Below are 113,656 nucleotides of genomic sequence, written 5' to 3' on the forward strand. Positions count from 1 at the left end.
CTCCCTCCCCGGCAAGGCCGCGGTGCCGTTCCTGGTGCCGTGGAACCCGGCCGTCCGCAGGGAACTCGCCGCCCGGCTGCGCGCCGACCGGCCGGACGTGGTGCACATCCACAACGTCTTCCCGCTGCTGTCGCCCGCGGTCCTGGCCGCCTGTGCCGACGCCGGGGTGCCGGCCGTCGCCACCCTGCACAACTACACCCAGGTCTGCCCGCCCGGCACGCTGCAACGCGACGGCCGGCCGTGCACCGAGTGCGTCGGCACGTCGCCGCTGCCCGCCGTCCGGCACGGCTGCTACCGCGACTCCCGGCTGGCGACGGTGCCGCTCGCGGTGAGCCTGTCGGCCAACCGCCGGCGCTGGCGGACCGGAGTGGCGCGGTTCCTGTGCATCTCCGCCGCGCAGCGCGACGTCCTGGTGCGGGCCGACATGCCGGCCGAACGGCTGGTCGTGAAGCACAACTTCGTGCCCGACCCCGGCATGACCCGAGCCGGCGACGGCGAGCATCTGCTCTATCTCGGCCGGCTCGCGGAGACCAAGGGCGTACGGCTGCTCATGGCGGCCTGGGACCGGATCGCCGCCGAGGGGGGAGTGGGCCTGCCCCTCGTGATCGCCGGGGCGGGGCCGCTGGAGCCGGAGGTGACCGCCTGGGCGGCGGGCCGGGACGACGTACGTCAAGTCGGCCTGCTGGACCCGGCGCAGTGCCGTGAGGCGGTCGCGCGGTCGGTCGCCGTGGTGGCTCCCTCGACGTGGCTGGAGGCGTTCGGGCTGGTGGTCGTGGAGGCGATGGCGGCGGGCGTCCCGACCGTCGCCGCCGGCCACGGGGCCTTCGTCGAACTGATCGAGGACGGGGTGACCGGACTGCTGCACCGGCCGGGCGATCCGGCCTCCCTCGCGTCCGGCATACGCCGGATCGCGGCCGACCCGGACCGCAACCGGGAGATGGGCCAGGCGGCCAGGCGCCGCTACGAACAGGGTTTCAGCCCGCAGGTCGGGCTGGAGCGGCTGGTGGACGAGTACCGCATCGCAATCAACATGGGGGGCAGTAAATGACACGATGCAGACTGTGCGGCTCGACCGCGACGGCGAGCGTCGTCGACCTCGGGGCGACACCACCGTGCGAGAGCTTCCTCGCGGCGGACCAACTGGACCAGCCGGAGCCGGCGTACCCCCTGCACCTGCGGGTCTGCACGGAGTGCTGGCTCGCGCAGATCCCTCCGCTGATCACGCCGGAGGAGACGTTCAAGGAATACGCCTACTTCTCCTCGTACTCGACCTCCTGGGTGGAGCACGCGCGCACCTTCGTCGCCGACGCCGTACGGCGGCTCGGCCTCGACGCCGAGGACAAGGCCGCGGAGAAAGAGGCCTTCGTGGTCGAGGTCGCGAGCAACGACGGGTACCTGCTCAGGCACGTGGTGGACCGGGGGATCCGCTGCCTGGGCATCGAGCCGTCGGAGAACGTCGGCGCCGCGGCACGGGACGCGGGCGTGCCCACGCTCACGGAGTTCCTGAGCCCCGAGACCGGCGCGGCCGTGCGCGCCGAGCACGGCCCGGCGAACCTGGTCGTGGCCAACAACGTGTACGCGCACATCCCCGACGTGGTCGGGTTCACCCAGGGGCTGCGCGCCCTGGTCGCCGACGACGGCTGGGTCTCCATCGAGGTGCAGCACCTGCTGACCCTGATCGAGGACAACCAGTACGACACGATCTACCACGAGCACTTCCAGTACTACACGGTCGCCTCCGCGATCCGGGCCCTGGCCAGCGGCGGACTCGCCCTCGTGGACGTCGAACTGCTGCCCACCCACGGCGGCTCCATCCGGCTGTGGGCCCGGCCGGCCGAGGTGGCCGGCGAGCCGACGCAGCGGGTGGCCGACGTGCTGGCCCGGGAGAAGGCAGCCGGGCTCCAGGAACTGTCCGGGTACACTGAGTTCTCCGCCCGCGTCGCCAAGGTCCGCCGGGACCTGCTGCGGTTCCTCGTCGAGGCGGCCGAGCGCGGCGAGACGGTCGTCGGCTACGGCGCCCCCGGCAAGGGCAACACCCTCCTCAACCACTGCGGCATCCGGCCCGACCTGCTCGCGTACACGGTCGACCGCAACCCCTACAAGCACGGCAGGTTCACCCCGGGCACCCGCATCCCGATCCTGCCGCCCGAGCGGATCGCCGCCGACCGGCCGGACTACGTGCTCGTCCTGCCGTGGAACCTGCGCACCGAGCTGGTCGAGCAACTGTCCTACGTGCACGACTGGGGCGGCCGACTGGTCTTTCCCATCCCGGAACTGAGCATTGTCGAGGTCACGCGATGAAGGTCGTCCTGTTCTGCGGCGGTTACGGGATGCGGATGCGCGAGGGCGCCTCCGACGACGTACCCAAGCCGATGGCGATGGTCGGCCCGCGGCCGCTGATCTGGCACGTGATGCGCTACTACGCGCACTTCGGGCACACGGAGTTCATCCTGTGCCTCGGGTACGGGGCCCACCACATCAAGGACTTCTTCCTCAACTACGAGGAGACGACGTCCAACGACTTCGTACTGCGCAACGGGCACACGGAGTTGCTGTCCACCGACATCGCCGACTGGACGATCACGTTCGCGCAGACCGGCATCGAGTCACCGATCGGGGAGCGGCTGCGCCGGGTGCGGCACCACCTGGACGGCGACGAGATGTTCCTCGCCAACTACGCCGACGTACTCACCGACGCCCCGCTGCCGGAGATGATCGACCGCTTCGCCCGGCGCGACGCGGGGGCCTCGATGATGGTGGTGCCGCCGCAGTCCTCCTTCCACTGCGTGGACCTGGGCGAGGACGGCCTGGTGGGAGGCATCACCGCGGTGAGTGAACTGCCGCTGTGGGAGAACGGCGGCTACTTCGTGCTCCGCCAGGAGGTCTTCGACCACATACCGGAGAACGGCGACCTGGTCGCCGACGGATGCGCCCAACTGGCCAAGCGCGGCCGGCTGGTGGCCCACCAGCACCGCGGGTTCTGGAAGCCGACCGACACCGTGAAGGAGCGGGCCGCCCTCGACGCCGCCTACGTCCGGGGCGACCGGCCCTGGGCCGTGTGGGAGCACGACCGTGCGGGGGTCGGGGCGTGATCCGACTCGACACCGGGCGCCTGGACCGGATCGTCGCGGTGGGCGCGCACTGCGACGACATCGCCATCGGCGCCGGCGGCACCCTGCTCGCGATGTGCCGCGCGCGGCCGGGACTGCGTGTCGACGCGCTGGTGCTCTCCGGCGGCGGCAGCGAGCGCGAGCAGGAGGAACAGGCCGCGCTCACCGCCTTCTGCCCCGGCTCCGACCTGCGGCTGACCGTGCACAAGCTGCCGGACGGACGGCTGCCCGTGCACTGGGACGAGGCCAAGGCCGCGGTCGAGGAACTGCGCGGACGGACCGAGCCGGACCTGATCCTGGCCCCGCGCACCGATGACGCGCACCAGGACCACCGCGGCCTGGCACGGCTGATACCGACCGCGTTCCGCGACCACCTGGTCCTCGGCTACGAGATCGTCAAGTGGGACGGCGACCTCGGCCGCCCGGCGGCGTACCGGCCGCTGTCACCGGAGCTCGCCGAACAGAAGGTACGGCTGTTGCAGGAGCACTACCCCTCGCAGCGCCACCGTCCCTGGTACGACCGCGAGGCCTTCCTCGGCCTGGCCCGGATCCGCGGCATCGAATGCCACGAGCGCTACGCCGAGGCGTTCGCCGTCACCAAACTCACGCTCAACCTGGGGGGTTGAACCATGCGCGTACTGCTGACCGGACATCAGGGCTACCTGGGCACCGTGATGGCCCCGGTCCTCACGGCCGCCGGACACGAGGTCGTGGGCCTCGACGCCGGCCTGTTCGCCGACTGCGTGCTGGGCCCGGCTCCCGCGGACCCGCCCGGGCACCGGGTGGACCTGCGCGACGTCACGGCCGACCACCTGGCCGGGATCGACGCCGTGATCCACCTGGCCGCGCTGTCCAACGACCCGCTGGGCTCACTGGCGCCGCAACTGACGTACGACATCAACCACCACGCGTCCGTACGGCTCGCCCGGCTGGCCCGGGACGCCGGAGTGCGGCGCTTCCTGTACGCGTCCACCTGCTCGGTCTACGGCGCCGCCGGCGGCGACGACCTGGTGGCCGAGGACGCCCCGCTGCGCCCGGTGACGCCGTACGCGGAGTCCAAGGTGCGGGTGGAGGACGATCTGCACGCCCTGGCCGACGGCGACTTCAGCCCGGTGTTCCTGCGCAACGCCACCGCCTTCGGCTTCTCGCCCCGGCTGCGCGCCGACATCGTGCTGAACAACCTGGTGGGCCACGCGCTGCTGTCCGGCGAGGTGCTGGTGCTCTCCGACGGCACCCCCTGGCGCCCGCTGGTGCACGCCGTCGACATCGCCCGCGCCTTCACGGCCGCGCTGAGCGCGCCGTACGAAGCGGTGCACGACCGGGCGTTCAACATCGGCAGCGAGATCAACAACGTCACGGTCGCCGAGATCGCCGGCCAGGTAGCCGAGGCGGTGGCCGGTTCGAAGGTGGTGATCACCGGCGAGACCGGTGCCGATCCACGGTCGTACCGGGTGGACTTCTCCCGGTTCCGGGCCGCCATCCCCGGCTTCGACTGCGAGTGGACGGTGAAGCGGGGCGCCCTCGAACTCGCCGACGCCTACCGCGAACACGGGCTGACCCGGCAGGACTTCGACCAGCGCTTCACCCGGCTCGCCGTGCTGCGGGCGGCGTCCGACGCCGGAACCGTCGACGACACCCTGCGGTGGCGCCGATGACCGAGACCGGCGAGCAGTCGACGACCGAGACCGGCCGGCAGCCGACGACCGAGAGCAGCGAACAGCCGACGACCACCACCGGCGAGGAGATGTACGCCCTGGTCGAGCGGCTGTATCCGCTGTGCCGGAGCATCACCGGCGACGGCGTGCGCGCCACCTTGGACATCGTCGGGGAGTACCTCCCGCTCCAGCGGCACGAGGTGCCGACCGGCACGCAGGTCCTGGACTGGACCGTGCCGCAGGAGTGGAACATCCGCGACGCGTACATCGCCGACACCACCGGCCGCCGGATCGTCGACTTCGCCGCGTCCAGCCTGCACGTGCTCGGCTACAGCGTGCCCGTGTCGGCGACCATGCCGCTGGCCGAGCTGCGGGACCACCTGCACACCCTGCCGGACCACCCGAGTTGGGTGCCGTACCGCACCAGCTACTACCGGCCCCAGTGGGGGTTCTGCCTGGCCCAGGACACCCTGGACGCGATGCCGGACGGCGAGTACGAGGTCCGCGTCGACTCCACCCTCGCCGACGGTCATCTCACCTACGCCGAGCACGTGGTCCCGGGGCAGGTCCCCGACGAGGTGATCGTCTCCTGCCATGTCTGCCACCCGTCGCTGGCCAACGACAACCTGGCCGGCATCGCGGTGGCGACGTTCCTGGCCCGGGCGCTGGCACGGCAGACGCCGTACTACACCTACCGGTTCATCTTCGCGCCCGGCACGATCGGGGCGATCACCTGGCTGGCCCGCAACGCGGAGCGGGTGGACCGGGTCAAGCACGGGCTGGTGCTGGCCTGCGCGGGCGACCCGGGCCACCTGACGTACAAGCGGAGCAGGCGCGGCGACGCGGAGATCGACCGGGTGATGCGGCACGTGCTGACCGCCTCCGAACGCCCGCACCGGATCACCGAGTTCACCCCGTACGGCTACGACGAGCGGCAGTACTGCTCACCCGGGTTCGACCTCGGCGTGGGCTCGCTCACCCGGACCCCGTACGCCGGCTACCCCGAGTACCACACCTCGGCGGACAACCTGGACCTCGTCTCCCCGGAGGCGATGGCGGACACCCTCGCGGTCTGCCGCGAGGCGTTCGCCGTCCTCGACCGCAACCGGCGCTACGTCAACCTCAGCCCGTACGGTGAACCACAGCTGGGCCGACGCGGGTTGTACGACTCGCTCGGCGGCCGCAGCGACGCCCAGCAGGCCCAGATGGCCATGCTCTGGGTGCTCAGCCTGTCCGACGGCGAGCACTCTGTGCTGGACGTCGCCGAGCGGGCCGGGCTGCCGTTCGACACCGTCGTCGCCGCCTCCGACGCCCTGCACGGCGCCGGGTTGATCAAGGCATGACGACAGTGACCACCGAGGGGGAGGAGACGGCTCCGTCGGCACCACGGGCCGGACCGGCCTGGCGGGCCGTCGCCGGCCGGCTGTCCTGGGGACTGGCCGACCAGGCGGCCTCCAGCCTGACCAACTTCGCGGTGGGCATCTACGTGGCCCGCTCGCTCGGGCCGGCCGCGTTCGGTGTGTTCAGCCTGGCCTGGGTGACCTACGGCGTCGTGCTCAACGTCTCCCGAGGCCTTGCCACCGACCCCCTCGTGGTGCGCTTCAGCGCCGTGCCGGTCGCCTCCTGGCGCGCGGCGGTGGCCCGGTCGTCGGGTACCGCGCTCGGCGTCGGTACCGTCCTCGGCGCGGTGTGCGCGGTGGTCGGGCTCTGCCTCGGCGGCGGCGTCGGGCTCGCGTTCGTCTGGCTCGGCGTCGTGCTGCCGGCGCTGCTGCTCCAGGACGCCTGGCGGTTCGCGTTCTTCGCCGCCGGCAACGGACGCAAGGCGGTCGTCAACGACCTCGTCTGGGGCGTCGCGCTCGTCCCGGCCATGGTGGTGGCGGCCCGCGTGGGCAGCGTGTCCGCCTTCGTGCTCGCCTGGGGCGCGTCCGCCGCCGTCGCCGCGGTCTACGGCTGCCTCCAGTGCGGCATCCGGCCCAGGACGACGGGAGCGCGCGGGTGGCTGCGCGAGCACCACGACCTCGGCTACCGGTACCTGGTCGAGAACGTCAGCCTCAGCGGCGCGGTCCAGCTGCGGGCCTACGGGCTCGGCGCGATCGTCGGGGTCGGCGCGGTGGGTGTGGTCCGGGGCGCGGAGCTGCTGCTCGGGCCGTTCCTCGCCCTGCTGATGGGGCTGTCGCTGGTCACCGTCGCCGAGGCGGCACGGGTACTGCGGCAGGCCCCGCACCGACTGGCCCGGTTCTGCCTGCTGCTGGGCGGCGGCCAGGCCGTCGCCGCGCTGCTGTGGGGCGTGGCGCTGCTGCTGGTGCCGGACCGGGGCGGCGAGCTCGTGCTCGGCGCCGTCTGGCACTCCGCCTCCGAACTCATCGTGCCGGCCACACTCGGCGTCGCGGGCGCCGGCCTCGGCGTCGGCGCGGCGTCCGGACTGCGCGCCCTCGGCGCGGCCCGGCGCAGCCTGCGCAGCCAGCTGTTCGCCTCCGCCTGTTACGTCACCGGCGGACTCGGCGGAGCGGCCGTGGGCGGCACGGTCGGCTCGGCCTGGGGCGTCGCCGCCGCGACCCTCAGTGCCTCGGCCGTGTGGTGGCTGCACCTGCGGGCCGCCCTGCGCGAGCACCACCAACCCCCCATCCGTGAAGTGAGGACCTCATGACCCATCCCCGGTTGAGCATCGGCCTGCCCGTCTACAACGGTGAGGAGTACCTGGCCGAATCGCTCGACGCCCTGCTCGGCCAGACCTACGAGGATTTCGAACTGGTCGTCTCCGACAACGCCTCGACCGACAGGACCGAGGAGATCTGTCAGAAATACGCCGCGCGGGACTCACGCATCCGCTACCTGAGGCTGCCCCGGAACATCGGCGCCGCGCCGAACCACAACTACGTGTTCACCCAGTGCCGCGGCGAGCTGTTCAAGTGGGCCTCGCACGACGACCTGTACGCCCGGGACCTGCTGGAGCGCTGCGTGCGGGCGCTCGACGAGCGGCCGGAGGTGATCCTCGCGCACGCCGACCAGGCGGTCATCGACGAGGACGGCAAGGTGAAGGTCCCCTACCCGTACACGCTCGCCACCGCCTCGCCGCACGCGCCGGAGCGCTTCCGCAGCTACCTGTTCGAGCCCGGCGGCGACGACTTCTACGGGGTGATGCGGGCCGACATGCTGCGCAAGGTCAGGCCGCACGACAGCTACCACCACGCGGACCGCACCTTCGTCGCCGAGATCGTCCTGCGCGGGCCCTTCCACCAGGTGCCGGAGCTGCTGTACTTCCGCCGCGACCACCCCACCCGCGCGGAGCGGGCCAACCCGTCCAAGCGTTCCCGGTGCGTCAACCTGGACCCGCGCCGGGCAGGCCCGCTCCACCCGACGCCCCGGCTGCTCGCCGAGTACGTCTGGGGCTTCGCCTCGGCGATCCGACGGGCGCCGCTGTCCCCGGCCGACCGGCACGCCTGCTACCGCCACCTCGCCGCGTGGATGACCAGCCGGGTCCGGCCGGGCGCCGGTGAGCGGGTCGAGGACCGCGCCCCGGTCGACCCCGCCCTGCTCACGGTCTCCGTCGACGACCTCGTCGCCGGCCGCGAGGGGAGGCAGGCGTGACCCCTGCCCGCGTCGGGGTGTTCGGCCTCCTCGGCTCCGGCAACCTCGGCAACGACGGGTCGCTGGAGGCCGTACTCGGATACCTCCGCGCCCGGCACCCGGACGCGGTCGTGGACGCGCTGTGCGGCGGACCCGAGGTCGTCACGGCCCGGTACGGGATCCCCGCGACGCGGCTGCACTGGTACCGCGGCGAGTACCGCACCGCCTCCCGTGCCGGCGCGATCGCGGCGAAGGGCCTGGGTAAACTCGTCGACGTCGTCCGGACCGCCGCCTGGGTGCGCCGCCACGACGTGGTGATCGTGCCGGGCATGGGCGTCCTGGAAGCCACGCTGCCCCTGCGGCCCTGGGGTTTCCCGTACTCGCTGTTCCTGCTCTGCGCGAGTGGCCGGCTGCTCGGCACCCGGGTCGCGCTGGTCGGCGTCGGCGCCGCCCCGATCGGCGACCGGCCGACCCGGGCCCTGGTCCGCCTCTCGGCACGCCTGGCCGCGTACCGCTCCTACCGTGACGCCCAGTCCCGCGACGCGCTGCGGGAGATGGGCGTGGACACCGCGCACGACGAGGTCTATCCGGATCTGGCGTTCGCGCTGCCGGTTCCGGAGGCGAGCGCGCCCCCGGACGGCCCGCCGGGCCCGGTCTGCGTCGGCGTCATGGACTTCCACGGCGGCAACGACGACCGGGCCCGGGCCGAGGAGATCCACCGGCGCTACCTCGACGGGACGACCCGCTTCGTCCGCGCGCTGGTCGAGGACGGCAGAACGGTCCGGCTGCTCACCGGCGACGCGTGCGACGCGCCGGTGGTCGCCGCGATCCTCGACGCGGTGGACTCGCCGCTGGTCACCGCCGCCGAGACGGCCTCGCTGGCCGACCTGATGGAGGAGACGGCGGCCGCCGACACCGTGGTGGCGACCCGCTACCACAACCTGATCTGTGCCCTGAAGGCCGGCACACCGACGCTCGCCCTCAGCTATGCGGCCAAGAGCGACGCGCTCATGGCCCGGATGGGCCTGGGCGCCTACTGCCACCCGGCCCGCGAGGTCGACGCCGACCGGCTGCTGGAGCAGTTCCGGGAGCTGGAGAAGCACGCGGCCCAGCTGCGGCGGACGCTCCGCGAGCGCAACCAGGTCGCCGCCCGGCAACTGCAGGACCAGTTCGACGAGTTGACCGCGGCCCTGTTCCCCGCCGCCGACCACGCCCCGATGGAGACTCCATGAAAGCCACCGAAGTCCCGGAGATCGCCGGGGCGTACCTCTTCGAACCGACGCCGTACGCCGACGAACGCGGCTTCTTCTGCCGCACCTTCGACGCCGACGTGGTCCGTTCGGTGGGCCTCGACCCGAACGCCTTCCTCCAGGACAGCGTGTCGCGCTCCGCCCGGGGCGTGCTGCGCGGCCTGCACCTGCGCTCCGGCGCCGGCGAGGCCAAGCTCGTGCGCTGCTCGTACGGGAGGATCTTCGACGTCGTCGTGGACCTGCGGCCGGACTCGCCGACGTACCGCAACCGCGCCTTCTTCGAGCTGTCCGGCGAGACGCAGGCGACCCTCTACATCCCGGCGGGGTGCGCGCACGGCTTCCAGGCGCTCACCGACACCGCCGACACCTCGTACCGGATCGACCGCCCGCACGATCCGGACGAGGACGTGACGATCGCCTTCGACGACCCGGAGCTCGCCATCCCCTGGCCGCTGCCGGTCACCTCGATGTCCCTGCGGGACCGGGAGGCGCCGAGCCTCGCCGATGCCCTGAAGCACCAGGAAGGATGAGGTCGGCGTGGAAGAGTTCCTGCTCCCTCGGTCACAGGCGGCGAACGAGCGCCTGCACGCCCTGATCCCCGGTGGCGCGCACACCTACGCCAAGGGCGACGACCAGTACCCCGAGAACCTGGCCCCGGTCATCAGCCACGGCCGCGGTGCCCATGTGTGGGACATCGACGGCAACCGCTACGTCGAGTACGGCTCAGGCCTGCGGTCGGTCAGCCTCGGCCACGCCCACCCCCGCGTGATCGAGGCGGTGCGGCGGGAACTCGACCGCGGCAGCAACTTCGTCCGGCCGTCCCTCGTGGAGGTCGAAGCCGCGGAACGCTTCCTGGCCACCGTGCCGACCGCCGAGATGGTGAAGTTCGCGAAGAACGGTTCCGACGCCACCACCGCCGCGGTCCGCCTGGCCCGCGCCGCCACCGGCCGCCCGCGGGTGGCCCTGTGCGCCGACCATCCGTTCTTCTCCACCGACGACTGGTTCATCGGCACCACACCGATGTCCGCGGGCATCCCATCGGCGACCACCGACCTCACCGTGTCCTTCCCGTACGGTGACCTGGCCGCCGTGGAAGAACTGCTCACCCGGTACGAGGACGAGATCGCCTGCCTGATCCTCGAACCCGCCACCCACACCGAGCCGCCGCCCGGATATCTCGCCGGCCTGCGCGATCTGGCCGACCGGCACGGCTGCGTCCTGGTCTTCGACGAGATGATCACCGGCTTCCGCTGGTCCGAGGCGGGCGCCCAGGGCCTGTACGGCGTCGTCCCCGACCTCTCCACCTTCGGCAAGGCGCTGGGCAACGGCTTCGCGGTCTCGGCGCTGGCGGGGCGTCGCGCCCTGATGGAACGGGGCGGGCTGCGCGACCGGCACGAGCGCGTGTTCCTGCTGTCGACCACGCACGGCGCGGAAACCCACTCCCTGGCCGCCGCGATGGCCGTACAGGCCACCTATGCGGAGGAAGGCATCACCGCTCAACTCCACGCCCTCGGACAGCGGTTGGCGGCCGGCGTCCGGGAAGCCGCGGCGAGCATGGGCGTCGGCGACCACGTCGTGGTCCGGGGCCGGGCCAGCAACCTGGTCTTCGCCACCCTCGACGAGAACCACCGGCCGTCGCAGGAGTACCGCACCCTGTTCCTGCGCCGGCTCCTGGCGGGCGGGGTACTGGCCCCCTCGTTCGTCGTGAGCAGCGCGCTCACCGAGGCCGACATCGACCACACCGTCGACGCGGTCGCCCAGGCATGTGCGGTGTACCGCAAGGCACTTGACGCCGCCGACCCCACCCCCTGGACGGCCGGACGGCCGGTGAAGCCGGTGTTCCGCCGCCTGGCCTGACGTCAGCGACGCTCCGGTCGACGGGCGTCGGCCACCCGGTCGACCAGCCACGCGGTCGCCGGTACCACCGCCAGCGCGGTGCACCAGCCGCCGAGGACATCGGTCGGGTAGTGCGCACCCAGGGAGACCTGGGCCCAGCCCATGGCGGCACCGGCGACCAGCGCGGCACCGGCCACGAGGAACGTGCCGGCCGTCCTGCCGAGGCCGGGCCGGCCGGCCGCGCACAGCGCCACCGCGAGGACGACCGCGGTGACGAAGGCGGTGTGCCCGCTCGGGTAGGACAGGTGCCCGTCGTGGATGGTGCGTCCCACCAGGGGCTTGAGCAGTGTCGTCGCCCCCACGGTGAGGCCGGCGCCGGCCACGGCGAGCACCGCCGTGCGAGGACGCCGCACCAGCAGACAGCCCGCCACGGCGACCACGACCAGCATCGCCGCGCCGACGGGCTCGCCCCAGAAGTCGATGGCCAGCGCGAGGCGCCGCCACGGCGGCCGCACGCTGTCCGCCGTCGGATCGACGAGCCACCTGTCCACCCCGCCGGACTCGCTGTGACCGGCGTACAGGATCCCGAGCACGACGACCACCAGCGCCGCGAGAGCCGACGCCGACCCGAGCCAGGCGCGCGGCGGTGGAGGCAGCGCCGCGCGCTCCGACCGGCGGACGTCCGGTTCCGTTGCGGCCAGGCGATCCAACGCGAGCCCCCCGTCGTCGCGGTGCGGTCCCGAACTCGCCCGCCCGGCCGTCCCCTTGGCCGAGGGCATCGGGATCAGACCCCTCCTCGTCACCCTAGCCAAGCGGGTCCGGCCCCGCCGGGGATATCGCCAATGACCTCACAGGTTGCGTCGTATGCAACCTGGTGCGCATAGCGCTACCGCATTACCATGCCTCGCGTATCTATGGCGCGAGCGAGACGAGGCACCATGGCTTCCCAGCAGTACGACTTCGTCATCGTCGGCGGTGGTTCGGCCGGCAGTGCATTGGCGAACAGACTCTCCGCGGATCCGGGCAACCGCGTACTGGTCCTGGAGGCGGGCCGGTCCGACTATCCCTGGGACGTGTTCATCCACATGCCCGCGGCGCTGACCTATCCGATCGGCAGCCGGTTCTACGACTGGAAGTACGAGTCCGAGCCCGAACCCCACATGGGCGGCCGTCGCGTCTACCACGCCCGCGGCAAGGTACTGGGCGGCTCCAGCAGCATCAACGGCATGATCTTCCAGCGCGGCAACCCCCTGGACTACGAGCGCTGGGCGGCCGACGCGGGCATGGACACCTGGGACTACGCGCACTGCCTGCCCTACTTCCGGCGTATGGAGAACTGCCTCGCGGCCGATCCGGACGACGAGTTCCGCGGCCACGACGGCCCTCTGGTCCTGGAGCGCGGCCCGGCCACCAACCCGCTCTTCGGCGCCTTCCTCAAAGCCACGGAGGAGGCGGGCTACGCGCCGACGGACGACGTCAACGGCTACCGGCAGGAGGGCTTCGCCCAGTTCGACCGCAACGTCCACCGCGGCCGCCGCCTGTCGGCGTCCAAGGCCTACCTCAAGCCCGCCATGAAGCGGCCCAACCTCACCGTCACCACCCGCGCCCTGGTCACCCGTGTCCTGTTCGAGGGCAAGCGCGCCGTCGGTGTCGCGTACCGCGTCGGCAGGGGACCGACCCGGACGGTACGGGCCGGGGAGGTCATCCTGTGCGGCGGCGCGATCAACTCCCCGCAGCTGCTCCAGCTCTCCGGCGTGGGCAACGCCGAGGAACTGACCACCCTCGGGGTCGACGTCGTGCACGACCTGCCGGGCGTCGGCGAGAACATGCAGGACCACCTGGAGGTCTACGTCCAGCACGCATGTAAACAGCCGGTCTCCATGCAGCCGTACATGGCGAAGTGGCGGGCCCCCTTCATCGGGCTCCAGTGGCTCTTCCGCACCGGCCCGGCCGCCACCAACCACTTCGAGGCCGGCGGCTTCGCCCGCAGCAACGAGGACGTCGACTATCCCAACCTGATGTTCCACTTCCTGCCGATCGCGGTCCGCTACGACGGCTCCTCGCCCTCGGGGGGCCACGGCTACCAGGTGCATGTCGGGCCGATGTACTCCGACGCCCTGGGCTCGGTGAAGATCAGGAGCCGGGATCCGCGCGTCCATCCGGCGCTCCGCTTCAACTACCTCTCCACCGAGCAGGACCGCCGCGAATGGGTCGAGGCGATCCGGGTGGCCCGCAGGATCCTGGAGCAGCCCGCGCTCGCCCCCTACAACGACGGGGAGATCTCGCCCGGTCCGACGGTGGAGACGGACGAGGAGATCCTCGCCTGGGTCGCCAAGGAGGGCGAGACCGCCCTGCACCCCTCCTGCACCTGCAAGATGGGCACCGACGACATGTCCGTCGTCGACCCCACCAGCATGCGCGTGCACGGCCTGGACGGCCTGCGCGTGGTGGACGCCTCCGTCATGCCCTATGTCACCAACGGCAACATCTACGCGCCCGTCATGATGATCGCCGAGAAGGCCGCCGACCTGATCCTCGGCAAGGAGCCGCTCGCGCCGTCGAAGGCCGCGTTCTACCGCCACCGCGGCTGAACGGCCGTCGTATACAACGGCGGGACGTCCGGGCGTCGTCCGTGGTCGGGCGAGTGCCGCCCTGGTCGAATCGTCACCGGCCAACCCCTTGACGTGGGTCCGGCCATTCGCCAGGGTGTTCCACCACAAGCAATCGGGTGCACAATGCGCAACGGCTTCCCTCGAAAGGCTCGGCGCGTGGCAGACCTGTACGTGGATGGCGAATGGCGGGATCCGGTGGCCGGCGGGCGTCGGGAGATCCGGTGTCCCGCCGACGGCACGCTCGTGGCGACGGTGTCGGAGGCAACCCGCCCCGACACCGGGGCGGCCATCGCCGCGGCCCGCCGCGCCTTCGACGCCGGGCCCTGGCCGCACACCCCCGAACGGGAGCGCGGCGCCCTGCTGTCGCGCGTCGCGGACATCCTCGAACGTGACGCCAAGGACTTCGCCCGCGCCGAGTCGCTGGACACCGGCAAGCGGCTGGTGGAGAGCGAGTACGACATCGCCGACGTCGCCGCCTGCTTCCGCCACTACGGCGGACTCGGCGGCACCGACGCCGGACGCGTCATCGACACCGGCCGCGACGACGCCGTCAGCCGCGTCGTGTACGAGCCGGTCGGCGTCTGCGGACTGATCACCCCCTGGAACTACCCGCTGCTGCAAGCGAGTTGGAAGGTCGCCCCGGCGCTGCTCGCCGGCAACACGATCGTCCTCAAGCCCAGCGAACTCACGCCCTCCACCTCCATCCTGCTGATGCGGGCCCTTGAGGAGGCAGGACTCCCGGCCGGCGCAGCCAACCTCGTCCTGGGCACCGGGCCCGAGGTCGGCGCACCCCTGTCCGAGGACCCCGCCGTCGACATGGTCTCCTTCACCGGGGGACTGGAGACCGGCAAACGCATCATGGCCACCGCCGCGTCGAGCGTGAAGAAGGTGGCGCTCGAACTCGGCGGCAAGAACCCCAACGTCGTCTTCGCCGACGCCGACTTCGAGACGGCCGTGGACTTCGCGCTCACCGCCGTCTTCCTGCACTCTGGGCAGGTCTGCTCGGCCGGCGCCCGCCTGATCGTCGAGGACTCCCTGCACGATCGTCTCGTCGACGAGATCGTCCGCCGTGCCCGGCGGATCCGCCTCGGCGGCCCCTTCGACCCCGAGGCCGAGACCGGAGCGCTGATCTCCGCCCAGCACCTGGCGAAGGTCGAGGCCTACGTCGACGCCGGACTCGCCGAGGGCGCCGTCCTGCGCTGCGGCGGCGCCCGCCCCGACGACCCCGCACTGGCCGACGGCCACTACTACCCGCCCACCGTGCTCGACGAGTGCCGCCAGGACATGCGTGTGGTCCACGAGGAGTCCTTCGGTCCCGTGCTCACCGTGGAGCGCTTCACCGACGAGGACGACGCCGTACGCATCGCCAACGACACCGAGTACGGACTCGCCGGTGCCGTCTGGACCCAGGACGCCGGCAAGGCCCAGCGGGTCGCCCGGCGGCTGCGCCACGGGACGGTGTGGATCAACGACTACCACCCCTATGTGCCGCAGGCGGAATGGGGTGGCTTCGGGCACTCCGGCGTGGGCCGGGAACTGGGAGCCACCGGCCTGAACGAGTACCGCGAGCCCAAGCACATCTGGCAGAACATCCAACCCCGGCCGCAGCGCTGGTTCCGCGGCTGAACGCCGAAAAGAGGTCGAACGTGACCACACAGACCGAGGTGCCGCAGCGGCGCGGCACGCCCCAGGACTCGGGCTCCACCCCGGTCATCTCCGTGCGCAGGCTGTGGAAGGTGTTCGGCCCCAAGGCCGACCAGGTGCCGGACTCCGAGGAGCTGCGCGGCCTGACCCGCCGCGAGCTCATGGACCGCACCGGATGCACCGCTGCCGTACGCGACGTCGCCTTCGACGTCTCGCCCGGCGAGGTCTTCGTCGTCATGGGCCTGTCCGGCTCGGGCAAGTCCACCCTGGTGCGCTGTCTGACCCGGCTGATCGAACCGACCGCCGGCGAGATCGTCTTCGAGGGCGAGGACATCCGCCAGGCCGACGCCGGGCGCCTGCGCGACCTGCGGCGCCGCAAGTTCTCCATGGTCTTCCAGCACTTCGGGCTGCTGCCCCACCGCCGTGTCCTGGACAACGTCGGCTTCGGCCTGGAGATCCGCGGCGCCTCCCGCGCCGAACGCACCAGGCGGGCCCAGGAGGTCGTCGACCTGGTCGGCCTCGCCGGGTACGAGAACTCCTACCCCGACCAGCTCTCCGGCGGTATGCAGCAACGCGTGGGCCTGGCACGGGCGTTGGCGGGCGACCCCGACGTCCTCTTCTTCGACGAACCCTTCTCGGCACTCGACCCGCTGATCCGCAGGGACATGCAGAGCGAGGTCATCCGCCTGCACCACGAGGTCGGCAAGACCATGGTGTTCATCACCCACGACCTGTCCGAGGCGCTCAAGCTGGGCGACCGCATCCTCATCATGCGCGACGGCCAGATGGTCCAGTGCGGCACCGGCGACGAGCTGGTCGGCGCCCCGGCCGACGACTACGTCCGCGAGTTCGTCAAGGACGTGCCGCGCGGCGACGTGCTGACCCTGCGCTGGATCATGCGCCCGCCGGAGGACGGCGACCCGCTGGACGGTCCCGAACTGGGCCCGGACGTGGTGGTGAAGGAGGCCACCCGGGCCGTCCTGGCCGCCGACAAGCCGGTCAAGGTCGTCGAGAACGGCAAGCTGCTCGGCATCGTCGGCGACGAGGAGATCCTCGCGGTGGTCGCCGGACGGGAAGGCGACGCCTGATGACCGTCGTCATGGAGAAACCCGGGAAGACGGAGTCGGCGCGACCCGCCGCTCCCGTCAAGGAAGCGCGCAGGCCGAGCCGGTCCATGATGGTGGCCGGGATCGTCGTCCTGTGGCTGGTGCTGTTCGCCGTACTGCGCGGGAAACAGACCCTGGCCCTGGCGGCGGCGGACCTGACCGACCTGCACCGGTGGTTCAACGACGTCAACGACTCCATCGGCGCCAACCGCAACTCCAACCCGCTCTTCCTGTACTTCTTCAACGAGATCCGCCTGGTCATCGACACCCTGGTGACCTTCGTCCAGGAGCTGATCTCCCAGCCCTCGGGCGACCGCCCCCTGCCGCAGATCGGCTGGCTCGGAGTCGTAGGCATCGCCGGCTATGTCTCCTGGGCCGTGGGCAACTGGCGGGTCGCCCTGCTGGCGGTGGCCGGTTTCACCTTCCTGGGCCTTCAGGGCCTGTGGCAGGAGAGCATGGACACCCTGGCGCTGACACTCACGGCCGTCTTCGTGGCGCTGCTGTTCGCGATCCCGATCGGGGTGTGGGCCGGGCTGTCGGACCGGTTCAACCGGATCGTCACGCCCTTCCTGGACTTCATGCAGACGATGCCGACCTTCGTCTACCTGGCACCGCTGACCCTGTTCTTCCTCATCGGCGGTGCCTCCGCCACCATCGCCACCGCGATCTACGCGGCCCCGCCGACCATCCGCATCACCGCGCACGCCATCCGCAACGTCTCCAGGACGACGGTCGAGGCGGCCGACTCCCTCGGCGCCACCCGCCGCCAGTCGCTGCTGAAGGTCCTGCTGCCGATGTCCAAGCGGACCGTGGTGATGGGCGTCAACCAGACCATCATGGCCGCCCTGGCCATGGTGACCATCGCGGCCCTGATCAACGCGCCGGGCCTCGGCGTGGTCGTCCTGCAGGCGCTGCAGTCGCTCGACGTCGGCACGGCCTTCAACGCGGGCCTCGCCATCGTGGTCATGGCGATCGTCCTGGACCGGGTGACCACCGCGGCCGCCGCCCGCGAGGAGAACGCGCGGCGCTCCAAGAACCGCCTCCTGAAGCGGCGGCGGCCGCTGCTGGGCGCCGGTGCGGCCGTCACGGCGGTCCTGATCCATCTGTCGCACACCTACCTGTGGGCGGCCGAATTCCCCGGTGACGGCACGGTCGGCAGCCACATCGCGAGCGCGGCGGACAGCGCGACCAACTGGGCGCAGGACAGCCTCTCGGGCGTCACCAACGCCATCCGTGACGTCATCACCAACGGTCTGCTCAACCCGTTCCAGACGCTGGTCACCGACTCCCCGTGGTGGCTCGTCGGCGCGGTGCTGGTGGCGCTGGGCGTGGTGCTCGGCGGCTGGAAGTCCGGGGTCACCACGGCCGTGTGCGTGGGCCTGCTGGTCGGCACCGGTCTGTGGTCGGACGCCATGACCACCCTGGCCTCGACGCTCGTCGCAACGGTCCTGGTGATGGTGCTCGGCATCGTCTTCGGGGTGTGGATGGGGCGGAGCATGATGGTGGACCGGCTGATCCGGCCCACCCTGGACGCCGCCCAGGTCATGCCGCCCTTCGTCTACCTCGTGCCGTTCCTCGCGCTGTTCGGCCCCACCCGCTTCACGGCCATCGTCGCCGCGATCGTCTACGGGGCCCCGGTCGCCATGAAGATCATCGCGGACGGGATCCGGGCGGTGCCCGAGACCACCGTGGAGGCGGCGACCTCCGCCGGGTGCAACACCTGGCAGATCATCACCAAGGTTCAACTGCCGATGTCACGCAGTGCCCTGACGCTTGCGACCAACCAGGGCCTGATCTACGTGCTGTCGATGGTTGTTGTGGGCGGCCTGGTAGGTGCGGGCGCCCTCGGCTACGACGTCGTGGCCGGATTCTCACGGGGGGAGCTGTACGGGAAGGGGCTTGCCGCGGGTCTGGCCATCGTCCTTCTCGGAGTCATGTTCGACCGGATCACTCAGGCCGCGGCGCGCCGCGCCACCGCTTAAGGAGCACGACACCATGGCAAGACACTGGCGAGCCGGCGCGGCCGGCCTGGCCGTCCTCGGCCTCACCCTCACCGCGTGCGGCGGGGCGAAGGTCGGAGACAGCTCCTCTGCGGACTCGGAAAGCTCGGGCAAGTGCGGCACCTTCAATCTGGCCGTCAACCCGTGGGTGGGCTACGAGGCGGACGCGGCGGTCGTCGCGTACGTCGCCCAGCACAACCTCGGCTGTACGGTCAACAAGAAGAACCTCAAGGAAGAGATCGCCTGGCAGGGCTTCGGCTCCGGCGAGGTCGACACGGTCCTGGAGAACTGGGGCCACGCCGACCTGGTGAAGAAGTACATCGACCAGCAGAAGACCGCCGTGGACGCCGGCCCGACCGGCAACGAAGGCCTCATCGGCTGGTATGTGCCGCCGTGGCTGGCCAAGGCGCACCCCGACATCCTCGACTACAAGAACCTCAACAAGTACGCGTCGAAGTTCAAGACGTCCGAGTCGGGCGGCAAGGGCCAGCTCCTCGACGGCGACCCGTCGTACGTCACCCACGACGAGGCGCTGGTGAAGAACCTGAAGCTGGACTTCAAGGTGGTGTACGCGGGCAGTGAGACGGCGCTGATCCAGGCCTTCCGCACCGCCGAGAAGAACAAGCAGTGGCTGATCGGCTACTTCTACGAGCCGCAGTGGTTCCTGTCCGAGGTCCCGCTGAAGAAGGTCAGCCTGCCCCCGTACAAGGACGGCTGTGACGCCGACGCGGCGAAGGTCGCCTGCGACTATCCCGTGTACAAGCTCAACAAGATCGTCAGCGCGAAGTTCGCCAAGTCCGGCAGCCCCGCCTACAACCTGGTGAAGAACTTCAACTGGACGAACGACGACCAGAACGAGGTCGCCAAGTACATCGCGCAGGACAAGATGACGGACGAGGCGGCGGCCAAGAAGTGGGTCGAGGCCAACAAGGACAAGGTCGACGCCTGGCTCAAGTAGCGCCGGCGTCCGCCGCTGATGTGGTTGTTCTCCGGCCAAGGCTCCGTGGGTGTGTTGCGTGAACTGCCGGAGAACAACCTATTTCGCCCGCGATTCCTCCCGAATTCCAACATGAAATCCTCACCTGGAGCGTGGCCGCCGGCAAATTGGTCAAGCCCCGGCAAAAAGGTCAAGCTGCTGCAAAAATGATTTCCGAGGCCCGCGGTGAAGGCATCTCCCCGGTAAGATCTCGTCCGGAATGGCACACGGTTACGACCAAACCCAAATTCATTCGGAAACGGGGAGACGTGGGGATTCGCAAATATTCGCGGAGTGTTCTGATTGCCGGGATGCTGCTTGGGGCATCCATCTTCACGCCGGCCACTCAGGCTGACGCTGCAGCTGGGCAGTACCACTTGAACCTCGGTCAGAAGCTGACCGTCGGGAAGTGCATCGTGTCCACCAAGGGGCAGCGCGGGGCTGTCGCAAAGCTTTGCATGGGCAAGTATGCCAACGCGCTCATCTACTACAAAGGTGTTCTGAAGGCTGAGTTCGGACCGAATCACGTGACGGCGGCTCAGCCCAAGGCCTATATCACGCTCGCGTCCGACCACAACGTCAAGATTTATAAGTACTCCGGTGGGCCACTGCTGTTCAACAGCAAGACCGCCGGGAAATTCCCGGCGACCCAGCTGTGGATCGACTCCTGCGCGGCTCTTCCCTATTGGAACGTCGCCCTGGTCAAGCCTGGAAGCTTCAACTGGCCCTGGAAGGGCGAACACTGCGTCGGCTAGTTGTACCCGGCCAGTCGGGTAGGACCGCCGCATTGCTGCGGCGGTCTTTCCTCAGAACCGAGTTGCACCCCGTCCGACGTTTCGATCCCGCGATAGGTGATTTTCCTGGTGGTGATCGCCTGTCGGGTGTCTCGCAGCCATTGTTCCCACATTGGTCCTGCCGGGACGCGTCGAAGTAGGCCGACCAGCCCCGGATGATCGGGTTGAGTCGTTGCAGCACCGCGGCAGCGTTGGCCCCGTCCAGGGACCGCACCTCGGCGCGCGGCCTGTTCCGGATCCGTCTGACGGCCTCACGGCTGGGCTTGATCAGCAGCTTGCCGTGATGGCGGCGGATGGTGAAGCCGAGAAAGTCGCAGCCTTCTTCGAGGTGGACGACGCGCGTCTTGTCCTCGTTGAAGACCAGTCCCCTTGGCTTCAGTCGAGTTGTTGCGGTTGACGCCCAGTAGTTGCGCCAGGAACGTCATGGTCACCGCTCTGCGTCGGCGGAGGATGGCTGCCAGGAGCCGGTGGGTGTGGTCCACGCTGCTGGTCTGTGGGTGGCGATAGCTGCGCACCCGAACAACCCCCGCGGAAACCCGTCGCTGACAGTTATTGAAATACGGGCCCTGCGCGGAAGTGAGTCCGCGCACCGGCACGCCCCGAACGGTTTTGGGCCCACTGGTCATCCGGAGAGGCCCTGAAACATCTCTCTGGTGGAGCAGGAGCCCCGCACGGCGGCGCCGCACTCAGCGTCCCAGATCGCGCTGCCACGCCAACTCGTTCGCCGTCCAGTGCCGCAAGCCCGTAAGCCGACCATCGCGCGATCGAGCTAAACGTCCCTGCGTGCTGAGCCCTTGACACCCCTCCCCGCGGCGGGCACATTGAGTTGCGCAACCTGAAGTACGTTGCGCAGAAAGCAACTCAACGGTTTTGACTTCCGGAGGTGCGGCGATGGCGGGACCCCGAGTGGTGATCATCGGAGCGGGCGTCGTGGGAGCGGCCCTCGCGGACGAGATCTCCGCGCGAGGCTGGACCGAGGTGACGGTGGTCGACCAGGGCCCGCTGCCCGCCACGGGGGGCTCGTCCTCGCACGCCCCGGGCCTGGTCTTCCAGACGAACTCCTCCAAGACCATGACCGAGCTGGCCCGCTACACCGTCGAGAAGTTCTGCTCCCTCGACGTCGACGGCAAGCCCTGCTTCCTCCAGGTCGGCGGCCTCGAAGTGGCGACCACGCCGGAACGCCTCACCGAACTGCGCCGCCGCCACGGCTGGATCACCGCCTGGGGCATCGAGTCGCGGCTCCTGAGCGCCGACGAGTGCGTCGAGAAGCACCCGCTCGTCGACCGCGACAAGGTCCTCGGCGGCCTCCTCGTCCCGACCGACGGCCTCGCCAAGGCGGTCCTCGCCGTCGAGGCACAGATCCGCCGGGCCACCGAGCGCGGTGTGCGCTTCCTGGCCCGCCACGAGGTCCTGGACGTCCTGAAGGCCGACGGCGAGGTGACCGGCGTCCTGACCGACCAGGGCGAGATCCCCGCCGACATCGTGGTCTGCTGCGCCGGCATCTGGGGCCCGAAGATCGCCCGCATGGTCGGCATGAACCTCCCGCTCACCCCGCTCGCCCACCAGCTCGCCTGGACCGGCCCGGTACCGGCCCTCGCCGGCCAGACCGAGGAGGCGGTCCGCCCGATCCTGCGCCACCAGGACGCCGACCTCTACTACCGCGACCGCTTCGACGGCATCGGCATCGGCTATTACGGCCATCGCCCGATGCCCATCACGGCCGACGAGATCCGCGCCTTCGACGACAACGACGAGATGCCGTCGGTTCTGAAGTTCACCGAGGACGACTTCGCGCCCGCCTGGACCGAGACCCAGTCGCTGCTCCCCGCGACGCAGGAGGCCAAGGTCGAGGAAGGCATCAACGGCCTGTTCTCCTTCACCACCGACAACTTCCCGCTCCTGGGCGAGTCCCCGGACGTGAAGGGCTTCTGGGTCGCCGAGGCCGTCTGGGTCACCCACTCCGCGGGCGTGGGCCGGGCGATGGCGGAGTGGCTGGTCGACGGCCACTGCTCGTCCTTCGACCTGCACGAGTGCGACGTCAACCGCTTCGAACCGCACCAGCTGGCCCCGGAGTACGTCCTGGCCCGCGACTGCCAGAACTTCGTGGAGGTCTACGACATCCTCCACCCCCTTCAGCCCTCCGGCGACCCGCGCCCGATCCGCACCAGCCCCTTCCACCCCCGCCAGCAGGAACACGGCGCGTTCTTCCTGGAGGCGAACGGCTGGGAGCGCCCGCACTGGTACGAGGCCAACGCGGGCCTGGTCGAAGGCCGTTCGATCCCGACCCCCAACGACTGGGCGGCCCAGTACTGGTCGCCCATCGTCGGAGCCGAGGCCCAGGCCACCCGCGAGACCGTCGCGATGTACGACATGACGGCCCTCAAGCGCCTGGAGGTCAGCGGCCCCGGCGCCGCCGCCTTCCTGGAGCGGCTGGTCACCGGCAAGGTCGCCAAGTCCGTCGGCTCGGTGACGTACACCCTGCTCCTGGACCACGACGGCGGCATCCGCAGCGACGTCACCGTCGCCCGCCTCGCCCGCGACCTCTTCCAGATCGGCGCCAACGGCAACCTCGACCTCGACTGGCTCACCCGCCACCTCCCCGCCGACGGCACCGTCCAGGTCCGTGACATCACTCCCGGCACCTGCTGCGTCGGCCTGTGGGGCCCGCTCGCCCGCGAGGTCCTGCAGCCCCTGACCGACGAGGACTTCTCGGCCGACGGCCTGAAGTACTTCCGCGCCAAGCGCGCCTACGTCGGCAGCGTCCCGGTGACGGCGATGCGCCTGAGCTACGTCGGCGAACTCGGCTGGGAGCTGTACACCACCGCCGACCAGGGCCTGAAGCTGTGGGACACCCTGTGGCGGGCGGCCGAGCCCCTCGGCGGTGTCATCGCGGGCCGCGGCGCCTTCAACAGCCTCCGCCTGGAGAAGGGGTACCGCTCCTTCGGCACCGACATGACCTACGAGCACGACCCCTACGAGGCCGGCGTCGGCTTCGCCGTCAAGCTCGACAAGGACGACTTCATCGGCAAGGCCGCCCTGGAGCGCCGCAAGGACACCGTGCGGCGCAGGCTGACCTGCCTCACCATCGACGACCCGCGCTCGGTCGTCATGGGCAAGGAGCCGGTCTACGACGGCGACCGCGCGGTCGGCTACGTCACCAGCGCGGCGTACGGCTACACGATCGGCAAGGGGATCGCGTACGCCTGGCTGCCCGCGGACCTCGCCGTCGCCGGGACCGCGCTCCACATCGGCTACTTCGACCGGCGCGTGGAGGCGGTCGTCGCGGAGGAGCCCCTGTTCGACCCGGCGATGTCCCGACTGCGCGGGTGATCAGCACCCGACGGTGTTGACCGAGAACGCGAGGGCGCCGGCAGCAAAGTGCTGCCGGCGCCCTCGCGTTCTGTGCCGGGAACTCTCATACGCCTCAGCGGAAGACGACGGTGTGGTGGCCGTTGAGCAGGACGCGGTTCTCGCTGTGCCACTGGACGGCCCGCGCCAGTACCTGGGCCTCGACGTCCTGGCCCAGCGTGACCAGTTCGTCGGGGTCGTGGGAGTGGTCCACGCGGACCACGTCCTGCTCGATGATGGGCCCTTCGTCCAGGTCGGGGGTGACGTAGTGGGCCGTGGCCCCGACCAGCTTGACGCCCCGTTCATGGGCCTGGAGATAGGGGCGGGCCCCCTTGAAGCTGGGGAGGAAGGAGTGGTGGATGTTGATGGCCCGGCCCTCGAGTCGCTTGCAGGTGTTGTCCGAGAGGATCTGCATGTAGCGCGCGAGGACCACGAGGTCGATCCGGAGCCGCTGCACCAGCTCCAGCAGTTCCGCCTCCGCGTCCGCCTTGGTCTCACGGGTGACCGGGATGTGGTGGAAGGGAATGCCGTGGCTCCGCGCGAGCGGCTCGAAGTCCCGGTGGTTGGAGACGATCGCGGGGATCTCGACGTTGAGAACGCCGGTACTCCTGCGGAACAGCAGGTCGTTGAGGCAGTGGCCGTACTTGGACACCATGATCAGCGTGCGGGCGGGGGCCGCGGCGTCACCCAGCCGCCAGTCGATCCGGTAGGCGTCGGCCACCGGGGCGAAGTCGGCGTTCAGGCGCTCCGGCGTCATCGTGGGATCGGAGACGTCGAAGTGCACACGCATGAAGAAACGGCCCTGCCGGCGGTCGTCGAACTGCTGGCTCTCCAGGATGTTCCCGGAGTGGGCGAGGAGGAACCCGCTGACGGCGTGGACCAGTCCGGCCCGGTCGGGACAGGAAAGGGTCAGGACGAACTCGTGGCCGGGATGCGGACGGGGCGGCATGGCATCCTCCAGTGCGCTATGAGCAACAAGCTGAGCGATACGCAACATCGTCCAAGCGGGAGGGGTGTCCGGTCAAGGGTGTAAGGGCCCGGACATGTTGTGCAGGGTGAAAAACGCGGCGCGATGAGCAACGGCCGCTCGGTGTCGACCGGCCCTTCAGCGGCGGTGCGGATCGCCCGGGAGCACCTGCTCGAACCAGACCACCTTGCCCGCGCTCATCCGGGTCGCCCCCCAGCGCAGCGCCAGGTGGTCGACGAGGAACAGACCTCGGCCGCCCTCGTCGCTCGGCCGGGCGTGCCGCATCCTCGGGACCACCGCTGAGTCGTCCCCGACCTCGCAGCGCAGCACGTCCGTGAGGAGCAGCCGCAGGGTGATCGGCCGGGACGCGAACCGCACGGCGTTCGCCACCACCTCGCTCACCAGCAGCTCGGTGGTGTCCACCAGGGAGTCCAGACCCCAGTGGTGCAGGGTCCTGCGGGTCAGCCGCCGGGCCTGCCGCGCGGTCTGGGGGCGCGGGGCCATGTACCAGTACGCGACGGTGTCCGGCAGGATCCCCTCGAACCGCGCGGCGAGCAGCGCGATGTCGTCGTCCCGGTCGCGCGAGCCGAGCGTGCCCAGCGCCTCGTCGCACAGCGTCTCCAGCGCCGGGGGAGCGGACCCCGACCCGGCGGCGTGCATCCGGGCACGCAGCCGCTCCACCCCGGTCAGCACGTCCGAGTCGCGGGACTCGACCAGACCGTCGGTGTACAGCAGCAGGGTCGCTCCGGCGGGCGCGTGGATCTCGGTGGACTCGAACCCGCCGCGGCCGACCCCGATCGGTGCTCCCGGCGGGACCCGGAGAACCTCCGTGTGCCCGTCGGGGTGCAGGAGCACGGGCGGCAGGTGGCCGGCGCTGGACACCAGCAGCCGGTGCAGCACGGGGTTGTACATGGCGTACAGGCAGGTCGCCGTGTGCTCGTTGCCCAGCCGCCCGGCCTGTTCGTCGAGGTGGTGCAGGACCTCGTCGGGAGGCAGATCGAGCAGGGCCAGTGTCTGCACGGTGGTGCGCAACTGGCCCATGATCGCGGCCGAGGTCATCGAGTGGCCCATCACGTCACCGATGACCAGCGCCACGCGGTTGCCGGGCAGCGGGATCGCGTCGTACCAGTCGCCGCCGACCTGCGCGGTCCGTGAGGACGGCAGATAACGGCTGGCCAGCCGGACACCTGGCGGCTCGGGCAGCGACGGCGGGAGCATCGTGCGCTGCAGCGTGTCGGCGACGGACGCCTCCCGCGCGTACAGCATCGCCTTGTCGATTCCCAGAGCGGTGTGGGTGGCGAGCTGGGAGGCGACGAGCAGGTCGTCGCCGGTGAATTCGGGCCGCCCGGGACCACGGACGAGCAGGACGCCGCCGAGCGCGTGGTGGCGGCCGTGCAGCGGGGCGAGGATCAGCCGCCGCCCGGGGGGCACCGCCCGCGGGCCGTCCGCGCCCTCCAGCAACTCGGCCGCCGTGGCGGCGACGGAGGGCAGGTCCCCGAACACCGGACGCCCGTTCCGCAACAGCTTGACGAGCAGTCCGTCGGGAGCGGGGTGCACGACGCCACGAGGCGTCCCGTCCGGCGGGGACCCGCGGTCCGTGGTGCGCAGCCGCAGGACCTGGACGACGGGGGCGATCTCGTCACCGACCGGCAGGGGGTCGTACAGGTGTACGAGCGCGGTGTCGGCGAACGCCGGGACGGCCGCCCGGCACAGCTCGCGCAAGGTCTCGTCGAGGTTCATCCCGCGGGCGATCTGCCGGGTCGCCGCGTCGAGGTAGCGCAGCCGGTCGGTCTGCGGCGCGGTCAGGTCCGGCCGGGCCCGGTGCCGCTGCCCGGCGGAGGCCCTCGCCGCCGACAGTCGTACGGCCGTCCCCGCGAGGCCGGAGACCTTCGCCGGGGGCGGCCACGGGCCGTCGGCGCGGGCACCGGCCGACGAGGGCGCGGCGGGCCACGGCGACCGGAGCGGCGGGGGACCGGCGCGGTCCTGCCTGCCGGCCACGGGGCTGCCGGTGCCTTCCTCGGCTCCGCGACGCTTCGTCATACGTGTCCTTCCCGCGCTGCGGGCCCGCAGCGGAGCGGGCGGGTCAGGAGTCCGGGGCGGCCGGCCTTCTGCACCGCAGGAAGATCTGCACCTCGGGCTGGACGTCCGAGGTGGCCGGAGCGTACGAGTACGCGGACTCCTCGACGATCTCGAACCCTGCCGCCTCGACGACCTCGCGCAGTTCGTCCCGCAGATAGCCCGAGACCCGGATGCTCGACCCGATGAACGGGATCGCGAAGTCGTCCACGTCGGCCTCCACCATCGACAGCGCGAACAGACCGCCCGGCGCCAGCAGGTGGTACACGGTCCGCAGCGCGAGGGGGATCTCGGCGCGCGGCAGCATCAGCAGGGAGAAGAAGGCCGCCACGGCGTCGAAGCGGCCGAGATCCAACGGGCCCCCGGGCCGCAGATCCGCGATGTCCGCCCGGTGGAACTCCCCGCCGGGCACATGCTCGCGGGCAAGCTCCACCATGGCGCCGGACAGATCCACACCGACGACCTCGAACCCCGCCTCGGTCAACTGGCGGGCCGTCGGGACCCCGGTCCCGCACCCCAGGTCCAGCACACGGGACCCCTCGTCGAGGGACCTGCTGAGCCACTCCGCGGACGCGACCTGCCCGTCCTTGTGCGGGAACGCCTTGTCGTAGCGCTCCCCGATGGCGTCGAACGCCTCGGCCTGACCTGTGCGGTCGAGCCGCAGGTTTCCGTAGTCGACCTCGTCGGCAGGACTGCTCATCAGGACTACTCCCTCGGTTCCCTGTGGCTGATTTTTTCACAGTTGTGCCGCCGGCGGAGGCCGACGGTGGCCGTCCGGTGATTTCGACGCCGGGCGGCGGGGGACCCGACACCGGGGCAGGATCCAAGACCTGGCACCCGCCAACCTGCGCGATCCCCGTCCTGACAGTCGTCGACCTGAGGAACGTCATGACACCGCACAACTCAGCCCCTGTCCGCGGAGCGGCCCTGCTCGCCGACCCCCTGCTCAACAAGGGCACCGCCTTCAGTCCGCACGAGCGCGCCGATCTCGGCCTGGACGGACTGCTGCCACCGGCGACGGAGACGCTGGCGGAGCAGGCGGACCGCGCGTACGAGGCGTTCCTCGGGTACGACAAGCCGCTCAACCGGCACATCTACCTCCGCCAGCTCCAGGACACCAACGAGGTCCTCTTCTACGGCCTGCTCACCCGGCATCTGGAGGAGATGCTGCCGATCGTCTACACCCCGACGGTCGGTGAGGCCTGCCGGCGCTTCAGCGAGATCTACCGCAGGCCGCGCGGCCTGTTCCTGACGTTCGAGGACCGGCACCGCTTCCGCGAGATCCTGCGCAACCGGCCGGGCGACGAGGTCGACGTCATCGTCGTCACCGACGGCCAGCGCATCCTGGGCCTGGGCGACCAGGGCGTCGGCGGCATGGGGATCCCGATCGGCAAGCTCAGCCTCTACACCGCCATCGGCGGCATCCACCCGGCGCGGACCCTGCCGGTCCTGCTCGACGCCGGCACCGACAACGAGGACCTGCTGGCCGGCGAGCACTACCTGGGCCGCAGGCGGCACCGGGTCACCGGCGCCGAGTACGACGAGATGATCGAGGCGTTCGTCTCCGCCGTGGAGGCCGAACTCCCCGGGACCCTGCTGCAGTGGGAGGACTTCGCCACCGCCCACGCCCGCCCGATCCTCACCCGCTACCAGGACCGCCTGCTGACCTTCAACGACGACATCCAGGGCACCGCGGCCGTGGCGCTGGGCGCGCTGAGCACCGCCACGCGGATCGCCGGAGCTCGGCTGACCGACCACCGCGTCGTGGTCCTGGGCGCGGGATCCGCGGCGATCGGGGTCGCCGACATGATCCGCACCGCTCTCGTCGAGGAAGGCCTCTCCGAGCGGGAGGCGGCCGACCGGTTCTGGTTCGTCGACATCGACGGCCTGCTGACGCGCTCCCGCGACGACCTCACACCCGAGCAGCGGGTCTACGCCCGCGACGACGCGGAAGTACGGCAGTGGGACGCGGGCACGCCCGATCTGGCCCGGGTCGCCGCCGAGGTGAAGCCGACGGTGCTGATCGGACTGTCCACCGCGCACGGCGCCTTCACCGAGGAGATCGTGCGGGGCATGGCCGACACCGTCGACCGGCCGGTGATCCTGCCGCTGTCCAACCCGACCTCGCACTCCGAGGCCGACCCCGCCGACCTCGCCCGCTGGACCGACGGCAGGGCGCTGATCGCCACCGGTTCGCCCTTCCCGCCGCTGAAGCTGGGCGAGCGCGAGGTGCCGGTCGCCCAGGCCAACAACGTCTACGTCTTCCCCGCCGTCGGCCTGGCCGTCACCGCCTGCCGGGCCACCCGCGTGACCGACCGCATGATGGTGGCGGCCGCCCGGGCCGTGGGGGAGTACGCGGTACGCGCCGGCCACGGCGACGTGACCCCGCTGCTCCCGCCCCTGGCCGACATGCGGGAGGCGGCCCGCGAGATCGCCCTGGCCGTGGCGAAGACCGCGGTCGAGGACGGCGTCGCCCCCGAGGCGACCGAGGCCGACCTGCGCGAGGCGGTCTCGGCCGCACAGTGGACACCGCACTACGCATCCTGACCAGGCCAGACCTGCTTCCCGCCACCGATGACTTGACCGGTCCTGCGGTTGACGACCGCCAGGAGTGCGCGCAGGGACGAGTGGTCGCCTGTGACAGTATCGGCGGTGGACGCAGGGTCGCGTGCCGGGTGTCGAGGGCAGAGGACGGGTGACATGAACCGGCCGCCAGGAATGATGGACGTGGCACGGGAAGTCGGCGTCTCCCACATCACCGTCTCGCGGGTCGTCAACGGTCATCCCTCGGTCCGCCCGGAGACCCGGGCCCGCGTGGAGGCCGCCATCCAGAAGCTGGGCTATCGCCGCAACAGCGTGGCCAGGGCCCTCAAGAGCCGCCGTTCCTCGACGATCGGCGTGGTGATCGCCGGATCGGACCTGTTCGAGCTGCCGCGCATCCTCCTCGGAGTGGAGACCGCCGCCAAGGAGGCCGGGTACTGGGTCAGCCTGGCGAGCTGGCAGGGGGAGCTCAGCACGGGTGATCTGCGGGAGACACTTCAGCGCCTCACCGATCAGTCGGTGGAGGCGATCGCGGTCGTCGCCGACCGGCCCGTCGTCGTGGAGGCGCTGTCCGGCCTCGTCCTCGGTGTGCCGGTCGCGGTGGTGATGTCCGGCAGCGTGCCCAACCCCGACCTGAGCTTCGTCGAGGTCGACCAGGAACTCGGCGCGCGTCTCGCGGTCCGGCACCTTCTGGACCTCGGACACCGGAACATCGCCCATCTGACGGGTGCCCCGCACACCTTCGACGCCCGCACCCGCGTCGACGGCTGGCAGGCCGAACTCACGGCCGCCGGGGCCGAGGGAGCCATGCTGGAGGGCGACTTCCGCGCGGAGAGCGGATTCCGCCTCGCCCACCGCCTGTGCGACGACACCGCACTGCCGACCGCGGTCTTCGCCGGGAACGACCAGATGGCCATGGGAGTCCTCGCCGCCTTCGCGGAACGCGGCGTGCGGGTCCCGGACGACGTGTCACTCGTCGGGTTCGACGACATGAAGGGCGCCGGATACCTGGTGCCCGCCCTGACCACCGTCCGCCAGGACTTCGTCCGTCTCGGCACGAGCGCCATCGACCTGCTCGTGCGCATGCTCGGCGGGGAGCGGGCGGAACGGCAGAAGATCACGCCGGAGCTCGTCGTACGACGCAGTACCGCCGCGCCACGCGCCCCCGCCTGACGGGCGTTCGAAAGTTTCGCTGTCCTTCTGCGCTGTCGCCCGGGTGTCGCCCTCGGTAGCGTCGTGCGGGCGCGTCCTGCCGATCGGCGGACGGCACCGGACAACGGCCCTGGTCGGCAGGGCGTCACGCGGGAGTACGAACAGCACATGCGTTATCGCGAACTCGGCCGTACCGGCCTGACCGTGTCCGAGATCGGCTACGGAGCCTGGGGGTTGGGCCAGGGGGCGTGGGTCGGCGCCGACGACGACTCCGGCGTACGCGCCCTGCACCGGGCCGTCGATCTGGGCGTCACGTTCATCGACACCGCCAGGGCCTACGACCGCAGCGAGAGCATCGTGGGCCGTGCGCTCAAGCAGCTCCCGGGCGGCGGGGACGGTGTCCATGTGGCGACGAAGGTCGGGCCGAAGGTGCCGGTCTCCCTGGCGCCCAGCGGACTCGACCCCATGGAGGCGTTCCCCGGCTCGCATCTGCGCGAGAGCCTGGAGACCAGCCTGCGCGAACTCGGCCGCGACCACGTCGACCTCCTCCAGCTGCACACCTGGGAGGACGAGTGGACCGGCCGAGGTGACTGGCTGGAGACGGTGGACGCCCTCAAGCGGGAGGGCAAGATCAGGTTCTTCGGGATCTCGGTCAAGGACCACCAGCCGGAGAACGTGCTCACGGTGCTGCGCACCGGTGTCCTGGACGCCGTCCAGGTCATCTACAACATCTTCGAACAGGCCCCGGCCGACGCCCTGTTGCCGGCCTGCGAGGAGTACGGCGTCGGCGTCATCGGCCGCGTCACCCTCGACGAGGGCGCCCTCACCGGCTCGGTCCGGACGGGCGTCACCTTCCCCGAGGGCGACTGGCGCAACTGGTACTTCAGGGACGACCGGCCCGCCCAGGTCGAGCGGCACGTGGACGCGATCCTCGCCGACCTCGGCATCGACGTCGAGGAACTCCCGTCCACCGCCCTGCGCTTCGCCCTGGCCGGGCAGGCCGTGTCCACGGTCATCGTCGGCATGCGCTCCCTGACGAACGTGGAACGCAACGCGGCGATCGCCGACGCACCGCCCCTCACCCCGAAGCATCTCGCGCTGCTGGCCGAGCACCGCTGGGTGAAGAACTTCTACAGCTGATCCGCCTCACGGTGACCGGCCGGCCGGGGTGTGTACTCGAACCACCGCACCTGTGCCTCGCCCGGCTCGGCCGCACCGTCGCCGATGCCGTGCAGGCCGATGTGGACGCCGGTGAACCCGCCGGCTCGCTCCGTGCTGAAGTAGGACCGCTCGATGCTGCCGAGGACCGACCAGGTGCCGTCCTCGACGCGGAAGGTGTAGCCGGACTCGTCGCTGTCGACGGCGAGGACAACCTCGCTGTCAGATACGGCCAGCGCCGCGAGGCGGGTCGCGACGCCGTTCTCACGGGTGGTGAGGACGACGTGCGGAGTTCCCGCGGTGTCGACGGTGAGCGCCGGCGTGGCGTGCCGGTCGTGCTCCTTGAAGACGACCAGTCCCGCTTCCTGCGTCGGCGCCGTGGCGGCGAAGCGGACACGGGCGGCGGCCCGCAGGCGCAGATGCCGCTGCCGGCGGGCGACGAACGCGGGGGTGCCGGTCGAGGTGAGGGGCTCGGGGGAGAGGCGGACGGTCAGCCCGCCCTTCCCGGGACGGGGCGAGACGAGGCCGTCGACGGGGCCCCGCAGACTGTTCCACTCCGGGCCGAGCGCGGCGCCGTCGAAGTCGTCCCGCACCGGAGCGTCCCGGTGCGGACTCACGACCGCCGCCGTGGCCCCCGCCGGCAGCCGTTCGGTCAACCTCCCCCGGCCGGTGTCCGGCGCGAAGACAGGGCCCCCCGGGCGTCGATTCGACAGGGAGGCCTTGACGGCTTGTTAACGTTAACATCACCATGTTTCCCGGCAAGAGGACCGTCAGAGAGCCGCGACGCCCCGCCCGTCGAGTCGAAAGAGACGCGTCGATCCGGTGCCGGCGATGAGCTTCGGACAATTGGGTGAGCCGTCAACTACGTCTACACTTTCTCCATGGGAGAGACAGTGCGATGGCTGACGCCGGAGGAGCAGCGCGCGTGGCGAGGCTTCGTCAGGCTGCATGAACGGCTCGGCGGCCGCCTGGCCCGCCTGCTCCAGTCGGAGTCGAAGGTGTCGGCCGCGGACTTCGCGGTGCTGGTGCACCTGACCGACACGCCCGACGGCAGGCAGCGGTACCAGGACCTGGCGCGGGCGCTGGAGTGGGAGAAGAGCCGGATGTCCCACCACATCGCCCGGATGGCCGGACGGGGCATGGTCGTGCGGGAGGAGTGCGCCGAAGACGCGCGTGGCGCGTTCGTGGTGATCACGGACGCCGGGCGGGCGGCCATCGAGGCCGCCGCCCCGCGCCATGTCGAAGCGGTGCGCGAACTGTTCATGGACCACGTCACTCCGGCGGAGCTGCGGGTGCTGGCCGAGATCTCCGAGCGTGTCATCGCCAAGCTGGACGAGGACCAGTCCTGAGCCGGAGCCTCGGCTCGTCCAGCGCGCGCTCGACGGCATGCGCCGACTGGGGTAGGAGTGGCGTGGAATATAGATACGCGGAGCCGCGTTGCGAGGGCATAGTTGATATGTCAACGTACTGGATGGAGTGAGGGCGATGCAGTTCGGCATCTTCACCGTCGGTGACGTGGCCACCGACCCGACCACGGGTCATACGCCGACCGAGCACGAGCGGATCAAGGCGATGGTCGCCCTCGCGCAGAAGGCCGAGGAGGTCGGGCTGGACGTGTTCGCCACCGGTGAGCACCACAACCGACCGTTCGTGCCGTCGTCGCCGACGACCATGCTCGGGCACATCGCCGCGCGCACCGAGCGGATCGTCCTGTCGACGTCCACCACGCTGATCACCACCAACGACCCGGTGAAGATCGCCGAGGACTACGCGATGCTCCAGCACCTGGCCGACGGCCGGGTGGACCTGATGATGGGCCGAGGAAACACCGGCCCGGTCTACCCCTGGTTCGGCAAGGACATCCGGCAGGGCATCAACCTCGCCGTCGAGAACTACGCCCTGCTGCACCGACTGTGGCGCGAGGACGTCGTGGACTGGGAGGGGCGCTTCCGGACACCGCTGCAGGGCTTCACCTCCACACCGCGCCCGCTGGACGGCGTACCGCCTTTCGTCTGGCACGGCTCCATCCGTTCCCCGGAGATCGCCGAACAGGCCGCTTATTACGGCGACGGCTTCTTCCACAACAACATCTTCTGGCCGAAGGAGCACACCCAGAAGCTGATCGAGCTGTACCGGCAGCGGTACGCGCACTACGGCCACGGCACGCCGGAGCAGGCCGTCGTCGGTCTCGGCGGCCACGTCTACATGCGGCCCAACTCCCAGGACGCCGTAAGGGAGTTCCGCCCGCACTTCGACAACTCGCCGGTGATGGGTGGCGGAGTCTCCATGGAGGAGTACATGGAGCAGACCCCGCTGACCGTCGGCACCCCCGAGCAGGTCATCGAGAAGACCCTGTCCTTCCGTGAGTACGCCGGCGACTACCAGCGCCAGCTGTTCGTGGTGGACGGCGGAGGAGTCCCGCTGAAGACAGCGCTGGAGCAGCTGGACATGCTCGGCGAGCAGGTCGTGCCGGTGCTGCGCCAGGAGTTCGCCGCGGGGCGGCCGGACGGGGTGCCCGACGCCCCCACCCACGCCTCCCTGCTCGCCGCCCGCGAGGCGAAGCGAGCACGGACCGCCGATCCGGTGGCATGACAACCCGAGGAGGAGAGATGAGCGACAACGTCAACGCGTATCCGGCGGCGGACGGGGTGGCACCCGACCGGTGGGCCAGCGCCCTGCACCTGTTCGACAACGGCGCCGGCGTGCCGCACGAGGAGACCGTGGCCGAGCGCTGGGAGCGGGCCCGACTGCTGTTCGAGGCGCGGGACTACAGCGGTGCCGCGAAGCTGCTCGCCGCCGTGGTCGAGGAGGTTCCGGAGCAGACCGGCCCGCGGCTGCTGCTGGCCCGCGCCTACTACCACTCCGCACAACTGCGGCGCGCCGAGGAGCAGTTGCGCCAGATCGTCGAGCGCGATCCGGTGGAGCACTACGCCCATCTGATGCTGGGCCGCACCCTGCAACGCCAGGGACGCGAGGGCGAGGCGGAGCCATGGCTGCGGATGGCCGGCGCGTTCGCGGGGGAGCTGCCCGAGGACGCGTGAGCGGCGACGCGTGCGATACGCACGCCGAGGGGGCGGGAACCCACTGTTCCCGCCCCCTCGGCGCGGAAGCCAGTGATCACCCGCCCGCCGCGGTGACGCTCCCCACCATGGCCCGGGAGACGGTGATGGGTGAGCGGCCCGGCGCCGACCTGCCAGGAAATCGGTCGCGTCCACGTCAGGCGAGCGGCTATGTTCCGCCGGGCGCAGTGAGGCGTGAGACGCGAGGCGAAGGGTGCCGACCATGGAGACCGAGGGCGCGCGGACGGACCGTCTGGGCCTGTTGCTCGAACAGTTCGACCAGGCCAGGGAGATGGCGCAGGTACGGCTCGCGGGACTCGGCGACGAGGAGTACCTGTGGGAGCCGGTTCCCGGTTGCTGGTCGCTCCGGCGCCGGGGCGAGGCGGCGACCCCCAGGGCGTTCGGGCCGGGCGAGTGGGTGCTGGACCAGGGTGCCCCGGACATCCCGGCGAGCGAGTACGCCGAGGTCGCCCGGCAGGCCGCCGACGGGATGACCGTGGAGAAGATCGCCGACGACTGGAGCGTGAGCGTCGAGCGCGTCGAACAGGTCCTCGCCCACACCGGCGAGCCGGAGCCCGACGACACACCGGTCACCACCATCGCGTGGCGGCTGGGTCACCTGCATTTCCACTTCGCGGGCGGCTGGGAGTGGACCTTCGGTGAACGACGGCACGAACCGAAGCTGTTGGTCGACTTCACCCCCTCCGCCGCCCTCGAACTCGAACGGTTCTGGACGGTGATCGACCGCTGGCGCGAGAGCGTCGCCTGCCTGACCGAGGAGCAGCTCGACACGGTCGGCCTCTCGCAGTACCCGTACAGCAACGACGCCGACTACCCGTTCGTCGGTGTGCTGGCGGCGGCCAACCTCGAATTCATCCACCACATGGCCGAGATCGCGCTGCTCCGCGACCTGTGGCGGGCCCGCTTCGCCCCGTCGCGGTAGTCCCGTGCGGCGGCGGACCGGGCCGCGGTGGCGCGCGGTACCGCGGCACGCGGTACCGGTCCGCCGCCACACCGGATCAGGCGTCGGTAACCATGGCGTCGCGGACGAGAGCAGTGTCCACGAACTGCTCGAAGCGGACGATCAGCCCGCCACGCACCACGAAGTGGTGAGCGACGCGTACGTTGATCCGCTTGCCGGTGGCCTTGTTGGCGGCCGTGTACCGGGCCAGGACGACGACGTTCTCGCCGTGGACGACATAGGTGTCGTCGTGGGCCGTCCAGCCGTCCCACTCCTTGCCCAGCTGCTCCATGACGTTGGAGGTGACCCCGTCGGGGGTGCGGTAGGTGCCGGCCAGAGGGAAGCCGGCCATCTCCGTCCACTCCACGTCGGGGGCGAGCGTGGCACGCAGGGCCGCCAGGTCTCCGGCGGCGGAGGCCAGGTACTGGCGGCGGACGACGTCGGCGGGCGCGGTCGAGGTGGCGAACTCGGTCATGGTCAGCCCCACTTCATCTCGCCCTTGGCGACCTTCGCGCCGATCTGGGCGGCGATCACCATGCCGTTGTCGGGGTAGCGGCCGACGAGCGCCTCGGTGAGTGACGCCCCGTCTGCGGCCTTGGTCAGCTCCTCCTCGAAGGCGAGGAGGTAGTCACGGGTCGCGGTGATGGCGGAGCTGTCGGCGGCGGTGCCGGGCAGGCGGTGGCCGGGGACGACCAACTGCGGGTCGAGCGCGGCCATCTCGTCCAGCAGGTCGATCCAGGCCGCGCGGTCACCGGGGGTCGGGGTGTCGGCGACCCAGACGTGCTCCTGCTGGAAGAGCAGGACACCGCCGAGCAGGGCGCGGGACTCGGTCTGCCACAGGTAGTGCCGGTCGGGCAGTCCGGCCGGGCCGCCCCTGAGCTCGAAGCGGTGGCCCTCCAGGGTGAGGTCCCCGGTCAGCGGCTCCAGGTCGACCAGGCAGGTCGGCAGGTTCGGGCCGAGGGCCGCCCAGGCCTTCAGCTTGCCCTCGTAGGAGTGCTTGATGTGCTCGATGACGATCGGGGTGGCGACGAACTTCGCCTCGGGGAAGGCATCGGCGATCACCTCGGCACCGAAGTAGAAGTCGGGGTCGCCGTGGCTGACGAACACGGTGGTCAGTGTCTTGCCGGAGTCCAGGACCTCGGCGACCAGACGGTGGCCGTCGGCGCGGGTGAAGCCGGCGTCCACCAGCAGGGCCTCGCTCTCGCCGGTGACCAGGGTGGCGGTCTTGTTCTTGCTGCCGGCCGGGAAGTCGAGATCGAGGACCTTGAAGTCGAGCGTGCTCATGGAAGTGCTCCTGGTTCTCGGAGGGGGGAAAGAGGGAGAGGGGCAGGGGGCTCAGAGGGTCGCGAGACGTCGGTCGACGTCGTCGGCGGTGGCGTGTCCGCGGGCCAGGGCGGTGACGTGCTCGCCGTCGACCGCGAGGAGGGTGGGGAAGCCGGTGACCCCCAGCTCGGCCGCGCGCCGGAAGTCCGCCTCGGCCTCCGCCCGGGCCGCGGGAGCCCGGAAGGCGGTGACGACCGCCTCGGCGTCCAGCCCGGCGGTCTCGGCGAGCCGCCGGTAGGTGGCCGGGTCGGACAGGCTCTGTCCGTCGACGTAGAACGCGCGGTGGAGCGCCACGACCAGCTCCGCCGCGCGGTCGGGGGCCACCTGGCGCAGTGCGGCCACGCCGCGGGCGGCGTCCTCGGATTCCATGACGAACGAGCCCTCGTCCGCGAGCCGCTGGTAGGCCTCGCCGAACGGTGCCCCCGTCACCTGGCTGATCTGCTGGTTGGCGCCCCGGATGTAGCCGAACGCGCTCATCGGCACCCGGCGCCCGCCCGTGAACAGACCGCCGGAGACGACCTCCACCGGCAGGTCGGGGTGGCGGGAGGAGACCTCCCGCAGCGTGTCGGAGAAACCGTGCGACCAGCCGCAGTAGGCGTCGAAGACGTAGACGAGCTTCATCGGGACCTCGGAGGAACGGGGCGCCCGCCGGGTGCGGGTCACTCACCCGGGGCCAACAGTATCTGACGCGTCAGATATTTCAATCCGGGAAGGCCCGGCCAGGTGACCTACGTCTCTCGGTGTGCCCGTCGACCCCTGGGGCCCGGTTCACTCCGGTCGGGGGTTCCCTCCGGTCAGGGCAGCTGCGGCAGGACGTCGCGGGCGGAGTGGCTCAGGAGTCGCAGGTCCTCCGCGAAGCGCTCCCGGTGGGCAGCGGGCAACGGCTCCAGGAAGTACTGCTTGATGTTCTCCACGTGGAGCCGGGAGGCGCGCACGACCGTCTCCTCGCCCAGCGGTGTCAGGCGCACCAGGCGTCCCCGCCGGTCGCCCGGATCCGTGACGCGCAGCACCAGACCGGCCGCCTCCATCCGGTCCACCAGCCGCGTCGCGCCGCCCGTGGTGAGCACCTGTTCCTGGCTGACGGCCCGCATCGACAGCCCCGGGTCACCGGCGCGTCCCAGGATCAGCAGGACCTCGAACATCAGATGACTGATCCCGCACTCCTCCTCCAGCCTGCGTCCGAGGATGTACTCCAGCCGGTTCGCGGCCCCTTGGAGTCGTCCGAACGCCAGGACCAGCTCGTTGGCGGCCGCCTCCTTCGCCGTCGTGATCTCGCCCTGCTCGTCCTGCCCGCTCACGGCACCTCCGCATGTTCGTCCAGGCGGAACCTACCCTGACCGCCCGTGCGCCGGCGGACCGGTGTCCCCGCATCCGTGCCGTGGGCGCCGGAGTGCCGCGCCAACCCTTGACACGCCTTGTTCTGCTGCGTACATATGACTGCGCAGTCATGACAGCGCAGTCAGACGGACGACTGGCTGGTATGCGGGCTGCCGGAGACAGGGAGACGCCATGCCGCGAGGGGAAGCACGGAGCGAGAGCTCCACCGTGCCGCGCGGGGTGGACGTGGCCCGGCTGGCCGGCGTCTCGCAGAAGACGGTCTCCCGGGTCTTCAACGGCGAGCAGTACGTCTCCGCCGAGGTGCGCCGACGCGTGCACGAAGCCGCCGAGGCACTCGGCTACCGCATGAACAACGCGGCCCGGGCCCTGGCCTCGGGACGCACCCGCACCATCGGCGTGGTCACCCTGGGCACCGCCCTGTACGGACCCGCCTCCCTGCTCATCGGCGTCGAACGCGCCGCCCGGGACGCGGGATACGCGCTCCGGGTGGTCAACACCCTGGAGGGCGACCCGGGAGGTGTCGCCGGAGCCGTGGAGTCGCTGCTCGAACAGGGCGTGGACGGCATCGTCGTGTCCGAACCGATCGACGAGGGAACCGGGGGAGTTGGGGGAGCCGAGGGAGCAGGAGGAGTCGGGGGAGCCCTCTCCCTCAGTACCGACGTGCCGGTCCTCGTGCTCGGCGCGCCCGCGGCCTTCGGCGGTCCCCGTGCCGTGTCCGCCGGTGTCGGGGCCGAGGCCCTGGCCCGCGCCGCCACCGAACACCTTTTGGACCTAGGGCATGTGACGGTCCATCACCTCGCCGGTCCGCAACGGTGGTTCGCGGCGCGGGACCGTCTGGAGGGATGGCGCGCGGCGCTGGCGGCACGGGGCAGGGGGCGACCACCCGTCATCGAGGGCGACTGGTCGGCCGCGTCCGGCTACACGGCGGGCCGCGAACTCGCCTCCGCCGGTGACGTCACCGCCGTGTTCGCCGCGAACGACGACATGGCCATCGGGCTGATCCGCGCACTGGCCGACGCCGGCCTGCGCGTGCCGGAGGACGTCAGTGTCGTCGGCTTCGACGACATCCCCGTCTCCGCCTATGTCACCCCTCCGCTGACCACGGTCCGCCAGCCGTTCGACTCCGTGGCGCACGAAGGGCTACGGCTGCTCGTGCAGGCCATCGAGAAGCCGGACGCGGATCCGGCACCGGCGAGCGACCCGCCGGTGGAACTCGTCGTCCGTGGCTCGACCGCACCCCCGCCGGTCCGGAAGGCCCCGGCACGCGGGCGGCGGCAGACGCCCTCCCGCGCCCGCGGCCCGGCACACGCACCCCCGGCCGAGGGCAAGCCGCCCGCCTCCGACTGACCCCGCCGACTGACCCCCATCGACGGACCGCCTCCAACCGACCCTCACCGTCGGTCCGGCCGGCCGCCGCCCCCTGCGCTCACCGGCCCACCACCGGCCCCCAACAAGCCTCCACGACCGTGGACTCGCGCTGTACGGCACACGCCGGCACAGCCCCCCCGTGCGTCGCCTACCCGATCATGGCGATCCCGATGCCCTGGTAGCGCCCTCGCGCCCTGCACCTCTCCTCCCACACCCGTGCGACGCGCCTGCGCCAGGCGTGCCGGCCCTCTGCCAATCTGCGGGAGTTCACCATGCCCCTATCCTTCGTTCCCACGTCCCCCATGAGCCGCCGACGGTTCCTCGCCGACTCCGGAGCCCAGTCCCTGGGCGCCGCGGTCACCGCGTGCAGCGGCGACAGCGGCTCCGGCTCCTCCGCCGACACCGAGCCGGTCGGCCACGCCGACATCGACAAGGCGATGAAGACACTCACCCAGCTGACCTTTTGGACCTGGATCCCCGACATCCAGCAGGAGATCGCGCTCTTCGAGAAGAAGTGCCCCGCCATCAAGGTCAAGGTCGTCAACGCGCCGAGACCTACTGGGGCGGCGTCCTCCCGCACAGCGGCCGACCCGGCCGCGCCTACGCCGAACTCACCCGCCCGGGCGCCGAGTTCGACACCGCGGGACCGCTCGTCGCCGGACTCGAACCGGACGCCGACAGCACCCTGGTCCACTCGACCCCCAGCAAGTGGCTCATGCAGAAGCACCCGCCCCTGGCGACCCTCGACGGCGAACCCGACGCCGCCGCCTACCACCGCATCGTCGCCCCCTTCTACCGTGGCGCCTTCGAAGCCGGCCGCCACGTCCGCATCGTCCACGCCCGGCAGTTGCACGACCCGCGCACCGGCTACACCGACCACGAGGCCCGCGCCCGTCTCGAACCGGCACCCGGACGCCGCACCGAGGCCGCGGGCGTCCGGTACGACGAGTTCAGCAACCTCGCACACGGCATCCCGGTCCACTCCGTGCCCGGCAGCCCGCTGCGCCTGCCTCCGGAGGCGACGGCCGCCCGCTGGGCCGAAGCCCTGACGCCCACCGACGCCGAGGTGCTCGCCTCCTACGACCACAGCACTTCGGCCGCCGTCCCGCCCTCACCACCCGCCGCCACGGCGAAGGCGGCCGCGTCACCTGCGTCGCCACCGTCCCCCGCCGCGGCCTCGCCCGCGCGGTGGCCGAGTGGCTCGCGCCCTCCGCGGTCTCCGGCCGGCTCGGTCTGCCGGAGACCGTCACCGCCACGACCGGCACCTCCCCCCGACGGACGCCGGATCCATGTGATCCACAACTGGACCTCGGCGCCTGGGACATGCGGGTGTCCGTCAGCTCGCCGGCCAACTGAGCATCCCCGTAGCCACCCCCTCATAGGAGAGGTCATGCAGAGAAGACAACTGGGAAGGACGTTGGGCACCCTCGTCGCGGCCACCGCGTTGGCGGCGGTCCCCATGACCGGTGCACACGCGTACAACCCGACCGGCGGGATCCTCTACCAACTCGGCGACGAGCCCTGCCTGAAGGGCCGGGGCAACTGCGCGGTCTACCCCAAGTCGGCCCAGCTGCCCAGCGGGCAACTGGTCGCGTCGTTCGAGAAGGCCACGGTCGTCCCGGAGACGGGAAGCGCCGACGGCGAGACCCTCCCGATCTACCGGAGCGACGACCACGGCACCTCCTGGCAGCCGCTGTCGGAGGTGAAGGCCCCCGCGTACCTCTCCACCGACCCCCGCCACGCCAAGTACACGAGCAACTGGACGAACCCCTACCTCTACGTCCTCCCGCAGGCCGTCGGAAAGTTGAAGAAGGGCACGCTGCTCCTCGCGAGCGTGGTGACGGGGGATGACCACTACTACCTGGAGCACAAGGCGGCCGACCCGAACTGGACCCCGTCCAACGACGGCGACCGCAGCGACATGGCGATAGCCCTGTACTCCAGCACCGACGACGGCCTCACCTGGAAGGTGGAAAACGTCATCGCGACCGGCGGTTGGCAGGGCGGCAGCGCGGGCGCGGTCGGCAAGAACATCGCCGCCGCCAACACCCACCGGCAGGTCGACCCCCTCTGGGAGCCCTACCTCATGGTCCGGGGCGGTCAGTTGGTCTGCTACTACTCCGACGAGAACGACTACCTCGGCTTCGACCCGGCCACCGGCATCCCTCAACTCGACCCCGCCAACGACACCGCCCCCGACTCGCACGGCCAGATCCTCGTCCACAAAACCTGGAACGGCCGCAGCACGACGTGGAGTTCTCCCGTCGTCGACATCGCCGGCCTCACCCAGGACATGGGCGGCGGCAAAACCGAGATCGGCGGCGGTCGGCCCGGCATGACCAACGTCGTCCCCACGACGGACGGCAAATGGCTCCTGACCTACGAGTACTGGGGCGGCGGCGCCAACACCCGGTACGCCGTGGCCGACGACCCGCTGAAGTTCTACGCCGCCACCACGGACGCCCCCGTCACCTCCCTGCCCGTGGACACGGGCTCCCGCCCCCTCGCCACCGGCGGCAGCCCGGTCGTCATCCGGCTGCCCGACGGACGTCTGGTCTACAACGCCGCCGGCAGCGGCAACGTCTGGGTCAACGAGAGCGGACGCGGGGACGGCGCGTGGAAGGAGTACCAGACGACCTCACGGGCCGGCTACAGCCGCAACCTCCAGTACGTCCGGGGCACCGGCCGTATCGCGATCCTCAACAACCAGGACACGTCCACGATCGCCCATGCGGAGGTCGACCTCGGGCGATCGGCGGGCGCCTACTACCAGTTGGTCAACCGCAGGACCGGCCAGGTCATCGGCACCGGCAACCACACCAACGACGCCAACATCGGCAACGGCGACATCCCCGACGTCGTCCTGGAGGACCCCGGCACGGCGGTGAACAAGGACACCCAGTACTGGCACCTGACGACCGAGCCCCAGGGCGGTGTGACCCTGTTGAACAAGTCGGGCGGCCGTGCGGCGGCCATCTGGACCGGGAACGCGACGGTCGGTCAGCGCATCGGCCAGTGGGTCGACAACAGCCCGACGGGCAGCTGGAACCTCGTCAGGACGGCCGACGGCCACTACAGGTTCCAGGCGGTCAAGAACACCGGCGTGTATCTGACCGGCGCCTCCACCGGAGCACCCCTGACCCTGCAGAGCGCGGCCTCGGACGGTTCGCAGGACTGGCGGCTCGTCCGTCGGGGCACGGCCGTCGCCCGGTGACGTGGTGAACCGGTGACCCGCGGCCCGAGGGCTGCGGATCACCGGCTCACGGCCTGCTCAGGGGCGTTGCTTCACCCGGTCGACCGCGCCCTGGGCGGCCACGTACGACCACTGGTCGTAGGTCTGCCCGCCCGCCGTGCGCCGGTCACGCATGCCGAGGTACTGGTAGGTCCTGTCGTCGAAGACCAGTACCGGTCCGCCCCTTGCCCAGGGAGTGCCGGGCTTGCCCACGTACTGGATGCCGACACCAGGGCGGCCGTCGGCGTCCGTCCGGCCCGGGAGCAGCTTGACCCCGGGCACGGTGGCCAGCGCCTCGAACGCCGCGGGGCGCAGTCCTTCCGGCAGCACGGCCTTGCGGAGCAGACCGGTGAGGAAGATGTGGACCATCGGCCACTCGTCGGGCTGTGTGGGCCGGTCGTATTCCGGATCCCCGCCCATGTCGCGCAGCGCGACGAGCAGTCGGGCCGGGTCGGTGGGCAACTGCTTGAGCTGCGACCACCTGCTCGGCGGCCAGGAGCTCTGGCCCGGCTGGTCCGGCGGGACCCACTGGGTGTGGCCCAGTTCGCTGACGAAGGACCGCTTGGAGCCGTCGACGGAGTCCCAGCTCTCGTCGACGTACGTCTTGCTCGGTCCGCCTCCGACCGGGGTCTCTTTGATGACCTCCTTGGTGTAGAGGAACTGGTCGTCGCGCGGCGCGATCGGCGTCTCGTGCTTGCGTTCCTCGGCCGCGGCCCCCCGCAGAACGGTTGCCACGCTCACCGGCTGCGTGCGGGACGGGGTCTCGGTGTCCTGGGCGACCAGCACCGTGGTGGTGACCGCCGCGGCGGCGACGCCGGCCACCGCGATCCGCAGCAGCGGACGACGTCGGACGCCGACGGGCGAGGTGGCGGAGGCGGGGTCCCGCATCGCCTGGTACAGGCGGAAGCGGGCCCGGGCGCGGGCGGTGTCCGAGAGAGGGGGCGCTTCCGCGTCCCACTCCCTCAGGAGTTCGAGTTCATTCACTGTCGGATTCCTCTCGGAGAGCGGTCGGATCGAATCCGCCCAGTGCCTCACGGACTTTTCTGCGAGCTCTGTGCAGCCGTGACCGGACCGTCCCCACCGGCACCCCCAGGGCGCGCGCGGTCTCCTCGTATCCGAGGTCGGCCCACGCGACCAGCAGGAGCACGTCGCGGTGGCGGGCGGGTAACCCGGCCAGCGCGCCCGCGAGGTCGTGGCGTACCGCCTGCGCGCTGACCCGCGCCGCCACCTGGTCCGCGACCGTCTCGCCGGCCTGGTCGCCGGGGGTGGCCTCGGGCAGCCGGCTCATCGCCTTCAGCCGTCGGGCCTCGGCGCGCCGGTGGCGGCCGATGAGGTTGGTCGCGATGCCGAACAGCCACGGGCGGGCGTCGGGCAACTCCGTGTCGTAGCGGAAGCGCTGCTGGAACGCGGTGGTGAACGTCTCCGCCATCACGTCCTCGGCCGCCTCCGCCCCGAGCCGACGCGCGGCGTAGCGGTGCACCGCGTCGGCGTGGCGGTCGAAGAGCACGGCGAATGCCTCGGGCTCAGCCCACGACCGTTCGATCACCGAGGCGTCGCTGTCCTGTCCGACCCGGACGCCTGGTTCGACGGTCATCGGGGCTCCTCTCGTCGATGCGAATGCTGTGAAGAACTGGGCTTGCACCGGTACTTCGCCGCTCACCGGAATCCGGTTCCATCCGCGACCGCGGCGGTGGCCGACCGCGCGGTAACCGCGGTCGGGTGAGGCGGAGTTGATGTGGGAAGCTGTCGTACAGCCGTTCGCGGGCGAGGGCGCCGCGGCGGCGGTCGAGAGGAGCGCGCGTGACACGGGACGGCATCCCTGCCGAGGAGATCGACACCAGCAGGCCGCACCCCGCCCGGATCTACGACTACCTGCTCGGGGGCAAGGACAACTACGAGGTCGATCAGCAGGCGGGCGACGCGCTCGCCGCCAGGGCACCCGAGGCGCGTCTCTCCGTGCGGGCCAACCGCGCCTTCCTCCAGCGCGCCGTCCGGCACGTGACCGGCGCCGGCATCCGCCAGATCCTCGACGTCGGTACCGGCCTGCCCACCTCCCCGAACATCCATGAGACCGCCCAGGAGGCGGCGCGGGACGTCCGCGTCGCCTACGTGGACAACGATCCGATCGTGAAGGCCCACGCCGACGCGCTGCTCAGCAGCTCCGGCGCGACCAGCATCGTGCTCGCCGATCTGCGCGACCCCCGCTCCGTCGTGGACCACCCCGACGTCCGCCGGATCATCGACTTCGACGAGCCGGTCGCCCTGTTCCTGGTGGCCATCCTCCACTTCCTCACCGACGCGGAGAAGCCCGGACAGATCGTGGCCACCCTGCGTGACGCGCTGCCGCCGGGAAGCTTCCTGGTCCTCTCGCACGCCACCGGTGACCTCGCCGACCGCCGCGACGCCCAGGCCGTCTACAACAACGCCACCGCCACCATGAACCTCCGCTCCCACGCCGAGATCGAGCGCTTCTTCGACGGTTTCGACCTGCTGGAGCCCGGCCTGGTCCAGGTCCCGTTCTGGCGCCCGGACACCCCACCGCCGGCCCGCTCCGAGGAGGTCGGCTTCTACGGCGGCGTGGCACGCAGGACCGACTGATGTGACCGGAGGGTTCACATCGGCCGGCCCTCATCCTTTCCGTGCCCCGTCCTTCTCCCCGATCGCCTCGATGGCCGTGACCAGTCGTGCGATCTTCGCCTGCTTCGCCGCGATACCGCGGGTCAGGAGCCGCAGGTGGGCCGGTGATTCGGGGACGGCGGCCTCGAACTCCGCCAACCGGCGCTGCTCGGTGGCGAGTTCGGTCCTCAGCCGGGCCGCACCGTCGGGCGGTGGGGGAGGAGCGGTCCCGTTGAAGACGACGTTGTACAGGGGCCGTTCGCTCCACACGGCCTCACGCTCGGCGGCCTCGGCGTCGTACGGGTAGTCGATCCGGACACCGATCACCTGCGACGCCCACGGCTGCTGCCGCAGATGGGTGCGTATTCGGGTGAGCGGACAGACCGAGATACCGACGTACAGCAGCCCTTCCGGGCCGTAGAGCCGGTACAGCGCGGTGCGGCCCGCGGTGTGCAGGCTGCCCTCCTCGTCGAACAGCCCGCGCAGGAACTGCGCATCGACGTCCCGCATGGCTGCGACCCCCTTCGGCTCGACCACGCACGCCGACGGCCCGCGCGCGGGTTGTCCCCTGCCCCACGCTCCCACGAGGGTGTGACAACGCCCTCGCCGCCGAGCGCCGGGCGGCGGCCCGAGCCGGCGGGCCGGGGGATATCCCCCAGCGAAACGCGGAGGTCAACCGCGTTACGCGGCAGGGCGGTCGGACGGCAGGCTCGTCGGTGTCGAGACATCCACGAAGGAGCCCACGATGATCGAGGCGCGCGGCCTGACCAAACGCTACGGCGACACCCTCGCCGTCGATGCGCTGACCTTCGACGTGCCGCCGGGTGCCGTCACCGGGTTTCTCGGTCCGAACGGATCGGGCAAGTCGACCACCCTGCGCATGATCATGGGCCTGGACCGGCCGGACGCCGGGCAGGCCCGGATCGGCGGCCGCCGGTACGCCGACCTGGAATGGCCGCTGCGTGAGGTGGGAGCGCTGCTGGAGGCCCGCACCTTCCACCCCGGGCACAGCGCACACCGTCATCTGCTGGCACTGGCCACGGGCGGTGGGGTCGCCCGCTCCCGGGTGGAGGAGGTGCTGGGGCTGGTCGGACTGGCCGATGCGGCCCACCGGCGGGCCGGCTCGTTCTCGCTGGGCATGGCGCAGCGGCTCGGTATCGCGGCGGCGCTGCTCGGCGATCCGGCCGTGCTGCTCTTCGACGAGCCGGTCAACGGGCTGGACCCGGAAGGAGTGCGCTGGATCCGGGAGTTGATGCGGTCGCTGGCCGCCGAGGGCCGCACGGTGCTCGTCTCCAGCCATCTGATCAGTGAGATGGCACTGACCGCGGAGCATCTGGTGGTCATCGGCCAGGGCCGACTGCTGGCGGACAGCTCGGTGGCGGACCTGACGGCCGACGGGCGGTCCCTGGAGGAGGCGTTCTTCGCGTTGACCTCCGACAGTGCGCAGTACCGGGGAACGGAGCGGCGGCGATGAGTACTACGACAGGAACCGTGACAGGCACGGGACGGCCGGGGTTCGCCGCGGCCGCCCGGATGGAGTGGCTCAAGCTGGGCAGCCTGCGCTCCACCCGATGGGCGCTGTCGGCCACCGCCCTGGGCATGATCGCCATCGGCGTGGTCACCATGGCGAACACCCGCGCACCCCAGGGCGCCGAGGCCGCCCGGACCTTCGATCCGGTGAACAACGTGCTCGCCGGCATCGCTCTCGGACAACTCGTCGTCGGCGTGATCGGCGTCCTGATGATCACCGGCGAGTACTCCTCGGGCAGCATCCGCGCGACCCTGGCCGTCGTGCCGGACCGGCGCCGCCTGCTCGCCGCCAAGACCGCGGTGCTGGGGACGGTGGTCCTCGCCCTCGGGGAGGCCGCCGCGTTCGTCACCTTCTTCGCCGGCCGCGCCGCACTGACCGACACGATCCACCGGCCGGGACTGGGCGACGCCGGAGTACTGCGCGCGGTGGTGCTGTCGGGGGTCTATCTGGCCCTGGTCGGCCTGATCGGGCTGGCGCTGGGCGTGATGACACGGCATACGGCGAGCGCGATCGGGATCCTGGTCGGGCTGTTCTACGTGGTGCCGGCCGTCGCGGCCGGGCTGACCGGCACGACCGTCGCCAAGTTCTTCCCCACCCTGATCGCGGCCAACTCCCTCGCGGTGGCCAAACCGGTGGCGGACGTGCTCTCGCCCTGGACCGGTTTCACCGTCCTGCTCCTGTACACGGCCGCGGCCCTGGCCGCCGCCGACCGGATGCTGCGGCGCCGTGACGCCTGAAGCGGCACCGGGGAGACTGAGCATCATGCACCCCCGCGCCGTGCTCCGCGCGCCCTTCACCCGCAGGGCCTGGTTCGAGGCGGCCTACTGTCTGGCGGCTTTTCCCCTGGCCGTGCTGGGGTTCGTACTGACCCTCGTGCCGCTGGCCCTGGGCGCGGCACTGACGGCGACGCTGGTCGGCGCGGTGCTGGGCCTGGTGCTCCTGGTCGGCGTGCTGATGCTTGCCCGCCGATCGGCCCGCCTGCACCGCGCGCTGGCCGCACGGCTGCTGGGCGAGCGGACGGCACCGCCCCCGCCGTTCCGCCGCGGCCACGGCATCGGCGGGCGGATCGACGCCCGGCTGCGCGATGTCACCGCCTGGCGGGCCCTCGGATACACCCTCGCCAAACTGCCGGTCGCCGCCCTGGGCGCGTACGGCGTCGCCTGGTGGATCACGGCCCTGCTGAATCTCACCCTCCCGCTGCGCTGGTTCCTCGGCGGTGGCACTCCGGGCGGCATCCCGATGCTCACCCCGCTGCCCGCGGGCGGAACCCCGCACATCAGCACCTGGCCGGGCACCCTGTGGGCCGTCGCCGCGGGTGCGGCCACGCTACTGGCCGCCCCATGGCTGGTCCGGGCGGCGGTCGCGGCCGACCGCCGGCTGCGGCACGCCCTGCTGGGACCGGGCGAGCTCACCCAACGGGTGCGGGCCCTGGAGGAAACCAGGGCCCTCGCCGTCGACGACGCCACCGCCCGGCTGCGGCGGCTGGAGCGGGATCTGCACGACGGCCCCCAGGTCCGGCTCGTCGCCCTGGCGATGAGCCTGGACATGGCCCAGGAGAAACTCACCGACCAGGACGGAGCGATCAGCGATCCGGACGGCGTACGACGACTGGTGGCCACCGCGCACCGCAGCGCCGCCGAGACACTGAGCGAGCTGCGCGACCTGTCCCGCGGCCTGCACCCCCCGGCCCTGGACGACGGCCTGCCCGACGCCCTGGCCACGCTCGCCGCCCGCAGCGCACTGCCGGTCGAGCTGTCGGCCGAGATCCCGGTGCGTCCCACCCAGGCCATCGAGACCATGGCCTACTACTGCGCCGCCGAACTGCTCGCCAACGCCGCCAAGCACAGTGGCGCCCGCCGCGCCGTCGTCACCCTCACCCAGCAGGACGGCGCGCTGCGCCTGCGGGTGACGGACGACGGCTCGGGCGGCGCCCGCGTGACGGCCGGCGGCGGCCTGGAGGGTCTGCGCCGGCGCATCCGGACCGTGGACGGTCGGCTGCACATCTCCAGCCCCGAGGGCGGCCCGACGGCGATCACCGTCGTCCTGCCGCCGCACGCGTGAGAGCATGCGCGCCATGCGTGTCGTGATCGCCGAGGACGCCGCCGTACTGCGGGAGCTGCTGGTGCTGATGCTCACCGAACGGGGGCACGAGGTGTGCGCCGCGGTTCCGGACGCCGAGGCGCTGCGTGCGGCCGTGGCCGAGCACCGGCCGGACGTGACGGTGGTCGACATCCGCATGCCGCCCACCCACACCGACGAAGGACTGCGGGCCGCGATCGACATCCGCGGCGCGTACCCCGGCACCGGCGTGCTGTTGTTCTCCCAGTACATCGAGACGCGGTACGCCACCCGGCTGCTCGCCGCCGGTTCGGCCGGCGTCGGCTACCTGCTCAAGGACCGGGTGGCCAACGTCGCCGAATTCACCGACGCGCTGCAACGCATCGCCGACGGCGGCACCGCCCTCGACCCGGACGTGGTCACCCAGCTGGCCGCCGCGGGAGGCCGGCGCGCGGGCCTCGAGTCACTGACCGCACGGGAGCGGGACGTCATCGCCCTGATGGCGGAAGGCCGCTCGAACGCGTCCATCGCGCAGACCCTGGTCGTCTCCCACGGCACCGTGGAGAAGCATGTGGCGTCCATCTTCACCAAGCTCGGCCTGCCGGCCTCGGACGACGCCAACCGGCGGGTGCTGGCGGTGCTGCGGTATCTGCGCGGATGACGACCTGCTTGCCGCTCGGCAGTGTCGGCTCACGGGCGGACCGATGCGGTGAGGCGCCGAAGCGAGGCGTGGGCCGGTGGGCCCCAGGTGGCCTTGCCCCCGGGGAGGCCACGGACACCGGCGTCTGCGATGCGGAGGCAGGCGAGGGCGCGGAGCACCGCCCAGCCGCGGGCGCGGCGCAGGGTCGCGGCGTCCGGGCTCGGCCGGTAGGTCGCGTGGAAGCGGTCGATGGCGCCGTCCGGCAGCAGGATCCACGCGGCGGCGAGGTCGAAGGCGGGGTCGCCCGCGAAGAGGTCGCCGAAGCCGATCACGCCGGAGAAGGTGCCGTTCGTGGTCAGGATGTTGGCCGGGTGCAGGTCGCCGCGGAGCCAGAGCGCCGGGCCTGCCCAGTCGGGTGCGGCGGCAGCGTCTTCCCGGACGGCGCGGACGGCGTCCGGGTCGCTGATCAGCCCCGGCTCGGCGGCCCCGGCGAGCCCCCGGGCGAAGTGTTCGGCCGTGTCGGCCAGCGGTCCGCCGCGGTCCCGGCCCGTGGGCGCCCCGCCGGGAGCGGGGCGGTGAAGAGCGGCCAGGAAGGCCGCCAAGGCCACGGCCGCCTCGTCGCCGCGCGTCGCGGGGGCGCGGTCGGCGGGCTCGCCCGGTCTCCAGGCGGTGACGAGCCAGGGCCGCGGAAACCGCTCGGAGGGCTCACCGAGGTGCTGCGGGACGGGGATCGGCAGCGGAAGTTCCGGTGCGAGACGGGGGAGCCAGGTGTGTTCCTTGCGCAGCAGCGCGTCCGCGGACGGCGTCGCCCAGGGCAACGGTGATGTCCGTGGCGGTGGTCGTCATGCGGAGCAACGGTAGGTGGGGTGCCGTGGACCAGGCGTCGGGCCCCTTTCGGCAGTCCGCGGGACGCTGACGGGCGCGCGGGCGGCGGATCCGGGCGACATCGCTGTTCCGGCCGGCGCGGCGATGAGTTTCGCAGGCGTGCCGGGTCTACGGATGCGACTGCGGTGACCGCAGTCCGCACCTGCCCGGATCACACCCCGCTCAAGGAGCAGACATGACCGCGACCTACACCTTCGACGTCTTTTCCAGCCTCGACGGCTACGGCGCCGCCGGCGGCGACTGGACCGGCTACTGGGGCAAGCAGGGCCCCGAGTTGCTCGACCATCGCCTCGCCCAGTACGGCACGGAGCAGAGGATGGTCCTCGGTGCCCACACGTATCGGGCGTTCGCGCGGATGCTGGCATCGAGCACCGAGGACTCCGATGTGCGTGACCCATGGGTCACCCGGATGCGGAACCTGCCGGCGACAGTGGTGTCGACGACCCTGGAAGGCCCCCTCGACTGGCCCGACGCCACCGTCGTCAGCGGTGACGCCGTCGACGTCGTCGCCCGGCTGAAGAAGGAGTCCGACGTGCCGTTGCGCTCGCACGGCAGCCTGTCGATGAACCGGGCGCTGATGGCCGCCGGCCTCGTCGACCGCGTGCAGGTGACGCTCTTCCCCGTCATCACCGGCCGGACCGGGCTGGACCCGATCTTCCGGGGCGCGGCCGACTTCGACCTGGAACTGATCGAGCACCGCACGCTCGACGGCCGCATCCAGGAACTCGTCTACCGGCCCACCCTCCACTGACCCGCCGTCCGGAGAAGGCGCAGGAAACGGGGGTTCCACGGAACCGACCCTGGGCAGCCCACGGGGATCTAGACCTCGTCGGGCGTCATGGCGCGGCGGACGCTCTCGCGGAGCAAGGTGCGACGCTGCTCGTGCAGTTCGGGGGACTCCTGTGCGGTCGCCGCGTAGACGTTGCTGACCGGCGACCAGGCCATGGACATGGCGATCACCATCGCCATCACGTCGAAGGGGTCTCCCGGGCGCACCAGACCGGCGGCCTGGGCCTCGGCGATGGCGCGCAACTTGGGGTCGTCGAGGCGGTCGGGGGCATCGACCAGGTGGCCGGCCGGGCGTCGCTCCAGGCGTGCCCAGGTGGCCAGCCGGATGAGATCGGGCCGGCGGAGATACTCGTCGTAGAGGCGTACGGCCCAGTCCGCGAGGTTGGTGGCGTCGATCGGGACGACGTTCACGATCCGCTCCAGCGAGCCGAAGAAGATGGCGTCGAAGAGCCCGTCCTTGCTGCCGAAGTAGGCGTAGAGCTGCGCCTTGTTCGTGCGTGCCGCGGCCACGATCCGCTCGACGCGCGCACCGGCGATCCCGTGCTCGGCGAACTCCTGGGTCGCCACATCGAGGATGCGTTGGTAGGTCGCGGCTCCGCGCGAGGTCAGGGGCTGGTCTGCCATGCGCCGACGCTACCAGACAGAACAGTTGGTTTGCCTGACGGGCAGATGCCTGTACGGTCGACAGACCGAACAGTCTGTTTGCAAGGAGACGTCATGAGGAGCACCGTTGGCTGGCAGCTGGAAGGCCCGTCGCCGATCCTGCGGAGGACGCCACTGAAACGACGTGACCTGCGCCCCGACGACCTCGCGGTCCGGGTCGACTACTGCGGCGTCTGCCACACCGATGTCCACGCGGTCGACGCCAGGTCCGGCGGGGACGGCCGACCCCTGGTGCCGGGGCACGAATTCACCGGCGTGGTGACCGAGACCGGACCCGCGGTCACCCGCTTCGCGGTCGGGGATCCGGTCGCGGTGGGCAACATCGTCGACTCGTGCGGCGAGTGCGCCATGTGCCGGGCCGGTCAGGAGAACTTCTGCCACACCTTCCCGACGCTGACCTACGACGGTGTCGACCCGTACGACGGATCGACCACCCTCGGGGCCTACTCCCGCGAGTACGTTGTCCGCGACCGCTTCGCCCACTCCCTGCCCGCCGGGCTCGATCCGGCCGCCGCCGCTCCTCTGCTCTGTGCCGGGATCACCGTCTGGGAACCGCTGCACGCCCTGGGTGTGGGGCCGGGGACCCGCGTCGCCGTTGTGGGACTGGGCGGCCTGGGCCATCTCGCGGTCAAGATCGCCGTGGCGCTCGGTGCCGAGACCTCGGTCGTCAGTCGCTCACCGGACAAGGCCGACGACGCACGCCGCCTCGGCGCCCACGGATTCGTCGTCTCCACGGACCCGGAACAGATGGCCGACGCCCGTGACCGCTTCGACGTCGTCATCGACACCGTCTCCGCCCCGCACGACCTCGGCCCCTACCTGCGCCTGGTCGCCATGGACGGGACGCTCAGTCACCTCGGACACCTCGGCCCCATCACCGTGGAGACCACCGACCTGCTCGTGGGACGCAAGAAACTCAGCTCCGCGGGCAGTGGCGGCACGCCCGCGACCGCCGCCATGCTCGACTTCTGCGCCCGACACGGCATCACCGCCGACATCGAGCTGCTGCCCTCCGCGCGCGTGAACGACGCCCTTGACCGTCTCCGGCGCAATGACGTCCGCTACCGCTTCGTACTCGACATGTCCGACCTGGACCACGAGCAGCGCGGAGAGCCCCGAAAAACGTCCGCGACCTGACGCCGCACGCGCACTATGGTGGACCGATGGCGTCGATCAAGCAGGTCCAAGTCACCTTCGACTGCGCGGAACCCGAGCGCGTGGCTCGCTTCTGGTGCGAGGTGTTGGGGTATGTCGTACCGCCTCCGCCGGAGGGGTTCGCCACGTGGGACGATTTCAACCGCTCCCTGCCGCCCGAGCGTCAGGGTGCGGCCTTCGCCTGCATGGATCCCTCCGGCGTCGGCCCGCGACTGTTCTTCCAGCGCGTCCCCGAAGGCAAGGTCGCCAAGAACCGGGTTCATCTCGACGTGCGGGTCGGTACCGGCCTCGTGGGTGAAGAGCGCCTCGCCGTCCTCGAGGCCGAGTGCGCACGGCTGGTCGCACTCGGCGCGGCACGCCTGTACCTCCTGAAGGCGGACGGCTACAACGAATCGTGCCTCGTGATGCAGGACATCGAGGGCAACGAGTTCTGTCTCGACTGAGCGTGCAATCGGGATGCGGTGGCCCGCGGGGCGACCGCATACTCACCGGATGACCCTGTTCTCCGGTCGGTTCCGGGATCCGCGCAGCAGCGCGTACGACTTCATCGGCTCGATCATCGTCCGATGTCCCCGTCGCGAGAAGGCCGCTCGTGTCGCCCCGGCACCTGAAAACCCCGATGACCGGGAGCTGATGCTGTTCAGGCCGCGGCGCGTTGTCTGCCGTGGCTGCGGACTGTCACGGGTGTGGAGTGGCCGTCGTGTCACGCTGTCCCATGGCACGGCTCAACCTGCGAGGGATCCGTACTTCGGTATGCCGCTGTGGCTGCAGGTCGAGACCCGGCACGGGTGGTTGTGGGCGTACAACCTCGAACACCTCGACCTGATCCGCCGTTTCGTCCAGGCGTCGCTGCGAGAGCGCGCGCCCTGGTACGACACCGGACAGAAGATGACTTTGGTGGCGCGCCTTCCGGTGTGGATCAAGCGGGCGAAGAACCGGGACGAAGTCCTGCGTGCCGTCAGTCGGATCCACGCCGCGCTGGTCGCCGCTTGAGCATGTGCTGGGGCCGGGAACACGTGAGCACGACGCCTGGCGCGAGGAGTTGTACGGGTGGGAGTCGGGCGCCCGCTAGGGCTGCGACTACTGCTTGTCGCGTGCGGCGGACCGGTTGGTGATCTCGGTCTTGACCGTCTCGTGCAGTTCGCCCGACGTGAAGCCGAGGTGGTGCAGGATCTGCGCGGCCGGACTCTCCTCGACGCGGATCAGGCCCAGCAGTGAGTGTTCCGTGCCGACCCAGTCGTGGCCCAGCTCGGCCGATGCGCGCAGTGCCTGCTGAATGGCCTCCTTGCTGTCCGGCCCGAACGGGATGTGGCCCCGCAGCGCCTTCTGTCCGGCCGGCGGCAGCGCTTCCCCGATCGCGTCGCGGATGCGCTGCTCCGACTCGGTTTTGGCCGTCAACACCTCGTATGCCAGGCCCTTCGGTTCGCCGAGCAGGCCCAGCAGGAGGTGCTCGGTGCCGATCAAGTCGTGCTTGTGCGTGCGGGCCGCCTCCTGTGCCAGTACGACGCTGTGCCGGTTCAGGTGGGTGAACCGCTCGAACGGGGCGGGGGTGTGCCGCTGTTGGGCCGCCTGCTTGGAGACCCCGATGGCGTCGCCGATCTGGGTCCAGGACGCCCCGGACTGCTTGGCCTTGCCCACGTAGTGGTCGATGAGCTGGTCGCCGAGGTCGGACAGCGTCTGGGCACGCAGGTGCGCTTCGCTGATGCGGGCGAGATTGTCGGCGTCGGGGAGTTCCTGGTCGAGGCGGGCGATCAGGTCGGCGAGGCTGATGTTGAGTGGGGTCATGCGTCAATCGTAGGTTGACGATTTCACGGCGTCAACCTGTAATTGACGCACATGTGGCATGGCTGGAGTTGGCGAGTGCCGCCTTATCCCTGGCCGGTCCCGCCCTTCAACACCGGCCTGTTGGGCCGGAGTCGGTCCGCCTGCGCAGCGACAGACCGACTCCGAGGCGCGAGGCCGACCGATCGGGCCGCCGCCGGCCGTACTGCGAACCGGCGGCGATCAACAGTGGGCCGGTGCGGGCGACGGCGCCGACTCGCACCCCGGCAGTGCCCTGATCTCGGAGCCGACGAGAACCGCGTGCCGCTGTCAGGCGTCGGACTGTGCGGGTTGCTCTTCGGACTGCGGCGATGCGGCCTGCTCCGGTGCGTCGGCAGGGGTGTAGAAGACGGATGCTCCCTGCTTGGTGCGCTGTGCCTGGGTCTTGGCGACCAGCCCTTCGAGGGTCGTGCGGACCACGGTTGTCTTGACGTTGCGGTCGGGGTGGGCCTCGCCCAGGGCCGTGGCGATCTCGGCGGCGGAACGTGGTTCCCGCTGCTCGGCCAGGTGACGGCGGACCAGGTCGACCAGCGTCGGCTGTGCCGACTTCGCGCCCTCGGACTTGTCCGCAGGCTTCGCGGCCGTCGTCTTGCCGGTCGTGGCACGACCGGTCCGGCGGGCGGGCGGCTTCGTCGCCGCCCGCTTCTCCGCGCCGGTCGTGGTGCCCTTCTTCTTGCGGGGGGCAGGCACCTTGACACTTCCTGACGGCACCGTGGGCTCTGCGGATGCCGGTGAAGTGCCGATCGCCTGCTGGATGTTGACCAGCACCGCGTGGTCACGTTGGAGGGCGGTCAACTGTTCCTGCAGCGTGGCGATTTCCCCGCTGATGCGCTCCTGCTCCTTGGCATTGCGTTCGAGGTCGCCGGTTACTTGAGCGGCGTACTGCGATGTCAGTTCGCTGACGGCGGCGTTCTCAGACATGGAATGCACCTTCTTCGGTTCGAGGCGGGAGTTGAAGCACATGCCACCTACGTGCCTCTCGGGCTGATGCCTGCGGGGCGGTGGCCATATCCGATGCACAGGGCCCTGCCGTAGTGATAGTACGTACGACTGGAGCAAGTTGTTCTGCCCGAGTGTGTCTTGATACTGACGTCAGTCCCAGATGCGCTCCTGGCAGCACTCATGAACGAACGCCTCCTGCCGCCCCGCAAACGCTTACACGGTGTATGGCGGATCGCCGCGCACATGGGCGTGCAGGTGCATGTCGTGCCGGCCGTCGTCATGTACGGCGGCACTGCGTTTGGTGCCCTCCAGGCGGTAGCCGGCTTTTGCGGCGACCCGGCACGAGGCTTGGTTCCGGGTCGAGTGGTCCAGTTCGACGCGGTGAAAGCCGACTTCATCCACGGCCCATGTCGTGAGCCCTGCAAGGGCGAGTGTGGCCACACCGGCGCCGCGGGCCGCGGGCGCTGTCCAGTACGCGACACGGGCAATGCCGTCGTCGAAGTCCATGCCGCGCAGCGCGATCCGGCCGAGTACGTCGTCGCCTTCACGGGTGACAGCCCAGTGGCCGCCCTTCTCGCGTTGCCAGTCCTGGCGGTCACGGGCTGCGGGGAGGCGGCGAGAGTTCCGGGGCAATGACGAGCGGGGTCGAGAGGGCGCGGGACACACGCCATGCTCACCCGGCGATAACCGCACACGTCAAGGGCACGTATGGCAGCCAGGGTCCTCGTCGCGTATGGATCAGGAGAGCGATGCGGCCGGTGGGATCCAGCGGTGGGTGCGGGGCGGTGTGTTGGTGAGGCCGTAGTCCTTCTTGAGGTGTTCGGGGATGGCGTAGTGCATGACACGTCCGCGGGTGAGTGAGGACAGTTCGAGGACGGTGGTGAGGTGACCGAGGCGGTCCAACGCCCAGGCGCCGAGAGGGGAGCGGTCCTCGATGGACTCCAGGACGCCGAGGAGGTGCGGTACGGCCTTGACGACGGTGTCCCAGGAGGTGCGGGGCACGTGGAGCCAGTCGCCGCAGGTGTCGCCGATGAGGTGGCGGACGAGGGCGGAGACGATCGGGTCGAAGAAGGTGCCGGGCACGACCTCCTCGTAGAGGTCGATGAGCTGTCGGGTCAGATGGGCTCCCTCCTCGGAGGGCCCCATGTGCCGGACCATGTACAGGTCGAGGAACCCGCGTGCCTCGTCGAGTGTCCTGGGTACGGCGTCCTGGTCGACGCCGAGCATGGCGCCGACCACGCGCCAGGCGTAGTAGTACGCCTCCGCGCCCTCGGCCGACATGTGGATGCCGAGGCGGTGCAGGCTGTCCAGGACGAGCAGGGAGAAGAACATCTGCCCCCCGATCATGTCCTCCTGGCAGATCGGCGTCCCCAGCGCGCCGGTGTCCCACCGGTTCTCGCGTGCGAGGTGGTGCCGGATCGCGGCGTGCAGGAGGCGCACCTTCTGGGCGGCCGGGATGAAGCGGCCGCCGGCCTCGAAGGCGTCCGGCTGCATCAGGTAGACGGTGAACTGACCTGTCTCGGCCATACGTTTGGAGGGGTACTCCAGGCCGTGGGTGGTCGACAGCAGCCGTGCCACATGCGGGACGACGTAGCAGGCGGGCATGGCGGCGAAGGACAGCGCGGTGGAGATGTGCACGTTGTTGTCGATGAAGAACAGCCGGGCCTTCTCCATCTCCGCCCAGTCCACCCAGGCCGGTGGCACACGGGTGGCCTCCAGGTACTCCCGTGCGACGTCCGGCAGACCGTCGGGCAGGGGAGTGCCGGCCGTGGAGACATAGCGCATCAGGGCGTTGAAGGTGCCCACCTCCCCGCGTTCGAAGAGGGTGGCGACGGTGGCGTCGGCGAGCTCGTCACCGGTTCGCCGCAGGGCGTCCATCGATGCCTCGGTGTAGTTCATGGCAGGCTCCTTGGGGTCACGACAGGCGGACGGCTGCCGAATGCGCCAGAGCGGTCAGGGCATTGGCGGCGGGCGCCGGTACGTCCAGTCGGCGCAGGGCGTCGAGGGCTTCCGTCACCCGTACGGTGATCATGGCCTCGATGCGGTCAGGGGCCTTCAGTCGGCGCATCACCTCACGGACCGCGTCCACCCCCTCCTCGTCCAGGTCGCGACGGCCCAGGAGGCCGCGCAGCAGCTCCCGTTCGGCGTCGCCGGCGAGGCGCCAGGTCTCGGCCAGGAGGGCGGTGGGACGGTGGCCGCGCACGTCGTCGGCGCCGGACTTGCCGGTGCGCTCCGGGTCCCCGAAGAGGCCGAGCAGGTCGTCCCGCAACTGGAACGCCTCGCCCAGCGGCAGCCCGTACGCGGAGTAGCCCTCGCGCAGACGGGCCCCGGCCCCGGCCAGGGCGCCGCCGATCAACAGGGGCTGTTCGACGGTGTACTTGGCGGTCTTGTAGCGGATCACCTTCAGTGACGCCGTGGTGTCCGGGCCCGCTCCGGTACGCAGGATCTCCAGGCACTCGCCCGCGATCAGTTCGCGGGCCAGCAGCGACCACAAGGGGCGGGCGCGCGACAGATACGCGGCGGGCAGACCGCTGGTGGCGAACACCTGCCCGGCCAGCGACATCAACAGGTCGCCCACCAGCATCGCCAGCGACCGCGCGGCGGCGACGGCACGGGGGCCGTGGCGTACGGCGTCGCGCAGCGCGAGGTGCGCGGTGGGCCGGCCGTGCCGCAACGGGCTGTCGTCGATGAGGTCGTCGTGCACGACCGCGGCGGCGTGCACCAGCTCCATGGAGGCCGCCGCCCGCACCAGCGCGTCACTGTCCGGCTGCCCCACCGCGCGCCAGCCCCAGTAGCAGAACGCCGCGCGCAGCCGTTTGCCGTCCGCGACCGCCGCCTCCACCTGACCGGCCACCGGGTCCAGGCTCGGATCGATCGCCGCGAACCGGTCGGCCTCCTGGGCGACGACCCGGTGCAGCACCTCGTCGACGCGGGCCTTGAACGCGGCCGGCTCCCACCGGTCAGACGCCATCGGCCCTCTTCCGGGCGGTCGCGTGCCGGGCGAGGACCTCCAGATGGGCCGGCGGGACGGCCCCGTACCGGTCCAGCACCAGACGCCCGCGCGCCACGAGGTCCGCTTCGGCCTCCGCCGCCAGTTCGGTGACGTCCGAGCGGCGCAGCAGCCCCCGCACGGTCCCCAGAGCCGACCCCAGCGTGCTCATCGCCAGATCGGCCACACCTGCGACCAGCAGCACGGCTCGACCCTCCAGACTGTCCAGGCCGTCAGGTCCCTCCACGCCCTCGTGCCGTCCCGCTTCCCGCGTCATGCTGTCTCCCCACCCACACGCATCCGGACGGCGCCGGTCACCCGCCGCCCTTCCGAGCATCGCGGCACGCGGCGGTGGAGAGCCGAGGAACTCACGATCGAGTGATCACATCGCTCGGCCGTACGGGCAGCGGCCGTGCGGTCACCCGCCCCGCGCGCGGTCCTCGGGCGCAGGGATCACGTGCCGGTCACCGAACGGCCCCGGGCGCGGCGGAACTTGGCCGGCCGGGCCGGTCACGTCAGGTCCGAGGCGTCGACGGGCAGCTCCGACAGGCGCCACTCCAGCATGCCGTCGTCGAGCCGGATCGCCCGGCGCCCGAGGCCGGTCAGCAGTCGTACGGCGTCGTAGGCCAGGACGCAGTACTCGCCGCGGCAGTAGACGACGATCTCGGTGTCCTCGGGAACCTCCTCGATGCGCTCGGCGAGTTCCGCGACCGGGAGGGAGATCGCGCCGGGGATGTGCCCGGCCCGGTACTCCTCCACGGGCCGCACATCGAGTACGACGACGTCCCCGGCGGCGAGCCGGACCCGCAGCTCCGCACGGCTGAGCTCGGCGGCGCCGTCCTCGCCGAGATAGGCGTCGCGGGCGGCGGGCACGGCGTCCTGGTGGGCTTCCGCGACCTTGCGCAGCAGTGCGAACAGCTGAGCGACGTCGTCGCCGGACAGGCGGTAGTGGATGCGCACGCCCTCGCGGCGGGTGACGACGAAGCCGGCCTGCTTGAGGATCTGCAGGTGCGCCGACGCGGTCGTCAGGTTCAGCCCGGCCGCCTTCGCCAGCGCGTCCACGGTGCGCTCGCCCTGGGCCAGCAGATCCAGCAGCTCCAGCCGCTTTCCGCTGGCCAGCGCCTTGCCGCTGGTCGCGAACGCGTCGTACAGCCGCGCCTTCGACGCGCTCTTCGTGCTCTCGGGCATGACATCCTCCATAAATCCATGGATTATTGTAATTGAGACCGGGGGGCGCGACCACCGGCCCCCGCCACCGAGATCCTGGGAGGACACCGTGGGCTTCGCGGACGATCATCTGATCCCCCTCGTCGACCAGGGGCTGGGCAACAGCGCCTACCTGCTCGACCTCGGCGACGGGCGTGCCGTGGCCGTCGACACCAGCCGCGACCTGCGTGCCCTGCACGCGGAGGCCGAGCGGCGCGGTCTGACCGTGGCCTTCGCCGCGGACACCCATCTGCACGCCGACTTCCTCTCCGGCGCCGTCCAACTCGGCCATGACACCGGCGCGACCGTGCTCGCCTCGGCCGCGGGCCACCGCGCCTTCGCCCACACTCCGCTCGCGGACGGCGACGAGATCGACCTCGGCGGTCTGACGCTGCGGGCCCTGGCCACTCCCGGTCACACCGACGAGCACCTGTCCTTCCTGCTCCTGGACGGCGCCCGCGCACTCGGGGTGTTCACCGGCGGATCGCTGATCGTGAACTCCGCCGCCCGCACCGACCTCCTCGGCGCGGAGCGGACCGAGGAACTCGCCCGCGCCCAGTACCGGTCACTGAAGCGGTTGACCGCGCTGCCGGACGAGGTCGCGGTATGGCCCACCCACGGTTCCGGGTCGTTCTGTTCCGCCCCGCCCGGAACCGAGCGCACCACCACCATCGGCGCGCAGAAGCGGGCCAACCCGCTGCTCGCCGCCCCCGACGAGGACACCTTCGTGCGCCGGCTCGTGGAGAGCCTCGGGAGCTACCCCGCCTACTTCGACCGGCTCGCGGAGGTCAACCGGCGCGGCCCCACCGTCCTCACCGGTGCCCCACCGCTGCCCGACCTGTCCGCCGACCGGGTCGGGACCCTGATGGCGGAGGGAGGCCACGTCGTCGACGCCCGGCCCGCCGCCGACTACGCGGCCGGCCACATCCCCGGTGCCGTGTCCATCCCGCTGCGCGACCAGTTCGCCACCTGGCTCGGCTGGCTGCTGCCCGACAGCGCACCCCTCGCCTTCGTCACCGGCGAGGACCAGGACCTGAGCGAGATCGTCTGGCAGGCCCACAAGGTCGGCTACGAGCGGCTCGCCGGCCGCCTGGCGGGAGGCATGGACGCCTGGCTCGTCGACGGTCGCCCCCGGAACACCACGCCCTTCGTCCCAGCCGACCGGGCGGGGGAGCGGCCCTACCTGGACGTGCGGCAGGCATCGGAGTTCGACGCCGGACACGTCCCCGGGGCCCTGCACATCGAACTCGGCGACCTCCCGGCCCGCGCCGCCGACGCCCCGCCCGGCGCGATCGTCGCCTGCGGCCACGGCGAGCGTGCCATGACCGCCGCCAGCCTGCTGGAGCGCGCGGGACACACCGATCTCGTCGTCCTCGACGGAGGGCCGGAGCAGTACGCCAGCGCCCACGGCCGGCACCTCGCCGAGGGAACGGAGGCCACCCGGCCGTGAACGCCCGGCCCGGCACCGGGACACGGGCCGGCGCCTCAGGGCGGCCGGTCCGGCTCGGACTGCGGGAGAACCGGCCGCAGTTCATCCTGCTGGTCATCGTCAACATCTGCGTCGGCGGCCTGGTCGGTCTGGAGCGCACCACGGTCCCGCTGATCGGCACCGACGTCTTCGGCCTGACCAGTGACCTGGCCGTGTTCTCCTTCATCATCGCCTTCGGCCTCACCAAGGCCCTGACGAATCTCGCGGCCGGCGCGCTGACCGCCCGCTTCCGCCGCAGGCAGCTCCTGGTCGCCGGCTGGCTGCTCGGCATCCCCGTGCCCTTCGCGCTGGCCTGGGCACCGTCCTGGGGCTGGATCGTGGCCGCCAACGTGCTGCTCGGTCTCAACCAGGGCCTGACCTGGTCGATGACCGTCAACATGAAGATCGACCTCGTCGGCCCCTCCCGCCGAGGCCTGGCCACCGGCCTCAACGAGGCGGCCGGCTACACCGCCGTCGGTGTCACCGCCCTGCTCACCGGCTACCTCGCCACCGCCCACGGTCTGCGTCCGGTCCCCGAACTGATCGGCGTCGTGTTCGTCGTGGCCGGCCTGGCCCTGGCCCTGGTCGTGCGGGACACCGCCGCCCACGTCGCCCTCGAACTCGCCCAGCACACCGAGCCACTGCCCACCGGCGAGGACACCAGGCTCGCCCCGACGTTCGCCCGCACCTCCTGGCACCACCGCTCCCTGCGCGGCGCGAGCCAGGCCGGCCTGGTCAACAACCTCAACGACGGCCTGACCTGGGGCGTCTTCCCTCTGCTGTTCACGGACCACGGCCTCGGACTCGCCGCCGTCGGCCTGATCAAGGGCCTCTACCCGATCCTGTGGGGCATCGGCCAGATCCCCACCGGCCACCTCGCCGACCGCATCGGCCGCAAACCCCTCATCGTCACCGGCATGCTCGTCCAGGCAGGCGGGTTCGTGCTCGCCCTCGCCCTGCTGGACCGCCCGCTGCTCGCCGGGGTCCTGTCCGCCGTCGCACTCGGCATCGGAACCGCCATGGTCTATCCGGCTCTGCTCGCGTCCGTCTCCGACCACGCGCATCCCGCCTGGCGCGCCAACGCCCTCGGCACGTACCGCTTCTGGCGCGACATGGGCTACGCGGCGGGCGCCCTGGTCGCAGGCGTCCTCGCCGACACCCTCGGCCTGAACGCCACGATCATCGCCGCGGCCGTCCTCACCGCCGCGTCGGGGCTCCTCGCCGCCCGATGGATCACCGAGCGCCCGGTTCGCTGAAGCGGAGCGACGATGTGCGCGCCGGGGAGGCGGTGCGTGGGCGAGGCCGACATCCCGGGGCAGGGGAGACGTCATCCGTAAACCGATCGGTTTTCATTTCGTGGAAACCGGGTTAACCTCGCCTTATGGCCACAGAGGTGAAGGCGACGTCCCGAGAGCGGCTGCTGGAGGCGGCGGCCACGCTCGCCTGCCGCGAGGGCGTCGGCGTCGGCGTCGAGGCGGTGTGCAAGGCGGCCGGGGTGTCCAAGCGCTCGATGTACCAGCTGTTCGAGAGCAAGGGTGACCTGCTGGCGGCGAGCCTGGAGCGACTGGCCGCCTCCTACGCGGCCTCTCTCCTGCCCGGGGCGGACCACCGGCGTTCGGCCCGTGAGCGGGTCCTGCATGTCTTCGAGCAACTGGAGTCGCAGGCCGGTGCGCCCGGATTCCGGGGCTGTGCCTACCTGACCGTGCAGATGGAGCTCAAGGATGAGAGTCACCCGGCGAGCAGGGTGGCCCGGCGGGTCAAGGGCGACCTGGAGGCCTTCTTCCGTGCCGAGGCCGCGCGGGGCGGGGCGAGGGACCCGGACCTGCTGGCCCGGCAGCTGACACTGGTCTTCGACGGGGCCGGTGCGCGCGGGGGGATCGGCGCCGACTCCCTGCCCGGGCTCATCGCACCCACGGTGGTCACCCTGCTCGACGCGGCAGAGCTGCGCTGACGGGGTGCCTCCGGGTGCGGGGGAGGCGCCTCTCGGCCGCTCAGGGAGGGGGAGCTGTGGCGCGCGGCCGCGGAATCGCGCCACTGCGCGCCGGAGGGTTGCCCTCGCTGTCCCGCCTCGGCCGCCCGCCGAGGACTCACCCCGCCGAGGACTCATCCCGCCGGGGGGGGGGGGGGGCTCACCCTGCTGAGGACTCACCTCGCCGAGGACTCACCCCGACCGACGACTCGTCCCGCCGGCACGCCTGCCGATGATGGCGACGGTGGTTCGCGTCCTCCTGTGCCAGTCGTCGCAGAAGCCTGACGACCGGCTCGAACAGCACGGTCAGGAACACCGCTCGCTCGGCGAGGGTGATGCGGTCCTCGATCCCGTCGAACTGCGCGAGATCCAGGTCCGCGGTGGCCGTGGCGAGCTGTGCGTAGGGGAGGAGGTCGTCGGTCGTGTAGTCGGCGCCGAGGCGGCCCAGCGCGGCGAGACTCGCGGCGAGGGCCGGGCGGTGCGGCGAGGCGTCGGAGATCTGCCAGCCCATGCCCGCGATGAGGGCCTCGACCCGTGCGGCGGCCTCCTCGCCCGACTCCGACTCCGCCTCCGCGGCGGCGCTGTCCGGCCCGGCGTCGCCCCTGCCGCCCTTCTCGATCTTGTCCGCGGAGGGTACGGGCAGGGCGTGGTGGACGACGCCCAGGGTCTCGAACTCGTCCAGCGGGCGGTCGACGGCGTCGAGTACTTCACGGGTCCGGGCCACGGACAGTCCGCCGAGCTGGATGAGGGAACGGATCAGGCGGAGTCGCTGGACGTGCTCCTCGCCGTACTCGACCGCTGTGGGGTTCACCGCGCGTCCCTCGGGGAGCAGTCCCTCCCGTCGGTAGTACTTGATGGTCGCCACCGGCACCCCCGACCGCTGGCTGAGCTCTGAAATCCTCATGCGCTCCCTCACGCTCGACTGTCCCACCAGTATCGCGGTTACCTGGGGTTGCACTGCCGATCTCGATAGTGCCAGTATCGGGCATCCGGTAGTAGCACTATCGAGTGCTTCCTCGGCGCGCCCGCTCCCTCCGTGCGCGTGGCCAACAGGCTGCCCGAGGACGCCACTTGCCCCCTTCGGCCGTACCCGGCCGTAGTTCTTCCTCGGCTCCTCCTCCCCCCAATCGGGGCCCGGCCCGTCAGTCCCGGATCCGGTCGTCCCGTACCGCCTCGTAGCCTCGACAACGGAGAACCACACCATGTCCCAGCGAATCGGCAAGACCCATTGGAAGCGCTTCGCCGTCGGCGCGGTGCCGACGGTGGCCGCCACGGCGGCGGTCGCCGTCTCCATGGCCCAGGGCGCGCTGGCCGCTTCGTTCAGCATCTCCGGTTCCGACTTCAAGGTCTCCGCCGGCTCCCTGAGCGGTACCGGATTCGGCAACTACGCCACGGTGGACGTCGCCAAGGACGGCAAGCAGGTGCCCGTCTCGGTCTCGTCCATCAAGGACGCGACGATCGTCGACATGTGCCAGTCCGTCCCGGTGAACTTTCCCGTGCTCGGCACCTACACGATGTCGCTCAAGGCCGGAGGGTCGGGTACACCGGTCAAGGCCAAGAACCTCTACATCGACATGACCGATCTTCAGGCCAAGTCCGGCACCTTCAACAACGTCGACATCGGTGTCGCCGTCGGTGCCATGACCAAGGGTCAGGTCAACCCCAAGGACCACGTCGACCCCAACGGTTACGCCCAGCAGGCGGACTCGGTCGAGATCATCGACGCCCACCAGAGGGTCTGGGCCACCACGGCCGGGACGTTCGAACTGTCGGGCCTGCACATGAACATCTCCGCAGGCCGCCACGACTGCTTCTGACCTCGCGCCCGCCCCGTGGCCGCCGACGCGCAAGCGACGGCCAGGGCCCGGGGCGTCGGCACCCCGCTCCCCTCACCCCGCTCACACCCCCCACGCACACCATGATTCGCTCACGACCTGGGAGCTGCCCCATGACGAGTGCCGGCACATCCGCGCACCCCCACAGCGACAGCGGATTCACCCGCACACGCCGGGACTTCCAAGGCTGGCGGCGCACTCGCCCCTTCTGGGCGGGCCTGTTGGTGCTCCTTTCCGCCGCGCCCATCATCTACTTCCCGTACTTCAACCTCTCCCTGGGTGCCCTGTCCGTGGCGATGTCCACCACGGCGGGAGCAGGTTCGCTGGTCATCGGCCTGACGCTGATCGTCCTGGGTGGACTGCTCTGGTTCCAGCCGGTCATCAGGTTCTTCGCCGGCTGCGTCGCCATCTTCCTGGGCGTGCTGTCGCTGCCCATCTCCAACTTCGGCGGATTCCTCTTCGGCATGCTGCTCGCGACCACCGGAGGGCTCCTCGCACTGGCGTGGGGTCCGGTGGAGGAGCAGCCCACGGACATACCGAGCGGCGCCGAGGGTTCGGCCGTGTCCGCCGATCCCGAAGTGAGCGTGACCGCCGGTTCCGAAGAGAGGGCGGGGGAATGACGGACCAGGCACCCGACACCCGCGACGAAACCGCGGAACCCCGCTCGGCCCCGTCGTCGAGAGGCCGGCACGCGATTCCCCGCAGGTCCGCGCTGACGCGTCTGCGCCTGCCGGTCGGAAAGGCTCTCGCGCTCACCGCGCTGCCCACGGCCCTCGTCCTGGGAGGCCAGCGCCTGCCCGCCATCGACGCGAGCGCCACCGTGGCCCATTCCGTGGCCGAAGACGGGTCGGGGACCGAAGACGGGTCGGGCGGATCCGAGAGCAACGGTGTCGACTGTGACCGCCCTGGCGACACACCAGCGCCTGCGACGAAGGCTCCCACCGGCTCCGCCCGGTCCGCGGACCCCCGCTCGTCCGGTGCTCGGCGAAGCGCGGAGCCCGTGCAGCCGCCGGAGCGCCAGGCCGACGGCTCGACGCTCCCGTCGCCGGCACGGACCGGCACGCCCCCTGCCGCGCCCAGCGCCACCCCCACCCCGTCGCCCGGCACGCCCTCCGTCGTCACCGGTATCACGAACCTCCTCGGCTCCCTGCTCGGCGACGACAACGAGCAGCAGAGTGCCGCACCGGACGCGAGTCCCTCGCCGAGTGCGGGCACGCCGACACCCGCACCCACACCGACGGACACGACATCGGACGCCCCACGGCCGCCCGCAGCACACGCCTCACCGGCCCCCGGTCGTCGGACGGCCGAGCCCTCGCCCCCCGCACCGGCCCCGGAAACGGCGCGGAAAGCAGCCCGTGCCTGCGACATCAGTGACCTCGATGCCCCCGAGGACACCAGCGCCGGCCGATTCCCCGACGAGCCGTGGAACATGAAGGGCAGCCGCCTCGCGCTGCACGACGTCGTCTTCCACGGTGTGGTGACCGTGGAAACGACGGCCGGACCCCAGCGGGTGCTCAAGTTCTCCGCATCGGCCGTCACGATCCGCGATCTGAGGATGTCCGTGCCCGTCGGCCCGGAGATCCAGCACATCGACGGAGGGCCCGGCTCCACGTCCACGCTCCGGGGTGACGGCGACATCACCATGTACGTCGAAAGCCTGACGGGCACCCTCTCCGGCGTCGAGAACATTCCCGCGCCGCCGCTCCTCCGCCTGCACCTCACCCCCGACACCGTGCCGGAGTGGCTCTACGACACGGTCGGAAAACTCGGCCTCAAGCTCCAACTGAGCCTGAACGACGCCGATATCGACCAGGCCGGTCAGACGGGCGGAAGGCTCGTCATCCCAGGGATCCACGGATACGGGACGCCACGCTGAACCCTGCCGTGGGCGGGCGTACGTCCCGCATCGGACCGATGCCGGGCTTGCATGGGGAAACTGGTCGGTTTACGGTGGTGGAAACCAATCGGTTTCTCATTCTCGTGGAGACAGTCATGACCGCTTTGAAGGACGCCACCGTCTTCGTCACCGGCGGCAGCCGCGGCATCGGCAAGGCCCTGGTGGAAGAGCTGTACGCGCGCGGCGCGGCCAAGGTCTACGCCACCGCCCGCGACCCGCGCACCGTGACCCACCCCGACGCGGTCCCGGTGGCGCTGGAGGCCACCGACCCGGCCTCCGTGGCGGCGGCCGTCGCGCAGGCGCAGGACGTCACCGTACTGATCAACAACGCCGGCGGCTCGAACGGCGCGACCTTCCTCGACTCCCCGCTCGACGACGTCCGCCAGGAGTTCGAGACCAACTTCTACGGCCCGCTCCTGGTCGCCCGAGCCTTCGTGCCGGTCATCGAACGCAACGGCGGCGGCCACATCCTCAACGTCAGCTCCGTGCTCTCCTGGATAGCCCTTGGCGGCGCCTACGGTGCGGCCAAGGCCGCCCTGTGGTCGCAGTCCAACTCCCTGCGCCTGGAGCTGCAGCCGCGCGGCATCTCCGTCACCGGACTGCACATGGGCTACGTCGACACGGACCTGACAACCGGCGTGGACGCACCCAAGTCCGACCCCCGCGACATCGCCGTACAGGCCCTCGACGGCATCGAGACGGGAGCGTACGAAGTGCTCGCCGACGACATCTCACGGCAGGTCAAGGCGGGTCTGGCCGGCGACCTGGCAGGGCTGTATCCCCAGCTGGCCGAGTAGGGCGCCTGCTCCTGCCGTACGCCGTGGTCACCCCCGTTCGGGGGTGGCGCGCGGGCGGACCCGAATCGAGCATGTTCGCGGGACGGCGTAGTGGCAGGCAAAGGAGCCGCACATGACGGAGATCCAGATCGAGTTCGATGTTCCGGCGAAGATGCGTGACGGCACGGTGCTGCGCGCGGATGTCTACCGGCCCGGCGGCAGCGGACCCTGGCCGGTCCTGTTGAGCAGGCTGCCGTACGGGAAGCAGATGCCCCTGGCGATCGCCGTCCTCGATCCGCTGGCGGCGGCCCGGCACGGTTTCATGGTGGTCCTTCAGGACACCCGCGGCCGGTTCGCCTCCGAGGGGGAGTGGGAGCCGTGGACGTACGAGGGGAGCGACGGTTACGACACCGTGCGGTGGGCCGCCGCCCTGCCCGGCTCGAACGGCTCCGTCGGCATGATCGGCGGCAGCTATTTCGGCAACACCCAGTGGATGGCGGCGCTGTCGAAGCCGCCGGAGCTGAAGGCGATCGCCCCGATGATCACGTGGTCCGAACCGGACGACGGACTGTGGACGCGCGGCGGCGCGATCGAGCTCGGCATCACCGCGCCCTGGACCCTGATGATGGGCGCCGACGCGCTGATGCGCCGGCACGCCACCGACCCCGCGGGGCTGGTGAACGGCATCACCGGGCTCGTGCAGGACATGGACGGCCTGGCCGGCGCCGGTTACGGCGAGCTGCCCGCCGGGCACTTCCCCGCCTTCGCCCGGCACGGCCTGCCCGAGCTGGGCTATGAGCGGTCCCGGCGGGAACCCGAGTGGGCGGCGTCCTGCCGGGTCGCGGGCCGGCACGACGAGATCGACCTGCCCACCTTCCAGATCGGCGGCTGGTACGACATCTTCACCCAGGGCACCCTCGACAACTTCACCGCCATGCGCCGGGCGGGCCGGTCCGCCACGCTGGTCATGGGGCCGTGGAGTCACACCAACCAGCAGCATGTCATCGGCGACGTCAACTTCGGGTTCGCCGCGAACTCCGCCTTCATGGGTATGCGCGGCCCTCTGAACGGCCTCCAGCTCGACTGGTTCCGGCGCACGATCGGCGACGGCGAGGCGCTGGAGCCGGACACCGGCACGGTGCTGTTGTTCGTCATGGGCGTCAACCAGTGGCGCGAGGAGAGCGAATGGCCGCTGTCGCGGGCCGTGGACACGGACTTCCATCTGCGCGCGGACGGACGCCTCACACCGGAGCCGCCGTCCGTCGCCGAGCGGCCGGAGGAGTTCTCCTACGACCCGATGGACCCGGTGCCCACCACCGGTGGCGCGCTGCTGATGACCGACGAGTTCCGTACCGGCCCGCTGGACCAGACGGCCGTGGAGGCACGCGAGGACGTCCTGGTCTTCACCACCGAACCGCTCGCCGAGGACACCGAGGTGACCGGCCGCGTCCGGGCCGTGCTCCACGCGGCCACGGACGGCACCTCGACCGACTGGGTGGCCCGCCTGTGCGACGTCGACGAGAGGGGTGTCTCCCGCAACGTGACCGACGGCATCGTGCGGGTGCGCGAGGCGACACCGGGTGAGCCGGCCGAGTACGTCGTGGACCTGTGGTCGACCAGCATCGTCTTCCGGGCGGGGCACCGCATACGGCTCCAGGTCACCTCCAGCAACTTCCCCCGCTGGGACCGCAACCTCAACACCGGCGAACCCGAGGAGAGCGCCACCACGGCCCGGGTCGCCCGCCAGCAGATCTTCCACGACCCGGCCCGGCCCTCCCGCATCACCCTGCCCGTGATCCCGGCCTGACACGGCCCAGTAGGCAGGTCGGCGGGGGAGATCTCCCGGGCATCGTCGTTCCCGCCCGGGGCGATCCCCCCGCCCCCCTGCGGACGCGCATCGAGGGCCGCCGTGCGTCGGGCGCGGTGCTCAGATGGCTGCGCGAATGGCCCGCTCGAAGTCCTCGACGTGACTGCGGGCCAGCCGAGCGGCATTCTCGGGTTGACCGGCGACGATCGCGTCGATCAACGACCCGTGCTCCTCCACGTGACCGGCCATGTCCGACAGCCGGTCGATGAACAGGCACCAGATCCGGGTCGCCAGATTGTCGTGGCGGACGAGGGTGTCCTCCAGGTACGGATTGTGCGCGGCGGCGTAGATGGCGCGGTGGACCTGGAGGTCCAGGTGCATGAGCCCGGTGGGGTCCTGCCGCCGGGAATCCGCGCCCTCCAGCTCTCGCCGCAGGGCGGTCAGGGCCGCCCGGTCCGCGGCCGTGGCGCGCCGCGCGGCCTGCGACGCGGCCAGGGGCTCCAGCTCCTGGCGCACCTCGGAGATATGGGCGAGGTCGGTGATGTTGACCTCGGTGGCGAAGGTGCCGCGCCGGGGATACGTCGTGATCAGCCGCTCGTACTGGAGCCGCTTGAGGGCCTCGCGCACCGGCGTGCGCCCCACGCCGAGGGACTGTCCCAGCTGCTCCTCGTTGATCGGCGCGCCCGGACGGATCTCGAGCATGACCAGCCGGTCACGGATGGCGCGGTAGGCGCGTTCGGCGAGGGTGAGTTCCTCGCCGACGGGCTCGGTCGCCACCTGCTCCATGGATGCCCCCTTGACCTCTGCGGTGAGCTCCGCATACCGTACCGCACAGTCTGATATATCAGTTGCGCATTAGCCGCTCCCAGGATGTCTCCCAGGATGGTGCACAGATGGCAACGAACCCGTCGCTCTCCCTCCCGCTGAGCAACCTCGACCCGGACGTCGCCGCCGCCGTCGACGCCGAACTGCACCGCCAGCAGTCCACCCTCGAAATGATCGCCTCGGAGAACTTCGCCCCGCTCGCGGTCATGGAGGCCCAGGGCTCGGTCCTGACCAACAAGTACGCCGAGGGCTACCCCGGCCGCCGCTACTACGGCGGCTGCGAACACGTCGACGTCATCGAGCGGCTGGCCATCGCACGGGTGAAGGACCTCTTCGGCGCCGAGGCCGCGAACGTGCAGCCGCACTCGGGAGCCCAGGCCAACGCGGCCGCCATGTTCGCGCTGCTCGACCCCGGCGACACGATCCTCGGCCTCGACCTGGCGCACGGCGGTCATCTTACCCACGGCATGCGCATCAACTACTCCGGCAAGCTGTACAACGTCGTGCCGTACCACGTGCGCGCGTCCGACCTGCGCATCGACATGGACGAGGTCGAGCAGCTCGCCCTCGCGCACCGACCGAAGATGATCGTCGTCGGCTGGTCGGCGTACCCCCGCCGGCTGGACTTCGCCGCGTTCCGCCGGATCGCCGACGCGGTGGGCGCGTATCTGATGGTGGACATGGCGCACTTCGCCGGACTGGTGGCCGCGGGCCTGCACCCGAACCCGGTGCCGTATGCCGATGTCGTCACGACCACCACCCACAAGACGCTCGGCGGTCCGCGCGGCGGGGTGATCCTCAGCCGGGCCGGCCTCGCCAAGAAGATCAACTCAGCCGTGTTCCCGGGACAGCAGGGCGGCCCGTTGGAGCACGTCATCGCGGCGAAGGCGGTGGCCTTCAAACTGGCGGCGGGGGAGGAGTTCAAGGAGCGCCAGCAGCGCACGCTCAGGGGCGCGAAGATCCTCGCCGGACGGCTGCTCTCCGACGACCTGGCCGAAGCCGGGATCACCGTCCTGACCGGTGGCACCGACGTCCACCTGATCCTCGTCGACCTGCGCGACTCGCCCCTGGACGGGCAGCAGGCCGAGGACCGGCTGCACCGCGTCGGCATCACCGTCAACCGCAACGCGGTGCCCTTCGACCCGCGTCCGCCGATGGTCTCCTCCGGTCTGCGGATCGGCACCCCCGCGCTGGCCACCCGCGGCTTCGCCGAGACGGAGTTCCGCGAGGTCGCCGACATCATCGCCGAGACCCTCAAGGGCGACCGGCCGGACGACGAACTGCGCGCCCGGGTCGAGAAGTTGACCTCCGCCTTCCCCCTGTACGCGAACCACGTGAACGGAGCCGTGGCATGACGGCCGAACCACTGCCGGAGCACCCGGACTTCCTCTGGCGCACCCCCGACCCGCGCTCCTCGTACGACGTCGTCATCGTCGGCGCGGGCGGCCACGGCCTGGCCACCGCCTACTACCTCGCCAAGAACCACGGCATCACCAATGTCGCCGTCCTGGAGAAGGGCTGGCTGGCCGGCGGCAACATGGCCCGCAACACCACGATCATCCGCTCCAACTACCTCTGGGACGAGAGCGCGGCGATCTACGAGCACGCGCTCAAGCTGTGGGAGGGACTTCCCGAGGAGCTGGACTACGACTTTCTGTTCAGCCAGCGCGGTGTCCTCAACCTCGCCCACACCCTCCAGGACGTCCGCGAGGGCGTGCGCCGCGTCAACGCCAACAAGCTCAACGGAGTCGACGCCGAGTGGCTTGAGCCGGACGAGATCTCCAAGGTCTGCCCCATCCTCAACGTCTCGCCCCGCACCCGGTATCCGGTCCTCGGCGGCACCTTCCAGCCCCGGGCCGGCATCGCCAAGCACGACCACGTCGCCTGGGCGCTGGCCCGTCGCGCCGACGAGCTGGGCGTCGACCTGATCCAGGGCTGCGAGGTCACCGGCTTCCTCAAGGACGGCGAGAGGGTCGTGGGCGTCGACACCAACCTGGGCCGGATCCACGCCGGCCGGGTGGGCCTCGCGGCCGCCGGGCACAGCAGCGTGCTGGCCGAGCGGGCGGGGGTACGCCTGCCGGTGCAGTCGCACCCCCTGCAGGCCCTGGTCTCCGAGCTGCACGAGCCGGTGCACCCCACCGTCGTCATGTCCAACCACGTGCACGTCTACGTCTCCCAGGCGCACAAGGGCGAGTTGGTGATGGGGGCGGGCGTCGACGCGTACAACGGCTACGGCCAGCGCGGCTCCTTCCACGTCATCGAGCAGCAGATGGCCGCCGCCGTCGAGCTGTTCCCGGTCTTCGCGCGGGCGCACGTGCTGCGGACCTGGGGCGGCATCGTCGACGTCACCCCGGACGCCTCACCGATCATCGGCTCCACACCCGTCGAGAACCTCTACGTCAACTGCGGCTGGGGGACCGGCGGGTTCAAGGCCACCCCGGCCGCCGGCTGGACCTTCGCGCACACCATCGCGACCGGCCGGCCGCATCCGCTGAACGCCCCCTTCGCCCTCGACCGTTTCACGTCGGGCGCCCTGATCGACGAACACGGCGCCGCAGCCGTGGCCCACTGAGGAGGACACCATGCTGCTGATCACCTGCCCATGGTGCGGCCCGAGGGACGAGACCGAGTACCACTACGGCGGACAGGCCCACGTCCCCTACCCGCCCGCCCCCGCGGACCTCACCGACCAGCAGTGGGCCGAGTACGTCTTCTACCGCGACAACCCCAAGGGCCCCTTCGCCGAGCGGTGGGTGCACAGCACCGGCTGCCGCCGCTGGTTCAACGTCCTGCGGGACACCGCCACCCACGAGGTGCTGACCTCGTACCGGCCCGACGAGCCCCGCCCCGGAGGGACCCGATGACCCACCAGCACTTCCGGCTCCCGCAGGGGGGCCGCATCGACCGCGGCACCGTACTGCGGTTCACCGTCGACGGACGGGAGCTGACCGGGCACCCCGGTGACACCCTCGCCTCGGCGATGCTGGCGAACGGCCTCGTCGAGGTCGCGCCCTCGCTCTACCGCGGCCGCCCGCGCGGCATCGTCGCCGCCGGCGTCGAGGAGCCCAACGCCCTGGTACAGCTGGACGGTTCGTGCTCCGAGGGCATGCTCCCGGCCACCACCGTGGAGCTGTACGACGGCCTGTCCGCCACCACCCTCTCCGGGATGGGCCGCCTCGACCCGACCCCCGACCCCGCCGTCTACGACAAGAAGTACGCGCACACCGACGTCCTGGTCGTCGGCGCCGGACCCGCCGGACTCACGGCCGCGGCAGCGGCGGCCGCCTCCGGTGCCCGCGTGATCCTCCTCGACGACCAGCCGGAGCCGGGAGGCTCGCTGCTCGCCGGAGACCTCGCGCGGGTCGCCGAGGCGCGCGAGGCACTCGACGCCGCCCCCGAGGCCGTCGTCCTCCCACGGACCACGGCCTTCGGGTCGTACGACGACAACTACGTCCTGGCCCTCCAGCGGCGCACCGACCACCTCGGCGCCGAGGCTCCCGAAGGCGTCTCACGCCAGCGGCTGTGGCACATCCGCGCACGGCGGGTGATCCTGGCGACCGGGGCCCACGAGCGTCCGCTGGTCTTCGCCGGCAACGACCGGCCCGGGGTGATGCTCGCGGCGGCCGTACGCACCTATCTCCACCGGTACGCCGTGGCCCCCGGTTCGCGGGCCGTGGTGAGCACGACCAACGACAGCGCCTACGACACGGTCGCCGACCTGCTTGCCGCCGGCATCGGCGTCGCGGCCGTCGTGGACGCGCGCCCCGAGCCGTCCCGCCGGGCCGCCGAGGTCGCCGCGGAGACCGGGGTTCCGGTGCTGACGGGCAGCGCGGTGGTCGACACGGCGGGCGACGGCCGGATCACCGGCGTCACCGTCCGGTCCCTCGACGCCGACGGCCGGCTCACCGGAGCCCCACGGTCGTTCGACTGCGACCTGCTCGCCGTCTCGGGCGGCTGGAGCCCGGTGGTGCACCTGCACAGCCAGCGCCAGGGCCGACTGCGCTGGGACGAGGACCTCATCGCCTTCGTCCCCGACGGGACGGTACGCGACCAGCAGGTGGTGGGCGCGGCGCGCGGGACGTACGATCTCGACGGCTGTCTGGCCGAGGGCGCGCGGGCCGGTGCGCTGGCCGCGACGGAGGCCGGGTTCCCGGTCGCCGTACCGCCCGACGCCGAGCGGCTCGCCGTGGGCCCGACGCGTGCCCTGTGGCTGGTGCCGGGCCCCGACGACGCCGAGGACACCCACTTCGTCGACCTCCAGCGCGATGTCACCGTCGCCGACGTCCGGCGTTCCACCGGCGCCGGCATGCGCGGCGTCGAACACGTCAAGCGCTACACCTCGCTCGGCACGGCGAACGACCAGGGCAAGACCTCCGGCGTCAACGCGATCGGTGTGATCGCCGAGATGCTCGGCGGCTCACTGGGGGAGATCGGCACCACCGCCTACCGGGCGCCGTACACGCCGATCGCCTTCGCCGCGCTGGCCGGACGGGAGCGCGGCGACCTGTTCGACCCGGAGCGCACGACCTCCCTCCACGGCTGGCACGTGGCCCACGGCGCCGAGTTCGAGGACGTCGGGCAGTGGAAACGCCCCCGGTACTACCCCCGGCCGGGCGAGGACATGGACACGGCCGTGGCACGCGAGTGCCGGGCGGCCCGGGAGGGCGTGGCGTTCATGGACGCGTCCACGCTCGGTAAGATCGAGATCTGGGGCGCGGACGCGGGCGAATTCCTCAACCGCGTCTACACCAACGCCTTCAAGAAGCTCAAGCCCGGCACGGCCCGCTACGGCGTCATGTGCAAGCCCGACGGCATGATCTTCGACGACGGTGTGACCCTCCGCCTGGACGACAACCGCTACTTCATGACCACCACGACCGGTGGCGCCGCCGGCGTCCTGGACTGGCTGGAGGAGTGGCTCCAGACCGAGTGGCCCGAACTCGACGTCCACTGCACCTCGGTGACCGAACAGTGGGCGACGATCGCCGTCGTGGGACCGAAGTCACGCCAGGTGGTCGCCCACCTCGCACCTGACATCGACCTGTCCGCCGAGGCGTTCCCCTTCATGGCCTTCCGCGAGACCACCCTCGCCTCCGGCATCCCGGCCCGCATCTGCCGGATCTCCTTCTCCGGCGAACTCGCCTACGAGATCAACGTCTCGGCGTGGTACGGCCCGAGCGTGTGGGAACAGGTCCACGAGGCCGGGCAGCCCCACGGCATCACCCCGTACGGCACCGAGACCATGCACGTCCTGCGGGCCGAGAAGGGCTACATCATCGTCGGCCAGGACACCGACGGCACCGTCACCCCGCAGGACGCGGGCATGAGCTGGGTGGTCTCCAAACAGAAGGACTTCATCGGCAAGCGGTCCTTCTCCCGCCTCGACACCGCCCGCACCGACCGCAAGCAACTGGTCGGCCTGCTGCCGAGCGACCGTACGACACGGCTGCCCGAGGGCACCCAACTCGTCGCCCCGGACGTCACCTTGGAGACGGTGCCCGTGCCGATGCTCGGCCACGTCACCTCCAGCTACCGCAGCCCGGCCCTCGGCCGCCCCTTCGCCCTCGCCCTCGTCGCCGACGGGCGGGCAAGGATCGGCGAGACCCTCCTCGCCCCGGTGGGCGAGGAGCTGGTGCCCGTCGAGGTGACCGACTTCGTCCTCTACGACCCCGAAGGGACCAGGCGCGATGGCTGAGCCCGAGCTGACGATCGACGTACGGGTGAGCCCGTTGGCACACCTGGAGGAACGCATGCGCGCCGCCGCCGTCACCGGCCCCCGCGGCGTCACGCTCACCGAGCGGCCGTTCCTCACCATGGTGAACCTGCGTGTCCCACCCGCCTCCGAGGCGGCCGACCGCATCGAGAAGGCCCTGGGAGCACCGCTGCCGGACCGGTGCGGCGACACCACCGCGGCCGGTCCCTGCACGGTGCTCTGGCTGGGCCCCGACGAGTGGCTCGTGCTGTCCCGGGACGAAGGGACCACCGCCGAACTGAGGGACGCCCTGGGCGGCGGCCCGGGGTCGGTCGTGGACGTCTCCGCCAACCGCACCACCGTGGAGCTGAGCGGCCCGTCCGCCCGGCAGGTGCTGGAGAAGGGCTGCCCACTGGACCTGCATCCCCGGGTCTTCGGCCCCGGCCGCGCGGTGTCGACCACGGTGGGCCCCGTCGCCGTACTGCTCTGGCAGGTCGACGACACACCGACGTACCGCCTGCTGCCGCGCTCCTCGTTCGCCGACTACCTCGCCCGCTGGCTCATCGACGCGATGAGCGAGTACCGCGCCCCGGAGGTGCCCTGACGGAACCGGCCGGGTCCGCACTCGGCCCGGTCTGTGCCGGGTCGCCGGCCCCCGCCGTCAGCCCTTGACGGCGGAGCTGGCGACGCCCTGGACGAACCATCGCTGGAAGAAGGCGAAGACGACCAGGACGGGCAGGACCAGGAGCACGCCGAAGGCGAGGATCTGGCCCCAGTCCGGGGGCAGTTGGCCCTGGAAGACGCTCATCTCCAGGGGAAGCGGGCGCACCGAGGGGTCGGAGACCATCAGGACCGGCCAGAGGAAGGAGCCCCACTGGGTGAGGAAGGTGAGGATCGCGACGGAGGCGAAGGCCGGCTTCGACATGGGGACGACGATGGCGAAGAAGGTGCGCCAGGGCCCGGCGCCGTCGATGCGGGCGGCCTCCTCGATGCTCGGCGGGATCGAGCGGAAGAACGTGTGGAACTGGTAGACGGAGAAGGCGTTGGCGATGAAGGGGATCGCCTGGATGAAGAGCGTGTTGCGCTGGTCGTTGAACATGTAGAACAGCGGGACGGCCACCGACTCGAACGGGACGAGCATCAGCAGCAGCACGAGCGTGAACACGGCCTCCCGGCCCCGCCACTTCAGCCGTGACAGGCCGTACGCGGCCATCGAGTTGATGAACAGTCCGCCGGTCACGACCACGAACGCCAGCAGCAGGGACACGCCCATGAAGCGCCAGAAGTAGCCGGTGCTGTCGGAGTTGAGGGCGTCCAGGACGGCCGTGTAGTTGTCGAAGGACAGGTGGGTGGGCAGGAAGCCGGACAGGCCGTTCAGTACTTCGTCCGAGGGCTTGAGGCTGCCCAGGAGCAGGTACAGGACGGGCAGCGCGAAGACGAACGCGAGCACGCCGAGGACCGCGTAGTCGGCGAGGCGGCGCAGCGGGGGGCGGGTCGTGGCCATGGGTCAGTCCTCGTTTCCGGGCCGGACGACGCGGCGCTGGACGAGCGTCAGGACGACGACGATCAGGAAGAAGACGACGGTGATCGCGGACGCCTGCCCGATGTTGTTCTGGTCGAAGGCGGTGGTGACGGCCTGGTACATGACGGTGCGGGTGGCGTCCTCGTCGAGGCCGCCGCCGTGGATGAGGACGTAGACCTGGTCGAAGACCCGGAAGGAGAGCACCGAGGTGAGCATCGCGACGAAGACCAGGGTGCCGCGGATACCGGGCAGTGTGACGTGGCGGAACTGCTGCCAGCGGGAGGCACGGTCGAGGCGGGCGGCTTCGTAGAGTTCGGTGGGGATCTGCTGGAGGCCGGCGAGCAGGATGACCATCTGGAAGCCGACGCCCTGCCAGACGGACAGCACGATGATCGAGGCCATGGCGGTGGCGGCGTCACCGAGCCAGTCGAAGGCGCCCCAGTTGCCGAAACTCACCGCGTGCAGCGCGGAGTTGAGCAGACCCTGGTCGCTGCGGGCGAGGATGAGCCGCCAGATGACGGCGACCAGCGCCATCGGGAAGACCACCGGCATGAAGAACAACGACCGGAAGAGGCCGATGGCCTTGAGCTTGCGGTTGAGCAGGATCGCCAGCGCCAGTGCGAGGCAGGTCTGCAGGGGGACGACGACCACGGCGAAGGTCAGGTTGTTCAGCAGGGCCCGCAGGAACGGGCCGGACAGGTCGGGGTCGGTGAACAGCCGCCGGTACTGCTCCAGCCCGAAGAAGGAGGGAGCCAGCGGGGAGCCGAGGCGCACGTTGTAGAAGGAGAGCACCACGGCGTAGCCGAACGGGACGCCGACGAAGGCGATGAGTCCGGCGACGGCGGGTGTGGACATGAGCAGTCCGTGCACCCATTCGCGGCTCTTGCGGGCTGGCCGGGCCGGCCCGGGGTTCTTCGGGGGCGGGGCCTTGTCCCGGCCGGAGGACACGGCGTGCGCGGGTTCCACGGTCTTCACGGGTGGAGTCCTGTTCCCGGCGGGGGCGAGCGGGCTCTCGCCTGCCCGCCCCCGCCGACGAGTCCTACGGGATCTTGTAGCCGGCGTTGTCGGAGAAGTCCTGGTCGATGGCGCGGGCGGCCTTCTCCAGCGTGCTCTTGGGGTCGGCGCCGCCGTAGATCGAGTTGAGGGCGTCGCTGAACTTCGCGGTGATGGTGGGGTATCCGGCGGTGACCGGGCGGGTGACGGCGACGCAGGACTTGGTGATGTCGCTGTCGCCGCAGGGCCTGGCGAGCTGGTCGGCGAAGAGCTGGAGCGGGCCGCCCCGTTTGTACAGGGGGCTCTTGGCCAGGGCGGACCTGGTGGCGGGCACCGCGCCGTTCGCCGTCGTCATGGCCGTGACGTTGGTGTCGTTCAGGAGGTAGTCCAGAAAGGCGCCGGCGGCCTTGGCGTTCTTGCTGTCGGCGCCGATGCCCCAGGCCCAGGAGCCCTGGCCGGTCTTGGGTCCGTTGCCGAAGTCGGGCAGCGGCAGCACGACGAGGTCGTCGCCGAGGGCCTTGCTGTAGGCGGGGTACATCCAGTGGCCGACCCAGCTGAGTGCGACGCGGCCCTTGGCGAAGGCGTTGCCGTCGGTGTTGGGGTCGACGTAGGGCTTCCAGGACTGGAAGGTCTTCATCGCGGAGACCACGGCCGGGGTGTCGAGGGCGCCCTCGGCCTTGCCGTCCTTGAGCAGGGAGCCGCCGGCGGACCAGACGACGGGGGAGAAGCCGTAGGTGCCCCACTCGTTGTTGAAGCCGCTGTTCTCCTGGAGGTCGAGGACCTTGCCGTCGGAGTCCTTGGCCTTCAGGGCCTTGAGCGCGGCGGTGAACCCGTCCGCGGTCCAGTCGTCGGACAGACCGGTGGGGTACTTCACGCCGGCGGCGTCCAGGAGCTTCTTGTTGCCGAAGACGCCGAGCCCGGAGTCGTACATGCCCAGGCCGTAGTGCTTGCCGCTGATCTCGCCCTGCGCCTTGCCGGCGTCGGTCGCGTCGGCCATCGTCCGTGAGGACACATAGGAGTCGATCGGGGCGAGCTTGTTGGTGTAGACGAAGTTCGCCATGGTCGGGCCGTCGAACTCCATCACGTCCGGCAGCTCGGAGGCGTCGGTGGCGGTGATGGTCTTGGTGTAGTCGTTGCCGGGGATCAGCTTCAGCTCGACCTTGACGTTCTTCTGCGAGGAGTTGAAGTTCCTCACCGCGTTCTGCAACGCGGTGTCCTCGCTCTTCTGGCCCTGGTGGGCCCACACGCTGATGGTGCCCTTGCCGCTGCCCGCCTCGGCGGAGGCGTCCGAGCCGCCGCCTCCGCCGCAGGCGGCCAGTGCGACCAGGGGCAGGGCGAGGGCCAGACCGGTGCGGGCCGTGCGGCGATACCTTCTGCTGTGTGCGTCCATGGGCGGATGCCTCCGTGCGTCAGTGCGGGGTGAGGGTGCCAACTGCGGTGGTTCTTGCGGCGTGGGGCGGGGCGTGGGGCTGAAGGGCCCACGGGTGTGCGGGGGTCACTGCGGTCCGCGCGGGGCCGGCGGAGCGGTCGTGTCGCGCAGGACGAAACGGATGGGCATCTGCACGTGCCCGGGTGTCCCGGCCTCCGGTTCGTCCAGCTGCTGGAGCAGCAGGCGGGCGGCTTCGGCGCCTTGACCGGCGACCGGCTGGGCGACGGTCGTCAGCCCGATCACATCGGAGAGTTCGTGGTCGTCGAAACCGACGATGGACACGTCGTCGGGCACCTTCAGACGGTGGCGGCGCAGGGCGCGCAGGGCGCCCATCGCCATCTCGTCGGACTGGGCGAACACCGCGGTCGGCGGCCGGGAGACGACGAGGAGCTCGGTCATGGCCCGCTCGCCGCCCTCCACGGTGTAGTCGCCGTCCGCCTCCAGCGCCGGATCGTGCGCGATCCCGGCGTCGGCCAGCACGTCCAGGTAGGCCCGGCGGCGGTCGACGGGAGTGGTCCAGTGCAGGGGCTCGCTGGCCCCGGAGACCATGCCGATCCTGCGGTGCCCGAGGTTCACCAGATGCCGTACGGCGCTCTCCGCGCCGACCCGGTCGTCGATGCCGACCACGGTGAAGCCCTCCCTCGCCCCACCGACGGTGCTGGCCAGCGGCACCCCCAGAGAGCGCAGCGCGGCGGCCTCCTCCTCGTCGGGGATCAGCAGGGAGAGCACGGCGTCCACCCGCTTGCGCACCGGCAGCTTGGTGAAGAAACGCTTGCGCGTCTCCGGCGAGCCCAGGTTGTACAGCAGGACGTCGTAGCCGGCGGCGCTGAACACCTGCTCCGCCGCGTCGAGCACGGTGCCGAAGAACCAGCGGCCGATGTACGGGGCGATGACCCCGATGGTGAAGGTGCGCCCGCTGGCCAGGCTGGAGGCCGAGCGCGAGGCGGTGTAGCCGAGCCGGGCGGCGACGGCCGCGATCTGGTCCCGCACCTCGTCGGACACGCCCGGCCGGCCGCGCAGGGCGCGGGACACGGTGGACGCGGAGACTCCGGCGGCGCGGGCGACATCGGTGATGCGAGCCGTCACGGCGCACTTCCTCCCGTTGGGTTCACGTCGGTGTGATCTGTGGGTGACGTGACCGTAGACCCGCCCTTGTTGTTGCGCAAGCGTTTGCGTTCATATTTACTTGGGCCGATTCTCAAGTGAGACCTTGATTGCCAGTGGTCAGCGCACGCGTTTGGGCGCTCCGAGCCGACAGGAACCGCGCATGCGATACGCCCCGCCCGGCCTCGTGGTCAACGACTTCGCCGTCCTGCGTGACGACGACGGCACGTACACGGTGCTGCACCTGCAGGGCCCCTGGACCGAGGAGTTCGACCACCTGCGGATGGAGACCTCCTACGGCCGGGCCACCTCCACCGACCTGGTCGACTGGCGGCCCGCGGGCCCGGCCTTCGGCACCGGTCTGCCCGGCCGCTTCGACCATCAGGCCGTGTGGACGATGCACCCGATCCGGCACGGCGACGGAACGGCGATGTTCTACACCGGGGTGAGCGGACTGACCGCGCGGGGCTGGCCGCTCCAGTCCGTCGGCCTCGCGTACTCCGACCGCACCGACGGCACCGGCTGGCGCCGCCACGGCACCGGACCCGTCGTGGAGGCCGACGGCCGCTGGTACCGCACCGGGGAGCGCATGGGCTGGCGCGACCCCTTCGTCGTCCCCGACGACGAGGGCGACGGCTGGGTCATGGTGATCTGCGCCGCCGACGCCTCCCTGCCCGTCGAGGTCAGCGGCTGCGTCGCCTGGGCCACCTCCGACGACCTGGAGCGGTGGACCGTGCACCCGCCGCTCGTCTCCCCGGGGGACGTCGACGAGCTGGAATGCCCGGTCCTGGAACGCCTCGACGACGGCAGCTGGCTGCTGCTCGGCTCGATCGGCGCCAGCCGCGGCTTCGAGGCGTGGACCGCGCCCCGCCTGCGCGGCCCCTGGACCCGCCGCGGCCCGCTGGGCCCCAGCGGCTCCTACGCTCCCCGGATCGTCGCCGCACCCGACGGCTCCCGCGTCGTCGTGCACACCACCCCCCGCCGTGTCGGCCTCACCGACACCGGCGAACGCTGCCGCGGCATGCTCGCCCAGCCCAAACTCCTGGTCACCCCGCCGGACGAGGCACCCCGCCTGGAGTGGTGGCCGGGCCTGGACACCTGGCTCGGCGAGGAGAGCACCCGGCCCGCGCCGCACGCGGTCGGCGACCTGGAGATATCAGGCCCCGCCGAGATCACCCTGCGCACCGCCGCCCCCGGCGGCGACGAGCCCGCACTCGTCGTCGGCTGCGACGGCAAGAACCTCTGGGTGACCGGCCCGGACGGCACCCGCCTCGGCGAGACGATCCTGACCGAACCCGCCGCCACCTTGCGGATCCTGACCATCGGTGAGTACGTCGAGGTCTACGCCGACGGCGTCTTCGCCCTCAACGCCCTGTGCTACTCCGGCCACCCCGCCCGGTGGACCACCGTCACCGACGGCCGCGCCCGCACCCTTCCGGTCCGCCCGATCCGCCTCCCCGACCCCCGCCGCGACGACGCCTCGGCGATCTGGCCCGGTCCGACAGCCCGCTGACCGCCCTCTCCGCGCCCCACCCGGCTATTCCTGGAGGTACGGATGAGCCTCTCTTCCTGGAGTACGGATGAGCCTGGCGACGCATGCCGTCGCGCTGTACTTGCCGGTGACTCGGCCCGCGCCGGTCTCGCGCTCGGCATCGCCCGGCGACTCCCGGCGGCAGACCTACCCCGGCACCGCCGGACCGTCCTGATCTCGGATATCTCCCGGTGGGCGACGGAGTCCGGCCGCCCCGCCCCTCACGGCGTGGAGAACAGGCCGGGACCCGAAGGCGAGGAGCCGCCGGCGCCGACGCCGTTCGTGACCCGCAGGAAGTCCAGCTTCTCCGCTTCGGCGGACCCCGCGGCCACCGTGTAGAGGACGAGGCGGATGTCGCAGCCGGGGACGGTGAGCACGTCGCAGTCGCAGACGACCTCGCCGACCTGGGGGTGCGCGATGGTCTTGCGGGAGGACACGTGCGGTCCGACCGCACCGTCGTCCCACAGCCGGGCGAACTCCGCACTGGTGGAGCGCAGTTCAGCGACCAGATCGAGCAGCCCATGGTCGTGGGGGTAGGTGACGAGCGCCGTGCGCAGATCGGCGACGAGGGCGGGGCGCAGGGCGTCGCCGTCATCGACCACGGGCCAGGCCGCGAGCCCCTGGGGGCCCGTGGTGAAGACCGCTCGCAGCAGGTTCCGCTCGACGGGTGTCCGTGTGCTCGGGTCCCCCAGCAGCACGGTCCATGCGGGCGTCCAGGACAGCAGCGTCCAGTCGGCACTGAACACACCCACCGGGAACTCACCGAGGCGAGCCAGCATCCGCTGGACCCCCGCGGGAACATGCGTGGAGACCGTCCCCTCCTGTGGTGGGAGGAGGCCGGCCAGCCGGTAGGCGTGGTCGCGTTCGGCAGGCTGCAACTGCAGGGCCCTGGCGAGGCTCGCGACGACCTGCGCCGAGGGGCTGGTGGCGCGCCCCTGTTCCAGGCGGACCACGTAGTCGACGGACAGCCCGGCGAGGTCGGCCAGTTCCTCGCGCCGCAGCCCCACCGCCCGGCGCCCGGGTCGTGCGGGCCGGCCGACGTCCAGGGGAGAGAGCCGGTCGCGCCAGCGGCGCAATGCCGTTCCAAGGGTCTCGTCCACTCGACCATTGTGTCCGTCGGCGGGTCGACGTGCCTGGTACTGGCTGTCCTACCGTCGTAGAGGGCACTGGCAGTCCGCTTCCGGCGGTCCGAGGGTGAAGGCATGACGACAACATTCATCACCGGAGCCAACAAGTCCCTCGGGTACGAGACCGCCCGCCGCCTGATCGAGGCCGGCCACACCGTCCTGGTCGGTGCGCGTGATCCGGAGCGTGGCCGTGCGGCCGCCGACGCGCTCGGGGCGCGTTTCGTGCAGATCGACGTGACCGACGACGCGTCGGTGGCCGCGTCCGCCGCCGACATCGAAGCCCGAGAGGGGGCCATCGACGTCCTCATCAACAACGCCGGTGTCTTGGGCACTCACAGCCCCGCCGACCAGATCACGGCCGGTGACGCGTCCGAGGTGTTCGAGGTCAATGTCATCGGGGTCGTCCGGGTGACGCACGCGTTCCTTCCCCTCCTGCGCAAGTCCGCGCAGCCCGTCATCGTCAACGTCTCCAGCGGCATGGGGTCGTTCACCCTGACCCACGACACCGAGCGCGCCGAGGGCCGGAACCTCGCACCGCTCTACACGGCGTCGAAAGCCGCCGTGACCATGCTGACCACGCAGTACGCGAAGGCATGGCCGGACGTGAAGGTGAACGCGGCCGACCCGGGCTACACCGCGACCGACTTCAACGGACACAGCGGCCCGCAGACGGTGACCGAGGGGACCGACGCGATCGTCGCACTCGCCACCATCGGACCGGACGGACCGACCGGAACCTTCCGCGACCGTCACGGTGCGGTGGCGTGGTGACCCGACCCTGAATACCCGGCTGCGGCCGATGGCGAGGGCGCCGGGCGGGCCTGCGACGAGGGGGAGACGGTGGACGGGATCCGGTGGTGGGCAACGGCGGAGGAAGTCGATCTCGGCTACCGGGTGCTGTTCGCACGAGGTCTGAGCCCGGCCGGTCTGTTGACGCGGCTCGGAGTGGAGGTGGAGGCCGGTCACGGACCCGGCGACTCGGCGCGGTCCTCGAACTGCCTGGCACACGTGATGCGAACAGCAGGGGTGGGTCGGTCCGCTCCAAGGGCCCGGCTCAGGTGGTGGTGTGTGGCTCGCGCACGGGTCGGCCGGTAATTCGTTTGCCGCGGCGGCGAGTTGACGCTGGACTGGGGCGGGCCGTTACGGGGCGGTGGTGGCCGGTATTCCAGGAAGGCAGTGGCCATGATCGAGATCCGTTCCACGACCGATGAGGACTTCGACGTTTTCGTCGACACCCTCCACGCCGCGTTCGGCCGCTTCCCGGGCACCCCGGTCGATGGCGGCGGGGTGTGGTGGGCGGCACTGGAGATGGACCGCGGTCTGCTCGCCGTGACGGCGGACGGGCGGCCCGTCGGCACCGCCGGTGCGTACTCGTTCGAACTGACCCTGCCCGGTGAGGTCCTCGTCCCGACCGCCGGGGTGACCGTCGTGGGCGTGCTGCCCTCGCACCGGCGCCAGGGCGTGCTCACCGCGATGATGCGCCACCAGCTCGCCGAACTGCGGGCCCGCGGGGAGATGCTCTCGGTACTGCTGGCCTCGGAGGCCCTGATCTACGGAAGGTTCGGCTACGGACCGGCCACCTACACACAGCGGCTGACGGTGCCGCGCCACCGGAGTGCCCTGACTGTTCCCCGGTCCCGCGTGACGGCCGGGATCGCGGCGGCCGACTCGGACACCGGCTCAGACACTGGCTCGGACACCGGCTCTATCGAGGTCCTGCGGCGTGCCGGATGCGGCGAGATCCTGGAAGAGGTCTACGACCGTTACCGCCGCGCACAGCCCGGCGCCCTGTCCCGGCCGCACCGCTGGTGGGCTTCGGGCGCGGGGCAGCCTCCGGTCTCCTCGGCGCCGTGCTACGTCGCCGTCCACCGGGACGCGGGTGGTGTCCCGGACGGGTACGCCAGCTATGCGGTCGGCGATTCCGGCACGTTGACGGTGGACGAGACGATCGCCGGCGACGATGCCGTCTTCACCGCCCTGGCCCGGTTCGTGCTCGGCCACGACCTGGTCACCGAGGTGGTGTTCAAGCACGTCCCGCCCGGGCATCCGCTGCGCTGGCAGCTGGCCGACTTCCGCGCCGGCCAGGTGAGCGACGACACCGACTGGCTGTGGGTGCGGCTGCTGGACATCCCGCGTGCGCTGGCCGCCCGCCGCTGGTTCACGGACGGCGACCTGGTCTTCAACGTCGACGATCCCTTCCTCGGCGAACGCCGCCGTTACCTGCTGAGCGTCCGGGACGGCAAGGCCGACTGCGTCCCCACCGGCCAGGAGCCCGACCTGTCCCTGGACGTGAGCGATCTGGGCTCCGTCTACCTCGGCGGCACCGCCCCGAGCACGCTGGTACGCGCCGGACACATCCGGGCCCACCGCCCGGGCGCGGCCCCGCTGGCGGATGCCCTCTTCCGCGCCGAACGCCCGCCGCACTGCCTGCACTGGTTCTGACGACCGGTCTGCAACCCTGTGGCGGAGCCTCGGCGACACCGGTAGCTTCATCGCGGTGATATCGCTGGAGACGCAGGGCCGCGTGTCGATGAGCGACGAGGCGCAACTCCGCTGGATGGCGCTGGGGGACACGACCCGGCGGCTGGGGGACACCACCCGGCAGCCGCCCGTGGTGATGCTCCACGGCGGTCCGGGGCTGCCGGACTATCTGGGCGATGTCGCCGCCATGGTCGCGGACATCGCGCCCGTGTACCGGTACGACCAGCGGGGCACGGGCCGATCCCCATGGCAGGGCCCCCATTCCTTCGCCCGGCATGTCGACGATCTCGCCGAGTTGCTCGACGCATGGGACGTGCCCAGAGCCGTGCTGATCGGGCACTCCTACGGCACCGATCTGGCGAGCCGGTTCTGCCTGAGGCACTCTGACCGGGTCGCCGCACTGCTGCTGATGTGCGGGCCGTTCGTCGGTGATTGGCGCAGCGGGGACCGAGCGGAGCGAGGCCGCCGCATGTCCCCGGCACAGCGGGAACGGCTCCGCGCCTTGGAGGGGCTGCCGCACCGCACGGAGGAGCAGGAAGTCGAGTTGCTCACGCTGGCCTGGTTCACCGACCACGCCGATCCAGAACGCGGGTGGCACTGGGCCGCCCAGGGTGCCCGGCGGCGTCGCCCGGTCAACTGGTCCATGAACGGCGAACTCGGGAAGGAAAGGCGCGCGGATCCGCTCGACGGGCACCTTGCCGAACTGCGCGCGTGCCTGCCCGCGCGGACGGAGCTCCTCGGTGGGGCCGACGATCCCCGCCCTGTGTCGGCGCTCGAGTCACTCGCGCTGCGGCTCTCCGTCCCACTGACCCGGATCGATGGCGCAGGGCACGAGCCCTGGTGGGAGCGGCCCGACGCCGTGCGTACGCACCTTCGGCGGTTCGTGAAGGACGCCGTGCGGACACAGAACGTCGACGGGTCGGCCGGCTGACCTCGCGCCGTTCCTCTATGCTCCGTGGAGGTCATCAACCACCGCATGACATCTGCCCGGTGACGGAGTCGGCGTGGGGTGCGCGTCCCCGCTCCACGCCACCACTGGACGGCTTCAGGCGCAGCCACGGGTCGGCACATCCGGACGCCGACGACCTCGTGTGGCGCGTCCCGCCGGGCGGCGAAGAGGATGCGTCGTGCCTACGGCATCGGCGAACTACCGTACTCTGCTGCGCACATCGGGTGCCGCGGCCTTCTTCCTGCCCGCGGCTGTCGGGCGTCTCGGCATCGCCATGATGGGGATCGGCATCGTCTGGCTGGTGCACGCGCGCACCGGTTCGTATGCCACCGCGGGTCTGGTCACGGGCGCCTTCGCGGTCGCGGACGCCGTCGCCGGTCCCCAAATCGGCCGCCTTGTCGACCGGTTCGGGCAGCGACGGGTGCTTGCCTGCGCGCTGGCAGCACATGCCGGGGCTGTGGCGCTGCTGCTCACCGGTGCCGTTCCGGATCTGGCCGCCGCCGTGCTCGTCGGGGCAACGCTGCCCCAGCTCGGTGCCCTGTCCGCCGCCCGCTGGTCCGCCCTGCTGTCCGGCGAACGGGCTGCCTTGCTGCCCACCGCCTTCGCCCTGGAGGCCCTTGCCAACGGCGTGTCCTACCTGGCCGGCCCGGCCCTGGTGAGCGTCCTCGGAGCGGCAGGCCACCCGGGCACCGGGGTGCTGCTCGCCGCCGCGCTCGTCATCGGCGGCGGGCTCGCGCTCGCCGCCCAGCGCCGCACCATGCCACCCCTCACCGGACGTGCCGAACGGCGGCACGCCGGACGCGCCCTGCTCCGCCCCGCATTCCTGCGCCAGGTCGCGCTCGCCCTCGCGCTCGGCGTGTTCTTCGGTGCGATGCAGGTGTCCGTCGCCGCCTACGCCGTGGGAAGGGGCACGCCGGACATGGCGGCGCTGCTCTACGCCGCCTCCAACTGCACCAACCTGGTGGGCGGTTGGGCCTACGGCGCATGGCGCCACGGCGGCTCACCCCGACGCCGTCAGACCGCGGCCGCCGCCTGCCTCACCCTCGCGAGCCTCCCGCTGACCTTCCTCGATACGCCCCTAGGGGTCGGCGCCACCCTCGCTCTGACCGGCCTCATGGTGCCCGTCCTGCTGATCCTCGCTTCCGTCCTCACGGAGTCCTCGGTCCCGCGAGCGGTCCTCACCCAGGCATTCACCTGGGGCAACTCCGCAAGCGCGGCTGGATCCGCGGGTGCCGCGGCACTCGCGGGGCGCATGGTGGACACCGACGGTGCGCACAGCGGTTTCGCCGTGGCGGCGGGAGCCGCGGTCATGATGACACTCCTGACACTCGGCGGCCCACGGAACCCATCCCCGGACGGGCAGAACCCGCCCCCGCCCACAGGAACAACGACTCCGAGCCCTCCGGCCACACTCCGAGATCCCTGATAAAGAACCGCCGAAGCAACACGGCCTGAGCCGTCCGGTGAACCGGACTGTCCGGCGGAAGCAACAAGCCGGTCCGGCTGTGGTGTTCCACATCAACGCGGCCCGGGGAATGCCGCTGCCGGCGAGGTCTTCAACCATTGGTACCCGGCTTGCGCCTCTGATGGACTGACGTCCCGCCGTGAGTCTGCTGTATGACGGAGGTAGTGGTTGTGACGGAATATGACGTGCTTGCCGAGGTGTACGAATGGCTCATCTCGGATGCAAAGCTGCCTCCCGCCGAGTTCGTTGCATCGTTCGATGACGTCCTCAGTCTCCTGCCGTCGAACGCTCGCGTCCTCGACTGTTCGTGCGGAACCGGACAGCTGGCGGTTGGCCTCGCCGGTCGTGGCATGCAGGTCGTCGCAACTGACGCCAGCGAAGCGATGGTTCGCCGGACCGCGGAGCTGGCTGAGCAGTTCGGGGCCTCCGTCCAGGCCATGCGGGCGAACTGGGAAGAGTTGCCCGATCATTTCGAGGACGACACGTTCGACATGGTGTTCTGCATTGGCAATTCGCTTCACCATGCCGCGGGCGCGACAGGCAGGGGCGCTGCTCTGGAGTCGATGTCACGGCTTCTGCGTCCTGGCGGGCGCTTGGTGCTCACATCCCGCACGTGGGAACTCGTCAGGGCCAGAGGTTCCCGGCTGGACATCGGGGACCGACTCGTCCGACGAAACGGTCGCGATGCCGTCGTGGTCTACCGCTGGGAGATCGCGCCGCATTGGGAGGATGAGCACCACATCGAGATCGCGATCGCCCAAGTTGATGCGACTGGGCTGGTCCTTGTCCGCTCGGAACTGCTGTCCTGCTGGCCCTACCGGTACGAGGAACTCGAAGCCGAGCTGCACCGGGTCGGACTCCGGACGGAAGTGAGCACGTTCGATCTCGAGGCCGAGAACTACATGGTGGTCGCGAGCAAGGCATAGACACCGGGCTCTCAGCCCACCGCTGATAAGTCGGTCACCACCACACCGCGATGGCGGCCCTTCGTGAGCAAGCTGAACCGCAAAGAGTTCTTCGCGAAAAGTTCTTTGCGAAGAACTCTTTGCGGTTTACGGTGGGTGTATGGCTGATGCAGTGGAGGGGCCGGAGGGCCCGCACGGTGATGAGGACTCGGTGGTCCTGGATGCCAAGGGGCTGCGTGCCCTGGCGCACCCGGTGCGTGTGCAGTTGGTCGGGCTGCTGCGCAAGTACGGTCCGTCGACGGCCACCCGCCTCGCGGAGCGGCTGGGTGTGAATTCCGGTACGGCCAGCTACCACCTCCGGCAACTGGGCGCGGCAGGCTTCGTAGAGGAGGACACCGAACGCGGCAACGCGCGAGAGCGCTGGTGGCGTTCGGTGCACCGGACGACCTGGTTCAACGATCCGGAGCTGGCCGAGCGGGAGCCCGAGGCCGCGTTGGCCTACCTGCAGTCCGTCGCCGCCATTTACACCCTGCGCACGCAGCAGACCCTGAACGGGCTTCAGACGATGTCCCGCGCATGGCGGAACACCTTCGACATGAGCGACTGGGCCCTGCGGCTCACGCCCGAGGAGGCCGCCGCCCTGTGCCGGGAGTTGATGGAAGTCGTCGAACGCTACCGGCGGGACGCGCCGGAGACGGCGGCGAGTGCCCCCGAGGGAGCCGAACGGGTCACCGTGATCACGCAGATCCTGCCCGAACTGGACGGGCCTGCCGCGTCGCCGCGTCCTTCCGGCCCTGAGGAAGAGGAAGGAAATCCGACGTGACGACCGACGGCGCCTCGCAGTCCGGCGGCATAGGCGGCATACCCGGCAAGAGATCCGGCAAGAGGTCCTTACGTCCGCTGGGCGGAGTGCTGGCGGCCATGGCCGTGTCCCTGACCGGCACAAGGATCTCCGTCGTGGCCCTGCCCTGGTTCGTCCTCGTCACGACCGGCAGCGCCACCCAGACCGGACTGGTCGCCTTCTGCGAGATGACGCCCTACGTGGTGGTCAAGGCGTTCACCGGACCGCTGGTGGACCGGATCGGCGCGCGGGCCGTCTCCTGGAGCACCGATCTGGCCAGCGCGACCGCCGCCGCCGCGGTTCCCCTGCTCCACCTCCTGGACCTGCTCTCCTTTCCCCTCCTGCTGATCCTGGTCGCGCTGATCGGCGCGGCCCGGGGGCCCGGCGACCTGGCCAAGGAGGTGATGATTCCGGAGGCGGCCGAGCACGGCCGGGTGCCGCTGGAGCGGGCCACCGGCCTGTCCGGCGTGATCGAGAGACTCGCCTCCACCGTCGGCCTGGCGGTCGGCGGATCCCTGGTGGCACTGCTCGGTCCCCTGACCGGACTCGCCGTCAACGCGGGCTGCTTCGCCCTCGGATCGGTGATCATCAAACTCGCGCTGCCTCGCGGCATGGGACACGGGGCCCAGGAGGCCGCCTCGCCTGCCGGTGAGGTGGCACCGGGCTACTGGCGGCGGTTCGGCGAGGGGTTCACCTTCCTGCGCGGCGAGCCGCTGCTGCTCACCGTCATCGTCATGGTCGGCATCACCAACCTGCTGGACGCGGCGATCTCCTCGGTGCTCGTACCCGTCTGGGCCATGGAGTCCGGCAACGGGCCGACCGCGATCGGCCTGATGGGCGGCGTCATGGGGGCCGCGGGAGTCGGCGGGAGCCTGATCGCCGCGCTGGTCGCGCACCGGCTGCGGCGGCGGGTGGTGGTTCTCACCGGATTCCTGCTGGCCGGTGCACCAAGGTTCCTGATCCTCGCCCTCGATGCCCCGCTGGGGGTGGTGCTGGCCGTTTTCGCGGTCAGCGGCTTCGGCGCCGGCTTCATCAACCCGGTGCTGGGGGCCGTCCTCGTCGAACGGGTGCCGCGCCGGATGCTGGGCCGGGTCAACGCCCTCGGTGACTCGCTGGCCTGGGCCGGTATCCCTCTCGGCGGGCTGCTCGCCGGGGTCGCGGTGACCGCTGCCGGACTCGTACCGGTGCTGCTCGTCGGCGGTGCCGCGTACTTCCTGACCACGAATCTGGCTGGACTGCGTCGGGAATGGCGCGAGATGGACCGTACGCGTGGGCGGGGCGCCCTGAACCCGCATACCGCGCACTCATCGGCGGCGCCGAACGCCGGCATTCGCTGAGAGCTCGACCCTGGTGACCTACCATTAAACATCTGTGGAAGATAGTTCTTCGGAAGATGTGTGATGGCTGACCTGAAGCGGCTGTACCGGGAGCTGGTCTCGCTGGAGATCGAGCTGTGGACCGGCATCGAGACGCGGTTGCGGGCCGAGTACAACCTGCCGCTGACCTCGTTCGAGGTGCTGCACCTGCTGGTGCGTCGACCCGGTCCGCGGATCCAGGACATCGCGGAGGAGTTCTCGATCACCGTGGGCGGCACGAGCAAGGTGGTCGACCGTCTGGAGACCGCGGGCCTGTGTGAGCGGCGTGCCAATCCCCACGACCGCCGTTCCTCGATCGTCGAGTTGACACCCGAGGGACGGAAACTGGTGGACGGAGCACTGAAGGTCTTCGAGGACGAACTGGAACTGCGGATCGGGTCGGTGATCTCCGAGCAGTCCGTGCGCGAGGTGACGGCGGTCCTCAGCACGCTGCGGGCAGCCGGTCGGGCCCTGGACGCGGAGCGGAAGGCCGCCGGGCAGACGCCGGTCCCGGGCGCGCGGGCGCCGAAGCAGCCCGGCCGCCCGGCGTCGTGAGCCGCGACGACTCCGGTCGGTCGGCGATGCCGTAGAAGGGGATGACCTGTGAAGCGGATGGTGGCCGGCGGTGTCCCGCAGCCGGGCGAAGGTGAAGCCCGCGAAGTCGGAGGCCGGTGCCATGAGCACCTCGGCGCCGAGTTCCTGGCCGCGCTCGACAGTCGCGGGCACGGACAAGCGGCGGGGCGCACCGCCACCGGTGACAAGGTCGGCGGCCCGCGTCAGACGGTGGCGTCCGCCTCGGCATCCGGCACCGCCATGGCCCAGGTGCCCATGGCGTCCAGGACATCGCGCAACCCCTCGCCGAGAGGAGTCAGCGCGTACTCGACGCGCGGCGGGATCTCCGCGTAGGACGTGCGGGTGACGATGCCGTGCCGCTCGAACTGGCGCAGCCGGCTGGTGAGGGTGTGCGGGCTGATGCCGGGCAGGGCGTCACGCAGCTGGTTGAAGCGGTGAGGGCCGTGCAGCAGTTCGCGCACGATCAGGGTGGCCCACGGGCCGTTGAGCAGCGTGAGGAACCGGGCGACGCCGCACTCGGGGAGACAGGGATCAGTCACATTCTTGACCGTACTCCATTAGTGCAGTTGATGTAACTGGTGCTGCTCATGCACTAATGACGTCATGACCTACGTGATTCACGGCGCCACCGGCGCCCAGGGTGCCCCCGTCGTCGCCGTTCTCTCCGCCGCGGGCAAGTCCGTGACGGCTCTGACCCGAAACGCGGACACCGTCGTGCCCGGCGCGCAGCGCGTCGTGGTCGCCGGCTACGGCTCCACCGCCGAGCTGACCGAGGCGTACCGCGGTGCGGACGGGGTGTTCGTTCACCTGCCGGTGGTCGCCGAAGAGGACCGCCAGACCTATGCGCGCAACATCCTCGCCGCCGTCCGCGCGGCCCGCCCGGCCCGAGTGGTGTTCTCCACCAGCGGCGCCCCGAGCGACCCCGAAAGCGGCGGCGCGGCCGCGGTGCTGGCCGGTGGCCTGGCGGACACCGGGGTGTCCCATGCGGTGATCACGCCCACGTTCTACCTGGAGAACCTGCTCATGCCGTACGTCCTCGACGCGGTCCGCGAGCGAGGCGTACTGCCCTACCCGATCCGCGCAGACTTCCCGGCCTCCTGGGCGTCGCACCTGGACATCGCCGATGTCGCCGCCGCCCTGTTCGACCGCCCGGACATCACCGGGGCGGTCTCCGTCGGCCAGTACCCGGCGATCACCGGACCGGACCTGGCCGAGGCGTTCGGCGCCCACTTCGACAAGGACGTGACCTTCGAGCAGCTCACCCCCGAGCAGTTCCGCAGCTCCGTCGCACCCCTGATCGGCGAAGGTCCCGCCGCCGACGTCGCCGGGTTCTACGCGAGCGTGAGCACGCTTCCGCACCGCTCGATCACCCCCGAGAACTCCGCCCAGAAACTGTTCGGCATCACCCCCCGCACCACCGGACAGTGGCTGACCGACATCGGCCTCTGACCGCAACCGCAACGCCAACCGCGGTCGGCGGCGGCCGAGTTCGTCGGTCAGGGCTTGGCGGCCCGACCTACTCGATGGGCGGTCTGCCAAGCCCTCACGTCCCACTGAGCTGCTGGGCGCCGGAAGTCAATCGGTCGTCGGTGCCCCCTGCGCTCCATAATTGCATGATGCAAAATGAGGCGTCAGCCCCAGCGGACCTCCGTGGCCCTCCGTTCGGGACTGGCGAGGCGCGCCGACTTCGGCACGGTAGAAGGAGCGTATGCCGGAGCGTGAGGTCCCCGCGGGGGCGATGGGCGATGTTGACGTGGTGACCCGTGCGGTGCCGACCGCGTCGCGACTGCTGGTGACGCTCTCCGCCCGCTCCCTCGCCGCGGTCGAGGAACGCGTGATGCTTCCTCAGTTCAGGATGCTGGTGATGCTGTCCACGCGCGGGGCCACCAAGCTGGTCGCGCTCGCAGACCTGCTCCAGGTGGCGCCTTCCACCGCGATGCGGATGGTGGACCGGCTGATTGCGGCCGGGCTGGCCGAGCGGCACCTCAATCCCGACAACCGCCGCGAGACTCTCCTGCAGCTCACCGAGGAAGGCCGGCGTACGGTCCAGGACGTCACCGCCCGACGGCGCACCGAGATCGGCGCGATCGTCGAACGACTCACCCCGGCGCGGCGTCTGGCACTCATGGAAGGCCTCGCCGCCTTCAACGAAGCCGGGGGAGAGTCGTCGGTTCCGCGGTCGACGACGTGGCGCACCCGCTGGGGTGGACGGTGGACCTCCCCGCGGCCCGTGACGGCTGACCCGACCGTGCTATTTATATTCCATGGAAGCAACTTCTGAGGATTGTTTTATAGTGGGGAGATCGGGCTGACGCAACGGGCAGCCGATCGGTCCGGCGGCCGAAGAGCCTCGGACGGCACCCAGGAGGCGGAAGCGATGGCGTACGACGAGGTAGCGGGCGGGGCCGAGCGAGCCGGGGCCCTGGGCGCGCGACGTGCGGATGCGGCGGATCCGCCGTTGGCCATCCAGGTGCACGGCGCGAGGGTCCACAATCTGCAGAACATCGATGTGACGGTGCCGCTGCGCCAACTCGTCGCGGTCGCGGGAGTCTCCGGTTCCGGCAAGTCGTCGCTGGCGATGGGGGTGCTGTACGCGGAGGGCTCACGCCGCTACATCGAGGCCCTGTCCACGTACACCCGCCGACGCATGGCGCAGGCACCGCGCGCGGCGGTGGACAGCGTCGAGCACGTGCCCGCTGCCCTCGCCCTGCGGCAGCGGCCCGGGGTGCCGGGGGTGCGCAGCACTTTCGGTACGTCGACCGAGCTGCTCAACGTGCTCCGCCTGCTGTTTTCCCGGCTGGGATCACACCTGTGCCCCAACGGCCACCGCCAGGACCCGACGATCGACGTCGCCGCGGGACTGACCCTCACCTGCCCCGCGTGCGAGGTGACGTTCTACCCACCGGGCGCGGAGTCGCTGGCCTTCAACTCCGACGGGGCGTGCCCGCGGTGCACCGGCACCGGCACGGTCCGGGAGGTCGACGAAGCCGCTCTCGTCCCCGATCCGCAACGCACCATCGCCGAGGGGGCGGTGGCCCCGTGGTCGATGTTCGGGCTGACGGTGATGCCGCAAGTGGTCGCCGAGCTCGGGGTGCGCACAGACGTGCCGTACGCGCAACTGACCACACACGAGCGAGACGTGGTCATGCACGGCCCCGCGGAGCAGCGGCACATCAGCGTGCGGTCCAAGAACGGCAAGTACTTCGAGCTGGACTTCACCTACCGCAACGCCCGCCGGGCCGTGGAGGAGGCACTGAACAACGCCACCACCGAACGCGGACTGAACCGTGTGAACAGGTTCATCAGTGCCCAGGTCTGCCCGGACTGCCACGGTGCCCGGCTCAGCGAGCAGGCCCGCGCCACTCTCGTGAACGGCGTCAACCTCGCCGAGGCCACCGCGAAGACCCTCGACGAACTCGTCGCCTGGGCCCCCACCCTCGCGGACACCCTGCCGTCCGAGATGCGCTCCATGGCGCGGACCATCGTTGCCACCCTGCTGGAAACGGCTCGCCGCCTGATTGAACTCGGCCTGGGCTACCTCGGCCTGGACCGGGCGAGCTCAACCCTCTCGACCGGCGAGCGGCAACGCGTCCAGCTGGCCCGCGCGGTACGCAACCAGACCACCGGAGTGCTCTACGTCCTCGACGAACCCTCCATCGGCCTGCACCCCTCGAACGTGGACGGCCTGCTCGGCGTCATGCGCGACCTGCTGCGCGACGGCAACTCCGTCGTGCTCGTCGACCACGACGTCCAGGTCCTGCGCGAGGCCGACTGGCTCATCGAGATCGGCCCCGGCTCCGGCACCGAGGGCGGCACCGTCCTGGCCACGGGCGACGTCACCACCCTCGGCAAGGACCCCGACTCCCTGATCGGCGGATTTCTCACCGGGCGCGAACCCGTCCTCGTCCGCACGCGGGCCGACCGTGACGAGATGTTCGACCAGGGCCGCATCCATCTGTCCACCCGTCCGCTGCACACCGTGCACGCCCTGGACGTCGACATCCCGCGAGGCCGCCTGACCGCCGTCACCGGTGTGTCCGGATCGGGCAAGACCACCCTGATTCTCGAAAGTCTCGTCCCCGCGCTCCGGGCGACAACGGCGGGCAGCGCCCTGCCCGACCACGTCACCGCGGTGGACGCGCGGTCCCTCACACGGGTCAACATGGTCGACGCCACCCCCATCGGCACCAACGTCCGCTCCACCGTGGCCACCTACAGCGGTATCCTCGACGACCTGCGCCGCGCCTACGCCACCACCGACACCGCCAGGCAGCGCGGGCTCACCGCCGCGGACTTCTCCTACAACACCGGCTCCCTGCGCTGCCCCCGCTGCGAGGGCACCGGACAGGTCTCCCTCGACGTCCAGTTCCTGCCCGACGTCGACATCGCCTGCCCCGCCTGCGACGGCACCCGTTACGCCCCCGAGGCGGCCGACATCCTCCGCGCGACCCCCGACGGCCCGGCCGACGGGGTCAGTCTGCCCGGCCTGCTTGCCCTCACGGTCAGGCAGGCCGTCGAACAGGTCGCGGACATCCCCCGGGTGAGGAACCGGCTCCAGGCGCTCATCGACCTCGGCCTGGGCTACCTCACCCTCGGCGAAGACACCCCGGCCCTCTCCGGCGGCGAGGCACAGCGGCTCAAGCTCGCCACCGAGCTGACCCGGAACCAGTCCGACACCCTCTTCGTCCTCGACGAACCCAGCGTCGGCCTCCACCCCCTCGACATCCGCACGCTCCTGGACGTCCTGAAGCGGCTGGGTGACAAAGGCGCCACCGTCATCGTCATCGAACACGACCTCGACATGATCGCCAACGCCGACTACGTCATCGACATGGGCCCCGGAGGCGGCGCCGCCGGCGGCACCGTCGTCGCCTCCGGAACGCCCGACGACCTCTCGCGTGATCCGCTCAGCGTCACCGCCCGCTACCTCAGCAACCACCTGCACCCGACGAAGAGGTGAGCCCCGGGGCGGGCCGTACGCCCGCCCTGCAGCTGGGGGATGGCCTGGAAGCCGTTGGCGCAGGTGCCGTCCTCCTGTACGAACGCCACGTGGGTGCGGTGGTTGGCGCTGTCGCTGTTCTGGCCGACCCAGCAGCTCTGGAAGAAGGGCGTGCGGACCCCACTGCCGCCCTCGGGGCGGATCGGGTGCTTGTCCGTCAGTTGCCGGTCCTCGATTGACGTACTGCGACGACGCTGACAGCGACAGCTGGTCAGGATCGGACCCTGCCCTGGTTGTCGACCGCGCGAGCTCCTTGTACCGCCCGACTCCGCCAAGATCCCGAGTTCCAGCAACCGGAGAGCCCTCGAATGTCCAGTGCCACCACCGAGCAGGTCCTCGTCCGTGTGTACGGCGGGCCCACCACCCTCATCGAGTACGGTGGGCTCCGGTTCGTCACCAACCCCACCTTCGCCCCGCCCGGCGAATACCCCGTGCCCCTCCCCGGTGGTCACAAGCTCATCAAGACCAGACCGTCCGCCGTCGCCCCGGCCGACCTCGGCCCCCTCGACGCGGTCCTGCTCTCCCACGACACCCACGACGACAACCTCGACACCACCGGCCGCGCCTTCCTGCCCCACGTACCCGTCGTCTTCACCACCACCAGCGGCGCCGCCCGCCTCGGCGGGAACGCCCACGGACTGACGTTCTGGCAGAGCACCGAACCCTCACCGCCCTGCCCGCCGGATCATCCCCGCCCACTACGACAGCTGGGCCCACCTAAGCAAGGCCGCGCCGACATCGAGACCGCGTTCACCAACGCCGGCCTCACCCACCGCCTCGACTTCGCCGGACAGGCGCCGAATCCACGGCGGTCACCGGCGGACCACACCGCTGGGACTGGCGTTTACCCAGCCTCCGCGGCGCGCAACGAGTAGACCTGTGGGACGCGTTGCCCCGCCGGGAGACGGAAGTGGCCGTGGTCGTGCTCGTGCAGGAACTCCAGGCGGAGGCCCGCGGCAGTCAAGGCGCTGACGACATCGCCGACACCATGACGCCACTCGACGGTGACGGTGGCGGCCATGGGCGCGGCGGCGTCGGCATAGGTGCCGGGAGCGTCCACCACGATCGGGGCGCGGTGGAAGTAGTCCTGCTCGATCGTGCCGTCGTCGGCGAGCAGGTCGGCGACCGGGTGGTACTCGGCCAGGTAGAGGAAGCCCCCTTCGGCGACCAACGCGGCAGCCGTACGTGCCCAGCCGGCGATGTCCGGAAGCCAGCACAGCGCGCCGAAGCCGGTGTAGACGATGTCGAAGCGCTGCCCGTCCAGGGCCTGGACGGCGTCGTACACATCGGCGGTCACGAAGCGGGCGGTGGCGGCGCCGATCCGCGCGGCCAGGTCGCCGGCGACCTTGACGGCGGCCGGGGAGAAATCGAGACCGGTGACGGTGGCTCCGCGTCGGGACCAGGACAGGGTGTCCAGTCCGATATGGCATTGCAGGTGGAGCAGAGTCCTGCCCTGGACGTCACCGACCTCGGCGACCTCGAAGTCCCGGAGCGTGTCCTTGCCCGCGACGAAGGCGGGAAGGTCGTAGAACGGGCCGGACGTGTGGATGGGGACGCGTTCATCCCAGTTGGCGCGGTTGGCCGCGCGCCAGTCGGCGGCTCCTGGGATCGTCGTCACGGCGGGCAACGCTAGCCACGGAGACGGACGGTGATCAATCCATTTCCGCGTCACGGCACGCGTTCAGGCGCTCGCGGTCTCGTCCGGGTGGAGGGCGTCGAGGATGAGGGTGAGACCGAAGGTGAACTCGTCGGCGTAGTCGTAGCCGGGTTTGAGGACGTGCTCGGTGGCCAGCTCGGTGAGGTGGGGGTATTCGTCGGCGGGCATGTCGCGCAGGATGGCGTCAGTGACCTCGTTGAGCTCCGCCGCGCCGGTGAACGGCAGGCTCAGCTCCTGGAGTACGAAGCCGTAGAGGTAGCTGTCGATCAGCGAGATGGCGTGTGCGGCCATGCGGACGGAGAATCCTCCTGCGCGCAACGCGCCGATGACGGCGTCGTGGTGGCGCAGGGTCGCGGGGCCGGGCTGGGAGCGGGAGTCCAACAGGCCGATGGACCACGGGTGGCGCCGCAGGACGGTACGGGCGCAGACCGCGCGGTGGCGCATGGCGGTTTTCCAGTCCGTGTCGCGCCGCGGCAGGTCGATCTCGCCGAAGACCGCGTCCACCATGCCGTCGAGGATGTCCTCCCGGCCTGCCACGTGGTGATAGAGCGACATCGCCTCCACTCCCAGCGGTTCGGCGATGGCCCGCATGGTGAGCGCGGCCGATCCCTTCTCGTCGGCGACCGCCAGCGCCGTACGAATGACGCGCTCGCGACTGAGCGGGGTGCGCGCCGACGCCCTTCGCCGGCCCTTGCCTCCCTCGAGCATCCGCCCCTCCTTTTCCTTCCCTTGACCGCCTTACAGCATAAGGATAGCTTGCCTTACAACATAAGGTCGGCAGTCCGGCAAAGGGGATGCGGCATGAGCACGGATCGTGTGAAGAAGGTCTGCATCGTCGGGGCATCGGGGAAGCTCGGCCAGTACATGGTCGGGCACGCGCTGGAACGCGGCTACGAGGTGGTCGGCGTGTGCCGGGAGCGCAGCGTGCCCAAGTTGGCCGCGTTCGAAGGCCGGATGACCGTGGTCCCCGGACCCACGAACGACCCGGAGGTGATCAGGCGGGCGGTCGCCGGGTGCGACGGGGTGCTGACGGTGCTGGCGCCCTGGGGCGTGCAGCAGTACGCGTCCGGCACGGCGCAGGCGGTACTCGACCACGCGCGGCCGGGCGCGCGCCTGGTCTTCTCCTGCGGCTGGCACATCACGCGCGACGGCAAGGACAAGTACTCGCGCATGTTCACCATGGGCGTCCGGATCGCCGCCGTGCTGGCCAAGCTCGTCCGCGCCGTGGAGATCGACGACCAGGTGGAGGCGTGCCGACGGGTGTTCGCCAGCGGCACGCGGTGGACCGTGGTGCGCGGCAGCAGTCTGGAGGAGGGCGAAAGCCAGGGCCTGCCCGTGTGGAGCCGGCATGTGGGGGATCCGGTCCTGGCCGGCAATCTGACGCGCCGGGTGGACTTCGCACTGTTCATGGTCGAAGCGCTCACCGACGACGCGCTCGTCCAGGAGGCCCCCGCGATCGTCGGCTGCCGAACTCCCAGCGCGGTCGCCCATGCGGGCGGCGCCTCCGACCACGCCTGATACGGGGGGCGACGGCGCCGCCGGCACTGGCCCGGCAGGCAGCTCCGGGGCTCAATCTCCGTGGAGGGCTGGCCTGTTGAAGGCCTGGCGTTGTCGGTGGCGGATGCAAGCATGGTCTGTTGCGCGGGGATCGGCGGCGAGGGAGAGGACGTACACGGTGGTCTGGATCGACAAGTACCAGCGCGCGGACGGGACCGTCGTTCGGGCGCATTCCCGGTGGGCGCAGGGGGCGTGCCGGGAGATGACCGTCTTAGCCGTGGGCGCGTTGGCCGTGGTCGGGATGGGCGGCGGCAGGTGAGCCGCCGCCCGCGCCGCAGGACGCGCCGGCAGCAACAGAGGGACATGCAGTTCGGCGTCCTCGTGGTCGCCGCCGTGGCTGGGGTGGCTCTGGTCGTGACGGTGGTGAACTGGCTGCTCGTCCACTGGTGGGTGCTGCTCGTCGCCGCGGTTCTCGCCGTACTGGCCGGTGCCGGGTGGTGGCAGCGGCGGGTCCAGCGGGCCCGGTGGGAGCAGGCGCGGGCGCGTGCCCTGCGGTACGGGCTGGCGCAGTTGGACGCGCTGACGCACCGGCAGTTCGAGCACGCGATCCGGGACCTGATGTACCGCGACGGCTGTACGGACGCCGTGCAGGTCGGCGGGCAGGGTGACCTGGGGGCGGACGTGAAGGCCACGGACCCTCTGGGGCGGCGCTGGGTGATCCAGTGCAAGCACCGCGGGAACGGCGACCGGGGCGCGGCCGTGGGCACGCCGGATCTTCAGGTGCTGAACGGGACCGGTCGCCCGGTGCATGGGGCGGACGTCGTGGTGATGGTGACCAACGGCAGGATCACCCAGCCCGGCCGGGACTTCGCCCGGCAGCAGCGGCTCCACCTGGTCGACCGACGGGTCCTGGGGGAGTGGGCTGCGGGGTCGCGGCCGCTGTGGGAACTGCTGCGGGCTCTGCCGCCCCCGCGTAGGCCGTCAGCGCTCTCCTGACGGGGTGGCCGGAGCGCCGGCGGCCACTACCGGTATCCGGAATCGGCGGCGTCAGCAAGGAGGACCGCTGGGCCGCTCTCGTCCTGATGTAATGGATGCACTACGGATTCATTGCTTACATCGGGAGGGGTTTTGACTTTCAAGGAAAAGGCCGAAGCGGTAGGAGCATGGGTCGACGGCTGGGCCCTTTCACGTGGCGCGGCTGAACCGGAGTCCAGCCCTTGGGGTTTCACCATCGACGTCGGCCTCTCCCAGCACGTCATGCGTCACGTCCTCACCACCGCCGACGAGGCGACCGTCCGCAAAATCACCGAAAACACCACGGCCCCGGGCGTCTGGCTGAAGACGTTCGTGTCTCCGGAGACGCTCACACCCTGGCTGGCCCCCGGCTGGTCTCTGGCGGGTGGCCCCGGCTTCCTCATGTCCGCCGCGCTGCGCGCCACCCACGCCGAGGTCCCCGACGGGTACCGGCTGCACACCTGGAACCGTGCCGGCGTGATCCGCACCCTGGTGCGCACCTCCGACGGTGCTTTCGCCGCGCGTGGCCAGGTCGCCGTCACCGGCTCCGCCGCCGTTGTCGACCAGGTGGAGACCGATCCGGCTCACCAACGTCGCGGCCTGGGGCGCCTGGTGATGAGTACGCTCGCCGACGCGGCGGCCGGACAGGGCGCCACTGCGGGTGTGTTGGGTGCGACGCCGGAGGGGCGGGCGCTGTACGAGCGCTTGGGCTGGCGCGTTCTGAGCCCGCTGACCGGCGCGGTGCGAGACCAGGGTTCGGGTTGAGGCATGAGCCCAGTGTGGGTCGCGGCCTACTGGACCCCGGGCCGGCGGGGTCATGGCGGTTCGCTGCCGCTGCCGCGCCGCGAACCGCCTCGGCTCAGCCCAGCGCCTCCAACAGCGCGGTGACGTAGGCATCCAACCGCGCCTCCACGGCTCGCGTCGTCAGCTCCGTCCTCCCCGCCTCCCGCCATGACCGCGCCAGCAACCGCACTTCTTCCGAGCACGCCAGCGCGTCCCGCACCTGCCAGTACAGCCGTTCGCTCGTGGCCGCGGCCAGCAACCCGCCGGCCGCTTCATACGCCTCAGTGAATCGCAGGCCCCACGCCGGGCCGTGCAGCAGCGCGAGATTGGTGGAGCAGTGCGCCACATCGAGATCCGCCGGGCCCCAGGAGGTCGCTGCCCAGTCGACGACGCCGGTGATCCGGGCGCCTTCGGGACTTGGGGGCGGCACGTCGAACAGCACGTTGCCGGGGTGGAAGTCCCGGTGCAGGAATCGACCTTCATAGGGCGGCGCGGGCCCGCGGATCACGTCGATCGCCTCGGCCCATGCCGTCGCGTCGGCGCCCCTCGGAGGCACGACGGCGGTCGTCAACGTCACATACTTTTGGGGTCGTTCGGCGGGTCGTGCGCGGCGGTCGGATCAACCGCGACCAGTCCAGGCGCCGGCACGTCGGTCCCCGTGAGCAAGGACAGGGCACCGGCCTCCCTGTTCAGCCAGCCCTCGGCGTGCCCCACGTTGACGAAGGTCCGCAGCACCAGGTCGCGGGTGTCGCCGTCCCGCCCGTCGATGGTCAGCCGCCGCACTTCGGCGGTGATGCCACCGTGCAACGCCTCGGTTTTGACGACCTGTTCGCCGACCTCCAAGTGCCGGCTCACCCAAGCCAGTGTCAGTGGTCGGACATCCGCCGTCTCAGGTGGGCGATGGCGCGCGTCCAGGTCGATCGTGGCGCCCCGGCCGGCACGTCCCGTGCTTGTCACACGAGGGGGCTTTGTCCTGTCTCCTCTCGTGGGGACCGGGTTCGGCATTCTTCGGCCGCGGTCCGCCACGCTATTCGCAGAGATACGGCGACGGCTCTCATCGGGCCTGATCGTCGTGATCAGCAACCACGAAGGACACACTCATGTCGACCGCCGTCCCGTACACAGCGCTGACCGGCGTTTACACCATTGACCCGGCACACAGCACCATCGGTTTCTCCGTCCGGCATGCCGTGATCGCGAATGTGCGTGGGCGGTTCGCCGCATTCGAAGGGCTTGTCAAACTGGACGGGACCCACCCGACTCGCTCGGAGGCCTATCTGAGCATCCAAAGCGGCAGTCTGAGCACAGGGACACCGGACAGGGACGCCCGCCTCCTGGGTCCGGACTTCCTCGACGCCGCCACGTATCCGCTGATGGCGTTCCGTTCCGTAGCCCTCGCAGACCACGGAGAAGCCCAGTTCCGGATGTCGGGCTATCTCAGGATCAAAGACGTAGAACTCCCGCTTCATATGGACCTCGAGTTCGGGGGAGCCGTCCGGGACGACCTCGGACGCCAGCGTGTCGGCTTCTCCGGTACGGCCATCGTGCGCCGGTCCGATTGGGGACTTGGCTGGAGCACCCTCGCGGAGACCGGCGGCGCTCTTGTCAGCGACAAGGTGAAGTTGAGTCTCGACGTCTCCGCCGTTCAGCCGTCCCGCGCAGATGCTGCGTAACCCGTTGGACGAGGCAGGCCGGTTGCTCGAAAGCGGCTCAGCACTCGGCCCGCACGCGTCGCCCTGCCAAAGTCGCCCGCCGCGCTTCCAGACCACGGGGAACAGGTGTGTCGGAAGGTGGTGTTGGGTCTACCCCTGTGGTGGTGCTGGACCGCTGGTGAGCCGAGCGGGCCGTTTATAGCGTCGTGCTCATGATGGATGACACGAACGAAGAACGAACGGGCACCACCAGGCGGACGGCATTGCGTGGGCTGGGCGTCGCGGTGGGTGGCGCGGCACTGGCCACCGGGCTCGGAGCCTCGCCGGCCGCGGCGGACCCGCGTCGCGGGCCCACCACCTACGTGCTGGTGCACGGTACCCACAGCGCCGGCGCCTTCTGGATGCCGATCGCTCGGGAGCTGACGCTGCGCGGTCACCGCGTCGTCATGGTGGACCAGCCGCGGCACGGCGCGGAGGCTTTCGTGCCGGAGTCGTATCAGCGGCAGGACCTCACAGCGATGGCGGTCGAGCCCTCTCCACTGAAGGGCCTCGGGCTGGAGGACTACGAGGCGCGCGTCACGGGCATCGTGCGGTGGGCGGCACGGAACGGCCCGGTGGTGCTGGTCGGGCACAGCCTGGGTGGTGTATCGGTCAGCCGTGTCGGTGACGCCGTCCCGCATCTGCTGCACCACATTTGCTACATGGCGGCCTTCTGTCCCAGCCGCGTCCTGCCCACAGCGGACGCCTGCACGGCGGCGCCCGAGAACGCGAACGCCGTCAGCCCGGTCGAGTTGACGGTGGGTGACCCGGACCGGCTGGGTGTATTGCGTCTGAACTTCCGGACAGGTGACAGCCGTGAGCTGGCCCTGCTGAAGGAGATGATCTGCGCGGACTATTCCGACGCTGAATTCCGCCGGATACTGGCCGAAATGCAGACCGACGAGCCCATCGCCGCTTATGCGGGCCGAGCGGTCGGCCGGGTTGGTGGGTGGGGACGCATTCCCCGCGCCTACCTGCGTTTCGGCAACGACCGGACCATCGCCACCGCACTCCAGGACAGAATGATCGCGGAAGCCGACGCGTTCACGCCCGGCAACAAGTTCCGCGTGCACGATTTTCCCGGCGCGTCGCACGTCGGCCCTCTGGATCCCATCCCGGTCGCAGACATCCTGGACACGCTTGCAGCGTAGGCGGAATAGGGCTCGAAGAAATCACAGGCCAAAGTGTGGCTCTGCCGGGCGTCGGCGTAACGTCTCGGCGCGGCGGAACTTACGGTTTGTGGGTTACCCAGAGCAGTTCCGCCGGCCAGTGGTGCGCCCAGTCGGGTGGGTCGGTTTCGTTGTAGCCGTTGGGTGTTCCGGGTTCGGGGCGCGGCTCGATGAGGTCGTCGATGACGAGACCCGCGCCGCGCAGGACCCTGACCCAGTCGCCGTAGGTGAGCTGATAGCTGGTCGCGCCGTCGTCTTCGGCGATGGTGTTGAGCCCGAAGTAGTCCTGCTGCAGCGTCGTGGTCACGCGGCTGGCGGCCTCGTCGTAGCAAGCTTCGAACCAGGGGCTGGCGACGTTGAACACCAGGCGCCCACCTCGGTTCAGGACACGTGCGGCCTGCGGGACGGCCAGGTGCGGAGGCGCCCAGCTCAGCCCGCCGAAGTCGCAGAACACGACGTCGAAGCTGTCGGCGGCGAAGGGGAGCTGTTCGGCGGCGCCTTGCACCAGCGGGTAGCGGGCCGCTCCCATCGCACGGGCCGCTGCGGTGAGTTGGGCTTCGGAGAGGTCGAACCCGACCACGGTGGCGCCCTCGGCGGCGAGCGCCCTGGACCACTGGCCGGCGCCGCAGCCGAGTTCGAGGACGCGCTTGCCGGTGACGTCGCCCAGGGCTCGCAGGTGCGCGTCGGGGATGGAGTACATGCCCCACAGCCGGGGTGTGGCGCCGATTTGCGGGTCGTGCTTGTGCTGGTAGGCGCTGCTGATCTGGTTCCAGAGCCGCCGGTTGGCGGGGATGCTGTCCACGTGCCGACTCCAGCACTGTCTGCCGGGAGCGGTCAACACGATTAGGGCACTGGCCGGCTCTCGCCTCCCTGTCTCGCGCGTTGACATCCCACGGCACCGCCGCCCATATCGGGGCCGCTACGACCGTAGAGGAACCGCATAGAAGATGGGACTCCCTTTAGGGAGTCGGCTCGAAGACGCGCTGAGTTCCCCGGCTTGGCCAGGTGTTGAATCACATCGGTCTCTTTGAGTGGGGCACCCGGTGAATTTGCGTACTGATCCGTAACGACGGCACTTCGGGTGCAAGGATGAAGCCTGTCATGGATGCCGGGTGGTGTGCGCGTACGGTACGGGCCGCAGTGTTCGCGGCCGTGTGCGTGCTGCTTGCTGCCGTCGGGCACGTGATGATGTCGGGCTGCGCCATGCCCTGGTGGGCGCTGGTGGGCGGGTTCGTGGCGACGGGCGGTGTCGGCTGGGTGTTGGCCGGCCGGGAACGCGGGCTGACGCTGATCGCGGCGCTCGTGGTCGGGGGCCAGACAGTGCTCCACTGGGGTTTCTCGCTTGCGCAGTCGGCGGTGGCGCCGACGGCCTCGGGCTCGGCCGGTGATGGCATGGGCACGATGCGGATGGGCTCCATGGGGCACGACATGGGTTCCAGGGACATGGTTTCCATGGACATGAGCTCCGTGGACATGTCCTCCGTTGACATGAGCGGCATGCACGCGCACTCCACGTCCATGCCGATGCAGATGGGTATGAGCCACGCGAGTCACATCGGCCCGGGCGACGACGCCGGGCTGGGGTACTGGCTGGTGAGCGGTATGCCGTCGCTCGGCATGTCCGGGGCTCACCTGGTGGCTGCCGTGCTGTGCGGCCTGTGGCTGGGGTACGGCGAGCGTGCCGCGTACCGTCTGCTGCGGGCCGTGGGTGGGTGGCTGGCCGCGCCGTTGCGGTTGGTGCGTGTCCTGCCCGCGCTGCCGCGTCGCCCGCGCCGTCTGGTGCGGCGGAGCCGTTCGCGCTGGGCGCCGTACCGTCTTCATCTCGTTCACGCGATCACCAGGCGGGGGCCTCCATCGAGGACCGCTGTCGTCTAGGACAGCAGGTTTCCCGAGGCCGCTTTCGGGTGTCGTCGTCGACACCTCGCCTCGGTTCGCGGCCGTGCCTGCGCACGGTCGCCGTCCGCTTGTTGCTGGAACCGGCGTGTCCGCTTGCCGCCGTTCCATGCGTGATTCGCGAAGGACACATGGTGCTTGCTCCTGCCCTGCCCGCGTTACGTGGGCGCCGCCAGAAACGTAAGAAGCACGACAACACCGAAGAAGTCGACCGACTGATCACCGGATGGGCGTTGGCCGCCCGAGGCGGTGATCCGGATGCCGTCGAGCGGTTCATCCGTGCCCTGCACTGCGACGTGCTGCGCTACGTCGCGCACTTGAGCGCGGACCCGCAGTCGGCGGACGACCTGACCCAGGAGACGTTCATACGGGCGCTGGGCAGTCTGCACCGGTTCGAGGGGCGCTCCTCGGCCCGGGCTTGGCTGCTGTCGATCGCGCGCCGGGCTGTGATCGATGATTTCCGGCGTGCCGCCGCGCGGCCCCGCCTGGCCGATCGTCATGACTGGCGGCTGGCTGCCGAACAGACCCAGCCGGTCGACGTGCCGGGGTTCGAGGAGGGCATCGCGCTCCTCGACCTGCTGGCCACGCTGCCGGACGAGCGCCGCGAGGCGTTCGTCCTCACCCAGCTGCTCGGCCTGTCGTACACGGAAGCGGCCGACGCCACCGACTGCCCGGTCGGGACGATCCGTTCCCGCGTGGCCCGGGCCCGCGCCACGCTGCTGGAACTGCTCGCCGATCCGGAGCGGCCCGGTACGGACAGTGCCGCTCCGCCGTCGGTCATCCGCCCGCCGGACTCGGAAGCAGCCGTCCTGGTGGCTGCGGCGGCCTGACTGGGAGGCTCGGTGCGTGCACCGAGCCTCCCAGGGGGGTCCCCGGCGAAGGGCCACCACCATGGACAAGGATGGCCGTGTCACCACCGCGGGAGTCATTCCTTCGGGTTCTTCAGGTCGTGCCTCACGCGTACCGGCGTCGGTACGCGTGACAGGGTGGGGTCGGAACCGGTCGGCCCGCAGGGAGAGTTGGTGAGCTTGTCGGCATGGGGTCTTCTCTGACCGTCGGTGTCTTCGTGTTCGAGGACGCCGAGGAACTCGATGTCGCCGGACCGTGGGAGGTTCTCGGTTTCTGGGCCGCGCACGTCGCCACGGCGCCCGTCCGCCTGGTCACCGTCGGTCGAGAGGAGGGGTGGGTGCGCTGTGCCAAGGGACTTCGCCTGGGTGTGGATCACGGCCTTGCCACGGCCCCCGCACTCGACGTGCTGATCCACCCGGGCGGTGACGGCACGCGTGTGCTGAAGCAGGACAACGCACATCTGAGCTGGCTGACGCGACTGCACGAGCAGGGGGTGCTGCTGGCGAGCGTGTGCACCGGCTCGCTCGTACTGGCGGCGGCCGGGCTGCTGAAGGGGCGTCCCGCGACCACGCACCGCGACTTCGCCGGGAAACTGGCGGCCATCGACGACACGATCGACGTCCGCGCCACCGACCGGTACGTCGACGACGGCGACATCGTCACCAGCGCGGGAGTGTCCGCCGGCATCGACATGGCCTTCCACCTGGTGGAGCGGCTGGACAGCGCGGAGGCGGCGGCCGAGGTCCGCCAGGGGACGCAGTACGATCGGCCCGTCGGCTGACCTTCGGCCCGTCGGCTGACCTTCGGCCCGTCAGCCGACCTTGGCCTCCGACAGCCGCTCCAGGGCGAGAGGCTGGGCCGCGTAGGTGATGCGTACGACGCCGTCGGGGTGACGGTCCGCGGTCGCGGCCACCCCGAACACCTCACGCAGCAGACCGGGGGTCAGCACGTCCAGGATCGGGCCCGCGGCCACCACCTGGCCCTCGTGAAGTGCGACGAGGTGGTCGCACAGGCGGGCGGCGAGGTCGAGGTCGTGCAGGACGGCGAGGGTCGTGATGCCGGTCGCCCGGATGAGGTCGAGGAGTTCGAAGCGGGCGCGGATGTCCAGATGGTTGGTGAGCTCGTCCAGGACGAGGAGCCGGGGCCGCTGGGCGAGCGCGCGCGCCAGCAGTACGCGCTGGCGTTCGCCGCCGGACAGGCAGGTGACGTCGCGGTCGGCCATGTGCCGGATTCCGCACAGGTCGAGAGCCTCGTCCACGGCTTCGCGGTCGTCGCTGCTGTCGCGGCCGATGAGTCCGTGGTGCGGGGTGCGTCCGAGAGCCACGATCTCGGTGACGCACATGCCGGTCGGGCTGCTGCTGGCGTCCTGGAGGACGGCGGCGGTGCGGCGGGCGGCGCGGCGTGCGGTCAGGGTCCATACGTCGTCGCCGTCCACCCGCACCACGCCACGGTGGGGGCGCAGGGAGCGGTAGACGGTGCGCAGCAGCGTGGACTTGCCGCTGCCGTTGGGGCCGATGAGGCCGACGATGTCGCCGGGCTGGGCCTCCAGGTTCACGTCGTGGAGGATCGGGCGGTGCCCGAGCTCGACGTGGATCTGTTCGACGGTGAGCTTCATACGGTGTCCAGGCTCTTGTTGCGGCGCAGCAGCCACAGGAAGAAGGGTGCCCCGAACAGGGCGGTGAGGATGCCGAGGGGTAGTTCGTTGGGGCGGTTCACGGTGCGGGAGAGCAGGTCGACGACGACCAGGTAGATGGCGCCGACCAGGGCGGACTGGGGAAGGAGTCGGCGGTGGTCGGCGCCGGTCGTGAGCCGTACCAGGTGGGGGATCATCAGGCCGACGAAGCCGATCCCGCCGGCGACGGCGATGACCGTACCGGTCACCAGGGAGGACAGCGCCAGCAGGAGGGCGCGCAGGCGGTGCACGTCGACGCCGAGGGCGGTGGCGGACTCGTCGCCGACGAGCAGGGCGTTGAGCCGGCGGCCGAAGAGGGTGAGGACCACGGTGGTGGTGAGGACGACGGTGGTGACGATGGGAAGCTGTCCCCACTGGGCGCCGGCGACGCTGCCCAGCATCCAGAACATGACCGTGCGCAGTTCGGTCGGGGTGGCCCGCAGCTGCAGGTAGCTGGTGGCGGCCAGGAACAGGTAGCCCACGGCCACTCCGGAGAGAACCAGACGCGTGGGTGCGAGGCGTCCTTGCTTCTGGCCGAGGAGGAAGACCAGGGCGGCCGCCGCCGCGGCACCGAGGAAGGCGGCGGAGGAGACCCCGAGCCCGCCGAGCGCGCCGCTGGTGAGCGTGATGACGAGCACGGCGCCCAGCGAGGCACCGGACGAGACGCCCAGCACGTAGGGGTCGGCGAGCGGGTTGGCGACGACGGCCTGCAGCACGACCCCGGCGATGGCGAGTCCCGCGCCGACCAGCGCGGCCAGCACCACGCGCGGCGTGCGGAAGTTCCAGACGATCTGGTCCGTGGCGGGATCCACGCCCAGCCCGCCGCCGGTCAGGTGCCGCCAGATGATCCGCCACACGTCGGCCACCGGCACGGTCACCGCACCGATGCTGATCGCCACGATCATGGCGCCCAGGAGCACGGCCACCAGCACCACCAGCACCAGCACGGGGTTCAGCCGTTTGGGCCGGTCCGGTCGGGTCAGAGGGCGTTCGGGTGCAGCATCCTGGCGATCTTCTCCACGGCCAGGTCGTTGCTGGGCCCGAGGTAGATCGAGTCGGACAGCACGAGGGAGCGCTTGTTCTTCGCGGCCGGCCACTGGGGGAACTCCTTGAGCAGTTTGCGGGCGTACGCCTCGGGGTTCGGGTCGTTGTAACTGATCACCACGAGGGCATCCACCTGCTCGGCGGCGACCTTCTCCTTGCTCAGGTCGGCGAAGGCGGTCTTGGAGGTGGAGGAGAAGGCGTTGCTGCCGCCCGCCTTGGCGAGGACGTCGTTCCAGATGCCGTGGGCCGCGATGGAGCTGAAGTCGTTGCCGCCCATGCTCATGTTGGAGAAGACCACCATGACGTTGGGCTTCTTCTCGCCCTTCACCTTGGCCGACACGTCGCTGATCCGTTTGCGCGACTCGGTGATGAGCTTGTCGGCGCGCTTGCCGACGTTGAAGATCTTCCCCAGGTCGCGCAGCAGCTGATAGCTGTCGTCGATGGTCATGCGGGAGGTGTCCTGATCACAACCCTGGGGGGACACATAGGAGTTCGCGCCGACCGCCTTGAGGTCGTCACGGGTCGCGAAGCCGTTCTTGGCGTCGAAGCCGTACGAGGTGGTGGACAGCACCAGGTCCGGGCTCAGGCCCAGCATGGCCTCGCGGGGGATGTCGTAGGCGTCGTTGGGCTTGATGTCGCCGGTGGGCAGCTTCTTGATGGCCGCGGCCCGGCCCGGGACCTCGGAGCGGCCGTAGGACTGCCCGTTCGCCACGATCCGGTCACCGAGCCCGAGCGCCAGCAGCGAGGAGACCTCCGCGACGGAGGCACCGTTCATCACGACCACCCGGCCGGGTGCCTTGGTGTACGTGGTGGTCTGTCCGCAGTTCTTGAGCGTGACCGGATATCCGGGGGCGCTCGCGTCCCCGACGGCCTTGGCCGTCGGGGACGACGAGGCCCCGCATGCCGTGGCGGCCAGGCACAGGGCGCCGGCCAGGGCCACGGCAGCGGGCCGTTTCGTCTGCACACGATCTCCTAGGGACGGGAAGGACTCCGCTCAAGTAGTCGGTGCGGTGCGGGCCTGAGTTCCCAGGAGGTCACTCCTTCCGTCTTCCGGGGCCGGCAGGATCCCGTTTTTCACGCAGTGGTCCAGATATCGGAACACCAGTGCTCGATCGACCCGCGGGCAGGTGATGCCGGTGCCCTCGAGTCCGCGCAGCACGTTGTCCGCGCGGACGCGGCCCAGCGCGAGTTCCGGCTCGGCGTCGTCGTCGGTGGTGAGGGTGTCGAAGAACGCTCCGGTGGTCGCCGCCACGTCGGCGGAGCGGGGCAGTTCCTTCTGCCACCGCGTCAGAGGGAGGCGACGGACGGCGTATCCGTACTCCTGCACCCAGTCGTACACGTCGGCCAGTCGTACGGGGGCGGCGGGAGCGTGGTTGAAGACCGTGCCGGGTGGCGCGGTCAGGGACAGCCGTACGACGGCGCGGGCGACGTAGTCCGCCGGGGTCCACACCTCGGCCTCGAACAGGTCGGGCACGATGCCGGCGGGGATACCGGAGGCCAGGACGCTCCACAGGAAGTCCCGGCGGTTGACCTGGCCGGTGTCCGGTGCTCCCGTCACGCGGCCCAGGCGGTGCAGGGTGACGGGGAGACCGCGTTCGGCGGCCTGTTCCAGGAGGCGTTCGGAGGCCCACTTGGACTGCTGGTAGCCGCTGACCAGCCCCGGATGCGGCGGGAAGAACGTCTCGGGCACGTCCGGGCTCTGGCTGCGGGGCGGGGCGACGGACAGGGTCGACACCAGGTGGACCGGGATCGAGCGTGCGCAGGCCATGCGCAGCAGCTGACGGGTGGACTCGGTGTTGGCGGCGCGCAGGCTGCCGTAGTCGCGCATGATGCTGACCGTCGCCGCGTTGTGGATTATGGCGTCGCAGGTTCGGGCCAGTTCGTCGAACCGGCCGGCACCGAGGCCCAGGTCCGGGCGGGCGAGGTCGGCGGGGACGGCGATGATCCGTTCGGCGCCCGCCGGAAGCGGGATCTCCTGAGCACTCAGGGCCTGACGGATGCGGTCGGCGGCCTCGGCGGGGGTCGCGGCCCGGACCGGGCAGACGATTTCGGCGTCGGTGGCACCCAGCAGTTCGACCAGCAGATGGGGGCCGACGAACCCGGTGGCACCGGTGAGCAGGATGGTGCGTGGTGTGCCGGTCGTACGGTGCGAGCCGCGGGGCCGGATGTCGTCGTCGAGGACGGTGTCGGCCAGGACCGTCTCCAACAGGGCGGCCGCGGCGGCCGGTGCGTCCTCGCGGTGCTCCAGGCGGTGTGCGAGGTCGGCGGCGGTCGGATGCTCGAAGAGCCAGGCGACGCGGACCTCCCGCTCCAGCTCGACGCCGAGCCGGTTGGCGACCTGGATCGCCTGGAGCGACTGGGCACCGAGGTCGAAGAAGTCGTCCTCGGGGGTCATGTGCTCGACGCCCAGGATCTGGGCCCAGATACGGATGATGGTCGCCTCCAGGCCGCCCGCTTCCTCGGCCGGGGCAGC

General features: G+C 70.8%; 105 protein-coding genes and 4 pseudogenes (2 of these 109 cut by a window edge). 70 read left to right on the forward strand and 39 right to left on the reverse strand.

From position 1 onward, the window contains the following. The 11 genes from K4B79_RS09400 to K4B79_RS09450 form a co-directional block, all read left to right on the forward strand. Positions 1–1,048, forward strand: partial view of a glycosyltransferase gene (locus K4B79_RS09400; protein ID WP_232025913.1) — the 3' portion only. Its footprint begins 146 nt before the window's first position; 1,048 of the gene's 1,194 nt are visible here — the last part of the coding sequence; the start codon falls outside the window, past its left edge; it ends in the stop codon at positions 1,046–1,048. Continuing rightward, a complete protein-coding gene (locus K4B79_RS09405) occupies positions 1,045–2,301 on the forward strand; it encodes a class I SAM-dependent methyltransferase (RefSeq protein ID WP_232025915.1) in 1,257 nt (418 codons plus the stop codon). The genes K4B79_RS09400 and K4B79_RS09405 overlap by 4 nt, the downstream gene beginning before the upstream one ends. Then, a complete protein-coding gene (locus tag K4B79_RS09410) occupies positions 2,298–3,092 on the forward strand; it encodes a glucose-1-phosphate cytidylyltransferase (RefSeq protein ID WP_232025917.1) in 795 nt (264 codons plus the stop codon). The genes K4B79_RS09405 and K4B79_RS09410 overlap by 4 nt, the downstream gene beginning before the upstream one ends. Continuing rightward, a complete protein-coding gene (locus K4B79_RS09415; protein WP_232025919.1) occupies positions 3,089–3,736 on the forward strand; it encodes a PIG-L deacetylase family protein in 648 nt (215 codons plus the stop codon). Before K4B79_RS09410 ends, K4B79_RS09415 begins: the two co-directional genes overlap by 4 nt. 3 nt (positions 3,737–3,739) lie before the next feature. Beyond that, complete coding sequence (locus tag K4B79_RS09420) at positions 3,740–4,765, forward strand: NAD-dependent epimerase/dehydratase family protein (protein ID WP_232025921.1); 1,026 nt, start codon at positions 3,740–3,742, stop codon at positions 4,763–4,765. 89 nt (positions 4,766–4,854) lie between these two features. Continuing rightward, the gene (locus K4B79_RS09425) at positions 4,855–6,108 is read left to right on the forward strand and encodes a DUF4910 domain-containing protein (protein WP_232026241.1); all 1,254 of its coding nucleotides are present in this window, start codon (positions 4,855–4,857) and stop codon (positions 6,106–6,108) included. Next, positions 6,105–7,412, forward strand: a complete 1,308-nt coding sequence (locus K4B79_RS09430; protein WP_232025923.1) for a hypothetical protein — start codon at positions 6,105–6,107, stop codon at positions 7,410–7,412. Before K4B79_RS09425 ends, K4B79_RS09430 begins: the two co-directional genes overlap by 4 nt. After that, positions 7,409–8,353, forward strand: coding sequence for a glycosyltransferase family 2 protein (locus K4B79_RS09435; protein ID WP_232025924.1), 945 nt, complete (start codon positions 7,409–7,411; stop codon positions 8,351–8,353). The genes K4B79_RS09430 and K4B79_RS09435 overlap by 4 nt, the downstream gene beginning before the upstream one ends. Then, positions 8,350–9,564 carry a polysaccharide pyruvyl transferase family protein gene (locus K4B79_RS09440; RefSeq protein ID WP_232025926.1) on the forward strand — a complete coding sequence of 405 codons (1,215 nt, stop codon included), beginning with the start codon at positions 8,350–8,352 and terminating at the stop codon, positions 9,562–9,564. The genes K4B79_RS09435 and K4B79_RS09440 overlap by 4 nt, the downstream gene beginning before the upstream one ends. Beyond that, positions 9,561–10,112, forward strand: coding sequence for a dTDP-4-dehydrorhamnose 3,5-epimerase (gene rfbC / locus K4B79_RS09445; RefSeq protein ID WP_232025928.1), 552 nt, complete (start codon positions 9,561–9,563; stop codon positions 10,110–10,112). The genes K4B79_RS09440 and rfbC overlap by 4 nt, the downstream gene beginning before the upstream one ends. Positions 10,113–10,119: 7 nt before the next feature. Continuing rightward, positions 10,120–11,439 (forward strand): glutamate-1-semialdehyde 2,1-aminomutase, encoded by a 1,320-nt coding sequence (locus K4B79_RS09450; protein ID WP_232025930.1) that lies wholly within the window; start codon positions 10,120–10,122, stop codon positions 11,437–11,439. 2 nt (positions 11,440–11,441) lie between these two features. On the opposite strand, the gene K4B79_RS09455 is transcribed toward K4B79_RS09450, so the two are convergent. Then, positions 11,442–12,197, reverse strand: a complete 756-nt coding sequence (locus K4B79_RS09455) for a phosphatase PAP2 family protein (protein ID WP_232025932.1) — start codon at positions 12,195–12,197, stop codon at positions 11,442–11,444. A 159-nt stretch (positions 12,198–12,356) separates the two neighbouring features. Between K4B79_RS09455 and betA the strand changes: the two genes are divergently transcribed. The 6 genes from betA (at position 12,357) to K4B79_RS09485 (ending at position 20,511) form a co-directional block, all read left to right on the forward strand. Continuing rightward, the gene (gene betA, locus K4B79_RS09460; protein ID WP_232025934.1) at positions 12,357–14,009 is read left to right on the forward strand and encodes a choline dehydrogenase; all 1,653 of its coding nucleotides are present in this window, start codon (positions 12,357–12,359) and stop codon (positions 14,007–14,009) included. Between the two features lie 177 nt (positions 14,010–14,186). After that, entirely contained in the window at positions 14,187–15,656 is a 1,470-nt protein-coding gene (locus tag K4B79_RS09465) for an aldehyde dehydrogenase family protein (protein ID WP_232025936.1), read from the forward strand. Positions 15,657–15,676: 20 nt separating this feature from the next. Next, positions 15,677–16,762: a quaternary amine ABC transporter ATP-binding protein gene (locus K4B79_RS09470; protein ID WP_232025938.1), complete on the forward strand. Its 1,086-nt coding sequence runs from the start codon at positions 15,677–15,679 to the stop codon at positions 16,760–16,762. Further along, positions 16,762–18,762 (forward strand): ABC transporter permease, encoded by a 2,001-nt coding sequence (locus K4B79_RS09475; RefSeq protein WP_232025939.1) that lies wholly within the window; start codon positions 16,762–16,764, stop codon positions 18,760–18,762. The genes K4B79_RS09470 and K4B79_RS09475 overlap by 1 nt, the downstream gene beginning before the upstream one ends. 13 nt (positions 18,763–18,775) lie before the next feature. Further along, positions 18,776–19,738 carry an ABC transporter substrate-binding protein gene (locus K4B79_RS09480; protein ID WP_232025941.1) on the forward strand — a complete coding sequence of 321 codons (963 nt, stop codon included), beginning with the start codon at positions 18,776–18,778 and terminating at the stop codon, positions 19,736–19,738. Positions 19,739–19,869: 131 nt separating this feature from the next. After that, on the forward strand, positions 19,870–20,511 hold the full coding sequence (locus K4B79_RS09485; protein WP_232025943.1) for a hypothetical protein: 642 nt from the start codon (positions 19,870–19,872) through the stop codon (positions 20,509–20,511). On the opposite strand, the gene K4B79_RS48560 is transcribed toward K4B79_RS09485, so the two are convergent. After that, the gene (locus tag K4B79_RS48560) at positions 20,474–20,764 is read right to left on the reverse strand and encodes a group II intron maturase-specific domain-containing protein (RefSeq protein ID WP_374208441.1); all 291 of its coding nucleotides are present in this window, start codon (positions 20,762–20,764) and stop codon (positions 20,474–20,476) included. The genes K4B79_RS09485 and K4B79_RS48560 overlap by 38 nt on opposite strands. Positions 20,765–21,441: 677 nt before the next feature. Between K4B79_RS48560 and K4B79_RS09495 the strand changes: the two genes are divergently transcribed. Continuing rightward, the gene (locus tag K4B79_RS09495) at positions 21,442–23,880 is read left to right on the forward strand and encodes a GcvT family protein (RefSeq protein ID WP_232025945.1); all 2,439 of its coding nucleotides are present in this window, start codon (positions 21,442–21,444) and stop codon (positions 23,878–23,880) included. A gap of 94 nt (positions 23,881–23,974) precedes the next feature. Here K4B79_RS09495 and purU read toward each other — a convergent pair whose 3' ends face one another. From purU to K4B79_RS09510, 3 genes are all read right to left on the reverse strand, one after another. Continuing rightward, positions 23,975–24,847: a formyltetrahydrofolate deformylase gene (purU, locus tag K4B79_RS09500; RefSeq protein ID WP_232025947.1), complete on the reverse strand. Its 873-nt coding sequence runs from the start codon at positions 24,845–24,847 to the stop codon at positions 23,975–23,977. Positions 24,848–25,003: 156 nt separating this feature from the next. Continuing rightward, the gene (locus K4B79_RS09505; protein ID WP_232025949.1) at positions 25,004–26,905 is read right to left on the reverse strand and encodes a SpoIIE family protein phosphatase; all 1,902 of its coding nucleotides are present in this window, start codon (positions 26,903–26,905) and stop codon (positions 25,004–25,006) included. Between the two features lie 43 nt (positions 26,906–26,948). Then, a complete protein-coding gene (locus K4B79_RS09510) occupies positions 26,949–27,641 on the reverse strand; it encodes a class I SAM-dependent DNA methyltransferase (RefSeq protein ID WP_232025951.1) in 693 nt (230 codons plus the stop codon). 188 nt (positions 27,642–27,829) lie between these two features. Here K4B79_RS09510 and K4B79_RS09515 point away from each other — a divergent pair, with 188 nt between their 5' ends. From K4B79_RS09515 to K4B79_RS09525, 3 genes are all read left to right on the forward strand, one after another. After that, positions 27,830–29,488 (forward strand): NAD-dependent malic enzyme, encoded by a 1,659-nt coding sequence (locus tag K4B79_RS09515; RefSeq protein ID WP_232025953.1) that lies wholly within the window; start codon positions 27,830–27,832, stop codon positions 29,486–29,488. Between the two features lie 153 nt (positions 29,489–29,641). Further along, positions 29,642–30,655 carry a LacI family DNA-binding transcriptional regulator gene (locus tag K4B79_RS09520; protein WP_232025955.1) on the forward strand — a complete coding sequence of 338 codons (1,014 nt, stop codon included), beginning with the start codon at positions 29,642–29,644 and terminating at the stop codon, positions 30,653–30,655. A 147-nt stretch (positions 30,656–30,802) separates the two neighbouring features. Then, complete coding sequence (locus K4B79_RS09525) at positions 30,803–31,774, forward strand: aldo/keto reductase (protein WP_232025956.1); 972 nt, start codon at positions 30,803–30,805, stop codon at positions 31,772–31,774. Here the strand turns inward: K4B79_RS09525 and K4B79_RS09530 are convergent. Beyond that, complete coding sequence (locus K4B79_RS09530; protein WP_232025958.1) at positions 31,765–32,409, reverse strand: hypothetical protein; 645 nt, start codon at positions 32,407–32,409, stop codon at positions 31,765–31,767. The genes K4B79_RS09525 and K4B79_RS09530 overlap by 10 nt on opposite strands. A gap of 264 nt (positions 32,410–32,673) precedes the next feature. Here K4B79_RS09530 and K4B79_RS09535 point away from each other — a divergent pair, with 264 nt between their 5' ends. From K4B79_RS09535 to K4B79_RS09550, 4 genes are all read left to right on the forward strand, one after another. Continuing rightward, positions 32,674–33,141: a MarR family winged helix-turn-helix transcriptional regulator gene (locus K4B79_RS09535; RefSeq protein ID WP_232025960.1), complete on the forward strand. Its 468-nt coding sequence runs from the start codon at positions 32,674–32,676 to the stop codon at positions 33,139–33,141. Between the two features lie 136 nt (positions 33,142–33,277). Further along, positions 33,278–34,384 (forward strand): LLM class flavin-dependent oxidoreductase, encoded by a 1,107-nt coding sequence (locus K4B79_RS09540; RefSeq protein ID WP_232025962.1) that lies wholly within the window; start codon positions 33,278–33,280, stop codon positions 34,382–34,384. A 17-nt stretch (positions 34,385–34,401) separates the two neighbouring features. Then, on the forward strand, positions 34,402–34,833 hold the full coding sequence (locus K4B79_RS09545) for a tetratricopeptide repeat protein (protein ID WP_232025964.1): 432 nt from the start codon (positions 34,402–34,404) through the stop codon (positions 34,831–34,833). 241 nt (positions 34,834–35,074) lie between these two features. Continuing rightward, entirely contained in the window at positions 35,075–35,794 is a 720-nt protein-coding gene (locus tag K4B79_RS09550; protein WP_232025965.1) for a DinB family protein, read from the forward strand. 76 nt (positions 35,795–35,870) lie between these two features. Here the strand turns inward: K4B79_RS09550 and K4B79_RS09555 are convergent, their stop codons facing one another. From K4B79_RS09555 to K4B79_RS09570, 4 genes are all read right to left on the reverse strand, one after another. Then, positions 35,871–36,287: a nuclear transport factor 2 family protein gene (locus tag K4B79_RS09555; RefSeq protein WP_232025967.1), complete on the reverse strand. Its 417-nt coding sequence runs from the start codon at positions 36,285–36,287 to the stop codon at positions 35,871–35,873. Between the two features lie 2 nt (positions 36,288–36,289). Then, positions 36,290–37,096, reverse strand: coding sequence for an MBL fold metallo-hydrolase (locus tag K4B79_RS09560; RefSeq protein ID WP_232025969.1), 807 nt, complete (start codon positions 37,094–37,096; stop codon positions 36,290–36,292). 51 nt (positions 37,097–37,147) lie between these two features. After that, positions 37,148–37,756, reverse strand: a complete 609-nt coding sequence (locus K4B79_RS09565) for a DsbA family protein (protein ID WP_232026242.1) — start codon at positions 37,754–37,756, stop codon at positions 37,148–37,150. Positions 37,757–37,929: 173 nt separating this feature from the next. Beyond that, positions 37,930–38,433 (reverse strand): MarR family winged helix-turn-helix transcriptional regulator, encoded by a 504-nt coding sequence (locus K4B79_RS09570; RefSeq protein WP_232025971.1) that lies wholly within the window; start codon positions 38,431–38,433, stop codon positions 37,930–37,932. A 211-nt stretch (positions 38,434–38,644) separates the two neighbouring features. Here K4B79_RS09570 and K4B79_RS09575 point away from each other — a divergent pair, with 211 nt between their 5' ends. Both K4B79_RS09575 and K4B79_RS09590 read left to right on the forward strand, forming a co-directional pair. Continuing rightward, the gene (locus K4B79_RS09575) at positions 38,645–39,820 is read left to right on the forward strand and encodes a LacI family DNA-binding transcriptional regulator (RefSeq protein WP_269463255.1); all 1,176 of its coding nucleotides are present in this window, start codon (positions 38,645–38,647) and stop codon (positions 39,818–39,820) included. 1,411 nt (positions 39,821–41,231) lie between these two features. Continuing rightward, the gene (locus tag K4B79_RS09590) at positions 41,232–43,055 is read left to right on the forward strand and encodes an RICIN domain-containing protein (protein WP_232026244.1); all 1,824 of its coding nucleotides are present in this window, start codon (positions 41,232–41,234) and stop codon (positions 43,053–43,055) included. A 57-nt stretch (positions 43,056–43,112) separates the two neighbouring features. On the opposite strand, the gene K4B79_RS09595 is transcribed toward K4B79_RS09590, so the two are convergent. Next, on the reverse strand, positions 43,113–44,057 hold the full coding sequence (locus tag K4B79_RS09595; RefSeq protein ID WP_232025973.1) for a CU044_5270 family protein: 945 nt from the start codon (positions 44,055–44,057) through the stop codon (positions 43,113–43,115). Further along, entirely contained in the window at positions 44,050–44,667 is a 618-nt protein-coding gene (locus K4B79_RS09600; protein ID WP_232025974.1) for an RNA polymerase sigma factor, read from the reverse strand. The genes K4B79_RS09595 and K4B79_RS09600 overlap by 8 nt, the downstream gene beginning before the upstream one ends. A 206-nt stretch (positions 44,668–44,873) precedes the next feature. Here K4B79_RS09600 and K4B79_RS09605 point away from each other — a divergent pair, with 206 nt between their 5' ends. Then, the gene (locus K4B79_RS09605) at positions 44,874–45,671 is read left to right on the forward strand and encodes an SAM-dependent methyltransferase (RefSeq protein WP_232025976.1); all 798 of its coding nucleotides are present in this window, start codon (positions 44,874–44,876) and stop codon (positions 45,669–45,671) included. Positions 45,672–45,701: 30 nt separating this feature from the next. Here K4B79_RS09605 and K4B79_RS09610 read toward each other — a convergent pair whose 3' ends face one another. Next, positions 45,702–46,199 (reverse strand): GIY-YIG nuclease family protein, encoded by a 498-nt coding sequence (locus K4B79_RS09610; protein WP_232025978.1) that lies wholly within the window; start codon positions 46,197–46,199, stop codon positions 45,702–45,704. A 235-nt stretch (positions 46,200–46,434) separates the two neighbouring features. Between K4B79_RS09610 and K4B79_RS09615 the strand changes: the two genes are divergently transcribed. The 4 genes from K4B79_RS09615 to K4B79_RS09630 are packed head-to-tail and all read left to right on the forward strand — an operon-like array spanning position 46,435 to position 49,939. Continuing rightward, positions 46,435–47,163 (forward strand): ABC transporter ATP-binding protein, encoded by a 729-nt coding sequence (locus K4B79_RS09615; RefSeq protein ID WP_374208442.1) that lies wholly within the window; start codon positions 46,435–46,437, stop codon positions 47,161–47,163. 17 nt (positions 47,164–47,180) lie between these two features. Further along, the gene (locus K4B79_RS09620; protein ID WP_232025980.1) at positions 47,181–47,957 is read left to right on the forward strand and encodes an ABC transporter permease; all 777 of its coding nucleotides are present in this window, start codon (positions 47,181–47,183) and stop codon (positions 47,955–47,957) included. Between the two features lie 25 nt (positions 47,958–47,982). Beyond that, positions 47,983–49,281: a sensor histidine kinase gene (locus K4B79_RS09625; protein ID WP_232025981.1), complete on the forward strand. Its 1,299-nt coding sequence runs from the start codon at positions 47,983–47,985 to the stop codon at positions 49,279–49,281. Between the two features lie 13 nt (positions 49,282–49,294). Further along, on the forward strand, positions 49,295–49,939 hold the full coding sequence (locus K4B79_RS09630; protein ID WP_232025983.1) for a response regulator transcription factor: 645 nt from the start codon (positions 49,295–49,297) through the stop codon (positions 49,937–49,939). 29 nt (positions 49,940–49,968) lie between these two features. Here K4B79_RS09630 and K4B79_RS09635 read toward each other — a convergent pair whose 3' ends face one another. Beyond that, positions 49,969–50,736: a phosphotransferase gene (locus K4B79_RS09635; RefSeq protein WP_232025985.1), complete on the reverse strand. Its 768-nt coding sequence runs from the start codon at positions 50,734–50,736 to the stop codon at positions 49,969–49,971. 242 nt (positions 50,737–50,978) lie between these two features. Between K4B79_RS09635 and K4B79_RS09640 the strand changes: the two genes are divergently transcribed. Next, positions 50,979–51,554, forward strand: a complete 576-nt coding sequence (locus K4B79_RS09640) for a dihydrofolate reductase family protein (RefSeq protein ID WP_232025987.1) — start codon at positions 50,979–50,981, stop codon at positions 51,552–51,554. 68 nt (positions 51,555–51,622) lie between these two features. On the opposite strand, the gene K4B79_RS09645 is transcribed toward K4B79_RS09640, so the two are convergent. Further along, a complete protein-coding gene (locus tag K4B79_RS09645) occupies positions 51,623–52,216 on the reverse strand; it encodes a TetR family transcriptional regulator (RefSeq protein WP_232025989.1) in 594 nt (197 codons plus the stop codon). A gap of 93 nt (positions 52,217–52,309) precedes the next feature. Here K4B79_RS09645 and K4B79_RS09650 point away from each other — a divergent pair, with 93 nt between their 5' ends. Genes K4B79_RS09650 through K4B79_RS09660 form a run of 3 tightly spaced genes read left to right on the forward strand, consistent with a single transcriptional unit; the run spans position 52,310 to position 54,403 of the window. Then, complete coding sequence (locus K4B79_RS09650) at positions 52,310–53,392, forward strand: NAD(P)-dependent alcohol dehydrogenase (protein WP_232025991.1); 1,083 nt, start codon at positions 52,310–52,312, stop codon at positions 53,390–53,392. Positions 53,393–53,418: 26 nt separating this feature from the next. Next, the gene (locus tag K4B79_RS09655) at positions 53,419–53,853 is read left to right on the forward strand and encodes a VOC family protein (protein WP_232025993.1); all 435 of its coding nucleotides are present in this window, start codon (positions 53,419–53,421) and stop codon (positions 53,851–53,853) included. A gap of 49 nt (positions 53,854–53,902) precedes the next feature. Next, complete coding sequence (locus tag K4B79_RS09660; RefSeq protein WP_232025995.1) at positions 53,903–54,403, forward strand: hypothetical protein; 501 nt, start codon at positions 53,903–53,905, stop codon at positions 54,401–54,403. Between the two features lie 87 nt (positions 54,404–54,490). On the opposite strand, the gene K4B79_RS09665 is transcribed toward K4B79_RS09660, so the two are convergent. The 7 genes and pseudogenes from K4B79_RS09665 to K4B79_RS09695 all read right to left on the reverse strand — a co-directional run bounded on the left by K4B79_RS09665 (position 54,491) and on the right by K4B79_RS09695 (position 60,350). After that, positions 54,491–55,195: a Clp protease N-terminal domain-containing protein gene (locus K4B79_RS09665; protein WP_232025997.1), complete on the reverse strand. Its 705-nt coding sequence runs from the start codon at positions 55,193–55,195 to the stop codon at positions 54,491–54,493. 306 nt (positions 55,196–55,501) lie between these two features. Further along, positions 55,502–56,152 (reverse strand): hypothetical protein, encoded by a 651-nt coding sequence (locus K4B79_RS09670; protein WP_232025999.1) that lies wholly within the window; start codon positions 56,150–56,152, stop codon positions 55,502–55,504. Positions 56,153–56,386: 234 nt separating this feature from the next. Beyond that, a pseudogene (locus K4B79_RS09675) lies at positions 56,387–56,767 on the reverse strand (GNAT family N-acetyltransferase); the annotation flags it as partial. Positions 56,768–56,911: 144 nt separating this feature from the next. Continuing rightward, on the reverse strand, positions 56,912–58,072 hold the full coding sequence (locus K4B79_RS09680; protein WP_232026001.1) for an oxygenase MpaB family protein: 1,161 nt from the start codon (positions 58,070–58,072) through the stop codon (positions 56,912–56,914). A 16-nt stretch (positions 58,073–58,088) separates the two neighbouring features. Next, positions 58,089–59,144: a polyprenyl synthetase family protein gene (locus K4B79_RS09685; protein WP_232026003.1), complete on the reverse strand. Its 1,056-nt coding sequence runs from the start codon at positions 59,142–59,144 to the stop codon at positions 58,089–58,091. After that, the gene (locus K4B79_RS09690; RefSeq protein ID WP_232026004.1) at positions 59,134–59,439 is read right to left on the reverse strand and encodes a polyprenyl synthetase; all 306 of its coding nucleotides are present in this window, start codon (positions 59,437–59,439) and stop codon (positions 59,134–59,136) included. Before K4B79_RS09690 ends, K4B79_RS09685 begins: the two co-directional genes overlap by 11 nt. A 233-nt stretch (positions 59,440–59,672) precedes the next feature. Further along, complete coding sequence (locus K4B79_RS09695; protein WP_232026006.1) at positions 59,673–60,350, reverse strand: ArsR/SmtB family transcription factor; 678 nt, start codon at positions 60,348–60,350, stop codon at positions 59,673–59,675. Between the two features lie 88 nt (positions 60,351–60,438). Between K4B79_RS09695 and K4B79_RS09700 the strand changes: the two genes are divergently transcribed. From K4B79_RS09700 to K4B79_RS09710, 3 genes are all read left to right on the forward strand, one after another. Beyond that, complete coding sequence (locus tag K4B79_RS09700; RefSeq protein ID WP_232026008.1) at positions 60,439–61,818, forward strand: MBL fold metallo-hydrolase; 1,380 nt, start codon at positions 60,439–60,441, stop codon at positions 61,816–61,818. After that, positions 61,815–63,092 carry an MFS transporter gene (locus K4B79_RS09705; RefSeq protein ID WP_232026010.1) on the forward strand — a complete coding sequence of 426 codons (1,278 nt, stop codon included), beginning with the start codon at positions 61,815–61,817 and terminating at the stop codon, positions 63,090–63,092. The genes K4B79_RS09700 and K4B79_RS09705 overlap by 4 nt, the downstream gene beginning before the upstream one ends. Before the next feature lie 125 nt (positions 63,093–63,217). Continuing rightward, positions 63,218–63,787 (forward strand): TetR/AcrR family transcriptional regulator, encoded by a 570-nt coding sequence (locus K4B79_RS09710; protein WP_232026012.1) that lies wholly within the window; start codon positions 63,218–63,220, stop codon positions 63,785–63,787. 178 nt (positions 63,788–63,965) lie between these two features. On the opposite strand, the gene K4B79_RS09715 is transcribed toward K4B79_RS09710, so the two are convergent. Next, positions 63,966–64,709, reverse strand: a complete 744-nt coding sequence (locus K4B79_RS09715; RefSeq protein ID WP_232026014.1) for a MerR family transcriptional regulator — start codon at positions 64,707–64,709, stop codon at positions 63,966–63,968. Between the two features lie 298 nt (positions 64,710–65,007). Between K4B79_RS09715 and K4B79_RS09720 the strand changes: the two genes are divergently transcribed. From K4B79_RS09720 to K4B79_RS09740, 5 genes are all read left to right on the forward strand, one after another. Beyond that, entirely contained in the window at positions 65,008–65,622 is a 615-nt protein-coding gene (locus K4B79_RS09720) for a DUF6230 family protein (RefSeq protein WP_232026015.1), read from the forward strand. Between the two features lie 131 nt (positions 65,623–65,753). Then, positions 65,754–66,260, forward strand: coding sequence for a DUF6114 domain-containing protein (locus tag K4B79_RS09725; protein ID WP_232026017.1), 507 nt, complete (start codon positions 65,754–65,756; stop codon positions 66,258–66,260). 380 nt (positions 66,261–66,640) lie between these two features. Next, positions 66,641–67,519, forward strand: coding sequence for a hypothetical protein (locus K4B79_RS09730; RefSeq protein WP_232026019.1), 879 nt, complete (start codon positions 66,641–66,643; stop codon positions 67,517–67,519). 116 nt (positions 67,520–67,635) lie between these two features. Next, complete coding sequence (locus tag K4B79_RS09735; RefSeq protein WP_232026021.1) at positions 67,636–68,337, forward strand: SDR family oxidoreductase; 702 nt, start codon at positions 67,636–67,638, stop codon at positions 68,335–68,337. A gap of 112 nt (positions 68,338–68,449) precedes the next feature. Continuing rightward, entirely contained in the window at positions 68,450–70,123 is a 1,674-nt protein-coding gene (locus K4B79_RS09740; protein ID WP_232026023.1) for a CocE/NonD family hydrolase, read from the forward strand. Between the two features lie 120 nt (positions 70,124–70,243). Here K4B79_RS09740 and K4B79_RS09745 read toward each other — a convergent pair whose 3' ends face one another. Beyond that, the gene (locus K4B79_RS09745) at positions 70,244–70,909 is read right to left on the reverse strand and encodes a GntR family transcriptional regulator (protein ID WP_232026025.1); all 666 of its coding nucleotides are present in this window, start codon (positions 70,907–70,909) and stop codon (positions 70,244–70,246) included. A gap of 107 nt (positions 70,910–71,016) precedes the next feature. Between K4B79_RS09745 and glyA the strand changes: the two genes are divergently transcribed. The 5 genes from glyA to K4B79_RS09770 are packed head-to-tail and all read left to right on the forward strand — an operon-like array spanning position 71,017 to position 77,244. Beyond that, positions 71,017–72,303 (forward strand): serine hydroxymethyltransferase, encoded by a 1,287-nt coding sequence (gene glyA, locus K4B79_RS09750; protein WP_232026027.1) that lies wholly within the window; start codon positions 71,017–71,019, stop codon positions 72,301–72,303. Beyond that, complete coding sequence (locus K4B79_RS09755) at positions 72,300–73,520, forward strand: sarcosine oxidase subunit beta family protein (protein ID WP_232026028.1); 1,221 nt, start codon at positions 72,300–72,302, stop codon at positions 73,518–73,520. Before glyA ends, K4B79_RS09755 begins: the two co-directional genes overlap by 4 nt. A gap of 10 nt (positions 73,521–73,530) precedes the next feature. Next, positions 73,531–73,812, forward strand: a complete 282-nt coding sequence (locus K4B79_RS09760; RefSeq protein WP_232026030.1) for a sarcosine oxidase subunit delta — start codon at positions 73,531–73,533, stop codon at positions 73,810–73,812. Further along, entirely contained in the window at positions 73,809–76,643 is a 2,835-nt protein-coding gene (locus K4B79_RS09765; protein ID WP_232026031.1) for a sarcosine oxidase subunit alpha family protein, read from the forward strand. Before K4B79_RS09760 ends, K4B79_RS09765 begins: the two co-directional genes overlap by 4 nt. After that, positions 76,636–77,244 (forward strand): sarcosine oxidase subunit gamma, encoded by a 609-nt coding sequence (locus K4B79_RS09770; RefSeq protein WP_232026033.1) that lies wholly within the window; start codon positions 76,636–76,638, stop codon positions 77,242–77,244. Before K4B79_RS09765 ends, K4B79_RS09770 begins: the two co-directional genes overlap by 8 nt. 57 nt (positions 77,245–77,301) lie before the next feature. Here the strand turns inward: K4B79_RS09770 and K4B79_RS09775 are convergent, their stop codons facing one another. From K4B79_RS09775 to K4B79_RS09790, 4 genes are all read right to left on the reverse strand, one after another. Continuing rightward, a complete protein-coding gene (locus K4B79_RS09775) occupies positions 77,302–78,144 on the reverse strand; it encodes a carbohydrate ABC transporter permease (protein ID WP_232026035.1) in 843 nt (280 codons plus the stop codon). Between the two features lie 3 nt (positions 78,145–78,147). Then, positions 78,148–79,137, reverse strand: a complete 990-nt coding sequence (locus tag K4B79_RS09780) for a carbohydrate ABC transporter permease (protein ID WP_232026037.1) — start codon at positions 79,135–79,137, stop codon at positions 78,148–78,150. A gap of 64 nt (positions 79,138–79,201) precedes the next feature. Beyond that, positions 79,202–80,545 carry an ABC transporter substrate-binding protein gene (locus K4B79_RS09785; RefSeq protein WP_232026039.1) on the reverse strand — a complete coding sequence of 448 codons (1,344 nt, stop codon included), beginning with the start codon at positions 80,543–80,545 and terminating at the stop codon, positions 79,202–79,204. Positions 80,546–80,650: 105 nt separating this feature from the next. Further along, positions 80,651–81,670 carry a LacI family DNA-binding transcriptional regulator gene (locus tag K4B79_RS09790; RefSeq protein ID WP_232026041.1) on the reverse strand — a complete coding sequence of 340 codons (1,020 nt, stop codon included), beginning with the start codon at positions 81,668–81,670 and terminating at the stop codon, positions 80,651–80,653. A gap of 181 nt (positions 81,671–81,851) precedes the next feature. Here K4B79_RS09790 and K4B79_RS09795 point away from each other — a divergent pair, with 181 nt between their 5' ends. Continuing rightward, positions 81,852–83,201, forward strand: coding sequence for a mucin-1 (locus K4B79_RS09795; RefSeq protein WP_232026043.1), 1,350 nt, complete (start codon positions 81,852–81,854; stop codon positions 83,199–83,201). A 239-nt stretch (positions 83,202–83,440) separates the two neighbouring features. Here K4B79_RS09795 and K4B79_RS09800 read toward each other — a convergent pair whose 3' ends face one another. Further along, complete coding sequence (locus K4B79_RS09800) at positions 83,441–84,319, reverse strand: helix-turn-helix transcriptional regulator (RefSeq protein ID WP_232026045.1); 879 nt, start codon at positions 84,317–84,319, stop codon at positions 83,441–83,443. A 102-nt stretch (positions 84,320–84,421) separates the two neighbouring features. Here K4B79_RS09800 and K4B79_RS09805 point away from each other — a divergent pair, with 102 nt between their 5' ends. From K4B79_RS09805 to K4B79_RS09840, 8 genes are all read left to right on the forward strand, one after another. Continuing rightward, the gene (locus K4B79_RS09805; protein ID WP_232026048.1) at positions 84,422–85,117 is read left to right on the forward strand and encodes an SDR family NAD(P)-dependent oxidoreductase; all 696 of its coding nucleotides are present in this window, start codon (positions 84,422–84,424) and stop codon (positions 85,115–85,117) included. A 414-nt stretch (positions 85,118–85,531) separates the two neighbouring features. Continuing rightward, positions 85,532–86,788, forward strand: a complete 1,257-nt coding sequence (locus K4B79_RS09810) for a GNAT family N-acetyltransferase (RefSeq protein WP_232026245.1) — start codon at positions 85,532–85,534, stop codon at positions 86,786–86,788. A gap of 55 nt (positions 86,789–86,843) precedes the next feature. Next, entirely contained in the window at positions 86,844–87,758 is a 915-nt protein-coding gene (locus tag K4B79_RS09815; RefSeq protein WP_232026050.1) for an alpha/beta fold hydrolase, read from the forward strand. A 196-nt stretch (positions 87,759–87,954) separates the two neighbouring features. Next, a complete protein-coding gene (locus tag K4B79_RS09820) occupies positions 87,955–89,202 on the forward strand; it encodes an MFS transporter (protein WP_232026052.1) in 1,248 nt (415 codons plus the stop codon). A gap of 209 nt (positions 89,203–89,411) precedes the next feature. Next, positions 89,412–90,167: a class I SAM-dependent methyltransferase gene (locus K4B79_RS09825; protein WP_232026054.1), complete on the forward strand. Its 756-nt coding sequence runs from the start codon at positions 89,412–89,414 to the stop codon at positions 90,165–90,167. A gap of 139 nt (positions 90,168–90,306) precedes the next feature. Further along, positions 90,307–90,969, forward strand: a complete 663-nt coding sequence (locus tag K4B79_RS09830) for an ArsR/SmtB family transcription factor (RefSeq protein WP_232026056.1) — start codon at positions 90,307–90,309, stop codon at positions 90,967–90,969. Next, entirely contained in the window at positions 90,966–92,324 is a 1,359-nt protein-coding gene (locus K4B79_RS09835) for an MFS transporter (RefSeq protein ID WP_374208443.1), read from the forward strand. Before K4B79_RS09830 ends, K4B79_RS09835 begins: the two co-directional genes overlap by 4 nt. Positions 92,325–92,387: 63 nt before the next feature. Beyond that, positions 92,388–92,897, forward strand: a complete 510-nt coding sequence (locus K4B79_RS09840; RefSeq protein ID WP_232026058.1) for a MarR family winged helix-turn-helix transcriptional regulator — start codon at positions 92,388–92,390, stop codon at positions 92,895–92,897. 221 nt (positions 92,898–93,118) lie between these two features. Here the strand turns inward: K4B79_RS09840 and K4B79_RS09845 are convergent, their stop codons facing one another. Then, entirely contained in the window at positions 93,119–93,454 is a 336-nt protein-coding gene (locus K4B79_RS09845) for a winged helix-turn-helix transcriptional regulator (RefSeq protein WP_232026060.1), read from the reverse strand. A 64-nt stretch (positions 93,455–93,518) separates the two neighbouring features. Between K4B79_RS09845 and K4B79_RS09850 the strand changes: the two genes are divergently transcribed. From K4B79_RS09850 to K4B79_RS09860, 3 genes and pseudogenes are all read left to right on the forward strand, one after another. Continuing rightward, positions 93,519–94,364 carry an SDR family oxidoreductase gene (locus tag K4B79_RS09850; RefSeq protein WP_232026062.1) on the forward strand — a complete coding sequence of 282 codons (846 nt, stop codon included), beginning with the start codon at positions 93,519–93,521 and terminating at the stop codon, positions 94,362–94,364. A gap of 259 nt (positions 94,365–94,623) precedes the next feature. Then, positions 94,624–95,156 (forward strand): annotated as a pseudogene (locus K4B79_RS09855) (MarR family winged helix-turn-helix transcriptional regulator). A 136-nt stretch (positions 95,157–95,292) separates the two neighbouring features. Beyond that, positions 95,293–97,875: an excinuclease ABC subunit UvrA gene (locus K4B79_RS09860; protein WP_232026066.1), complete on the forward strand. Its 2,583-nt coding sequence runs from the start codon at positions 95,293–95,295 to the stop codon at positions 97,873–97,875. Between the two features lie 26 nt (positions 97,876–97,901). Here K4B79_RS09860 and K4B79_RS47700 read toward each other — a convergent pair. Further along, positions 97,902–98,207 (reverse strand): annotated as a pseudogene (locus K4B79_RS47700) (DUF1996 domain-containing protein); the annotation flags it as partial. A gap of 15 nt (positions 98,208–98,222) precedes the next feature. Between K4B79_RS47700 and K4B79_RS09870 the strand changes: the two are divergent. After that, positions 98,223–98,789 carry an MBL fold metallo-hydrolase gene (locus K4B79_RS09870; protein WP_232026068.1) on the forward strand — a complete coding sequence of 189 codons (567 nt, stop codon included), beginning with the start codon at positions 98,223–98,225 and terminating at the stop codon, positions 98,787–98,789. On the opposite strand, the gene K4B79_RS09875 is transcribed toward K4B79_RS09870, so the two are convergent. After that, on the reverse strand, positions 98,759–99,532 hold the full coding sequence (locus K4B79_RS09875) for a class I SAM-dependent methyltransferase (protein WP_232026070.1): 774 nt from the start codon (positions 99,530–99,532) through the stop codon (positions 98,759–98,761). The two genes, K4B79_RS09870 and K4B79_RS09875, sit on opposite strands and share 31 nt — an antisense overlap. A gap of 63 nt (positions 99,533–99,595) precedes the next feature. After that, positions 99,596–100,279, reverse strand: coding sequence for a TetR/AcrR family transcriptional regulator (locus K4B79_RS09880; RefSeq protein ID WP_232026072.1), 684 nt, complete (start codon positions 100,277–100,279; stop codon positions 99,596–99,598). Between the two features lie 93 nt (positions 100,280–100,372). On the opposite strand from K4B79_RS09880, the gene K4B79_RS09885 reads away from it, so the two are divergent. The 3 genes from K4B79_RS09885 (at position 100,373) to K4B79_RS09895 (ending at position 102,847) form a co-directional block, all read left to right on the forward strand. Next, positions 100,373–101,089: an NAD(P)-dependent oxidoreductase gene (locus K4B79_RS09885; RefSeq protein ID WP_232026074.1), complete on the forward strand. Its 717-nt coding sequence runs from the start codon at positions 100,373–100,375 to the stop codon at positions 101,087–101,089. Positions 101,090–101,431: 342 nt separating this feature from the next. Next, entirely contained in the window at positions 101,432–102,064 is a 633-nt protein-coding gene (locus tag K4B79_RS09890) for a restriction endonuclease (RefSeq protein WP_232026076.1), read from the forward strand. Between the two features lie 132 nt (positions 102,065–102,196). Then, positions 102,197–102,847: a GNAT family N-acetyltransferase gene (locus K4B79_RS09895; RefSeq protein WP_232026078.1), complete on the forward strand. Its 651-nt coding sequence runs from the start codon at positions 102,197–102,199 to the stop codon at positions 102,845–102,847. Between the two features lie 94 nt (positions 102,848–102,941). Here the strand turns inward: K4B79_RS09895 and K4B79_RS09900 are convergent. Then, positions 102,942–103,720 (reverse strand): annotated as a pseudogene (locus tag K4B79_RS09900) (phosphotransferase family protein). A gap of 245 nt (positions 103,721–103,965) precedes the next feature. Here K4B79_RS09900 and K4B79_RS09905 point away from each other — a divergent pair. Together K4B79_RS09905 and K4B79_RS09910 are read left to right on the forward strand one after the other, a co-directional pair. Beyond that, positions 103,966–104,538, forward strand: a complete 573-nt coding sequence (locus K4B79_RS09905) for a YceI family protein (RefSeq protein ID WP_232026080.1) — start codon at positions 103,966–103,968, stop codon at positions 104,536–104,538. A 185-nt stretch (positions 104,539–104,723) separates the two neighbouring features. Further along, positions 104,724–105,707: an alpha/beta hydrolase gene (locus K4B79_RS09910; RefSeq protein ID WP_232026082.1), complete on the forward strand. Its 984-nt coding sequence runs from the start codon at positions 104,724–104,726 to the stop codon at positions 105,705–105,707. A 79-nt stretch (positions 105,708–105,786) separates the two neighbouring features. On the opposite strand, the gene K4B79_RS09915 is transcribed toward K4B79_RS09910, so the two are convergent. After that, a complete protein-coding gene (locus K4B79_RS09915) occupies positions 105,787–106,527 on the reverse strand; it encodes a class I SAM-dependent methyltransferase (RefSeq protein WP_232026084.1) in 741 nt (246 codons plus the stop codon). 299 nt (positions 106,528–106,826) lie between these two features. Here K4B79_RS09915 and K4B79_RS09920 point away from each other — a divergent pair, with 299 nt between their 5' ends. The 3 genes from K4B79_RS09920 to K4B79_RS09930 all read left to right on the forward strand — a co-directional run bounded on the left by K4B79_RS09920 (position 106,827) and on the right by K4B79_RS09930 (position 109,248). After that, positions 106,827–107,600 (forward strand): hypothetical protein, encoded by a 774-nt coding sequence (locus K4B79_RS09920; protein ID WP_232026086.1) that lies wholly within the window; start codon positions 106,827–106,829, stop codon positions 107,598–107,600. A 152-nt stretch (positions 107,601–107,752) separates the two neighbouring features. After that, entirely contained in the window at positions 107,753–108,448 is a 696-nt protein-coding gene (locus K4B79_RS09925) for a sigma-70 family RNA polymerase sigma factor (protein WP_232026247.1), read from the forward strand. A 206-nt stretch (positions 108,449–108,654) separates the two neighbouring features. Next, positions 108,655–109,248 (forward strand): DJ-1/PfpI family protein, encoded by a 594-nt coding sequence (locus tag K4B79_RS09930; RefSeq protein ID WP_232026088.1) that lies wholly within the window; start codon positions 108,655–108,657, stop codon positions 109,246–109,248. 30 nt (positions 109,249–109,278) lie between these two features. Here K4B79_RS09930 and K4B79_RS09935 read toward each other — a convergent pair whose 3' ends face one another. The 4 genes from K4B79_RS09935 to K4B79_RS09950 form a co-directional block, all read right to left on the reverse strand. After that, a complete protein-coding gene (locus K4B79_RS09935; RefSeq protein WP_232026090.1) occupies positions 109,279–110,082 on the reverse strand; it encodes an ABC transporter ATP-binding protein in 804 nt (267 codons plus the stop codon). Then, entirely contained in the window at positions 110,079–111,044 is a 966-nt protein-coding gene (locus K4B79_RS09940; RefSeq protein ID WP_232026248.1) for a FecCD family ABC transporter permease, read from the reverse strand. Before K4B79_RS09940 ends, K4B79_RS09935 begins: the two co-directional genes overlap by 4 nt. Before the next feature lie 74 nt (positions 111,045–111,118). Beyond that, complete coding sequence (locus K4B79_RS09945) at positions 111,119–112,147, reverse strand: ABC transporter substrate-binding protein (protein WP_232026091.1); 1,029 nt, start codon at positions 112,145–112,147, stop codon at positions 111,119–111,121. A 30-nt stretch (positions 112,148–112,177) separates the two neighbouring features. Beyond that, positions 112,178–113,656, reverse strand: the end of a protein-coding gene (locus tag K4B79_RS09950) for a non-ribosomal peptide synthetase (protein ID WP_232026092.1). It continues 2,817 nt past the right edge of the window; 1,479 of the gene's 4,296 nt are visible here — the last part of the coding sequence; the start codon falls outside the window, past its right edge; its stop codon occupies positions 112,178–112,180.

It is taken from the genome of Streptomyces lincolnensis, from assembly GCF_021173675.1.
Taxonomy (GTDB): Bacteria; Actinomycetota; Actinomycetes; order Streptomycetales; family Streptomycetaceae; genus Streptomyces; species Streptomyces lincolnensis_B.

What these genes read in the sequence shown, in the direction of transcription:
- K4B79_RS09590 (WP_232026244.1), top strand. Translation starts at nt 41,232, where the DNA reads ATGCAGAGAAGACAACTGGGAAGGACGTTGGGCACCCTCGTCGCGGCC.
- K4B79_RS09695 (WP_232026006.1), bottom strand. Translation starts at nt 60,350, where the DNA reads ATGCCCGAGAGCACGAAGAGCGCGTCGAAGGCGCGGCTGTACGACGCG.
- K4B79_RS09645 (WP_232025989.1), bottom strand. Translation starts at nt 52,216, where the DNA reads ATGGCAGACCAGCCCCTGACCTCGCGCGGAGCCGCGACCTACCAACGC.
- K4B79_RS09405 (WP_232025915.1), top strand. Translation starts at nt 1,045, where the DNA reads ATGACACGATGCAGACTGTGCGGCTCGACCGCGACGGCGAGCGTCGTC.
- K4B79_RS09930 (WP_232026088.1), top strand. Translation starts at nt 108,655, where the DNA reads ATGGGGTCTTCTCTGACCGTCGGTGTCTTCGTGTTCGAGGACGCCGAG.
- K4B79_RS09720 (WP_232026015.1), top strand. Translation starts at nt 65,008, where the DNA reads ATGTCCCAGCGAATCGGCAAGACCCATTGGAAGCGCTTCGCCGTCGGC.
- K4B79_RS09550 (WP_232025965.1), top strand. Translation starts at nt 35,075, where the DNA reads ATGGAGACCGAGGGCGCGCGGACGGACCGTCTGGGCCTGTTGCTCGAA.
- K4B79_RS09680 (WP_232026001.1), bottom strand. Translation starts at nt 58,072, where the DNA reads ATGAACTACACCGAGGCATCGATGGACGCCCTGCGGCGAACCGGTGAC.
- K4B79_RS09935 (WP_232026090.1), bottom strand. Translation starts at nt 110,082, where the DNA reads ATGAAGCTCACCGTCGAACAGATCCACGTCGAGCTCGGGCACCGCCCG.
- K4B79_RS09660 (WP_232025995.1), top strand. Translation starts at nt 53,903, where the DNA reads ATGACCCTGTTCTCCGGTCGGTTCCGGGATCCGCGCAGCAGCGCGTAC.
- K4B79_RS09710 (WP_232026012.1), top strand. Translation starts at nt 63,218, where the DNA reads ATGGCCACAGAGGTGAAGGCGACGTCCCGAGAGCGGCTGCTGGAGGCG.
- K4B79_RS09640 (WP_232025987.1), top strand. Translation starts at nt 50,979, where the DNA reads ATGACCGCGACCTACACCTTCGACGTCTTTTCCAGCCTCGACGGCTAC.
- K4B79_RS09655 (WP_232025993.1), top strand. Translation starts at nt 53,419, where the DNA reads ATGGCGTCGATCAAGCAGGTCCAAGTCACCTTCGACTGCGCGGAACCC.
- K4B79_RS09905 (WP_232026080.1), top strand. Translation starts at nt 103,966, where the DNA reads ATGTCGACCGCCGTCCCGTACACAGCGCTGACCGGCGTTTACACCATT.
- K4B79_RS09805 (WP_232026048.1), top strand. Translation starts at nt 84,422, where the DNA reads ATGACGACAACATTCATCACCGGAGCCAACAAGTCCCTCGGGTACGAG.
- K4B79_RS09565 (WP_232026242.1), bottom strand. Translation starts at nt 37,756, where the DNA reads ATGAAGCTCGTCTACGTCTTCGACGCCTACTGCGGCTGGTCGCACGGT.
- K4B79_RS09610 (WP_232025978.1), bottom strand. Translation starts at nt 46,199, where the DNA reads ATGCGGGACGTCGATGCGCAGTTCCTGCGCGGGCTGTTCGACGAGGAG.
- K4B79_RS09920 (WP_232026086.1), top strand. Translation starts at nt 106,827, where the DNA reads ATGGATGCCGGGTGGTGTGCGCGTACGGTACGGGCCGCAGTGTTCGCG.
- K4B79_RS09760 (WP_232026030.1), top strand. Translation starts at nt 73,531, where the DNA reads ATGCTGCTGATCACCTGCCCATGGTGCGGCCCGAGGGACGAGACCGAG.
- K4B79_RS09410 (WP_232025917.1), top strand. Translation starts at nt 2,298, where the DNA reads ATGAAGGTCGTCCTGTTCTGCGGCGGTTACGGGATGCGGATGCGCGAG.
- K4B79_RS09890 (WP_232026076.1), top strand. Translation starts at nt 101,432, where the DNA reads ATGCAGTTCGGCGTCCTCGTGGTCGCCGCCGTGGCTGGGGTGGCTCTG.
- K4B79_RS09795 (WP_232026043.1), top strand. Translation starts at nt 81,852, where the DNA reads ATGCGATACGCCCCGCCCGGCCTCGTGGTCAACGACTTCGCCGTCCTG.
- K4B79_RS09505 (WP_232025949.1), bottom strand. Translation starts at nt 26,905, where the DNA reads ATGACGAAGCGTCGCGGAGCCGAGGAAGGCACCGGCAGCCCCGTGGCC.
- K4B79_RS09765 (WP_232026031.1), top strand. Translation starts at nt 73,809, where the DNA reads ATGACCCACCAGCACTTCCGGCTCCCGCAGGGGGGCCGCATCGACCGC.
- K4B79_RS09425 (WP_232026241.1), top strand. Translation starts at nt 4,855, where the DNA reads ATGTACGCCCTGGTCGAGCGGCTGTATCCGCTGTGCCGGAGCATCACC.
- K4B79_RS09650 (WP_232025991.1), top strand. Translation starts at nt 52,310, where the DNA reads ATGAGGAGCACCGTTGGCTGGCAGCTGGAAGGCCCGTCGCCGATCCTG.
- purU (WP_232025947.1), bottom strand. Translation starts at nt 24,847, where the DNA reads ATGCCGCCCCGTCCGCATCCCGGCCACGAGTTCGTCCTGACCCTTTCC.
- K4B79_RS09420 (WP_232025921.1), top strand. Translation starts at nt 3,740, where the DNA reads ATGCGCGTACTGCTGACCGGACATCAGGGCTACCTGGGCACCGTGATG.
- K4B79_RS09740 (WP_232026023.1), top strand. Translation starts at nt 68,450, where the DNA reads ATGACGGAGATCCAGATCGAGTTCGATGTTCCGGCGAAGATGCGTGAC.
- K4B79_RS09540 (WP_232025962.1), top strand. Translation starts at nt 33,278, where the DNA reads ATGCAGTTCGGCATCTTCACCGTCGGTGACGTGGCCACCGACCCGACC.
- betA (WP_232025934.1), top strand. Translation starts at nt 12,357, where the DNA reads ATGGCTTCCCAGCAGTACGACTTCGTCATCGTCGGCGGTGGTTCGGCC.
- K4B79_RS09665 (WP_232025997.1), bottom strand. Translation starts at nt 55,195, where the DNA reads ATGACCCCACTCAACATCAGCCTCGCCGACCTGATCGCCCGCCTCGAC.
- K4B79_RS09685 (WP_232026003.1), bottom strand. Translation starts at nt 59,144, where the DNA reads ATGGCGTCTGACCGGTGGGAGCCGGCCGCGTTCAAGGCCCGCGTCGAC.
- K4B79_RS09715 (WP_232026014.1), bottom strand. Translation starts at nt 64,709, where the DNA reads ATGAGGATTTCAGAGCTCAGCCAGCGGTCGGGGGTGCCGGTGGCGACC.
- K4B79_RS09785 (WP_232026039.1), bottom strand. Translation starts at nt 80,545, where the DNA reads ATGGACGCACACAGCAGAAGGTATCGCCGCACGGCCCGCACCGGTCTG.
- K4B79_RS09870 (WP_232026068.1), top strand. Translation starts at nt 98,223, where the DNA reads ATGTCCAGTGCCACCACCGAGCAGGTCCTCGTCCGTGTGTACGGCGGG.
- K4B79_RS09455 (WP_232025932.1), bottom strand. Translation starts at nt 12,197, where the DNA reads ATGCCCTCGGCCAAGGGGACGGCCGGGCGGGCGAGTTCGGGACCGCAC.
- K4B79_RS09430 (WP_232025923.1), top strand. Translation starts at nt 6,105, where the DNA reads ATGACGACAGTGACCACCGAGGGGGAGGAGACGGCTCCGTCGGCACCA.
- K4B79_RS09525 (WP_232025956.1), top strand. Translation starts at nt 30,803, where the DNA reads ATGCGTTATCGCGAACTCGGCCGTACCGGCCTGACCGTGTCCGAGATC.
- K4B79_RS09515 (WP_232025953.1), top strand. Translation starts at nt 27,830, where the DNA reads ATGACACCGCACAACTCAGCCCCTGTCCGCGGAGCGGCCCTGCTCGCC.
- K4B79_RS09770 (WP_232026033.1), top strand. Translation starts at nt 76,636, where the DNA reads ATGGCTGAGCCCGAGCTGACGATCGACGTACGGGTGAGCCCGTTGGCA.
- rfbC (WP_232025928.1), top strand. Translation starts at nt 9,561, where the DNA reads ATGAAAGCCACCGAAGTCCCGGAGATCGCCGGGGCGTACCTCTTCGAA.
- K4B79_RS09755 (WP_232026028.1), top strand. Translation starts at nt 72,300, where the DNA reads ATGACGGCCGAACCACTGCCGGAGCACCCGGACTTCCTCTGGCGCACC.
- K4B79_RS09860 (WP_232026066.1), top strand. Translation starts at nt 95,293, where the DNA reads ATGGCGTACGACGAGGTAGCGGGCGGGGCCGAGCGAGCCGGGGCCCTG.
- K4B79_RS09535 (WP_232025960.1), top strand. Translation starts at nt 32,674, where the DNA reads ATGGGAGAGACAGTGCGATGGCTGACGCCGGAGGAGCAGCGCGCGTGG.
- K4B79_RS09615 (WP_374208442.1), top strand. Translation starts at nt 46,435, where the DNA reads ATGATCGAGGCGCGCGGCCTGACCAAACGCTACGGCGACACCCTCGCC.
- K4B79_RS09880 (WP_232026072.1), bottom strand. Translation starts at nt 100,279, where the DNA reads ATGCTCGAGGGAGGCAAGGGCCGGCGAAGGGCGTCGGCGCGCACCCCG.
- K4B79_RS09520 (WP_232025955.1), top strand. Translation starts at nt 29,642, where the DNA reads ATGAACCGGCCGCCAGGAATGATGGACGTGGCACGGGAAGTCGGCGTC.
- K4B79_RS09735 (WP_232026021.1), top strand. Translation starts at nt 67,636, where the DNA reads ATGACCGCTTTGAAGGACGCCACCGTCTTCGTCACCGGCGGCAGCCGC.
- K4B79_RS09850 (WP_232026062.1), top strand. Translation starts at nt 93,519, where the DNA reads ATGACCTACGTGATTCACGGCGCCACCGGCGCCCAGGGTGCCCCCGTC.
- K4B79_RS09475 (WP_232025939.1), top strand. Translation starts at nt 16,762, where the DNA reads ATGACCGTCGTCATGGAGAAACCCGGGAAGACGGAGTCGGCGCGACCC.
- K4B79_RS09575 (WP_269463255.1), top strand. Translation starts at nt 38,645, where the DNA reads ATGCCGCGAGGGGAAGCACGGAGCGAGAGCTCCACCGTGCCGCGCGGG.
- K4B79_RS09840 (WP_232026058.1), top strand. Translation starts at nt 92,388, where the DNA reads ATGGCTGACCTGAAGCGGCTGTACCGGGAGCTGGTCTCGCTGGAGATC.
- K4B79_RS09555 (WP_232025967.1), bottom strand. Translation starts at nt 36,287, where the DNA reads ATGACCGAGTTCGCCACCTCGACCGCGCCCGCCGACGTCGTCCGCCGC.
- K4B79_RS09625 (WP_232025981.1), top strand. Translation starts at nt 47,983, where the DNA reads ATGCACCCCCGCGCCGTGCTCCGCGCGCCCTTCACCCGCAGGGCCTGG.
- K4B79_RS09885 (WP_232026074.1), top strand. Translation starts at nt 100,373, where the DNA reads ATGAGCACGGATCGTGTGAAGAAGGTCTGCATCGTCGGGGCATCGGGG.
- K4B79_RS09630 (WP_232025983.1), top strand. Translation starts at nt 49,295, where the DNA reads ATGCGTGTCGTGATCGCCGAGGACGCCGCCGTACTGCGGGAGCTGCTG.
- K4B79_RS09495 (WP_232025945.1), top strand. Translation starts at nt 21,442, where the DNA reads ATGGCGGGACCCCGAGTGGTGATCATCGGAGCGGGCGTCGTGGGAGCG.
- K4B79_RS09560 (WP_232025969.1), bottom strand. Translation starts at nt 37,096, where the DNA reads ATGAGCACGCTCGACTTCAAGGTCCTCGATCTCGACTTCCCGGCCGGC.
- K4B79_RS09745 (WP_232026025.1), bottom strand. Translation starts at nt 70,909, where the DNA reads ATGGAGCAGGTGGCGACCGAGCCCGTCGGCGAGGAACTCACCCTCGCC.
- K4B79_RS09480 (WP_232025941.1), top strand. Translation starts at nt 18,776, where the DNA reads ATGGCAAGACACTGGCGAGCCGGCGCGGCCGGCCTGGCCGTCCTCGGC.
- K4B79_RS09510 (WP_232025951.1), bottom strand. Translation starts at nt 27,641, where the DNA reads ATGAGCAGTCCTGCCGACGAGGTCGACTACGGAAACCTGCGGCTCGAC.
- K4B79_RS09600 (WP_232025974.1), bottom strand. Translation starts at nt 44,667, where the DNA reads ATGACCGTCGAACCAGGCGTCCGGGTCGGACAGGACAGCGACGCCTCG.
- K4B79_RS09435 (WP_232025924.1), top strand. Translation starts at nt 7,409, where the DNA reads ATGACCCATCCCCGGTTGAGCATCGGCCTGCCCGTCTACAACGGTGAG.
- K4B79_RS09940 (WP_232026248.1), bottom strand. Translation starts at nt 111,044, where the DNA reads ATGATCGTGGCGATCAGCATCGGTGCGGTGACCGTGCCGGTGGCCGAC.
- K4B79_RS09775 (WP_232026035.1), bottom strand. Translation starts at nt 78,144, where the DNA reads ATGGCCACGACCCGCCCCCCGCTGCGCCGCCTCGCCGACTACGCGGTC.
- K4B79_RS09725 (WP_232026017.1), top strand. Translation starts at nt 65,754, where the DNA reads ATGACGAGTGCCGGCACATCCGCGCACCCCCACAGCGACAGCGGATTC.
- K4B79_RS09690 (WP_232026004.1), bottom strand. Translation starts at nt 59,439, where the DNA reads ATGACGCGGGAAGCGGGACGGCACGAGGGCGTGGAGGGACCTGACGGC.
- K4B79_RS09545 (WP_232025964.1), top strand. Translation starts at nt 34,402, where the DNA reads ATGAGCGACAACGTCAACGCGTATCCGGCGGCGGACGGGGTGGCACCC.
- glyA (WP_232026027.1), top strand. Translation starts at nt 71,017, where the DNA reads ATGGCAACGAACCCGTCGCTCTCCCTCCCGCTGAGCAACCTCGACCCG.
- K4B79_RS09670 (WP_232025999.1), bottom strand. Translation starts at nt 56,152, where the DNA reads ATGTCTGAGAACGCCGCCGTCAGCGAACTGACATCGCAGTACGCCGCT.
- K4B79_RS09830 (WP_232026056.1), top strand. Translation starts at nt 90,307, where the DNA reads ATGGCTGATGCAGTGGAGGGGCCGGAGGGCCCGCACGGTGATGAGGAC.